We start from the raw sequence: 115,343 nt of genomic DNA, 5'->3' as shown, positions 1-115,343 counted from the left end.
CTGCAGGGGCGCCACCTCGAAGAGGACCTTGTTCCGGTCCACCGGCGCACCCAGCGACTGGCTGAGATCCCCCGAAAGCACCACCGCGTCGAAGGGGGCGGTGAGGCGGGAGCGGCCGAGCTGCTCGTCCAGGAGTTTCAGCTGGGTCCGCGCCTGCTCCAGTTGCTGTTTCAGCACCCGCATCTGCACGGTGTCGCCGTTGGCCAGCGCCTCGCGGTACTGGCGCGAGTACTGCTCGGAAAGGCTGTAGGTCTTCAGGCGCTCCAGGCGCTTCTCGCGGTCGTCCAGACGGGCCAGCGGCGCCCCCTTGCGCACCACGTCGCCCGGACGTGCCGGCGCCTCGGCGATGAATCCGTCGTAGGGTGCGGTGATGGCGCGCACCACGGATCCTTCCATGGTGGTCTTAGCCGAGATCCGGTAATCGCCCTTGGCCACGCAGAAAAACGCAACCAGCGCCAGGAGCAGCACGAAGCCGGTCTTGTAGACCAGGTGCCCCCGCCCGAAAAGTTTCCCCAACTGGTCGCCGGCCGCGGCGGCGGCATGTACGATCACGGGTCGGTCCAGCCGCAGCTTCTCCTCGAGGATCGGCCCCACCACCGCGGCCACCACCTCGCACAGTTCGATCTCGTGCGGGGTGAACGGGGTGGCGAGCGGCCGCTCCAGGGTGATGGCGCCCAAGCCCTTGCCCTGCGAGTCGAAGAAGGGAACGGTGCAGATGGCCCGCTCCCCCTCGCCGGCTGACATTTCGCCATGCACCCGGCAGACCACGGCGCCTCCCCCTTCCGGTGCGGGCAGGGCCACCGAGCGTTCCTGGTCCAGGCTCTCGTCCATGGCGGCGGCGACGGCACGGACCTGGTTCATGCGCTCCTTGAACTGCGCACTGTGCGAGAGGGCGCGCACCTTGACGTGACGCCCCTTGACGAAGCCGATACTGACCCGGTCCGCCTGGAGCCTGGTGGCGAGGAGGGTGGCGAAGGAAGAAGCCGCGGCGCTGAACCGCGGCTCCTCCAGCACCCCCGCCACGAACTCGAGGGCGCCGGATACGCGCTCGTTGGCCTGGCGGGCCAGCAGTATCTCGCGCTTGAGCATCCGGCTCTCGATCCAGGAGGTGCCCCACTGCAGCTGGCGCATGGCCACCTGGAGCGCGTCGCCGCTGCGCTGCGTGATGCGCAGCGCCATGACGCCGAAGATGCGCTCGGCGCTCAGCACCGGGAATGCGATGCAGAGCAGGGGCTCGGTGTTGAGCGGCCCCACCGCCTCGCCGCCGTCGCGGATCACCACCCCCTTGCGCTCCTTGGCCGCCCGCTCGATGACGGCGGTGTGCTTCAGCGTTTCGGCGCCGCTGGCGGGCCAGACGGCGACCGGGACGAAGGGGGCGTCCTCCCCCTGGGAGAGGACCACGACGCCGGTCCTCACGCCGGAGATGATCTTCGACATGAGCTGCAGCCACGCGCTGCAGAACTCGATGTCCGAGGCCTCGTCCACCAGGTAGGACCAGAGCGAGGGATCGCTGTAGGCGGCCCAGCTTTCGTCGCCGGGGGGGCGGACCGGATGCACGGAAGGAAAAGGTTTGTCGGGCATGGCGCTATTTCTCCGTCTGGATGGCGTGGCTGATGCTCAGTTCCCCGAAGCGGGCCTCGTACTGGCCGACCACGTGCTCCAGGAGTTTGCACAGCCGCTTCGCGGCGTAGGGGCTGAGGATGATCCGGTTGCCGAGCTTCACCGTTACCTCCTGCTGTCCCGCGTAGAGGGTCTGGTTGGTCCCGAAAAGCAGGGTCACCTCCTCGCGGGTGCTGGTCACGTTGCAGACGTTGGCGTAGCTGGTCCCCATGGCACTGTCATCCCACTTGACGACCGGGACGTTGGTTCCGGTTCCGGCGGTTTCGTCCTTCTTGTCCTTGTCAGCCATAAGCCCTCCTGTTCCACATTATGATTCAGCTTCTGCATTGCTCCCATCTTTCAACAATTTCTCCCTTTCCCGAGGTCCCCTCTCCCCAGGTTCCCTCTCCCTCCGGGAGAGGGTGCCCGAAGGGCGGGTGAGGGAGGTGTCTGCAAGGAAATCCCCTCACCCTGGCCCTCTCCCAAAGGGAGAGGGGATGACAGGCTCCCCCTCCCGTCAAGGGAGGGGGAGAGAATCCCTCCAGTTGCCGCCGTGCTTACAGATTGACCACCCAACCCGGCAACCCGGCCGGATGTTTCGGGCTCCGGGTCCAGTCCACCACCGGGGCACCGGCGTGCTTGCCGCCCAGTTCAGCAGCCGGGACGAACCGGCCGCTGTTCTCGTCGTAGAGCAGCGCCTCGTACTGGTAACCCGCCACCGTCGCGGTCTCGCGTTCACCCGCATCCAGCGTCGGTGCCATCACGGCATCGTCACCGGTCAACAGATGCGGGACGCCCAGCGCGTGCCCCATCTCGTGCACCACCACGGTCAGGAGGTCCATGTTGCCGGCGGCTGCGCTGTCGCTCCTGGCCACCAGGTCGCCGCTGTCGTTTCTGACGAACTCGGCGCTGTCCTCGGGGGTGCCGTCCACGAACCAGCCGTAGCCGGCCGCGTCACGGTCGAGGTAGATGGTGTCGCCCACCCGCTGCGCCAGGGTGAGGCCGTCCAGGTCCGCCACCACGAACTTCAGGTTCTGCAGTCCGGCCACCGCCTGATCGTCGAGTTGCAGCGCGATCTTCCAGTACTCGACGGCCACCGGGATGATGGGTGCCAGGCTTTCGGCGCTGAGGACGTCGCCGCCACCCGCCTGTGCCGCATCGGCAGGCGCCGCCGCCATCATGGCCTGAACGGTGGTGAAGGCCGGGTCGTCGGTCTTGACGGTGAAGCTGTCGAAGTAGCCGGTGCCGCCTTGGGCGAAGAGACCTGCTTTGCCGTCGACGGCAAGGGCGTTGTAGGTGTAGCCCAGCACCGCCTGGGTGTCGACGGTCACGCTGACCGTGGTCCCCTTGATGGTGACGCCCAGGGTGTGGTCGCCGGCGGTCAGGGGCCGGGAGATCCTGGTGTCGATGACCAGGTTCCCCTTCTGCACGTGGCCGATCACCACTTCCTTGGTAGTCGCGTTGTATGCGGCGAACTTGTAGTTGTCGGTGCCGTAGGCGTCGAACACCACGCCCGCCGTGCCGCTGGAATGGAGCTTGGTTTCAAGGACCAGCACCGAGGACGCGTTCAGCGAGAAGGTGCCGGCCGCGGCGCCCGCCGCCTGGCTCAGGTCGACGAGGTTCACCGCCGGGGCGGTGCCGGCCGGGGCGGCCGTGTAGTAGCCGCCGGAAGTGGTCCAGGTCCCGCTCTTCTGACCGGTGAAGAGGGCCGGGGCGGCGTCGAAGGTTTCCGTGCCGGTGTAGGTGAAGACCGGCGCCAGTTTCTGGACCGCGACGTTATCGAAGTACCCCTTGGCCCCCACGCTCCCCATGCCGATCATGCCGTAGTTGAGGCCGAAGCTCATGCCGTCGACGACGCGCGCCGCGAAGGCGTAGCTGAACAGCTTGGCGTTGTCCAGAAGCAGCGTCGCCGTGGTGCCGTTCACCGCCACCATGAGGTTGTAGGTGCTGTTCGGCTTCACCTGCAGCGGGGTCTGGGCGTCGACCACCCAGCCGCTGGAGGTGCGGTGCCCCATCTCGAACTTGTTGGTCGAGATGTTCACGCCGGCGAACTTGTAATCGGTCGGGCTGACATAGTCGAAGATGATGTAGGCGTTCGCCTTCCAACCGGCCGTCGGCTTGTCCACCTTCAGGGTCGCCAGCACTTCGTAGTAGTTGGGGAGGTACTGGCCGACGTCGTACACCGCCACCGCGTCGGTGGCGCTGCTGGTCGCCTCGACCCTCAAGCTGCTGTTGACCACGCTCCACTTGCCGCTGTCGGCGAAGAAGGCCTGGGTGCTGCCGTTGTTGAAGTCGGAGCTCCTGATCACGTCGCGCTTGCCGCCCGGGATGTTGCCGGGCTGAACGTCACGCGGCGCGCCGGTCTGTTTCTGCCAGTCCGGATCCTGCTGCCGCACCATGCCCAGTTCCGCGTACGGTTCGCCCTGACGGGCAGAATCGCTGATGCCCTGGACCAGGGTCTGGTCCGAACCGTCACTCTTCGCAAGGGCCAGCAGGTATTCGGGAAGCTGCGGCTGCAGCGTACGGCTGATGGTGGCCAGACCGAAGGGCGCGAACGGCACCAGGTAGCTGTTGAACTCGCCCACCCAGTCGATCAACCGGTCGCCGCCGGTGTTGGCGATCAATACGTCGCGGCCAGCGCCGCCGTAGGCGATGTCCTCGTAGGAGGCGTCGGTGTCCGGCGCGTTGTTGAGGCCCGAGGCGGTGCCCTGGTTGTCGTCGGCGCTCAGGAGGTCGTCGCCCCAGCCGCCGTAGAGGTGGTCCTTGCCGCTGCCGCCCACGATCCAGTCGTTGCCCAGGTCACCGAAGATGGCATCGTCACCGTCGCTGGAATAGTTGTTAGCGGAGCGGCTGTCGATGACGCCTTCGCTCGCGTCGAAGTTGAGGAACCACTGCGATCCGCCGCTGGCAGCCAGGGTGCCGTCGCTGTTGAGGCGGATCTGCCGCATCGGGTTGTATTCGTCGTAGAGCCCGAAGGTGGTCTTCACCGCGTCGTACTGCAGGGCGTTGCCCGGGTTGAACGGGTGGAAGTAGTCGCTCTGCACGATGGTGTTGCCGGTGGCCGGGTTGACCAGGTAGGAGACCGGCAGGGCCTCGGCGCCGGAGATGGCGTCGTCGCCCGCGCCGCCGTGCAGGAAGTCGCTGCCCAGGCCGCCGTAGATGATGTCATCGGCGCCGGACGGGTCGTAGAGCGGATCCTGCGATGCGGACGGGTCGAGGTTGAACGGCGTCAGGTCGGCCGTTTTCTTCAGTTCGCCCGACTCGTTGATGGTCGACTGCTGCATCCGGCCCGGTGTGTAGATGGTCTGGTTCACGTTGACCGTGCCGATGCCGTAGAGCGGCTCGTTGACGCTTGCGCTGTTGCGGCTGGTGAAGATGCGGCCGTCGTCGCCCAGGATGCCGTCATCGCCGTTGCCGCCGGAGATCCAGTCGTTGCCGTAGCCGCCGATCAGGTCATCGTCCTGGCCCTCGCCGAAGAGGACGTCGTTCCCCTTCATGCCGTAGATGAAGTCGTCGCCGGATTCGCCGTGGATTTCGTCCGCCGCGCCGATGTCGTCGGCCGCGGCCGGGTCGTAGCCCGCGCCGCCCGGGGTGTAGTCGAGCAGGGAGGCCGCGCGCGGCACGATGAAGGCCGTGGTGCTGTAGTTGTCGTAGTTGAACTTGAGGAAGCTGCTCCCCGCGGTCCCGTTGGTCCCGACGATGCGGAAGATGTCGCCGTTGTCGCCCAGGATCATGTCGGAGTCGGCGGCATGGCCGGTGACCGAGGAGTCGCCCCCGTTGAGCCTGCTGATGTCGGTCCCGGCACCGCCGAAGATGGTGTCGGAGCCGTCCGGGCGCTGGCTGGCGTCGGTCAGGCTGAACAGGTCGGAGCTACCGCCCACGATGTCGTCCTGGCCGAGGTTGCCGAAGATGACGTCGTTGCCGCCGTTACCTTCGATGTAGTCGTCGCCGTCATCGGCCCCTTCGACGGAGGGGTTGTCGAGCGCGTGGGTCACGGCGTTGCGGCTGGTGCCCACGGTGATGTCGATGGAGCCGTCGCCCTGGATGGTGTCGTCGCCCAACTGCCCGAAGATGAGGTCGTTGTGGCCACCGCCGGCGATGTAGTCGTTACCGAAGGTGCCGGCCTCGGTGGTCGCGCTGTGGTCGTAGAGGGTGATGTCACGCTTGGAGCTCCCCTGCGGGTCTGCGGCCCAGTCGTCATCCACGGTTACCGTGCCGTCTGCGTTGTAGAGGGTGGTGCCGGCAAGGGCCCGGATGCGCGGATCGAGCAGGTCGGCGCGGCGCAGGATGTTGGCGTTGTCGCCGGCGATCTCGTCGTTGCCGAGGCCGCCGTCTAGGTGGTCGCCCGTGTCGCTGCCGGCTGCTACGTTGTGGCCGCCGATGATGTCGTCGTCACCCGCGCCGCCGTAGATGGTGTCGTCTCCTTGGCCGCCGACCAGGATATCTTCGCCGGCCTCGCCGTAGATGGTGTCGTTGCCGCCCTGGTCGGTGGCGAGCGTCGCCTCGGAGCTGAAGGTGAACGGTTTGTCCACGACTTCCAGCGGGAGGGCGGATGCCACGACACCGCCGCCGGCGCCTGCCTTGGCCCTGATTTCGCCGTGGTCGCCGAAGACCAGGTCGTTGCCGCCACCGGCGTGGATGGTGTCGCCGAGGGCGCCGCCGATGATGAAGTCGTTGCCGGTGCCGGTGGTGAGGTCGTCGACGCCGCCCAAGTCGGTGCGGTACTCGTCGATGAGGTCGATGTCAGCGGGGTTGCCATCGTCAGCGAAGGCGACGAAACCGTTGTCACCGATCACCACGTTGCTGCCGTCACCCGCCATGACGGTGTCGCCGTCCAGGCCGGCCAGCACCAGGTCATCGCCGCTGCCGGTGGTGATGTCATCCACCCCGCCGTCGTCCTGCTGCAAGGTCTCGACGGTGGCGATGGTCATCGGGATGCCGGAGATTTGCGGTGCATCCTGGGTCGCGCCAGTGATCTGGCCGTTGTCGCCGATGACCACGTTGCTGCCACTGCCGGCCTTGATGATGTCGCCGAAACGCCCGCCGATGATGATGTCGTTGCCGGAGCCGGTGGTGATTTCGTCTATGCCGCCCTCGGCAGTCATGGACGCGCTCTTGATCAGGTCGATGTCGCTGGTGGAACCGTCGCCGACCACGAAGTCGACCTTCCCTTCGTCGCCCAGGACGATGTTGTTGCCGTCGCCAGCCTTCAGCTTGTCGCCGGCCTGGCCGCCCAGCACGATGTCGTTGCCGGAGCCGGTAGTGAGGTCGTCGATGCCGCCATCGTCGGCCTGCTGCGTCTGGATCAGGGTCGGCTTGCCGGCGCTGTAGTCGATGCTGCCGCTGTCGCCGATGACGATGTTGTCGCCGCCGCCGTCGTTGAGCGTGTCGCCGAAGCGCCCGCCTATGACGGTGTCGTTGCCGGTGCCGGTGGTGAGGTCGTCGATGCCGCCCTCTGCCGTCATGGAGGTGCTGACGATGGAGTCGAGGGTGGTCAGGTCGTGGTCGGCGGAGAAGTCGATGGTGCCGTGGTCGCCGAGCACGATGTTGTTGCCGTTGCCGGCTTTCAGTTCGTCGCCGGACTGGCCGCCGATGATGATGTCGTTGCCGGTGCCGGCGGTCACCTTGTCGACGCCGCCTTGGGCGAAGTCGGTGCTCTCGATCTTGGCGATGCTGCCGCCGCTCAGGGTGATCTTGCCGAGGTCGCCGATGACCACGTTGTCGCCGTCGCCGATGGTGATCTCGTCGCCGGCCTGCCCGCCCAGGACGATGTCATTGCCGGAACCGGCGGTCACGGTGTCTTCGCCGCCATCGCTGGCGTCGCTGGTCTGTACCAGGGTCATGACGCCGCCGGTGAGGGTGATGTTGCCGAAGTCGCCTAGCACCACGTTGTTGCCTACGCCGGCCTTGAGGGTGTCGCCGGAGGTGCCGCCGAGGATGACGTCGCTGCCGCCGTTGCCGGAGATGTCGTCCACGCCGCCGGTGGCTGCGCTACGGGTGGTGATGTAGGTCGGGGCGAGCACCTCGCCGTCGGTCTGGCGGAACGGCACGTCGTTGGTATCGATTTCGTCGTCGGCCGGCTGCAGTGTGTCGCGCTCGGAGAGCCCGAGGCCCAGGCGGGTCACCAGGGTGCCGGAGTCGTTGCGGTAGTCGACGCGGCCGAGGTCGCCGAAGATGATGTCGTTGCCCGAGCCGCCCTCGATGAGGTCGCCGCCGGCGCCGCCGAAGATGACCAGCGGCAAGGTGGAGGTAGAGGCGTGAACATGGTCGTCGCCCGCCTCGGTGTTGACGTTGAAGAAGCCGTCGGTGCCCGCGGTCAAGGTCACCGTCACGTCGTCGTTACCCGCGCCGGTGTTGAGGGTGGTCACGGTGCGGAAGCCATCGGCGCGGATCATGGTACCGGTCACGGTGAAGGTGTCGCTCCCCGAGCCGAGGAAGATCTCGAGGTTTTCCAGTCCGCCGTAGGTGATCCCGGTGCTCCCCATGCCCAGGCCGGTCAGGGTGGTTGCGGTGAGTGCGCCGGTCTGGTCCGCGGTCGCGTAGTCGTTGTAGACCGTGGTGATGTCGACCTGGCTGGTCTCGTCGACGAAGAAGTTGGGCGAGAGGTGCGACAGCGCGAAGGTGCTGGTGCCCGCAGTCGGTGTGCCCCATTCCCATGCCGGCATGGTCGGGCTTTGCAGGGTCAGGAAGGTCTGGGTCGCGTCGTCGGGGTTGCTCTCGACGCCGGTGATCTGCCAGAAGCGTCCCTCGCCGGGGCCGCCGCTGATTTCCAGGGTCTGCCCTACCAGGTCGTTCAGGTCGCTCTCCACGCCCTGCAGCACGGCGGTGCTGACGGTCATGCGGTCGGTGAGGCCGGTCACATGGTTGAAGCCGAGCACGTCGCCCACCGTCGGGAGGACGTTGGTCTCACCCGGCAGCATGACCGGGGTACCCAGGCCGCCGGCGGATCCGGTCCCGGCGGCGCCGCTGATGTAGAGGGCGCCCTGGATACCGGTCAGGGTGTGGGTGGCGGTGAGGGCCGGGATGAGGACGGTGCTATCCTGCTTCACTTCCGGTACGTCTTGGGAGACGTAGAAGCGGTCGGAGCCGAGGCCGCCGTAGAGGCTCGTGCTGGTGCCGGTGTGGGTGCTGAGCACCCAGAACTCGTCGTTGCCTTCGGCCGCGTCGATCTCGACCTCCTCGACCGCCGTGTAGTCCGCCGTGACGCCCATGCCGTAGATGCGGTCTTCGGTCACCGCGATCTTGTCGGAGAATTCGGTGCCGATCACCTGGAGCTTGTCGTTGCCGTCGCCGCCGTCGATGTGGACCGGCGAGTTGAGCGTGTACAGGACGTAGTCGGTGCCGCCTTCACCGCTCAGGTCGGTCGTGTGCGAGCCTTCCAGGGCGAAGGCGCGGATGGTGAAGGTATCGTCCCCGTCGCCCCCCTTCAGCGTCAAGTCGGCGGTGTTGTGGAACACGGTGAAGTGGTCGTTGCCGTTGTTTCCCTCGATGGTGGTCGCGTAGCTGATGCCGTTACTGAGGTATCCGCGGGTGGTGCTCACGGTATCGAAGACGTCCTTGCCGTCGAGACCTGCCGCCGCGTCACGCTTGGACTTGAAGATCTGCCCCACCTGGAAGGTATCGGCGCCTTCGCCGCCGCGGATGGTGGTCGCGGTCCAGTTGTCGTCCACGGTCACGTGGTCGTCGCCGGCCGCCGTGTCGAGGGTGAGGTGTTCCAGCGCCTTGTTGTAATTGACCCGTTCCACCTGGGCGACCGGGTCGCCGTGCAGGGCCGCCACGAAGGCCACGCCGGCCGGGTAGTCGTTCTTGCTTGCGCGCAGCAGGAAGTCATCCTGCGTCCCCGTGCCATTGACCGTCAGGGTATCGGTGCCGGCGGCGCCGCTGTCGAAGACGTTGACCAGGTAATCGGTGCTGCCGCCGGTCACGTTGACCGTGTAGGTGTCGCTGCCGGCCTCGCCGTCGAGGTTGACGCTGTCGCGCACGCCGTCCGCGTCACCGTCTGCCAGCGAGTGCAGCGTGTCGACGGTGATGGTGTCGTCGCCCTCGCCCCCCTTAACGTTGGTCATGCCGCTCGCGGCGTTGATGGTGACGATGTCGTTGCCGCCGCCGGTGTAGAGGTTGGTGAGCTCGGTGTGGGTCTCGTTGACGGTGAAGTTGTCGCCGCCGGAACCGAGGGAGACGTTCAGGGTCTCCATGGTGCCGTAGGTGATGGTGCCGCCCATGCCGAGGCCGGCCAGGGTGGTGCCGGTGAGCGTGCCGCTGTTCGGCAGCGTGTCACCGGTGTCGTCGATGTTGAGCGTGTCGCCGCTCGTGCCGTTCCCCTGCCCGTCGATGGTCAGGCCGGCGGCGATGGCGTTCACATTGCCGCCGGTGGACGGGGCGGTGCTCCCGACGTTGATGGTGTCGTCGGCCGCACCGGTCTGCACCGCGGTGATCCCCGCCACGGACTTGATGTTGACGGTGTCGGCGCCGTCCTCGGTTTTCAGGCTGGTGTTGCCGCCGTGGGTGCTGTCGATGGTGAAGGTGTCGCCGCCGGAACCGAGGTCGATGTTGACGCTTTCAAGGGCGCTGTAGCTGATCCCCTTGGAGGCGTCATCGGCCGCCATCCCCAGGCCGGTCAGCTGGGTCCCGGTCAACGTGCCAGTGTTGGCCGCGCTGTCCCCGGTGTCGTCGACGTTCATGGTGTCGCTGCCCAGGCCGCCCGCCACGGTGAGAAGCTCCGCGATGGAGTTGACATTGCCGCCGGAAAGGGTCGGTGCCAGCGAGCCGACGTTGATGGTGTCGTTGTCGGCGCCGGTGTCGATGGAGGTCCCGGCGTGGATGGCGCGCACGTTGACCGTATCGCCGCCTGCGCCGGTGTTGATGGTGGTGGCACCGTGCGTGTCGTAGACGTGGACCGTGTCGGCGCCGCCGTCGGTGGTCAGGTTGGTGGCGCCGCCGTGGGTATCGGAGATGGTGAAGGTGTCGCCGCCGCTGCCCAGCGCCACGTTGACGGTTTCCAGCGTGCCGTAGGTGATGCCGCCGGTGCCGAGGCCGGTGAGCGTGGTGGCGGTGAGCGTGCCGGTGTTGTCGGTCGCGTCGCCGCTGTCGTCGACGTACATGGTGTCGCTGCCGTCGCCGCCGTTCACGGTGAGCGCCGAGGTTACGTTGTTGACGGTGCCGCCGGAGTGAGTGGGAGCCAGGCTGCCGACGGTTACGGTGTCGTCGCCGTCGCCGGCGTTGACCGTAGTCACGCCGTAGAGGGCCTTGATGTTGACGGTATCCGCATCGTTGCCGGTGTTGATGGTGGTGCTGCCATTGAGGCTGGTGACGTTCACCGTGTCTGCGCCGGCATAGGTGTTGATGGTGGTGGACGTGCCGCCGGTCAGGGTCACGTTGACGGTGTCGTTGTCGGCGTTGCCGTTGACGGTGAGGGAGGCTGCGGCGACCGAGCCGAGCAGGTTGATGGTGCTCCCGGCGGCATCGACGCTGCCGTAGTCGCCGTTGAGGATGACCGCGCCGGCGGAGCTGATCGAGCTACCCGAGGCGAGGGTCACGTTGTCGCCCGCGTTCAGGGTGACGCTGGAGCCGGTGATGGTGACACCGCTGTTGACGGTGAGGTCGTCGCCGGCCGCCGCGTTCTCGGTTGCGGTCAGGGTGACACTGCCGGTATCGGAGATGTTCTCGGAGACCGTGATCGGGCTGAGGGCGGTGACGCTGACCGTCCCGGAGGCGGTGATGCCGGCCACGGAGCTGATGCCGCCGACGGTGAGGCCGCCGTCGTTGACGAGCCACAGACCGCCCGTGATGCTCCCCTCCAGGTAGGAGACTTCTGTTTCAATGGCGTTGGTCGAGGTGCCCACGCCCGCGCCAGCCACGAGGACGATGCCGTTGGCCACGATGTCGGTGAGGTCGCCGTCGGAATCATCCAGGATGGCGCCGGCCGCGGTCAGGAAGACGTTGCCGGTGGTGGAAAGGGCAGCGTCGAGGAGCAGGTCGCCGGTAACCTCGGTGATGTAGATGTCGCCGCTGGCGGAGGTGGCCAACAGGCCGGAGAGGATGTCGAGGTAGTTGCCGCTGGTGCCGATGCCGCCGCTAGGCAAGAGCGTGATGACGTTGCCGGAAACGTCGCTGGCCGCGTCGTTGGCGGCATCGAAGATGGAGCCGTTCACGGTGGCAAGGGTGATGTCACCGGTATCGGTGGAGATGAGCCCCACACGCATGTGGCCCGCGCTCTCGGTGAGGGTGATGTCGCCGCTGGTGGTCGAGATGAAGAGCATGCCGGTGCCGGCGATATCTGTGTTCCCGGTGATGTCGGCGTCAGTCGCGGCCACCGTGATGCTGCCGCCGGCAGAGATGGAAGTCAGGTTGATCTGGCTGTGCTCGTTCGTGGTCTGCCAGACGTACCGGTACTTGTTACAGGGTTCGCACCAGACCTTTTGTGTCGTGCCGTTGGGGGAGACGCCTTGGCTGAAAAGGAGATCGACGTTGCCGGTGGCCGACGAGACGCCGCTGATGTTCAGCGTGAGATCGCTGCCATCGGTCACCACCCCGTTCAGCTTGGCGTACAGGTCGCCGTAGCTGTTAAGCGCCATGGTCGTAGTAAGGGAGTCTCCCTGCACCAAGTCGAGGTTCAGGCGATTGATGCTGGTCCCGATCTGGCCGTCGTCAGCATCGATGTCGTAGACCCGCGACTGCAAGAGGCTCCAGTAGCCCTTGGAGAAGATGTCGCCGCCGCTGCCGCTGTTGTGGACGATGGTGGTCCCCAGCGGGTTCTCGATCCAGCCGTTGAAGTAGACGTCCGAGGCGCCGCTGTTCTCGATGTCGATGATGGTCGACCCGAGGCTGGTGGTCACCGTGTAGGTGAAGCCGGTCTTGTTGGCCACCGCGATGGTCAGGTCCGGCGCCGACTTGTTCTTGTTCCAGACCTGCACGTCGTTCATCACCAGGTCGTAATCGGACTGGTTGGTGATGTCCAGTTCCTCGAAGGCGTCCTTGAAGTGGAAGGTCGCGTTGCCGATGATCTTGCCGGTGCTCGACTCGATCAGCACCTTGCCGGTGGAGTCGTTGATGATGTCCGCGACCACAAAGCGGTGATTCACATCATCCTTGGTGACGTGCACGTTGCTGGAGGCGTCCACGTTGTAGGCGGCATCGATGAACAGGTACGGGTCGGGCGGCCCCAGGATGGTGACGTAGGAGTTGAATTCCACCGAGGTCTCGCCAATGTTGGTGCGGGATTCGGCCCCCAGGTAGACCGTTTCCACCGCGGTCTGCGTCACGTGCTGGACCCAGTCCATGATGTCCTCGCAGACCTCGTCGCCGTCGGCCAGGCCGAAGGTGAAGATCTCGACGATCACGCTGCAGGCCTCGCCCACTTTTTCCCATACCCACTCGATGACCGTGTTGGACGTCGCCGTCGCCTCGCGGACCCAGTCGTTGGTCCCCTGCGGAGAATAGGCATAGACATGCAGGTCCTTGGTGGTCAGTTTCGAGCCGGCTTCCGTCTTCACCTTGGAGTTGGCATCGATGCTGTTGTTGGTGGTGGCGATGGTCTGGCCGGCGATGCCGCCCCCGATGAGGGCGTCCGCGTCGGTTTTCGAGGTGAAGGAATCCTGCTGGGCCCGCAGTTCCATATCGAGGTAGGCGGTCAGGTCGGCGTTGGCGCCGATCAGCACCTCGGAGGTGGAGCGGATGTCCACCTTGGCGGTCGCGTCGATGTTGCTGTAGAGCAGGGTGACGGTGGCGTTGGCATAGGCGGTGGATTCGGCGTAAACGGAGAGGTCGTTGGATTTGACCTCGATGTTGGCCACTTCGGCCGTGGTGTAGGTACCCACCCACGCCTTGGTTGAGCCGGTCAGCATCCCGACGGTCGCGTGCGCCACTGCCTCGGAGATGCCGTTGATGGTGGAACTCTGGTGTGCGTTGGCGTTCATGGTCCCGCTGCTCTCCGCCAGGACCCTGAAGGTGCTGTTGATCCCCTCGACCTCGTTGTAGTTGCCCACCTTGGCCCAGGTGTTGTTGCTGTTGATGGTCAGGGTCGCCGTGGCGGTGCCGAAGGATGCCACGCCGCCGCTGGTGCCGATGGCGTCTACGTCGCCGTCGTTGTCGGATGATGCGTGTACCTTGGTCAGGGTGTCGGCGCTGAAGTGGGTCCGGTCGACGCTGTTGCCGTTGCCGGTCTCGGCGACGGTGTCGTTGTCGATGGTGGCGGTCGCAGTGGCCCCGCCGATGGCAATCCCGCCGAAGACCTGCCCGGTGGCGTAGGCCTTGGCGTCGTTGTGGGACAGGGCGTCGAGGGCGATCTCACCGTCGGTCGTGGCGCTGCCCGCGTCGAGGTCAGAGCGTTCACCAACGCTCGCCTTGGTCCAGGAATCGACGTTGACGCTCGCGCTGGAGCCGCTGGCGCCGATGAGGGCGCCAGCCGAGTTCTCGGCGTAGGCGCTGGTCTGCTCGGTGGTGAGCTCGGCGCCGGCGTCGTTGTAGTTGTTGTAGGCCTGGACGTAGATGTCGTCCCCGGCATTGAGGTCGTCATCCCCGCCGACCGAGGCGGTGACGGTCGGGCGCCAGTCAGCCGAGGCGCTGTTCTTGCCGACGGCCAGCGCACCGAGATTTTTTCCGGTGCTGTCGGCGTCGGAGTGGCCGCTGGCGACGGCCCGCACCGTGATGTCCTGGTCGGCGTTGACCGTGGCGCTGTTGCCCACGGCGGCATCGGCCATCGGTTCGGCCTTGGCGCTGGCGTTGTTGGCGTACTGATCGCTGCCGGCGCCGCTGATGGTGATCAGCCCGCCGCTGGCCTGCTTAACTTCGGAGGTGGCGTCGGCGCGGTGCTCGGCTTTGACGGTGACGTTGCTCCCTTCGGTGGTGGAGCTGTCGCCCAGCTTGGCCTGGACGTAATCCGTGGACTTGCCGGAGATGGCCTCGGCCTTGACGGCACCGACGCCGGCCACGCCGAAGGACTCGCCGTCGGCCTTGGCGACCGATTGGTTAAAGCCCTGGGCCTGGACGGTGACGTCGTTCTTGGCGTTGAGGTCGGAGGAGGCGCCGGTGACGGCGCGGACGTCGGCGTAGGATTCCGCCTTGGTCCCGGCGGACTGGACGGAAACGATGCCGGCGCTGGCGGCGTTGGCGTACGCGTCGGCGCCCTTGGCGACCTCGGAGCCGCCGGTGGTCATGTTGTGCAGCGCCTTGATGGTGATGGCGCCATTGGTGGCATAGACGTGGGCGTTGTTGTCGGTCCCGGCGTCGACGTCGGAGCTTACCTTGGCGTTGGCCGTGGTGGCTCCTGCGGCCAGGAGCGCGCCGAAGTCGTCGGCGACTGCGTCGGACTCGGCGTCACCTTCGGAGCGGGCGGTGATGTTGATCCCGCCGGTCCCGGTGGCGTCGACTGTTGCACCCAGCCCCACCTTGGCCTCGATGGATGGGGCGACGGTGGCGTTGGCAGTGCTGAAGGTGGCGCCTACCGCTGCGACGGCGCCGGAGACGGTGTCCGCGTCCGCCTTGTTGCTGGAGAAGGATTCCAGGGTGAGCGAGGTGGCGTCGATATCGGCGCCGGCGTCTACATCGGCCTTGGTCGCGCCGGCGGTGGTGAGCGTCTGGTTGGCGCCGGAGACGGCGTCGGCGCGCATGATGCCGACCCCGCCCAGCCCTTCGACCAAGCCGGAGGCCATGGCCTTGGCGTCGTTGCAGTTGTAGCTCTTCGCACTGACGCCGTAGCCGGTGGAATGGACCGTACCGCCGAGATGGGTGGCCACGGTGGCGTTGGCGATGGCGTCGGCATCGACGCCGGTGCCCCCCAGGGCCGCGCCGGTGACGCCGTTGCCGTAGGCGTCGGCGCCGAGCGCGCTCTCAGCCACGCCGCTGCCGTTCATGTTGTGCCTGCCGGTCAGGCTGATGAAGCCGCTGGTGAGGACGTTGGCGCCGGTGCCGATGGAGACGTCCACGTCGGAGGCTACTTCGGCGCGAGTGATTGCCGCGCCTGCGGCGACGCCGCCCAGTGCCACGGCGGTCGCATCCGACTCGGCATCGCCGCTGGAGACGCCGGTGATGGTGAGGGTGCCGGTGCTGCCGCCGGTGATATCTACGTCGGCCGAAGCCCCGACATACGCCTTGATGTCCGGCCCCACGTACGACTTGGCGGTGCTGCCGGTCCCGGCGACGGCGGAATAGCCGGCCGCGACGGTGTCAGCGTTGGCGTTGTTGGTGGAGGTGGCGGTGATGGTGAGCCCCTTGGCGTCGATGTCGGCGCCGCCCGCCACGCAGGCGGCGGTGAGGCCGCTGGCGTAGAGAGCGTCCGCGCCGGAGATGGCCTCGGCCTTGACCACGCCGATGCCCACCAGTCCGGCGGTCATGCCGTCGGACTCGGAGGTGGCGTTATTGGCGTTGTAGCTGTACGCGTAGATGCTGCCGCCGGTCGACTTGACCGAGCCGCCCACGCTGGCGGTCACGGTGCCGTTGGCGATGGCCCTCGAATCGGCGCCGCCCCCGGCCGCGAGGCCGGCGCTGGCGGTATTGGCCCAGGCGTCGGCACCCTTGTTGATGGTGTAGGTGGTGTCGGTCTCGGACCCGCCGGTACCGTACTTGTTGTTGCTGGCGCTCATCGCCGTCCAGGTGTCGAGGACGACGTTGTGCGCGCCCTTCAGGGTGATGGCGCCGGTGGTGTCGACGTCCGCGCCGCTGGTGATCATCACGTCGACGTCGGAGGTGTCCTCGGCGCGGGAGATGGTGGCGCCGATGGCCGCGGTGAGGCCGATGTTCTTGGCGATGGCGTCGCTTTCGGCATTACTTTCCGCCTGGGCGGTCATGGTGATGGCGCCGGTCATGTCGACGTCGGCGGTGGCGCCCATCGAGGTCTCGACCACGGGGCGGGTGTAGGCATAGGCTCCGGCGCCGGTCCCGGAGACGAAGCCGCCGCCCGGGGTATAGGCCGTGGCATCGGCGCTGCTGAAGCCGGTCGAGCCCATGGTGAGGCCGGTTGCGGCGTTGATGGTGCCGTTCATCTGGGTCTTGGTGCTGCCACTGCCCGTTGCCGTGGCGACGGTCTCGCCGGCGGCGACGGTGAGCGACGCGGAGAATGCTTTCCCCTCGGCAACGGCCACGTTCGACGACTTGGCATCCATGACGATGCCGGCCGCCGAATGGATGGTGGCGCTTCCTACCGTGACGCCGACCGTGGCCGCGGCCATGGCGGTCGGCACCGCCCCTTGCAGGCTCAGGGCGAGTCCGCCGCTGGCGGCGTCCGCGGTAGCGGTCGCGCCGCGATCGGTGAGGCGCCCGGAGTCGCCGTAGTTGTGCTTGGCGCTCAGGGTGACGGTGCCGCCATTGGTGGTGGTGATGGTGCCGCCGCCGATGTGGGTGTCGACGGTCGGCGATACCGTTGCCGTGGCGCGCATGGTCCCCATCGCTGCGAAGCCGAGCGAAAGCCCCTCGGCGGAAGCGTCGGCGTCGGAATCTGAGGTGGCGGAGAGGCTCACGTTGCCCCCCACCGTCACGCTGCCGCTGCCGTCCTTGTAGGCCTTGACGGTGGGGGAAGCGGTCGCTGTCGCCAGGGGGATGCTCCCTGACACCAACCCGCCGCCGGAAGCCTCGGCCGTGGCGTCCGCGTCGCTGGTCCCTTTGGCGGAGATGGTCAGCCCGGTGGCGTCGATGACGCTGCCGTCCAGATGCGCCTCGGTGGTGCCGTTGGCGGTCGCCGTCACGTCGCTGGCGCCCATGGCGAACGCGCCGAAGGAGCTGGTCCTGGACGCGGCGGTGGCGGTGTTGGTCGACGTGGCGTCGATGGTGATCACGCCGACGGCGCCGGTCGCGTTGATGGAGCCGGTGCTCCCCACCTTGCTTTCAACGGTTTGCGTGACGGTAGCAGTCGGCTTGGTGCCGATCCCGCCGCCGCCAAGACCGCCGGTAGGCGCATCGGCGTAGGCGGTCGCGGTGTTGATGGCAGAGGTACGGATATTGACGTTGCCGGTCGCGGTGATGGAGCCTTCGACGTCGGCCAGGGTCGTGCCGTCGGCGGTGGCGGTGTCGGTGGAGAGCCCGAGGGCCGCGCCGACGCTGAACGCGAAGTTCTTGTTGTTGGTGCTGGCGACGTTGGAGGAATACGCCTTCACATCGACCGTGCCGCCGGAGAGGCTCGAACCGGTGCCGGTCGAGGCCTCGCTGCCGCCGGTGTTGTGGGCTTTGGAGACGGTCCCGTTGGAAGAGAGCCCCACGCTGATGGAGGGGGCGTAGGCGGTCGCCTGGGCCTTCCTGCCGGTGGCCCCGGAGCCGTTATGGTTGAACCACGATTCGAGCGTGATGTTGCCGGTCGTAGTGATGCGGCTGTTGCTGCCGACCTTCGCCTTGACGTCGGTGTTGATGTTGGTTTCCACGTAACTCGCACCGGTGGCGCCGAGGCCGCCGGTCACGGCAAGGAGATCCGCCTTCGTGTCGACCTCGCCGTCGGCGTGGATCCAGGCGTTGCCGGTCAGGTCGATGTCGGCGCTGCTGCCGACCGAGGCCGTGACGTCGGAGGTCACGTCGAGGACGCCGAAGTTGGCGCTGATGGCCACCGCGCCGACGGAGAGCGCCGTAGTGGCGACGTCGGCATCGACGTAGGCATTGGCGTTCACGTTCAGGCTGCCTACCTGCGAGGAGGTCGTCTCGCCGATGCGGGTGCTATCGCCGACCGTGGCCTTGGTGTCGCCACTGACGGTGAGCCTGGTGAAGGAGGCCCCGATGGCCCCCGCGCCGGTCTGGGCCTGGTTGGTGCTCAGGTATGGGGTGCGCATGCTGGCCGCGTCCACGGTAACCGAGCCGGCCTTGGTGACCGTTCCGGAAAGGCTCGCCTCCGTGGTGCCGCCGTCGTCGACCACGACCACCGCGGCCCCGAGCCCGACGAAACCGGCCTGCCCCGCGAGCGACAGGACGTCGAGGTCCGCGCCGCGGTCCGCATCGATGGTGATGTCGCCGCCGGCGGAGAGGGTGCCGGCGCTGCTGGCGGTGACGTTGTCGGTCACGTTGATGACGCCTACCGAGGCGCCGGCGCCGACGAAGCCGCCGGAGAACTGGCCCACCATGATGTCGATGTCCGAGAACCCGGTGGCCTGCACGTCGATGTCAACACCGGCATCGATGACGGCTCCCGATGCCACCATGGCGGTCGTGCCCGGAGGTGTCGGGGTGCTTTGCACCATGTCGTTGATGTCGCTGGCGCTGAGCGCATTGTCCTTCATCCCCTTCTGGGCCTGCCCCATGCCCCCCTTGACGTACTCGGTGCTGCTCTTGTTGCCGTCACCGGTGTCGCCGCTGCCGAAGGCATCCATCGACGAGTCGATCACGCCGGTGCCGCCCTCTGCCTGGTTCGCCGCATCCTCGTCGGCGCTCATGCCGGTCAGGGTGTGCTTGATGCCGCTGCCGCCGGACAGGCTCATGCGGCCGTCGAGGCCGCCGGTGAGGGCCTGTTCCCTGGTCCCGTAGAGGTAGAGCTTGCCGGACTCGGTCCGGGTGTAGTACTTGGCGCCGTTTTGCAGTTCGCCGATATTGCTGCCGCCGCCGTTGTCGTAGGTGACCTGGGTGCCGTCCTCGAGCCCGCCGGCATTGTTGATGGAGTCGTCCCCGTTCACGTCGGCCGTGCCGAATGCCGCACCGGCCGCCGCCGCGTTCAGCTTCCGCCCGTCCTTGTCGGTGTAGGTCTTGTCGATCTTCTCACCGATGGACCAGACGTTGACCGTGCCGGAGAGGCCCACGAAGCCGCCCGCGCCGCTCACGGTGAACCCTTCCAGTTTCCTGGTGCTGACGGCGTTGACCTCCACGTCGTTCTTGGCGTTGATGTGCGCGCCGGTCTCCACCTTGGCGGAGACGTTGTTGTTCAGGCTGCCGACATCGACCGCGCCGGCCACGCCGACGAAGCCGCCGGTCACCGCCCCGACGAAGGAGAGGAGTTTCGCCTGGTCGCTGGCGTTCACGTAGACATCCTGCAGGGCATTGCCTTCTTCGTTGACCGTGCCGTCGGCGTCCAGGTCCGCCTGGTTCACCATCGCGTTGGCGCCGATGGTCGCCGCGGTGTTCCCCTTGATGATGCGCACGCCGACGCTGCCTGCCACGCCGACGAAGCCGCCCGAGCCGGTGATGACCAGGTGCGTCACGTCCTCGGTCGAGCTTGCCTGCAGCACGAGTCCGTGGGCCGTCACTGCCGCCAGGTTGCCGTCCGGATTGATGGCGCCGGTCAGCGCGCTGACGCCGTCGCCGTTGCCGAGGGCATCCACGTGGGCGCTGGAGCCGATCACCGCCTGGGTGTCCTTGTTGATGTAGAGCACGCCCACCGAGCCGCCCACGCCGACGAAGCCGCCGGCGATGGCGCCGGAGATTTCGAGGACGCGGGTAGTGTCAAGGGCGGTGACCACGACGTCACTACCGGCATAGACGTTGGCGTAATTGCCGATGGAGGCGGTAGTGGTCGGGGTGAGGCTCAAAACACCCACCGACCCGCCCACGCCGACCGCGCCGGCCGCGATGCCGAAGCCGATCATGACCGCTTTCTCGGAACTTTGCGCCTGCACGATCACGTCGGCGCTGGCATTCACCGTCGCACTGGTCCCGATCTTGGCGCTGGTGGTGCTGCCTGCCACGACCACGCCCACCGACGGGGCGACGCCGACGTACCCTGCCGCCAGCGTTCCGGCGACGGCAAGGTGGTAGAAGTCGTTGCCCGCGCCGACCATCACGTTCTGGGAAGTAGAGGCGTTTGCTCGATCGGTGTTCACCAGGGCTGAGTCGCCGATGTAGGCGCTGGTGGTGGTGGAGAGGACATCGACACCGGCCGAGACGGCCACGCCCACGATGCCGCCGGCGAGGCTCATGGTGAAGGTGTTCATGGAGTCACGGTTGGTGGCGGTGACCGCGAGGCCGTGGAAGGAGGTGGTGCTGGCGAGGCTCGTGGTGCGCCTGCCGTTCAGGGAGTCGTCCTGGACGTCGTTGCCGCCGCTGCCGGTGTTGTGCAGGTCCATCGGCCCCAGGTCCGGTACGCCGACGCTCCCCGAGCTCTTCAGTTGTGAGCGGTCGCCGCTCAGGGCCTGGTTGGCAGTCTGGTCGCTGCCCGCCTCGATGCCGGCCTTACTGGGCACGGAGAAGGAGTGGCCGAGACTGTCGTTGGAGGTCACGTTGACGCGGCCGGCGTCACCGCCGGCGATGGCGTTTTGCTTACTGGTCGATACGTTGTTGGGGTCGTAGTTGTAGAGGGTTATGGTGCCGTCGTTGTTGACATGAGCCAGGTAGTTGGCGCCGTCGGTGAGGCCACCGATGGCGGAGCTGTTGCTCCCCTTGTGGTAGGTGACCAGGTCGCCGTTGGCTAGTTGCGTGTTGCCCATGTCGATCTTGTCGTTGTCGGCGTCGGTATTGCTGACATCGACTTGGGGGCTGGCCGCCATGTGCGCCGCGGAGGTATCCACTCCCGCGCTGATGACGCCGGTCTTGACGATGATGCCGTCACCCTGACCGTCCGCCGTGACCTTGGCGCCGTCGCCGACGAAGGCCTTGGTGTGCTTGATGATGACGTTGACGTTGGCCGCCGCGCCGATACCCACTTCGCCTGCGGCGAGCACGCCGACGACGGCGTTGCCGGTGGTGACGTCGTTGGCCCAGATGCCGATGCTGCCCTCGGCATGGACGTCACCCGCCCCGGCGCTGTCGATCTTGTCATCCGGGTCGTCGCCGATAAAGGCGCGGGTGGTGGTGGTGACTACGTGCACGTCCGCGTTGACCGCGACCCCCACGGTCCCGCCAGCCAGGCCGGCCGATACCGAGGTGAGATCCTCGCTGGAGCCTGCGTTGACTACGATGTTCCCCTCGACGTCCGCATCGACACCCGAGTCGATGTAGGCGTTGGTCTGCTTGCTGATCACCTCGACGTCGGCCCCCACGCCGACCGCCGCAGTCCCGGCCGCGGCCAGTGAACCGGCCACGGAAATGACCGACGTATCGTCGCTCGCAGCCACGTTGACGCTCGGCGCCCCCGCAGTTGCGCCGTTATCGGCGGTGACGATGGCGCTGCACCCGATATGGGCGGTGGTGTTCTCGGTGAGGACGTTGACTGCCGCCGAACCGGCGACCGCGACCTCGCCGGCGGCGCCGAGCGCCGCAGCGATGGAGAGGATGTCCTCGGTTGAGGTGGCGGTGACAGTGAGCCCGTCGCCGCCGTCGGCGTGGACGGTGGCGCCGTCAGCGACTGTCGCGCTCACGTTGTCCGTGTGCACCAGGGTGGTGTTGGCCGCGCCCACCCCGGCGGTATCGGCGGCACCCACGCCGCCCGCGATCATGGTGATCTTGAGATCGCCGTCCGCGCTGACGGTCACGCTGGAGTCGGCGTCGACAACCGCATTAGCGCCGATCTCGGCCGCCGTGGTCGTAGTGATCACCTGTACCGACGCGGAGCCGGCAATCCCGGCCGAACTCCCACCACCAACGTTGGCCGCGATGGAGACGATGTCCTCGTTGGAGAATGATTCGACAGTCACAGCGCCTGTCGATTTCACATCCGCGCCGTCGTCGATGTAGGCCAGGGTATCCTTGGTCACCACGGCAAGATCGAGCCCGGCACCGACACCGGCCCCGTCCATGCCGATGCCGATGGTGCCGGCACCGCTCTTGATGGTAGTGACGTCCCCGGCATGTACGGTGACGCTCTGGTCCGCCTCGGGGGTGAGGGTGGTGTCCTGGTTCACCTGGGCGTCCGCCCCGATATAGGCGGTGGTGTCACTGTTGAAGATGTTGATGCCGGCCGATCCCGCGACGCCGGCGTCGCCCGAGGAGACCCCGGCACCGGCCGCGATGGAGGTGAGATCGACCGAGGTGAGGCCGATGTCCACCGGCAGTGGAGTGATGCTCGCGTCCGCGCTTACCGACAGCGCCCCGGTCGCGTCGACGTCGGCGCTAGCGCCGATGCCCGCGGTGGTCTGGTTGTTGACGTGGTTGATGGCTACCGCCGCGCCGACGCCTGCCGTCTCGGCGATCCCACCGCCGCCAGCCACCGTCTGTAGCGCGAGATCGCTGCAGGCGGCAACCCCGAGGTCGCCGTGGGAAGTGACGTCGCTTTCGGGTGCAATGATGGCGTCGGTTTCCGCCTTGACCACGTTGATGGCGACCGAGGCGGCCACACCGGCATCACCGGTCCCGCCTGCGGCACCCAGCCCCCAGGCGGTGAAGTCGTTGCTCTCGCCGGCCGGGGTGAGCGCCTCGATGGTGACGCCATGCCCTTCGACCGTGGAGCCGTCGCCGTTGCCGCTGACGTCGCCCACGGTCGCCTTGTTGTAGATCTCGGCGTAGTTGAGCGCCACTGTGGCGCCGACGTTGTTCGACTCGGCGGTGGCGTAGGCGAGGCCGAGCGCCTTCGCCTCGGCATCGGTCTCGTTGACCGCGGAAAGTTTCAGTTCCCCGTCTGACTTCACGGAAAGCCCGTCGCCGATCGATGCGGTGTTGTGGGCCAGCACCACGTTGACGCTGATGGCCGCCGCCACCTCGACGCTGCTCGACTCCTCGTCCGACTGGGAGCTCGATTCCTGGTTGGCCGAATCGCTCTCCTCGTTGAAGCTCGGGAAGAAGCTCGCGTAGTCGATGCCGCCCGGGTTCGAGTCGCTCTTGCTGTTGGTGTTGCCGTTGTTGGCCATCTGGTCGCCGACCTGGTCGTCGGCACCCTTGCCGCCATTGGCACTGCTCTTTTCGCCCTTGGCGCTGGCCTGGCTTTCCACCGTGCTGGAGGAACCGGCGTGGGACGAGATCTCCAGCCCGCCGGTCATATCCAGATTGCGCCCAGCCTGGGCGGTCACGTCCTCGAAGTCGACGGCCACGGCCACGGTGGCCCCGACCGCCACGCTCTCACCGGCCGCGTGGGCCTTGGCACTGGTGGTGACGGAGCTGGTCTGCTCGGCGGCCACCTTGCCGCTGCCGGTCGCGGTGATGCCGCTGCCGCTGCCGGTGCTGGCGACGGTGTCGTTGTCCACGATGGAGACGGCAACGGAAGCGCCCACGCCGACGCCACCCTGGGCCCCGGCGTCCGCTTCGGTCTTGACCGTGTTGCTGCCGGTGGCCTCGATGTTGAGGTCGGCGACACTCCCGGTTACGTCGACCGCCTCGATCTCAGCCTTGGTGCTGTTGACGGCGTAGGTGACGGCAACCGAGGCGCCCACACCGGCGGAAGTTCCCTTGGTGGTGTCAGGTGCCGAAGGCTTGGCCGTCGCGGACTCGTCCGTGGTCGAGGTGGCGGTCACTTCCAGCGAGCCGCCGTTGGTGCTGACGGCTTCGTGTGATGCTGCGCGCAGGTCTCCCGAGGCGATGCGGGCATCGGTCACCACCTCGACGATGTTGACGGCGATGGAGCCGGCCACGCCGACCTTGCCCCCGACGCCCGCGCCGGAGGTGGCTTCCGTCGTCTGGGTGTGGGTCGGCGTCGTTTCGCCTGTTCTATCCGCCATGTCCGCCGTGACCGACAGGCCGTGGCTGGAGATGGCGGCTGTCTCAGCCACCAGCGCCACGTTTTCCACCCGCGCCACGTTGACCGCTACCGCGACGCCGACACCGACGCCGGAGCTGTCCGAGGATCCTTCCTCGTCGCTGGCCTCCTTGGCATCCATGACCGCGGTGCCATCGGCAACCACCGAGGCGTCGCCGTTGGCCGAGGAGTGGATGTCGAGTTTGCCGCCGACACTGAGGTTCTCGCTGACGCTGGCATGGGCGGTGGCCTGGGAGACGTTGACGGCTATCCCGGCCGCAACGCCGACCGGCCCGTCGCTGGTGGTCTGCTGGTCGGTCCCCTTGCCCTTGTCGGTGTCCTGGGTATTGAAGCTGTCCGACTTGGAGCTGTCCTTGGTCTTGTCGAGGCCGAGATCCATCACGCTCTGGGTCTGTTCGTTCGACTTGTCTTCGCTCGAGCTGGCCGCTTTCTCCTCGCCCTTGACGCTCGCCTTGGCCCAGACCTCGTTGCTCGAAACGTTCCTGGCCTCGATGCTGGACGCGCCGCTGCCGTCCGCGACGATGACCCGGGCGGTGTCGGCGGCAACGGTAGCGGAGGCGACGTTGACCGCGATGGCCGCGCCGACCGCGACGTCGCTCCCGGCTACCGTGGCATCCACGGTGGTGGAGGTCGTGCCGTCCAGTTCGTAGGCCTTGACGGTGAGGCTGCCGCCGATGTGGAGATCGGTGCCGCTCGTGCCGACGCGAGCCGTGGTGTCGACGTCGGAGTAGCTGACCGCGACGCCGCCGCCGACGCTGGTGCTGGTTCCGGCGGAACCGGCCTCGGCCTTGGTGGTGATGCTCGGGGTGGTGGTCGCCGCGACGCTCAGGTTGTTGCCGCCGGTGAGCACCGCGCCATCTTCGACCTCGGCGCGGGTGGTAACGCCGGTCACGTTGACGGCAATACCGGCCCCGATGCCGGTCTTGGCGGTGGAGGTGTTCTTCGCCTTGGCGCTCGCGCCGCTCGCCACGGTGTTGTCCGCTTTGACCGTCACATCGCCGCTTCCTGCGTCGGTGGATGAGCCGCTTGCCAGGTACGCCTCGGCCGTGGAGCCGACCACGTTGACCGCCACCGCGCCGGCCACGCCGACGTTGGGGGCGCCGGCGCCCGCCACCGCGGAGGTGGTGAGGCTATGGGTCGATTCGGAGAGACGGTGCCCGGTCCCGGAACCGATGGAGGTGAGGTTGATCGCTGTCGGCGTCTCGGCGGTCGCGTCGGCCGCGCTTGCCGCCAGTTTGATGTGGGTGTCGTCGACCTTGATCACGTAGTAGGTATGGCCGTTCTCCAGCCCGCCGATGACGCTGTTGGCGTCGTCGCCCTTGCTGTAGACCAAGGCGTCGCCCGTCTGCCACTCGTTCTTGCCGACGGTGATGCTGTCCCCCGTGACATCGACGTAGCCGGTCTTCTCGCTGTCGCTGACCGGGTCGAAGTTCTTGCCGCGGGCTACCATGTCAGCCGTGACGGTCAGGCCGTCGACATCTATGGTCGGCTGCGTCGCGAGGCCGGCGGCCCCGATGTGCGCGGTGTTGGTCACGTCGGCCACGTTGACGCCGATGGCAACGCCGACGCCGACGCCGGAGTCGTTATCGGCGCCGGTGAACTTGTGGGCGGTGCCGGTGGCGCCGGTCTTCAGATCGATCGCCTTGCCGTTGTTGGCATCGTCCGCCGTAGCGGCCAGCTTGATGTGGTCCGCATCGACCTTGATCACGTAGTAGGTCTGGCCGTCGTTCAGGCCGCCGATCGCCTTGCCGCCGGAGCCCGCGCTGTACTTGATGGGATCCCCGGCGTTCCAGCCGTGCCCGACCAGCTTGATGCTGTCGGCGTCCAGGTCGAGTGCGTACCTGGCATCGGTGGTGTCGGTGATGGTCGGGTCGAAGGTCATGGTCTTTTCGACCACCAGCGTGGCGCTGCCGTCGGCCTTGACGATGGCGTCGCCGTGGGCCGCGCTGTGCACCTTGAGGCTGCCGCTGCTGGTGAAATTGGCGAGGACCGCCGCTTCGGCCTTGGCATCGGAGACGTTGACCGCGATGGCCGCAGCCACGCCGACCGGACCGTCATTACTTTCCTGCTTGGTCCCCTTGTCCTTCTTGGTGTCGGCGCCCGAGCCGGCCGCCTTGTCCTGGCCGAAGCTCAACTGCTTGTCGGTCTGCTCCTGGGAAGAGGCGTTGCCCTGCTTGTCCTTGCCTCCGGTCTTCGCTTCGCCCTTGACGCTGGCGATGGCGGTGGTTTCGCTCCTCGCCGAGGTGCTGGCCTCGACGGTGGAGGAGCCCGACGCGCCGGAGAGGTTGCGCTCGGTGGTGGCGCGCGCGCTGTCGGTCATCACGTCGACCGCGATGGCGACGCCGACGCCGACGTCCTCACCCGCGGCCTTGCCGTCGGCGCTGGTGACCGTCCTGCCGTTTTTCTCGCTCGCCTTGATGGTGACCGCGCCGCCCAGTTCCGTGGCAGCACCGGTCCCTAAGCGCGCGGTGGTTTCGGTGTCGCCGTAGGTGACGGCGACCGCTCCGCCCACGCTGGTGCTGTCGCCGTGCGCGCCGGCCTCGGCCTTGGTGGTGATGGTCGGGGTGCTGGTCGCCTCGATCTTGAGTGCGGCGACGCCGTCCAGGGTCACGCCGTCCTCTATCTCGGCGCGGGTGTCGAAGGGGGAGACGTTGACCGCTACCGAGGCGCCCACCCCGGTCTTGGTCCCGTCGTTGGTCTTGGAGGTAGCGCTGGCCAGGCTGGTCGCGGTGTTGGTGGCGCTGATGTTGAGGTCGTGCCGGGCATCGCTGCCGCTTTCAGGGACGAACAAATCGACCGTCGCGCCGGACGCGACGAAGGCTGCCGTTTTCGCGGTGACCACGTTGACGGCGAAGGAGCCGGCCACGCCGGTCCCCTTGGCGCCCGCGCCGGACTTGGCATCGGCGGAAAGGGTGTGGGTCGAGTCGCTGCCGCGCGCCTTCATGTCGGCGCTTATGGTGAGGTCGGCCGCGTCGATGTCGACTGCGCCGGTGTGGGCGGTATTGGTGACGTCGGCGATGTTGACCGCGACCGCAACGCCAACCGCGGTCCCGGAATCGCCGGTGCTCTTGGCGACCGTGCTGCCGTCGGCCTTGACCACGGCGTCGCCGTTGGCGTGGCTGGCAATGGTCAGGTCGCCGTCGCTGGAGAAATCACCAAGGACCGCCGCCTCGGCCTTCACCTCGGAGACGTTGACCGCGATGGCGGCGGCGACGCCCACCGAGCCGTTGCTGGAGGATTGATCGCTCTTCTTGGCTTTCAGCGTCTGGCTGGTGCCGCTCCCGGCGCTGAGATCGAGCGCCGTCCCGCTCTTGGCGTTTTCGGCGGAAGAGGCGAGCTTCACCTTGCTGCTGTCGCTCCCCTTGATCACGTAGTAGGTCTTGCCGTCTTCCAGCCCGCCAATGGCGCTACCGCCACCCGAGCTGTAGGTCACCGCGTCGCCGGTCTTCCAGTTGTTCTTGCCGACGGCGATCTCGTTGCTGGAAACTCCGGAGCCGTCGAAGGTCTTGTCCATGTCCTTCGTGTCGGCACCCTTGGCGCCGGCAAGCCCTGCCGCCTGGTTCTTGGCCTTGTCGCTTTGTTTCTGCGAGCTGTTCTTGTCGGAGGACTGGTCCTTGTTCTCCCCCTTGGCGCTGGCGGTGGCCGTGGTCGTGGTCGATGCCACCGTGGTCGCCTCGACCGTGGATGCATCCGTCGCTGTGGTGCTGAGGTCGCGCTCTACCGTAGCGCGAGCGCTGTCGGTCATCACGTCCACCGCTATGGCGACGCCGACGCCGGTGTTGGCCCCCTTGGCGGTCCCGTCCGCCTCGGTGACCGTGGTTCCGTTCAGTTCGCTCGCTTTGACGGTAACCGCGCCGGTAAGGCTGGTGTCGGGGCCGGCGCCCACGCGGGCGACGGTTTCGGTGTCGCCGTAGGTCACCGCGACGGCGCCGCCGACGCTAGTGCTGGTGCCGGCTGCACCGGCATCGGCCTTGGTGGTGATGGTCGGCGTGGTGCTTGCCTGCACGTCGAGCTTGCCGGCAGCGGTCACGGTTACGCCGTCCTCGATTTCCGCCGTGGTGGAGATCGGGGTCACGTTGACCGCGAAGGAGAGTCCGACGCCGGTTTTGGATCCGTCCTTGCTCTTCGAGGTGGCGTTGGCGCTGGAATCGGTGTTGTTGGTCGCCGTGAGGGATAGATTATCGACCCCTGCGTTAACGACGGAACCAGCGGCGATAGTGGCGCCGGTCGTGGAGCCGACCACGTTGACCGCCACGGCCCCGGCCACGCCGACGTCAGGCGCGCCGGCGCCCGCAGTCGCACTAGCCCCGAGGGTGTTGGTGAACTCGGTCAGGGTGTGTCCCGTACCCGTGCCCGCCGAGGTGAGATCGATCGCCTTGGGCGTTTCTGCCAGCGCATCGGCCGCGCTCGCCGCCAGTTTCACGTGGGTCGCGTCCACCCTGATCACGTAGTAGGTCTTGCCGTCTTCCAGACCGCCGATGACGTCATTGCCGGCAGCACCTTTGTGGTAGACCACCGCGTCGCCGCTCTTCCAGTGGTTGTTGCCGACGGCGATGCTCTCCGCTGCAGTATCCACGTAGCCGGTCTTGGTGTTGTCGGTACCGGGGTCGAAGGAAAGTTCGTCCCCGGCCATGGTCGCGGTCACAGTGACGCCGTCGCCGGTGACCGTCACCTCATGGCTGGCGTCGCCCAGGTGGGCCGTGTTGGAGACGTCGGCGACGTTGACGCCGACGGCCACGCCGACGCTGTCGCCCGAGCCGCTGCGGGAGACGCCGGTCAGCTTATGGGTGCCGCCTGTGGTGCCGGATTCCAGATCGACCGCCTTCTTGTCCTTGGCGTCCTGCGCCGAGGCTGCCAGCTTGATGGTGTCGGCATCTACCTTGATCACGTAGTAGGTCTGCCCGTCGGTGAGCCCCTTGATGGCGGTGCCCCCGGCGCTGCTGTAGGTCAAGGGATCGCCGTCGCGCCAGTTGTGCCCGGTGGCCGTGATGGTGTTGTCGGTGTAGTTCACCGCACTTACCGGGTCGATGCTGACGTCCTTGGTGGCGACGATGGTGGCGCTGGCATCGGCGTTGACGATGGCGTCGCCGTTGGCCTTGCTGGCCACGGTGACCTTGCCGCCGCTGGTGAGATTGGCGAGCACAGCCGCATCCGCCGACACGTCGGAAACGTTGACCGATATGGCCGCCGCGACCCCGACCGGCCCGTCGCTGCTGCTTTGCTCGGTGCCCTTACTCGACTTGGTGTCGGTGGTCGAAGGCGCCTTGCTCTGGGCGAAGCTGCGCTGATCGTCGGTCTGCTGCTGCGAGGTGGTGTTCCCCTTCTTGTCCGCGCCGCCGGAATCCTTCTCTTCCCCCTTGGTGCTGGCGAGAGCCTTGGTTTCTGAGCGCGCCTTGGCCGTGGCGGTGATACTCGCCGCACCGGCCGCGTTCACCTGCCGCTCGCTGGTCGCCTTGACCACGTCGCTTGCCGCCGTGAAGGCAAACACGATGCCCACGCCGACCGAATCGCCCGCCACGGTCCCGTCCGCCGAGGTGGTCTCGCTCCCCTCTTCCGTGGCGTCGATGACCAAGCCGCCGCCGACTGTCGTGGCGCCGCTCTTGGTCCCGAGGCGTGCCGTGGTCGAGTTGTCCGCAATGGTCAGGGCGACCGCACCGCCGATGGCGAGGTCGTCACCGGCCGCGCCGGCCACCGCCGTCGTGGTGATGGTGGGATCGGAGTCGGCCGTGATGGACAATTTGCCCCCGCTGGAGATGGTGGCGTCGTTGGCAACCTCCGCCGCCGTATCCGTGGTGGCGATGTTGAGCGCAACCGAGGCACCCACACCGTTTTTGGCGGGGTCCGCGTCGGTCTTGGCCGTGGCCGAAGCGGTTGCGGTCACCTTCTGCGCGGCGCTGACCGTGAGGTCGCCGGAAAGGGTGAGGCTGGCCGAGGAATCCACGGTGGCCTCGTACCGGCCCGTCGCGATGTTGATGGCAAGTGAGCCGGCGACGCCGGTATCCTTGGCGCCTGCCCCCGAGGTGGCCTGGGCGGAGAAGGTGTTGGATTTGCCGGCCGGCGTGGACGCGTCCACCGTCAGCGAAGCGGCAGCCAGAGTTCCTTTCAGGACCTGGGCCGTGTCCGTTACCTTGGCCGTGTTGATGGCCACCGCGATGCCGACGCCGGTTTCCCCGGATGTGCTGGTGCCGTCCGCGTCAGCCGTGCTCACCACCACGGAACCGGCGTCGATCACCGCGTTGCCGGTCGAGACGATGGCGGTCTGCTGGCCGGCGTCCTTGGAGCCGATGTAGGCCGTAGTGACGACGTCGGTGTCGGCTACGGCAACTGCGCCTGCGAAGCTGATATCGCCGTCGCTGGTGCCGGCGCCCTGCTCATCGAGCACCTGCTCAGACTCCGGTCTCTCCTCGCCGGTCTTGCCGCTGGACGTCTTGCCCCCTTGCGTGGACGTCGCGCTCACCGTGTTGCTGACGTCCGATGCCGCGGTGATCTCGATGCTCCCCACGCCGCCGTGTACGTTCCCGTCCACAGATGCGCCCGCCAGGTTGTCGACGTCCGCCACAGCGACTGCCCCGCCGATTGCTGTCGGGTTGCTGCTGCCATCGACCACGGTATCGACCTTGGTTGTGGTGACGGATTTGACCTTGAGCGACCCACCCGCGAGGAGGGTGTTGCCCGAAATGCCTGCCACCGCGCTGGCATCCACCACGGCCACTGCGACGCCGGCATCGAGGGTGCTCAAGATTCCCTGGGCGGTCGCCTTGCCCTTGACGGTGACGTCCGAGGTCGCGCTGATGTCGATGCTGGTCCCGATCAACTGCGAGTTGCCATCCACGGTGACCGTCGCCGTCGAGTCGACGTCGATCCAGGAGAGGGCGCCGCTTTCATCGGTGGCATTGACGGTGGAGGAGGCGGAAATATCTATGCTGCCCGCCTGCAGCGTGGCGTTGTGCACCACGACTTGCGCCGTTGAGGCCCCTTGGGTGTGCCCGAGCAACCCGGCGGGGGTCGGCGTGATCGCGCTATCCGCATCGAGGGTGATGCTCCCCGCGTTGACGGTCACACCGGAAACGGTGATGCTCTCCGCGTCGATTTCCAGCGCCCCTGCGAGGGAGATGTTGGAGTTGATGCTGATGCTGTCCGTGCCCGCGCCGCCGTCCACAGTGAGCTTGGTGGGGGTCACGCCGATGTTGACGGTTTCCATAGCGGAGCCGCTGACGGAGACCGTGGTTCCCGAGACGGAGATGCCCATGCTGTCATCGCCCGCGGTGCCGATGACGGTGACCTCGCTGGCCGATACGAAGATGGGCTCCAGCCCTTCATAGGCAAGCTGTCCGCCGTCCAGCATGATGGTGCCGGAGTTGGGGCCATCCGCGGTGAAGCAGGCCTGCTGGTGCTCCCCTTCCAGCACCAGGGTGTCGAAGCCTCCCGCGCCGCCGTCGACCCCGCCGGAGACGCCGCCCGCCGCCTGGACCGTGAAGGTGTCGTCGTTGTCGGCCCCGCCGGCAAGGTTTTCCACGCCCGAGAAGGAGACCTCGCCCGCCGCGCTCCCGGCATCCTGCCCGCTCACCGTCCACTGCGTCGCCGCAGTCCCGCTCACCGCGAGCAGGTCGTCGCCCAACCCGCCGTCGAAGACGATGCCGCCGTCCAGGCTGAAGGGCGTGCTCAGGTCCACCTTCAGCCTATCGGCCCCCTCGGAGCCGGTGATGACCACCCGGCCGGTGTCCGCCAGCGCCTGTTCCGCAATGACGCTGGAGGTCGCGTTGTCTATGATCTGGATCTTGTCGTTGTCGCTATGGAGAGTGACATCAAAGGCGGCGGCGCCGCTGAAGGTGAGGTCACTGGAGAGTAACAGCCGTGGTTCCAGGGGTTCGATCTGAAGCTTTGCCTTTGTCTTCTTGGGGGATTTCTGCTTGTTGGAAGAACACGTGGAACCGCTCCCTGTCGACTTGCCGGATCTAGGACACATGACTAGCCCCCTTGTGCTTTGCGAGCTTCCGAAAGAACCTTCGATTTGTGATCTTGCGGTAGGCAGCGACTACCTTCCACACCTCGGTAAGGAGGTTCGGGCTGGGGGGGAAACGCTTTGTGTGGAAAATGGCAAAAAGTTACCATTGGCGAAGTGAAGAGACACCTCGACTCTTTCAAGCGGGCAGGTTTTGTGCCAATGGCGGTTGGCAATGGCAGAAGAATTAAACGTTCTGAATCATTGGTTTGCACTTAGACTGTCATTAACTGGTGGTAATTAGAGTGTAAAAGATTCCGACACTGTCATGGTAAGAATGTCGACACTGTGAGCCCTGCTTTATTGGCTTCGGTTGACAGTAATGGAAGAGCCCCCATAATTGCAGAGCCTGCTGCTATCTCAATTGAGGACCAGCTATGACAGTCATCCGTTCTATCACTGCAGCTTTTTTTGTCGTGGCCAGTGTGGCGGTGTCCTATTCCCAAGAGCTCGACTGCTATCTTGCACCAGCCATGACAGTGAACGTGGGGAGCGAGGTGATCGGGGTGCTGGCCGAGGTGCCGGTAGACCGCGGCGACTACGTGAAGAAAGGTGACGTCATCGCCCGCCTGGACAGCAAGGTCGAACAGCAGACCAAGGAGCTGAAGCGGGAAAGGCTCGAGTACCTGACCCGGGAGCAGGAGCGCAAGAAGCAGCTTTTCAAGAAGGGGATCATCTCCTCGCAGGAGATCGACGAGGCCGAGACGGCGGTAAAGGTGGCGCAGCGCGAATATGACGAAGCGGTGCAGTTCCTGGCGCGGCGCACCATCAGGAGCACGGTGGACGGCGTCGTGGTGCAGCGCTTTCTGTCTCCGGGCGAGCGCGTCGAGGAAAAGCCCATCATGAAGCTGGCGCAGATCGACCCGATCAATGCCGAGATCTACGTCCCGGCCGCGCAGTTGCGCAGCATCAAGGTGGGAGACAAGGCCTTCATACGCCCCGAGCCGCCGGGCAAGGGGGAATACCGGGGTGTGGTCAAGGTAATCGATTCGGTGGTCGATGCGGGGGGGATGTACGGGGTGCGGGTGGAGGTGAAAAACCCGAAGCACCAGTTGCCGGCAGGGCTGAAATGCCAGGTGAGATTTGTCGGTAAGTGACGCGAAACGCGCGTGTCGAATCTCTTAACAGTGTGAAACTGCTGACGGAAAAACGAACCATCTACTTCCATTTTTCCTGTCCGGCCCGGTCTTTTGCCGAGGACGGCCACCCCCAGTTCCGGGATCATCGCAGGGGCGTCCCCGATTCAAGGCTTGGCCTGGTCGGCGAACCGCCCTTGATATTTCGCCGTCCCGAGGCAGCGCTCGAAAACGAACTGGCAGATGCGGGTACCCGGGTAGAGCGCCAGGGTCTTGTGCCCCAGGTTCACGATTTCCAGCACCTGCTGGTTGGAGATGCCCGGCTGCATGAACCCGGCGGTGACGTGGACCGCCAGGCCGAAGCGCGCGAAGCGGCTGCGCCCCTCCAGCCATCCCGCCATGGTGTCGGCCAGGGTAATGCGCTCCCTGGTGATGCCCAGGATCATCTCGCAGGGGGCAATGGTGATGAAGCTTCCGTCCGGAACCGTCACCGCTTCCGTGACATCGGCAAAGTCTGACTCGTTGTGCACGTGGCAGACCCCGGACTCTTTCTTGAAGATCCTGAATTCGTTGCCCAGGGTGAGATCGAGCGACCCAGGGCCAATCTGAGACTCCTCCAGCGGATCGATGCCTATTTCACCGCGAGCGATCGCATCCTTTATTTCCTGCCCTATCAATACCGGCATTTTCCACCTCTCAGTGCTCATGTAGCTGGGGATGTTTCAGCGTCTGTACAGTGTACACGGTAACGTGCCGGAAGCACTGGAGAGGTTATCAAAAGCTCTTTTCCGTGCCTACAACACTGAAGCGCCGACCGCGATACTCGCAACCGGCGCTTCAGTCCTGATATTCCACATCTGGGGCTTATTTCGGTAGCGCGGCGGCTACGTCTCGGAAGGAACTTAGTGCCGCCTCCAGGTGCTCAATGATCTCTTGCGCAAGCACATCAGGTGGGGGCAGTTCATCGAGATTGTCCAGGCTGTCATCCTTCAACCAGAAGATGTCCAGGCTCGCCTTGTCCCGCGCGATCAGGTCCTCATAGCTGAAATACTTGAAGCGCTCAGTCTCCTGGCGCTCATGACGGTTGTCCGGGTTGTAACAGGCGATGAAATCGAGCAGGTCATCGTACCCCAGCGGCTTGGTCTTGAGCGTGAAGTGCTTGTTGGTGCGCAGGTCATAGACCCACACCCCCTTGGTGTGCACCTTGCCGTCTTTGGGCTTGTTGTCAAAGAAGACCACGTTGGCCTTGACCCCTTGGGCATAGAAGATCCCTGTCGGCAGGCGCAACAGGGTGTGCACGTCGCAGGTCTCCAGAAGCTTCCTGCGGATCTTTTCGCCCGCTCCCCCCTCGAAGAGCACGTTGTCGGGAAGGACCACCGCGGCTTGGCCGCTGTCCTTCAGGATGGTGCAGATGTGCTGGAGAAAGTTGAGTTGCTTGTTCGAGGTCGTTTCCCAGAAATCCTGCCTCTGGTAGGTCAGCGCATCACGGTCCTCCTCCCCCTCCTCGTTGGTAAAGGTCATGCTGCTCTTCTTGCCGAAAGGCGGGTTGGCCAAAACGTAGTCGAAGCGCTTGCCGGTATCGAACAGGAGGGCATCCGCGCGATCAATGCTCGGCTCCCCCTCCAGATCGCCGATGTTATGCAGGAAGAGATTCATCAGGCAGAGGCGCCGGGTCCCCGCCACGATCTCGTTGCCGAAGAAGGTGCTGTGGCGCAGGAACTCCTTCTGGCTCTTGTTGAGCGTGTTGCCTTTTCGAGTCAGCCACTTGTAGGCGCCGAGGAAAAACCCGCCCGTGCCGCAGGCCGGGTCGGCGATGGTCTTCATCGGCTCGGGGCGCACGCACGCCACCATGGCGTCGATGAGCGGACGCGGAGTGAAGTACTGCCCGGCGCCACTCTTGGTATCCTCTGCGTTTTTCTGCAGCAGTCCCTCGTACAGATCCCCCTTGGTGTCCGCTCCGAGGCTGACCCACTTTTCCGCGTCGATCAGTTGCACGAGACGCGAGAGCTTCGCCGGGTCCTGGATCTTGTTCTGAGCCTTGAAGAAGATGGCGCCGAGCATGCCGCTCTCTTTGCCAAGTTTCTGCAGGATCTCCAGGTAGTGAGCCTCAAGAGGCGCGCCGGTCTTGGATCTCAAGCTGGGCCAGTCATACCCCTTGGGAATATGGGTATCGCGGTTGTAAGGAGCCTCGGCGAACTCGTGGGCAAGTTTGAGGAAGAGCAAGTAAGTGAGCTGTTCCAGGTAATCGCCATAGCCCACGCCGTCGTCGCGCAGGGTGTGGCAGTAATTCCAGACTTTTTGAATCAGGGCGCTGCTGGTCATTCGACTAACCTCTGTATCGCTTCAGTCATTTCGTGATGGAACACTTCCGCGCGAGTGCACATTGCCCGCACCGTGGGCCATCCCGCTTTCATGGCCGCTTCGTGATCTCGGTATTGCTTGACGCTCTTTTTTATCCGCTCCTTCTTAGGCAGGGCCGCCAGACGTGCTTCCATGGTCATGCAACACTCCAGATCCCTGACGAGGTTTTCGTTGCCGGGATAGACGGCAGCGGCAAGCCAGGCCTCGCTGGATTTGGATGGAATGCAGAGCACCGTCTTGCCCCCAATGGTGGTGAGACCCAGCCAGGAGAACAGGACCTGCTTCAGGTTGTTGACAGCCCCGGCAGCCGGCGGGCACTGATGCGGGCATGGCAACACTCCCCATCCTTCCTCCCGTGCCTTCTCTTCCACTCCGCCTTTAAGATCTGAATATGAGAAGTCGGTGACATCGGCATCGATGTGGATAATGAAGAGGTCGTACAACTGGAGGGTCGGATCATCCTCGAGACTTGCCGCTCCGCGTGAGTAGAACTCGCGGCTCCATTTCAGCACCCCTCCCCAGCCCCCGCCCAGATCCGGCCGTGTCGGTTCCGGTTGCAGTTGGGTGAGAACAAAGGGTGCGGGGAGTATGGCCCTCAAGGCTGATTCGATGATGATCCTGTCAGTCGGTCCCTCGGCAATGAGAGCAACGCGAAGGTCAGACATTGGGCACGGCCCCCAGATGCCCCATGAGCCATAGGCGTGACAAAGGATAATCTTTGTTGAGCTTGAGCAGGTTCTCTGTGAGTGTGATGCGATTCACGACGGTGTGTCCGTCGCTGTCGCGGTCCACGGCAAAGAGTCGGATCTCGTCGTCTTCCAGATCGAGTCCGTCCAGAACTGCGGGGTTGTGCGCGGTGAACATCATCTGCCTTTGTTGCCCGCCATGCGACAACCAAGGGCCAAGCTTCGCCGTCAGGCGGGCAACCAGACGCGGATTTAACGCCTGATCAAGGTTGTCGATCGCCAGCAACCTGGGTGCGTTCGGAGAAAGGCACAGTACGGCACAGAACAGCACGTAAAGGGCTCCTTCACTGGCATCATGGGAGGTCAAGGTGTTACGCCCCTTCTTCATGAAGCGGTCGGTAAACTTGAGCACAGTCTTGCTTCGCGGTACCGACGGCGAAAGAAGGGAGCCCGCTGCCGTCGTAGTCTGTATATCCTCCACCCAATCGATGAGCTCAACGACGCTTTCGAGAAGATCCTCGTCCTTGCTCAGTCCGTTTTTGCGCAGCGCGGCAAACGCATCAGCCAGTTGCCCGCCTGAGAGGCCGACCGGCTCACGCGACTGCTGGTCCGCTATCAGCCCGCGCAGGGTAAAGGTGTCTGGGGTGTAAATGGAGTATCCCTGCAGCGCCTGCATCAGCCTCAGGGCCGGACTCTCGGTTTCAAGATCCACAACTTTGAGCGCCGCCAAGCCGGCTGCCGGATTTATGCGTTTGCTGCTGCGTACCCCCTCAGAAACGATGTCGGTTATGCCATCGGTCAGGTATTCCGTCTTGAAGGTCCAGGCCGGCTGAGGGTTTTCCAGGGGGTTGAGGAGAGAAACCCGGTACATCTCGACCTCTTCACCTTCAGCGGCGAGGGCTATATGCGGGGGAACCCTCCCAGCCTCGAAAGAAGATTTGTACAGCCGGGGCAGGCCCGGGCGCACCCCGCGGCGGCGCAGAGATTCATCGTCAACAGTACCGTTGGCGGCTGCGCCCAAGACTCCGATGGCTTCCAGAATGTTGCTCTTGCCCACGCCGTTGGCGCCGATAAAGCAGTTCACCCTGCCAAGCTCCAGACTCAGCGTTGCCAGCGACTTGAAGCCTTCAATCCTGATTGTGCGAATCATGTCTATCCCTCGGTATTGCTAATTGACTTGGCGTTACGACTGTCCACTCACCCTCTCCCTCCGGGAGAGGGCCGGGGTGAGGGTGTCGCTATAGGCGCGACTTCTTCTTCGTGGCAGCGCCCTCACCCGCCCTTCGGGCACCCTCCCCCAGAGGGGGAGGGGTTTTGGGCTTTCTCTTGAGCTTCTGCGTCGCCCGCTCCACACGTATCCGCTCCAGCAGCACGCTGGCAGGTTCATCGTTCGGGTCCTGCGGCACGAGTTGTCCGGAGAAGGCGGCTTTGAGGATGTTTTTACGCTGGGCAATACACATTTGCCCTAGGGAGATTAGCTCTTTATCTACACATTCTGACTGGCAACAGGCGCTCTGTAACCGCTCTACGATCTCTTCTTGTTCATCAAGCGAAGGAATGGGTACTGCGATTGTGGAAAAGCGCCCAAGGCTGACCTTCTTTTGCGCTACGCCTTGAGTTATTGGCAGAACTTGCAACTTCCCAACTAAGGAATTTATTGCTGCTGCTAAAAAATGAGGCTTAATAAGATCATCATTAGCTCTTACCTTAATACAGTCAGCTGTTATGATTGCCGGTGGCTGGTCAGCAGGATAGACATCTGCATCACCTGGTGGCTCTCCCATTTTTGTGATGAGAACATCGCCAGCCTCTACAGAATGACTTCTTAGCTCTAGCGCTTTAGATACTGAAACAAACTTAGTGAAATTGCCACCGTAGTTCTTGGATCTAATATTCCTGACAAAGATCAGAGGAACTCCCTGATCACTGTAATCAGACACTTTTAAATTAGAACCGAAAGGGCCTATTGCTAGGCTGTAAGGTGCGTCTGATGCTAATTGCTGGATACTGGCCCACACCCACCCTTCCGGTAATTCCGGCAGATTCGCCGTATCGGGTTCAACCGGCTCGGGGTACTTTTCCTTCCAGCCTTTGGGCGGCTTCTTACCCTGTTCGTTGAACTTCGCGAGTTGCTTTTCTTCCCACCGGCGGCGGCGCTCGGCCAGGATGCGCTCCAGCAGTTGCTCCCCTGTCTCCGCAATCCCGCCCCGCTTCTCCCGCTCAGCCCGCCAACCAGCAGTCAGCTCCCCCTCGACCGCAGCTTTCAACAGTGATTGCCGATACTGAATGAGCTTTCGCTGCGCCACCTTTAATTCAGCAACTCCGGCATCAAGATCAGACAGTAGCTCTTCTATCTTTTCGACTATGCGATCCTGACATGCCAGCGGTGCTAACGGGATTAGCGCGTCATTGAGCTTCCGCAAAGTTAAACGTGTTATGGCAACACCAGCGACGTCGGCGAGCATCTTCTCGCGTGTCTGGGGTTCCTGAAGAGCGTAAAGCAGATATTTAGCACGCACCGCCGGGCCAGGGCGGAGAACACCCACACTGGACAAAAGCGAAAACTCTTCCTCCAAAGGATTTAAGGCGACTCGCCCTGTCGTGGCCCCATCTTTTACATATAAGACGTCACCTTTCCTAACATCACACCGTGAAAAGATTTCTCGATGAGTCTTCTGATCGACGTATGTCACATTTGTTAAATCTAGTCCCCACGGCTTAATGTTTTTAGCCGTGATGTATTTGAAATCGCCGCTGCTGCCATTGAGAGGTGAATGATGTGTTCCATCCGTGATTTTTGTACAAACCTCACCAAGCCTTACAAACTGCCATTCACTCACGCAATCAACTCCTCATTCATCTCATCCATCACCGAGTCCAACCCCTCCCCGAAAAGCCCCCATGCCTTCTGCAGTCCACCTTTATCGGCGAACTCGGCGTAGTCGAAATCATCCCGCTCGATGCAGCAACTGGCGGCGATGTGATCCTTCATCATCCTCAGCCACTCGGTCTGCTCCGGCGTGAAGGCGGTGGTGCGCTGGGCGTTGTGGCGGAAGATCCATTCCTGGAACCGCTTGTCCACCTGGTCGGCGAAGGGCCGCAGTTCGTTCTCCAACCCCAGCGCGAACCGCACCAGTGCGACCAGATCGGTCATCTGGCGCCTGGTGTCGCTACCCTTTACCGCGGTCTGCCGCACACGTGCGTAGGCGCTCCAGAGCTTTTCTGTGGTAAGCATCAGGGGGGGACGCGAGAGGACGTCGTGCAGTTCCTCAATCATCTGAAAGGTGAGCCGACGACGCTGGTACGGCTGCTGATAGAAAAAGGAAAGAGCCGCTATCTCATCTTTGTGCGTCGCTATGTAGTCGGTGAAAAGCTGGATGGTGTTTTTGGCCGCCGCTTCGGCCTGCGCACTGTAGCCGCTGAAGGTGACCTCGTCAAGGTTGATGTGATCTATCACCTGTTCACGCTCGCGGCGCACCGCCTCGATAACCTCGCGCACCTTCGGGTTGTCGAAAGGCGCACAGGCCGCGGCGACACGGAGGTTGCGCGCTGCAAGCACCTCGGCCTCAGTCAGCGTCTCTTCCGTCCGTTCGAGCCCCCGTTCCCGAGCCTTCTCGATGGCGGTCCCGAGAACCTGGTCCGGGTCGACCGCCTCCAGGAGCCCCTTGGCCAGCTTCGGCAAAGGCACGCCGCCCGCCGTCTTGGCGACGCGCTCCAGCGCCTTGTCATCGAGCTGCTTGCTGAGCCGCACCAGGCGGTTGGCGAGGCTCAGCACGGTGTCGTCGTCGCGCAGTCCGAGCGCCACCCCTTGCAGCAGGTCCTTCAGCGGCAGCGTCGGCTTGCGCTCCAGCGGCCGGCTCTCTGTTTTGAGCGATTTCTCCACCCCGACGGCGTCGATGAGCACGAAACGTATCTTCGCGCTGTCGGCGGATTGGCTTACCCGCCGCAGGTCCTCGAAACCGAGGCTGCGCACTCCGCGCCCCTTCATCTGCTCGTAGTAGTTCCTGCTGCGCACGTCCCGCATGAAAAGAAGCACTTCCAGCGGCTTCACGTCGGTCCCGGTAGCGATCATGTCCACCGTCACCGCGATGCGAGGGTTGTAGTCGTTGCGGAAGCTGGACAGGATGCTGTCCGGGTCCTCGTCGGCGTTGTAGGTTACCTTCTTGCAGAACGCGTTGCCCTGGCCGTACACCTCCCGGACGATGTTGATGATGTCGTCGGCGTGGCTGTCGGTCTTGGCGAAGATCAGCGTCTTCGGTACCTCCCGGCGCGTCGGGAATATCCGCGTCTCCACGGCGGTCTTCATGGTCTCGATCACTTTGCGGATCTGGCTCTTGTTGACGACGGAGCGGTCCAACTCCTTCCCGGTGTAAACCGTGTCCTCGTCGAGCTGCCCCCAGCGCTTCCTCCTCGTCAGGCGGTCACGGTGATCCACCCATTCGCTGGCGCGCAGGGCACCCCCCTTGCGGGTCACCTTGGTCTCGATCTCATAGACGTCGTACCCGACGTTGACCCCATCGGCGACGGAGCGCTCATAGGAATACTCGGCAACCACGTTCTCGTCGAAAAACCCGAAGGTCCGTTTGTCCGGCGTGGCGGTCAGGCCGATCAGGAAAGCGTCGAAATAGTCCAGCACCTGCTTCCATAGGTTATAGATGGACCGGTGACACTCGTCGACGATGATGAAGTCGAATGTCTCAACCGGAATCGCTGGATTGTACACCACCAGCTTCTCCTGCTTTTCGGTCTGCACCAGTTCGTTTAAGGAAATGTCCTCTGCCGATTCGTCCAGCGGCTCTCCTCTGAGCATCGAGTACAGGCGTTGAATCGTGGAAATACAGACTTGGGCATGGGGATCGAGGCTCGCGCTGGTGAGCCTTTGCACATTGTAGAGTTCGGTGAACTTGCGGGGGTCGTCCGGCGGCGTGTACGCATGAAATTCCTGATGCGCCTGCTTCCCAAGGTTGCGGGTATCCACCAGGAAAAGGATCCGCCTCGCCCCGGCGTATTTCAGCAGGCGGTAAACGGAGGTGATCGCGGTGAAGGTCTTGCCCGCTCCGGTCGCCATCTGCACCAGCGCGCGCGGCCTGTTTTGAGCCAGGGATTTCTCGAGACCTCTCACCGCATCCACCTGGCACTCACGCAGGTTCCTGGTCTGGAGTTCCGGCATCTGCTCGGCGAGGCGGCGCCGCAGCGTCTCCCGTTGCTCGATCCACTCGGCGAGGAGTTCGGGGCGATGAAAATGGAACACTTCGCGCGAGCGGGGCGCTGGATCGCGCGCCTCGGTGAACCTGCTCACCTGGCCGGTGCTCTCGTACAGAAAAGGGAGGGGGTCGGTGTTCAGGCACCACTTCAGGGAACTTTTCGCGTACCGTTCGGTCTGCTCTTCAACGAAGGTCAGGATGGTGTTGTCCGGTTTCGCCTCGATCACCCCGACCGGCTGCCGGTTCACAAAGAGCAGATAATCGGCGGGGCCTGTGTCGGTCGGATACTCCCTGACGACGACACCCACACCGGCGCCGAGGTTGGCCTGCCTGAAATCCTGGATTATCCAGCCGGCATCCTCGAGTTTGCGATCGATCTGTACCCTTGCTTTTGCTTCAGGCGTCATAACAGTGCCTCGGCTGTGGAGATTGTGAATCGGCTGCCGGTAACCGTGGAACGATCGCATTAAAATACACAAAAAAGAAATGGGCCGCTATCACTTAATTGCGGCCCATCCGATTTCTCTGCTATGAAGCCTTTCGACGCCACATCGGCAAGTCCTTCCGGTTCTCAGGGAATCACACGCTATCTGCTTTACTGCGCCATTGTGGAGTTTTACAGCATGGCTGAAGAGGCTGATCACAATACGGGGCTAAAAAATTGCTATCGGGGATTCGTTTATCATCGTAACGACGCCTAAAGGTTGTTCCCGCCATTGCAGTCGCTGAAGCTTCGGTTACAATCAACATCCATCAAAACGACACAAAGGAGGCGCATGCATGTCTGAATTCTACAAGTACTTCAAACAGAATATGGATGCCCTTAATCTTCCGGCCCCTGAAAGCATTTTCGGTACAGTACAGTCGGCAGTGGCTAATACTACAGTCATAGTAAGCTATATTGAGAAGTTGGAAAGAATGTAACTGTCATAGAACTTATGAAATTAGGCACAAAGCTGGAGTGGCTTAGCAGCATCGGTGCCTGTTCAGTAGCTTACTATGCTGGGGCAGTCATTGGCAGTATCGCTGTTGCCACTGGCCGATCACTTGCAGGCGGAGTAACTATCGCTGACGTTCTCTTCACAGCTCAGAGATACGGCCTAAGCCGACCATGGCTCATTCCAATATTTTACAGGTACCCTGGAATCTACGATGCTAATTCCATTGCAAGAGACATGTATCGATATCAGGCGGTGATGGTATGAAGGATAACATCATTCTCCTTGTCACAGCAGCGATAGCGGCCCTCCTCGCTTGGGCGTTCTGGCGTTTCCTGGGCCAGCATGCATTCAGCGTGATTTCCACCTTAGCGTTGTTAATTGTTACGGCCGACAACCTGAGATTACGGCGCAAGCTGAAGTCAACTCTGCAGCGTTGAGCAAAAGCATGAGTAGACTTTCATTCACACTCTTCCCCGGCAATGGCTTCGTTTCATCTCGGAAGCACTTAAGAGACTCGTCAAAAGCTGCTTCCGGCTGCCTACACTGTTCTCCTGGAGGCTCCAAAGGTCTCGCTCAAAATTCCGGCGTGACTAAGATAGCGGAATACGGTATATCATGTGAGGCGCTAGCTATCGGAGGTGGCCCATGCACATTACCAAAGCAAAACTTGAAACTTTCCTTGAAGACCTTCCGGAGCAGGTAGACACCGAGGAAGTCATGTATCGCCTCTACCTCCTCGAAAAAATCGAGGCTGGCGAGACCGATATCGCTGAAGGCCGATCTCTGTCCCATGCTGAGGCAGTACAAAGGCTTAAGCGCAAATGGCAACAGTAACCTGGTCAGAGAAATCTCTTTCAGACCTGAGGAGATTTTCGACTACATCGCCCTCGACTCACCATTTTATGCGCAACACCAAGTCACCAAGGTGATTGCTGCTGTGGACCGGCTAGCCAGCTTTCCCACCTCCGGCCGTCCCCTCCCCGAGTTTCCCACATCCCCTCTCCGCGAAGTCATAGTAGACCCGTACCGCATCGTCTACCGCACCTCAGAGGATGAAGTTTTCATTCTCGCAGTCATTCATGGCAAGAGACTCCTCAAGGAAGAAGTCTTACAACCACCTGGATCCCCAATATCTCAGTAGCGGGCACAAAAAGGGGAGACAGCGTGAGCTGTCTCCCCTTGATGCTTTCACTGCGGCACGGTCTATTCGACGGTGACGCTCTTGGCGAGGTTCCTCGGCTGGTCGACGTCGGTCCCTTTCAGGACGGCGACGTGGTAGGCCAAAAGCTGCATCGGGATGGAGATGATGATCGGCATCACTTCCTCGCCGTCCTCCGGGATCTCCAGCGCGACCTCGACCTTGTCGGCCACCTCGGCGTCTCCCTTGGAGCAGACCGCGATGACGCGGCCGCCGCGGGCGATGACCTCTTCCATGTTGGAGAACACCTTCTCGTAGGTCGCCCCCTTGGGCACCAGCACCACGACGGGCATGTGCTCGTCGATGAGCGCGATGGGCCCGTGCTTCATCTCGCCGGCGGCGTACCCCTCGGCATGGATGTAGGAGATCTCCTTCAGCTTGAGCGCGCCTTCCAGCGCGATCGGGTAGTTCATGCCGCGGCCTAAGTACAGGAAATCGCGGGCGGCGAGGTAGTTCCGGGCCACCTTTTCCACCTGCTCGTTCAGCTTCAGGGCCTCTTCCATGAGCGCCGGGACGCGCACGATGGCGGAGATGAGCTTTCTCCCCTGCTCCTGGTCCATCTTGCCGCGGGAGCGTCCCAGGCGGATGGTGAACAGGTAGAGGGCGATCAACTGGGTCACGAAGGCCTTGGTGGAGGCGACGCCGATCTCGGGGCCGGCATGGGTGTAGATGACGCCGTCGGCCTCGCGGGCGATGGAGGAATCGACCACGTTGCAGATGGCGACGCACTTGCCGCCACGGCGCCTGGACTCGCGCATGGCGGCCAGGGTGTCGGCGGTCTCGCCGGACTGGGAGATCAGCATCACCAGGGTGTTCTCGTCGATGACCGGGTTCCTGTAGCGGAACTCGGAGGCGATGTCCACCTCGACCGGAACGCGGCAGTGCTCCTCGATCAGGAACTTGCCCACCAGGGCGGCGTGCCAGGAGGTGCCGCAGGCGATGATGCAGATGCGGTTGATCCCCTGCAGGTCGGCGTCGGTGAGGGCCAGGTCCTCGAGGTAGACGTCACCCTGCTCCTCGCGCAGGCGGCCGGCGATGGTGTCGCGCACGGCGCGGGGCTGCTCGAAGATCTCCTTGAGCATGAAGTGCTTGTAGCCCCCCTTCTCGGCCATGTGCGGAGACCAGTCGATGTGGCGCGGGGTCTTCTCCAGCTTGTCGCCCTCAACGTTGCTGAACTCGGCGCTCCCCCCCTTGAACACCACCATCTCGCCGTCCTCCATGAAGATCATGGAGCGGGTGTGGGAGAGGATGGCCGGTATGTCGGAGGCGACGTAGAATTCACCTTCACCGAGTCCGACCACCATGGGGGCGCCGTGCTTGGCCGCGATCAGTTTCTCCGGCTCGCTCTCGCTCACGATGCAGATGGCGTAGGCCCCTTTCAGGATGCTCAACGCCCGGCGCACCGCCGCCTCGAAGCTGCCGCTTTCCTTCATGTACCGTTCGATCAGGTGCGCGATGACCTCGGTGTCGGTCTCGCTCTTGAAGACGTGCCCCTGCGCCTTGAGCCCCTCGCGCAGCTGCAGGTAGTTCTCGATGATGCCGTTGTGCACCACCACGATGGGACCGGCCTGGTGCGGGTGCGCGTTGATCTCCGAGGGGCGGCCGTGGGTGGCCCAGCGGGTGTGGCCGATGCCGACCGTGCCGCTCACCGGGCTGGTGGCCAGGAGCTTCTCCAGGTTGGAAAGCTTGCCTTCGCTACGCCTGATGCTCGCCTTGCCACCGCTGATGGTGCAGATGCCGGCGGAGTCGTAGCCCCGGTACTCGAGCCTTCTCAGCCCTTCGATGATGATGGAGGTGGCTTCCTGCCGCCCGGTGAATCCAACGATACCGCACATGTATGACTCCGTTTCGTCGATTTGTTAATTAATAACGTGGCTATCCGCCAAGACGGTACAGGATACCATCTTGGCCGGATACGGGACAGTTATTTTTTCCTGAGGGTCCACCCTTCCTTGTTCACCTGGGGCGACCGGGCGATGGCCAGGGAGTCCGCGGGGACGTCCTTGGTGACCGTCGTGCCCGCCGCGATCAGGGAATTCTTCCCGACCGTGACCGGGGCCACCAGTTGCACGTCGCTCCCCACGAAGACGCCGTCCTCGATCACGGTCTTGTGTTTTCTCACCCCGTCGTAGTTGCAGGTGATGGTGCCGCAGCCGATGTTGACGTCGCGCCCGATGGTGGCGTCGCCTAAGTAGGTGAGGTGCGAGGCCTTGGACCCTTCCCCCATGAAGGCCTTCTTGGTCTCCACGAAGTTGCCGATCTTCACCTGGGCCGAGAGCACGGTGCCGGGGCGCAGGTGCGCCATGGGCCCGATGGCGGCCTCGCGGCCCACCTTGGAATCTTCCAGCACGCTCCCCGCCTTCACCACCACGTCGTCGGCGATGTCGCACTCCTCGATCAGCGCGTTCTGGCCTATCGTGCAGCGCTCGCCGATCACGGTGTTCCCCTTGATGACGGCGCCCGGGTAGACCACGCTGTCGCGGCCGATCTTGACGCCGCCGTCGATGTAGACCACGGCGGGATCGATCATGGTGACGCCGGAGAGCATCAGCTCGCGGTTGATGCGCCGGCGCAGCACCGCTGCCGCCTCGGCCATCTGGGCGCGGTCGTTGACGCCGGAGATCTCCTGGGCATCGGCTACCGGGTAGCTGCGGCAGGCGAGCCCGCGGGCGTTGGCCTGGCGCACCACGTCGGTCAGGTAGTATTCCTTCTGGGCGTTGTCGTTGTCCAGCTTCTGCACCGCCTCGGCGAGGAAGGCGCGGTCGACGCAGTAGACGCCGGCGTTCACCTCGCGGATCTGGCGCTCGGCTTCGGTGGCGTCCTTCTGCTCGGTGATGGCGACCACCTTGCCGTCCGCGTCCTTGACGATGCGGCCGTAGCCGAAGGGGTTGTCGAAGGTTGCCGTCATCACCGTCACGCAGGCCTTGCTCTGCTGGTGGGCGTCGAGCATGCCGCGCAGGCTGTCCGCAGTGAGCAGCGGTGTGTCGCCGCAGAGGATGAGCACGGTCTCCGCCGCCGCGTCGATCTCGGGCATGGCGCAGCGCACCGCGTGCCCGGTCCCCAGTTGCTCGGCCTGCAGCGCGAAGCCGACCTCGGCGCGGCCTTTAAAGTAGTCCCGCACCTTCTCCTGCTGGTGCCCCACCACCAGGACGCACCGCTCGACCCCCGCGGCGAACGCGGCGGCAACGGGCCACTCTATCATGGGCGGGCCGGCCACCGGGTGCATCACCTTGACCAGGTCCGACTTCATCCTGGTCCCCATGCCGGCTGCCAGCACTATTGCAGCTATCTTCTTCATTGGTAGTCCCCCTTGCCGCTGAGCAAATTGCTCTTTTTTAACAATAATGCCTGGGTAGGTCAAGCTGTTTCACGCCCGACTTCCGCGCCTCCGTCGCGCTTTTTATCGTTTACTAAACCGTGACTTATCGCTATAGTCCTGCGGTGGAGGTTTCATGGGCGTCGCCGAGGACATAGCCAAGCTGGAGCTTGACCTGCGCGAACTTGTCATCAAGTACGAGCAGTACTTCTTCGGTATCGAGAAGCGGGAGCCGCTGCGCCTGCTGGACGCGGTGGAGCGCGCCGTGAGACGCTACCAGAACGTCAGCATCCCCAACACCAGCCAGAGGTTCAAGTACGACTCCCTGGTGGCCACGCTGAGCGTGCACAAGCAGAAGTGGACCCGCACCAACCGCCTCATCGAGGAGGGGAAGTTTCAACGGGACCGCTTCCGCATGTCGCTGCACCAGGCCGAAAAGGCCGAAAAGGGTGGCAAGGCCGCGGCAACGCCGCCGCCCCCCAGCCACGACCCCCAGATCGATGCCGTCTTCCAGCAGTACGTCAACGCGCGTCTGGCCTGCAATCTCCCCGTCGACAACGTCACCAGGGAAAAGGTGGCCGAGGCGATCAACCGGCAAAAGCCCGTCCTGATGCAGAAGTACGGTTGCCGCGACGTGGATTTCGTCGTGGTGATCGAGGGGGGCAAACCCTCCCTGAAAGCACGCCCCAAGACTACATGAAAGTTTCCCTGATCGCCATCCATCCCCACCCTTCTCCGCAAGCGGTGCCGTTGGCCTGCGCGTTTTTGCAGGAGGCGCTCCTCGCGGACCCCGCGCTGCAAGAGATCGTCAAGCCGCGGATCGCCGAGTTCTTCCTGCACGACGACCCCGCCCGCTGCGCCGCCGACATCGCCCGCAACGCGCCCGACCTGGTCGCCTTCTCCGTCTACGTCTGGAGCCGCGACCATGCCGTTGCCGTGGCGCGGTCGCTGCGCGCGCTGCTGCCGGGCGTGGTCCTGTGCGCCGGCGGCGCCGAGCCGACCGCCAACCCGGACGGCCTGCTGGACGAGGGGGTGTTCGACTTCCTGGTCCGGGGCGAGGGGGAAGCCTCTTTGGTGCAGGCGGTCCGCGTGCTCGCTTCGGGCGGGAAACCGGCGGGCGTACCCGGCATCGTGCTGCCGGGAGAAACGGCGACCCTCCCCTCCCCGCTGCAGTTGGACACCATCCCCTCACCGTACCTGTCCGGCCGGCTCGATCCGACCGTCGCCGGCGGCGCCCTGTGGCAGCTCTCGCGCGGCTGTGACTTCGCCTGCTCCTTCTGCTTCGACCACAAGGGAAGCGGTGGCGTGCGCCGCTTCTCCATGGAGCGCATCGAGGCGGAACTGCGCCTGTTCGCGCGGCTCAAGATCCCCCAGGTCTTCGTCCTCGACTCGACCTTCAACAAGGACGTCAAGAGGGCGAAGGAGATCCTGCGCCTGATCCGGAAAGCGGCCCCCGATATCCACTTCCACTTCGAGGTACGCAGCGAGTTCATCGACGCCGAAATGGCGGAGCTGTTCGCCTCGATCACCTGCTCGCTGCAGATCGGCCTGCAGAGCGCCGACGCCGCCGTACTGCGCGGGGTCGGACGCGGCTTCGACCGCGACGACTTCGTCAACCGCGCCTTCCTCTTGAACCAAAGCGGCGCGATCTTCGGCTTCGACCTCATCTACGGACTCCCGGGGGACACGCCCGAGCTGTTCCGCGCCTCGCTCGACTTCGCCCTCTCCCTGTACCCGAACCACCTGGACATCTTCCCCCTGGCCGTCCTTCCGGGCACCAGGCTGTACGGCAAGGCGCCCACCCTGGGACTGCAGCACCTGGACGCGCCGCCGTACACGGTGCAGGCCACACCCGGCTACACGCCGGAACAGCTGCGCCAGGCCGGCAGGCTCGCCGCCGCCTGCGACGTCTTTTACAGCCGGGGCAAGGCGGTGGCGTGGTTCAACTCGGTGGTCGCCGCACTCAAGCTCACCCCGAGCGACTTCCTGACCGCCTTCGCCGCGTTCCTGGGAGAGCGCGGGGAGGCGGACATCGCCGAAGGGGAAATCTGGGGGCTGCAGAGAAGCTTCCTGGAAAAGATCTTTACCCGGAGGAAAAAGGCGAAGCTGCTGCCGCTGGCGCTCGACCTCGCCGACTACCACCACCACTACGCCGCGGCGCTGATGGCGACCCCGCCCGCGCCCCCGTCGCCCAAGCAGCTGCGCAAGCTCGACCCGCTCAAGCAGCCGCTTGCCCTTGCCAGCAGCACCACCCTGGCACGCTTCAACTACGAGGTGCTGGAGATCCTGGACGCCGGTGAACCCGACCTCGCCGAATTCACCGCCTGCTTCAGGCCCACGGGATCCTGCGCCATCATCTACCCCGCCCACGGCGAAGTCTGCACCGAATCGGTTTCCCCGCACTATTTCGAGCTGTTGCAGGCGCTGGACGGAAAACGTGACGGAAAAAACGTGTGCCACAGGATCGGTGTTCCCGAGGAGGAGGGGCGCGAGTTCCTGGAGTTCGCGGTCACCGAAGGAATAGTTGAGTTGGTTATGTGACTTACCGTCTAATGGGACTTCGTTAGTCTCATTGAAAACCACCCTCTCCCACCCCCGCTTCACATTTCGTATACACTACCCTCTCTCATCTTTTTATTCTGACATTGCGCGACAGCATATTGCGTTTACTTAATCAATGTGATGTTAGGCAATTTTATCTCCCCATAACTCGTGCATGTGATGTCCGCCTGTTGCAGCGCCCACGTTAGTTTTTACCCATTCCACAGAGGCAGGTCGAACATCTGTTTGATAGAGCGGAAGCGGGATAGCGACAGGTTGTATCCTGCTTATTAATTGGCGCTTTTTCAGTTGATTTATGAAGCCGCGCGTATTAAAGTAAGCGCCGTTGCGAGCGCCCCCTTAGATTAAAGCGTTCTAAAACGATCCTAAATACAGGAGATTACAATGGTTCAAGTCTTCACACGCCTCATCCCGCTGCTACTGCTCCTAGCACTAGCCCGGCCCGGTTTTGCCGCTCAGGGCCTGGCCATCGACCCGGCAACCTGCCTGGGCTGCCACGGCAACAAGATTTCCGCCGAGGCAATGGCCAATTCCGTACACGGCAAAAACGGCTGCACCAGCTGCCACATCGAGATCATCGAGCTCGCCAAGCACATGAAGGGCGAGATCAAGGTGGGCAAAGTCCAGTGCGTTCGCTGCCACAAGAAGGAAGCGGCCGAGCACGCCAAGAGTATCCACAGCGAGAAGGGCATCGGGTGCGCACAGTGCCACACCGACATGCACAGCCACACCTACTGGAACAAGGACAAGCGTAGGGTAATCGTCAAGTGCACCCAGTGCCACAAGGACGAGCGCGGCTTCAGCCAGTCGGTACACGGCAAGGGCGTCCTCGCCGGGAACCAGGATTCGGCGGCTTGCAACGACTGCCACAACCTGCACGAGATCAAGGCCCTGGGCGATCCGAAATCGCATTCCAACCGCGAATTCCACACCAAGGTCTGCCTGCGCTGCCACGCCGACGAGAAACTGGTCGAGCGCAACCACATCTCCGAAGTTGCCGTCAAGAGCTACATGGAGAGCTACCACGGCAAGAACTACCGCCTGGGCTACCCGGAGAAGGTTGCCGGCTGCGCCGACTGCCACACCGCGCACGCCATCCTGCCGTCCAAGGATCCCAACTCCTCCGTCAACCCGGCCAACCTGGTCAAGACCTGCACCGCCTGCCACAGCAAGGGGAGCCAGCTCTTCACCAAGTTCTACGCCCACGGTGAGCACAACGACCGCGAGCGTTACCCGATCCTGTTCTACACCTTCATCGCGATGACCGGCCTGCTGGTCGGCACCTTCACCGTGTTCTGGATTCACACCCTGCTCTGGATGATCCGCGGCTTCGTGGAGAACCGTGAGAAGGCTGCAGCTCTGGAAGAAGGCATCATCCTGCACCACGTACCCGACGGGCACAAGCAGTACCGCCGCTTCAGAAGGGTCCACGTGTTCATGCACCTGCTGGTCATCATCAGCTTCCTCGGCCTCTCCCTCACCGGTCTGCCGCTGAAGTTCAGCGACCAGATCTGGGCCAAGTTCCTCATGGATCTCTACGGCGGGGCGCCGAACGCCGGCTTCTTCCACAGGGTCTGCGCCGGCATCACCTTCGTCTACTTCGCCATGGCGCTGTTCATGAGCGTACACTTCCTGTTCATCAGGAAAGACATCAAGGGCAACCCGCTGCAGAGGCTGTTCGGACCTGACTCCCTCTGCCCGAACCTGCGCGACATCAGCGACGTGATCGGCATGGTCCGCTGGTTCTTCTTCAAAGGGCCCAAGCCGGCCTTCGAGAGATGGACCTACTGGGAGAAATTCGACTTCATCGCGGTCTTCTGGGGTATGTTCGCCATCGGCGGCTCCGGCCTGATGCTCTGGTTCCCCGAGTTCTTCGGCATGTTCCTGCCGGGTTGGGCCTTCAACGTGGCCACCATCATCCACTCCGACGAGGCGCTGCTGGCAACCGGCTTCATCTTCTCGGTCCACTTCTTCAACACCCACGGGCGTCCGGAGAAGTTCCCGATGGACTTCGTCATCTTCAACGGCCAGATGTCCAAGCACGAGTTCGTCGAAGAGCGTGGCGATCAGTGGGCACGTTACGAGAAGGACGGCATCACCGAGCAGTTCGCAGCCAAGAAGTCTTCCGGCATCTTCTACGACTTCTGCCTGAAGGCCTTCGGCTTCACCGCGCTGTTCACCGGCATCACCCTGCTGATGCTGATGATCTACGCCTTCATGCACCCGCACCACTAAGCGGCTGCTGAACCAGCAACAAAAAAGGGGCCTCCCATCCGGGAGGCCCCTTTTTTTATGTGTGCTGCCCCAACAAAAAACCCCTCGCCCTATGGGAGAGGGGAAGGGGTGAGGGTGTTGCTGACTGCACCAGGGTCACTGCGGGGCAGCGCCCTCACCCCGGCCCTCTCCCAGGGGGAGAGGGAGGAGACTCACAGCATATCCACCGGGTCGACGTCGATGGTGAGGCGCACGGTGGAGGGGTGGCTGAAACCGCCGCGGAAGTGGAACAGGAGCCGGTGCAGGTCGGCGCGCTCCACCCCCTTCAAGAGGATCTGCCAGCGGAACCGTCCCCGCACCTTGCCCAACGGGGCCGTCACCGGCCCGAGCACTTCCACCCTGAGCCGCGCCTCGCGCTTGATCCGGCGCAAGAGGGCCGCGGCCTCGTCGGCCGCACTCTCCCCCTGCCCCGCGGCGACCGCCGAGAAGGTGAGCGCGGCCAGGTGCGCGAAGGGTGGGTAACCCACCTCCTCGCGGAAGGCGATCTCCTCACGGTAGAAGCCGAGGTAGTCATGCGCCACGGCATGGGTCAGCGCGTAGTGCTCCGGGGCCAGGGTCTGCACCAGCACCCGCCCCGGCTTGTCGCCGCGCCCGGCCCGCCCCATCACCTGGGTCACCAGCTGGAAGGTGCGCTCGGCGCTGCGAAAGTCCGGGAGGTTCAACGAGGCATCGGCGGAGAGGACCCCGACCAGGGTGACGCCGGGGAAATCGTGCCCCTTGGCGATCATCTGGGTGCCGATCAGGATGTCCACCATCCCCTCCTCAAGCTCCTTGAGCACCCGGGCGTGCCCCCCCTTGCCCCGGGTGGAATCGCGGTCCATGCGCGAGACGCGCGCATCGGGGAAGAGCTTCTGCACCTGGTCCTCGACCCGCTCGGTGCCGCGCCCCAGGAGGGTGATGGCGCCGCTTTGGCAGTCGGGGCAGGTGCTCGGGGGGAGCATGGTGAAGTCGCAGTAGTGGCAGACGTGCTTCCCCTTGATGCGGTGGTAGGTGAGGGTGACCGCGCAGTTGGGGCAGCGCAGCACGTGGCCGCAGGTCTCGCAGACGAGATAGGTGGCGAAGCCGCGCCGGTTCAAAAAGAGCAGGGTCTGCCCGCCAGCGTCCAGGTTCTCCCCCATCGCCTCGACCAGTTCAGGGAGGAAGATGTCCCCCTTGTGGTTGCGCGCGTCCAGCATCCTCGTTTCCGGCATGGGAAGGTCGCGCACCCGGTCCGGGAGGCTCAGGTAGCCGAGGCGCCCGGTCTGGGCGGCATGGTAGCTGGTGACCAGCGGCGTGGCCGAGCCTAAAAGCACCACCGCCTTGCCCAGCTTGCCGCGCACCAGCGCCAGGTCGCGGGCGTTGTAGCGCACCCCCTCGGACTGCTTGTAGCTCCCCTCGTGCTCCTCGTCGACCACGATCACGCCGACCCGCTCCAGCGGAGCGAAGAGCGCCGAGCGGGCCCCGATCACGATGGAGGCCTCGCCGCGCCGGATGCGGCGCCACTCGTCGAAGCGCTCCCCGTCGGAGAGCCCGGAGTGCAGGACGGCGATGCCGCAGTCGAAGCGGCGCTTGAAGCGCCCGACCAGCTGCGGCGTCAGGGCGATCTCGGGGACCAGCACCAGCGCGGTCCGGCCGGCAGCGAGCGCCACGGCGATGGACTGCAGGTAGACCTCGGTCTTGCCGGAGCCGGTGACGCCGTGCAGCAGAAACGGAGCGAAGTCGCCGGCAGCGAGCGCGGCTGAAACCCGGGCCAGCGCCTCTGCCTGGGCCGGGTTGAGGGGCAACGGCCCGTCGTGGCCGTACTCCTTGGCCTTGAACGGGTCGCGGTACACCTCGCGCTGGGAAAGGCGCGCGGCGCCCAACTCGACCAGGCGTCCCAACTGGGCGGTGCAGGGACCGAAACGCTCCCTGAGCTCGGGGCCGGAACACTCGCCCACCTCCAGCAGGTACTCGAGGATCTCCAGCCCCTTGCCGCGCGGCCGGGCGCTGCAGTCGGGGACCGCCGTGTAGAGGCGCTCGGTGCGCACGCTCTTGCCGCCGGCAAGGTACTCCTTGAGCACCGGGGTGCCGTCCTCGGACTGTTCGCAGCGGTAGCGGCTGACCAGGTTGATCCCGGCCGGGAGCGCCATCTTGATCACCTCGCCCAACGGGTGCAGGTAGTAGCCGGCGATCCAGCGGTAGAACTCGAGCTCGGAGGGGGTGAAGAGGGGTTCTTCGTCGAGGATCTCGAGCACTTCCTTGAGCTCCCCCGCGCCGGGCGCGTCGGCGTCGCCCAGGAGGTATCCGGTGACCTTGCGCCGCCCGAAGGGGACCAGGACGCGCTTGCCCGCCTGCGCCGCGGCTGAGAGGCGTTGGGGCACCAGGTAGTGGAAGCTTCCCTCCAACGGGAGCGGGATGGCGACCTCTACGATGTGCTGGCTGGTGGTCTGCATGGGGTAGAGATGGTTAGTACGGTAAGAGAACGGGAGGGGAGGAGAAGGAGCCCTCACCCGCCCTTCGGGCACCCTCTCCCGGAGGGAGAGGGGCTGAAGGAAGTGGAGCGTTTACTTCTTGAGGACCTCTTCGGCCACGGCGCGTCCCAGCGCCTCGCACTCGGCGAGAATCTCGGGCTTGGGCATGAAGGGGGAGCGGATCAGCGGTGCCGGGAGCTTGAAGTTCATGCTCTTCAGCCGCTCCTCGGCCATGCGGCAGGCCTCGCCGGACCAGCCGTAGCTGCCGAAGACCCCGCCGATGTTCCCCTTGAGGCTCACGGTGGAAAGGTAGGCCAGCACGTCCCACATCGGCTTGGGGATGTCGCGGTTGATGGTCGGCGTGCCGAAGATGAGCCCGTCGCACTCCTCCATCAGGTCGCGGATGTCGGCCACCGAGGCGTGGTTGATGTGGCACAGGGTGACGTGGACGCCGGCATCGCCGGCCCCCTTGGCCACCGCCTCGGCCATGAGTTCGGTGTTGCCGTGCGGGGAGATGTAGAAGATGGCGACGCGGCGCCCGGCGGCTTTCGGCTCCGACCACTTCCGGTACAGCTCCACCGCCTTCCTGGCGTCGCTGCGATAGACCGGGCCGTGGCTCGGGCAGAGCATCTTCAGCTCGACGCCGTCCAGCTTGGCCACCGCCTGCAGGATGCGCTCCTTGAAGGGACGCATGATGCAGTCGAAGTAGAAGCGGGTCTCGCCCGAGAAGTCGGGGCACTCGTCGGCGAAGAGCCCCTCCGGCGAGTAGTGCGAGCCGAAGGCGTCGCAGGAAAACAGCACCTGGTCCTCTTCCAGCAGGGTGAACATGGTGTCCGGCCAGTGCAGGAAGGGAGCGGCGATGAAGCTCAGGGTGCGCCCGCCCAGGTCGAGGCGGTCGTTGTCCTTGACGATGCGCGACTCGAAGGGAGCGTGGATCTGGTTGCCCAGGAAGGTGCGCGCCGCCTGGCTGGAGACGACGACGGCCTTGGGGCAGTGCTTCAGGAGCTGGGACAGGGAACCGGAGTGGTCCGGCTCGGAGTGGTTCACCACGATGTAGTCGACGTTGGCCGGATCGGTGATGGAGCGGATCTTTTCCAGGAACTCGTCGAAGCGCTTGGCCTTGACGGTGTCGATGATGGCGATGTGGGACTCGCCCTGCACCAGGTACGAGTTGTAGGTGGTACCGTACTGGGTGGGAAAGAGATCGTCGAAGACGGTGAGGCTGGGATCCTTGACCCCGATCCAGTGGAGACCCTTCCCAAGTTCAACTGCTGCAGACATCTGCTACCCCCTTCGAATCTCTCATAGCTGCCGGAAGCCGGCGGCGCTCAGTCGCAAGCGGCCCCCGCGGCAGGATGCCGGGGGGCCGTGTATACACAGGTGCAAACGATACCAAAACCAACGGGTTAAAGCAAGGAAAAGGCTAGTTTCCCCTGCCGCGGCGGTACTCGACTACCGGCTGCGCGTCGCGGCGGCCGGCGCCGCTCCCCTGGCCCGGGCGGCCACTCTGCCCGGGACGCCCGCCCTGGGCCGGACGACCCTTGGGAGCGAACCCTTTCTTGCGGGGATCGAAACCGGGGCGACCTTTGCGGGCGCCGGGGCCGGAGTTGCTCCTTCTCAGCGGGCGGGTCGGCTCGAGCCCCTCGATGACGTGCTGGGGCAGCGGCTTGCCGGTCAGGCGCTCGATGCGGTCGAGGTAGGCGACCTCGTTCATGGAGCAGAACGAGATGGCGATGCCGGTTGCGCCGGCGCGGCCGGTCCTGCCGATCCGGTGCACGTAGTCCTCGGCGAACTTGGGCAGGTCGAAGTTGATGACGTGGCTGATGCCGGAGACGTCCAGGCCGCGGGCGGCGACGTCGGTGGCGACCAGGAGGCGCACCTTGCCGCGGCGCATGTTGCTGATGGTCTTGTTACGCGCACCCTGCGACATGTCGCCGTGCAGCGCGGCCGCCGCGTGTCCCTGCGAATAGAGCTCGAAAGCGAGCTGGTCGGCGTCCTTCTTGGTCGCCGAGAAGATGATCGCCTTGGTGACGCTCGCGTCGGAGACCAGGTGCTGCAGGATGCGGTTCTTGTGGCGCATGTCGTCGGTCACGTGCAGGCGCTGTTCGATCTGCTGGTTGGTGATCTGCTTCCCCTCCACGGCGACGCGGGCCGGGTCCTTCAGGAGGCGCTGGGCAAGTTTCGCCATGGCGTCGTCCATGGTGGCGGTGAACAAGAGGGTCTGGCGCTCGGTCGGCGCCGCGGCGGCGATCCGGTCCACGTCCTCGGAGAAGCCCATGTCCAGCATGCGGTCCGCCTCGTCCAGGACCAGCATCTCCAGGCGCGAGAAGTTGATGGAGCGGCGGTCCAGGTGGTCGATCAGGCGCCCCGGGGTGGCCACGATGATGTCGACCGGGCTGGACAAGAGCATCATCTGGTCGCGGTAGGGCATGCCGCCAAGGATGGAACCGCAGCGCACCCTCATGAACTTGCCGTAGGTCCTGACCGCGTCGACGACCTGGTTGGCCAGCTCGCGGGTCGGCGTCAGCACCAGGATGCGCGGCCCCTTGCCGCGCACCGGCGACGGGACCAGGAGGCGCTCCAGCGCCGGGAGGACGAAGGACGCGGTCTTGCCGGTGCCGGTCTGGGCGCTGCCGATCAGGTCGCGGCCGGAGAGGGCCAGCGGGATCGACTCGGCCTGGATGGGCGTGGGCGCGTCGTAGCCGCAGGCGGTGATAGCTTTCATGAGGGGGGCGGAGAGGTTCAGTGATTCAAAAGACATGTGTTTCCTTTTCTCCCTCGGGCAAAATGAGGCCGTGCTCGCGTCCCGGACATCCCCAGGGGACGGACGCGGCTCTTCGCCAGAGGGTGCTGAAATGTGGGGCGTGCCAAACCCGCCGCGACAACGATTGTCGCAGGCTTAGCTGAATATTTCTCGGCAACACGCCATATGACCGGCAAACCGTACATCGTCGCCAACCAATAGCTGCTGCCGCATTTCTCGTGGGGATTAACCTGAATGCGAGGGGTTGGATCGATGGGAAGGGGAAGGTCCCCCGGTGAAGCTGATGTCAGTCAGGCGAACAGCTTTACTACATGAGCCCGACAAAGGCAAGTTTTTCTTTTTTTGTATACGTTTACAAGAGAAAACCCCGCTTTGCGGGCGGGGTTCTCTTGCGTGCCGGAGACGTAGCGACAGTCGTGGAGGGGCACGTCGCTGGCTGGTCCGAGACTACTTCTTCTTGGCAGCGATGGCGTCCTTCAGGGCCTTGCCGGGGCGGAACTTGGGCACCTTGGCTTCGGCGATCTTGATCTCCTTGCCGGTCTGCGGGTTCCTGCCGGTACGGGCCTGACGGCTGGCGACTTCAAAGCTGCCGAAACCTACCAGGGTTACCCTGTCGCCCTTCTTCAGCGCACCGCTCACGGTGGAGATGAATGCACCGACGGCCTTCTCGGCTGCGGCCTTGGGGATGTTTGCGGACTTCGCCACTGCTTCGACCAGTTCTGCTTTAGTCATGTGAGACCCTCCTTGGCTGGATTAAATTAACGCCACTATAATCATATATTCGTAACTTGCAAGGGTTTTTTTGATCCGGCGCCCATTTTCTCCGCGACAGGAGCGGTTCTAGCCCCTTTTTGAGGCCTCGATCCGCTCCTGGCAAGGGTTTACGGGAACCGGTTTGGCGCAGCGAAACAGCCGCCGCTTAAGCCGAAAACACGAGTTATACCGGCACCTTACTGCGCGGAAACGGTATCCGCCGCAGGCTCCGAACTGTAGGAGGTGGGCTCGGTCCCCGAGACGAAGCACTCCTGCACCGCTCCCGGCGTGCCGTCCTTGGCCAGACGGCCGTTGCGCGGGTCGATCAGGGCGAAGGTGACGTTGCCCGGGGTCGGGAACGACTTCACCGGGAGCCCGGCCAGGGCCCGCTGCATGAACTCGGTCCAGATCGGGGCCGCCGCCTGCCCGCCCGAACCGCCGGCGCCGAGGCTGCGCTCCTGGTCGTAGCCGACCCAGACCCCCGCCACCAGCTGCGGCACGTAGCCCACGAACCAGGCGTCCTTCATGTCGTTGGTGGTGCCGGTCTTGCCCGCTACGGGGCGGCCGAGGGCGCGCGCCCTTCCGCCGGTGCCGCTGGAGACGACGCTCTGCATCAGGTTGGTCATGATGAAGGCGGTCTCGGGGGGGATGACCGGGATCACGCCGCCGGTCGCCTCGGTGATCACCGGCTGCCCCGGTTGCGGCACGGCCGGCGGTACCTTCCCTTCCTCATCCTCGCCTTGCGCCGGCGCATCGCCCTGCGCCTGGGCGCTGGACATCTGGCCGAACACCGGCACTTTCGGCTCCGGCACCTCTTCCAGCACGTTGCCGTCGCGGTCCAGGACCTTGGTGACGAAGTAGGGGGTGGTGCGGTAGCCGCCGGAGGCGAACACCGAGTAGGCGCTGGTGAGCTCCATGGGTGTCACGCTGGACGAGCCCAGGGCCAGGGTGAGGTTGCTGGCCAGGGGCGAGGTGATGCCCAGCTTCTTGGCGTAGTCGATGGCGGTGCCCACCCCGATCTGCTCCAGGATCTTGACGCTGACCACGTTGATGGAGTTGGTGAGGGCCTCGCGCATGGTGACCGGGCCGCGGTAGACGTTGTCGTAGTTCTTGGGCTTCCAGGCCTTGTCGCCGCCGCTTTCGTACTCCACCTGGGTATCGTCGATGATGCTGGCCGTGGTCATGCCGTGCTCCAGCGCCGCCGCGTAGATGATGGGCTTGAAGGCGGAGCCGGGGTTCCTCTTGGCCTGCATGGCGCGGTTGAACTGGCTCTTCTTGTAGTCGTAGCCGCCGACCATGGCGCGCACCCCGCCGGTCATCGGGTCGATGGCGATCAGGGCCGCCTGCGCCTCTGGGACCTGGTCCAGGGCGAACACGGCGCCGGTGCGGTTCTTGTCCGGCTCCTTGACCTGCAGCTCGAGCACCGCGCCCAGGCCGATGGCGCGCCTGGTCTGCGGCTTGCCGTAGCTGTTGACGAGCTCCACCTTGCCGGCCCACTCCATGTTCTTCTTGGGGAGCGTGCCGGTGCGGTCGCCCACCCGGACCGTCAGTTCGTGCTTGGCCGGGTCGACCCCGGTCACCACACCCTGGTAGACCGCCCCCTGCTTCAGGGAGAGCTCGTCGATGTCGTCCTCGACCTTCTTGCAGAAGGGCTCCACCTCGGCCTCGGCGAGGTACTTGGCGGCGCCGCGGAAGCCCTGGCGCTTGTCCACCGCCTTCAGGCCGTTGACCACGGAGTCGTAAGCCCCCCTCTGCATCTCGGCGTTCATGGTGGTGTAGATCTTCAGGCCGTCCTTGTACAGGCGCTCCTCGCCGTACTTCTCGACCAGCTGCTGCCGGACCTGCTCCAGGAAGTAGGCCGACTGCTCCGCGTTCACCTTCTTGAGGGGCTGGATCACGATGGGGGTGGCCTTGGCGTAGTCCGCCTCCGCCTGGGTGATGTACCCTTCCTTGACCATCCGCTCCAGGACGTACCCCTGGCGCTCCTTGGCCCGCTCCAGGTGCTTGATGGGAGAGTAGCTGTTGGGCGCCTTGGGGAGCCCGGCCAGCATCGCCATCTCGGCCAGGTTCAGCTTGTCGACTTCCTTGCCGAAGTAGGTCTCGGCCGCCAGCTGCACGCCGTAGGCGCCGGCGCCCAGGTAGATCTGGTTCAGGTAGATGTAGAGGATCTCGTCCTTGGTGAGCCGCTCCTCCATCCGCTTGGCGAGGATCGCTTCCTTGAGCTTGCGGGAAAACTTCTTCTCCGGGGTGAGCAGCATGGACTTGGCCACCTGCTGGGTGATGGTGGAAGCGCCTTCCTTCTTGCGCATCGAGATCAGGTTCTTCACCGCGGCACGGGCGATGCCGACGTAGTCGATCCCCTTGTGCTGGTAGAAGTTGGAATCCTCGGCGGAGACGAAGGCCTGGATCAGCCGCTTGGGCATCTTGTCCACCGGCACCACGGTGCGCCGCTCCAGGTAGAACTCGCCCACCAGCGTGCCGTCCTGGCCGTAGACCTGGGAAAGGATGGGGGGACGGTAGTCAGCCAGACGGTCGACCTTGGGGAGCGCCCCCAGAAGGTAGAAGAAATAGCCCAGGAAGGCCAGCAGCATGATGGTGGCCCCGCCGGCTCCGCCCCAGAGCAGGTACTTCAGGGTGGGAGTGGGTGCTTTCTTCAACCTGCGCTGCGGCTGTCGCGGCTGCGCCTTGTAGATTTCCATGTCGAGAGGGTCTCCAATCGGGTTTGATGCGTGCGCTGGACCATGGCCTGGCGTACCCGGAAGGCCGATGGTCGGGGAGGCGGGAAGCTCCTGGGACCCCTGCGGCAAGGGTAGAGCTGGTCGGGAATCTGCGGGTGCATCGTGGTTGTGCCGCGCCCGGAGCCGGGCGCCAAGTGTGCAGAGTATCCTAGATTGCAGTAGTAATTCAAGGTTATTATGCTCACCCCCGCCCGGCGCCTGCCCGCCCCGGGACCGCCCCGCGCCACCCCCGTCACCCTCTCCGGCGGACCGCCGCCGCCCCTGCCCCAGGCCGTTATCTCTTTATAATGTATACACATTCTGTTCCTCAGCCAAAAAATGCTATGATGCCTTGACATTACCCTGAGCGGACCGCGGAGCCCGACCCGACACATGACCAGCTACCTCCCCAGACTTGCCCACAACCTCGTGCGCGGCGCCTTCATGGAACTCTACCTGACCCCGAAACCGGGGCTCGTGGACCTCTGCGACTGCGGCGCCCACCCGGAGCTCTCCGTGCCCCGCATGGAGACGTCGCTGAAGATCGTCTCCCTGTACCTCATGGACCTCTGCGACGCGGTGCTTTCCGGTGAAGACCTGGCGACCCGGGTGCGCATCGGGGTCGCGGCGGAGCGCGCGGTGCAGCGGACGGTGGGGAGCAGCTGCCACAAGGGGTACATCTTCCTGGGCGGCCTGGTCCTTTGCGCCAGCGCCTGCGCCCCCGGCCGCGACGAGGCGAGCCTGCGCTGCTCCATCACGGAACTGGCCGAGCTGTTCTTCGAACAGGGGGAGCCGGGGTCGGCCCACCGCGTGCGCAACCGTTTCCAGGGCGGAGGCATCCGCGAGGAGGCGTTGGCCGGGCTCCCCAGCCTCTTCGACGAGGCCCTCCCCGTGTACCGGCGCGAACTGGCCGGCGGCGGCAACCGCGGCAGCGCCGTCTTCGCCATGATGGGGAGGCTGATGCAGACGGTGGAGGACAGCACCACCCTGCGCAGCGGCGGCCGCAGCGGGCTGAAGACGGTGCGCGAGGACGGCCGGCTGCTGGAGCGGATGGTCGCGCAACGCGACGATTTCATTGCCTTCCTCGCCCAGCGCAACGCCCACTACGTAAGCCGCAGCCTCACCATGGGCGGGGTCGCCGGCCTGCTCGCCCTGGCCCTCGCCTGGCTCAGCCACACCGGCGAACTCGAGGCCGCCTAGCCCCCGCCGTTCAGCCCCGGCAATTCCCCAGCAATTCCGGTTTACTTAGCCCCGGCCGCATGCTAGAATCGCTCCGCTTGACCCGCTCCACCTCACCCACCACCAGGCAGACAAGGGTACCGGCATGTCCTTTGAAGGCGATTTAGAGCACCTTCCCTTAGTGGATGTCATCCAGCTGCTGCACCAGACCGGCAAGACCGGCACCCTCACGCTGAAAGGCGCCAAGGGGGAGAGCCAGCTCGTCTTCCGGGACGGCTTCATCGTCAGCGCGAACCACGTCAACAACTCGATCCGCATCGGCCAGGTCATGCTCGACATGGGCCTGTTGAGCCGCGAGGCCCTGGAACAGGCCCTGCTCCAGCAGCGCGATGCCGGGGAGGCCCGCAAACCGATCATCCAGATGCTGATCGAGGAGAACGTGGTCCCCACCCAGGCGGCCTACCAGGGGCTGGAAGCCCTGATCGAGATGACCATCGTCGAGGTCCTGACCTGGAGCCGGGGCACCTTCTGCCTCGAGGTGGACAAGGTCGTGGTCTCCGACGAGTACCGCTACTTCCCCGAGCAGATCAACATGAACACGCAGAGCATCCTGATGGACGCCCTGCGCATCTATGACGAGCGCAAGCGCGACGGCACCCTCACCCCCGAATCCATCTTCGGCAATATCGCCGCACCCGAAGCCCAGCGCGCCCCGGCCCAGCCCTCCGGCGCCGAGCTCTCCGCCGCGGACCTGGGGCTTGAGGAAATCGAGGAGCTGGAGCGGCACATCCCGACCTTTTTCTCCGCGCTTCAGGAGGAGGTGCCCGACACCCCGGCGACCCGGTTGCAGGGGGAGCTCGCCGGTATCGCGGCCAACGAGCAGCAGGAACTGTTCCGCTACCTGGAGCAGCTCACCGGGCGCCCGTCGGCATCCGGCAGCGACCTCGGCGTGCTCCTTTTGACCTCAGCCAAGCTGATGCGGGAGTGCTGCGCCGCGGTCAGCGGCCCGCGCTTCATCTGCGCCACCGACGACCCGGCCCAGCTCGATCCCATCATCGATCAGGCCCTCTCCCGGGAGAAGTTCCCGGTCCTGCTGCTGGATGCGGGAGAGCCCGGGGCCCGGAACGGGCGCGACCTCGCCGCGCTGATCAAGCAGAAGCGGGAGCGCTTCCCGGAGCTCACCATCGCGCTGTTGGCCACCCCGGCCGACTACGCGCTCTGCGCCGCCGCCCAGGAAAACGGGGTCTCCGCCCTGCTGCCCCGCCCCTGCCGCGAGCAGCGCCCCGACACCTTCATCTCCGACACCATCGACAGCTGCCGGGCGCTGGCCGCCTACCTGGACCGCGACCACGGCAAGCCGGCCCAGGACCAGTCGGGACAGTTCCGCAACCAGCTCCTCGCCCTCGCCGAACAGCGCGACCCCCCCGAGGTGACCTTTGCGCTGCTGCAGGCGGCCTGCGCCGTCTTCCGCCGCGGCGTCACCCTGGTGGTGGTGCGTTCGGAACTGATCGCCGAGCGGGCCATCGGCGTGGACGCGGCCGACACGGTCACCTCCGTGAAGCTGCGCCTGAGCGCACCCCCGGAGTCGCTGTACCAGCGCGCCCTCAACGGCGAGATCTGCTACGGCGACGCCGACCAGGCGCTGCGGGACACCATGTACGCCGCCATAGGCGCCCCCCTGACCGGCAAGGCCCTGCTGCTGCCGGTGAAGAGCTTCGGGCGCGTCATCGCCATCATCTACGCCGACTTCGGACCGGGGACGGGGACCAACCCGCAGCTGCCGCTTTTGGAGATCCTGTCCCAGCACGCCGGCCTGGTGATCGACAACATCCTGTACCGCAAGCGCTGCGCCCAGAAGTAGGGAGCCGCTCAAGCCGGTCGCCCGGCGCGCCGAAGAGAAGGCCCGTCTGTCATTCATTTCAATCTGCCGCAAGAGAGGGACGCCATGGATTCCAAGATATTCGTCCAGATTCTGGAAATAGCCTTCAACAAGAAGGTTTCCGACGTGCATTTCGAGGTGGACAACCCTCCCTTCTTCCGCGGCAAAGGCCAGATCATCCGCTCCAAACTCCCCAACCTCACCGCCGAGGACACCGAGTTCATCGCCGCCCAGATCATGGAGCACCACGGCCGGCGCTGGGAAGCGGACCAGAAGGAATTCGACACCTCCTTCTCCCTCCCCAGCGGCGCGCGTTTCCGGGTCAGCATCTTCCGGCAGCGCGGACACTTCGGCATCATCATGAGGGTGATCCCGTCCCACATCGGCACCTTCGACGAACTGCGCCTGCCGCCGGTACTGGGGGAGATCGTGAAGGCCCCCAACGGCTTGATCCTGGTCACCGGCCCGACCGGCAACGGCAAGTCGACCACGCTCGCCTCGATGCTGCGCTACATCAACGAGACCTTCAGCTACAACTGCATCACCATCGAAGACCCCATCGAGTTCCTGTTCAAGTCCGAGAAGAGCTGCATCATCCAGCGCGAGGTCGGCATTGACACCGACAGCTTCAGTTCCGCCCTCAAGGCCGCGCTGCGCATGGACCCGGACCTGATCATGGTGGGTGAGATGCGCGATACCGACACCATCGAGTCCTGCCTGATGGCAGCCGAGACCGGGCACCTGGTGATGTCCACCCTGCACACCCAGGGGGCGGTCTCCACCATCAACCGCATCGTGGGGCACTTCCCCCCCGACGCGCAGGAGATCGTCAGGCAGCGGCTGGCCGACATCCTGGTAGCCACCGTCTCCATCCGCCTGGTGATGAACAAGACCGGCGAGACCATCATCCCGGTGCTGGAGATCATGCGCGCCACCACGACCATCCAGAGCTGCATCCGCGAGGGGCGCCTGGACGAGATCGAGGCGCACATGGAGAACGGCCGCAGCCAGTACCAGATGCAGACCCTCGACCAGCACCTGATCCAACTGCACGAGCAGGAGCAGATCACCATGGAGGAGGCCAAGCGCCTGTCCCACTCCATGGACCTGGAGCGCAAGCTCATGTTCACCAACTAACGTCCCACTGCAAACAGCGAAGGGACCACGATCCGTCGCCGTGGTCCCTTTGTTGCGCCCCATGCCCGCCCGCCTGTGTAGTTCCTTAGATTAAAGAGAGTACAAAATGTAGTTCAAACACCGCCCTCTGTCTATTTTATCGGCACCACGACGCCGCCAACACCCCCCGCATTTGCCAACAAATCCGGCACCATTGCCAAGTCTGCACATTTTCTACTCACCACTGCCTAAAAATGGTTCACGACATGCATACAGTTGCACCATATTTCAGCACGCCGCCCCCCCCAACCCCGGCGCGACTGATGAAAGAGTGGTCAAATCCACTCCTACAATGCACAAAGGAGGATGTATGTCGCCGCAGATTGACGAGAAAGTAGAGCCGATTTTTCAAGAAGTACTGAAGAGAAACCCGGGCGAGGTCGAGTTCCACCAGGCGGTACGCGAGGTACTGGAGTCGCTGGGACCGGTGCTGGTGAAGCACCCGGAATTCGCGGAACGCAAGATCATCGAGAGGATCTGCGAGCCGGAGCGCCAGATCATCTTCCGCGTGCCCTGGCAGGACGATGCCGGCAACGTGCACATCAACCGCGGCTTCCGCGTCGAATTCAACAGCGCGCTCGGCCCCTACAAGGGCGGCCTGCGTTTCCACCCCTCGGTCTACCTCGGCATCATCAAGTTCCTCGGCTTCGAGCAGATCTTCAAGAACTCCCTGACCGGTCTCCCCATCGGCGGCGGCAAGGGCGGCTCCGATTTCGATCCCAAGGGCAAGTCCGACAACGAGATCATGCGCTTCTGCCAGAGCTTCATCACCGAACTGTACCGCCACCTGGGCGAGCACACCGACGTCCCTGCCGGCGACATCGGGGTCGGCGGACGCGAGATCGGCTACATGTTCGGCCAGTACAAGCGCATCACCAACCGCTTCGAGCCGGGCGTGCTGACCGGCAAGGGGCTTGACTGGGGCGGCTCCCTGGTCCGTACCGAGGCCACCGGCTACGGCGCCACCTTCTTCGTCGACGCCATGCTCAAGGTGCGCAACGAGTCCTTCGAAGGCAAAACCTGCTCCGTCTCCGGTTCCGGCAACGTGGCCATCTACACCATCGAGAAGATCCACCAGCTGGGCGGCAAGTGCATCACCTGCTCCGATTCCAACGGCGTCATCTTCCACGAGAAAGGGATCGACCTCGACCTGGTCAAGCAGTTGAAGGAAGTCGAGCGTCGCCGCATCGAGGACTACGCCAAGTACCACAAGGACGCCAAGTACATCGCCAACGGCAACATCTGGGACATCCCGTGCCAGGTGGCCATGCCTTCGGCGACCCAGAACGAGATCAACGGCAAGGACGCCGCCACCCTGGTGAAAAACGGCTGCATCGCCGTCGGCGAAGGCGCAAACATGCCGACCACGCCGGAAGGGGTCAAGGTGTTCCTGGAGGCCGGCATCGCCTACGGCCCGGGCAAGGCCGCCAATGCCGGCGGTGTCGCCACCTCCGCGCTGGAGATGCAGCAGAACGCCTGCCGCGACGCCTGGACCTTCGAGTACACCGAGCAGCGTCTGGCGCAGATCATGAAGAACATCCATGACACCTGCTACGAAACCGCCGCCGAGTACGGCACCCCCGGCAACTACGTGAACGGCGCCAACATCGCCGGCTTCATCAAGGTCGCCAAGGCCATGGTCGCCCACGGCCTGATCTAGTCAGGTCGCTGTAGCCCTTGAGAAAACGAATAAGGCTCGACCGAATGGTCGAGCCTTATTTTTTGGCAGAAGGGACTGGCTCCGTTAGGTGCCTGTCCCTCTAGCGGAACGCTTCTTTCGGCCCAGCCAGCTTCCTGAAGCACAAAGGGGACAGGCACCTGACGGAGCCAGTCCCCTCCTTGGGGGACAGGGGGGATTTGCCTTAGTCCACCCATCACCACCTACGAGAAGGCGGCCAGCAGTTCCTCCACCTCCCGGCGCAGTGCCCCGATCTCCTGGCGCAGCGTGCCAACCTCCTGTTCCAGGTGCTCCAGCCGCTCGTTCCCCGGCCGCGTCCTCGGCGCCGGAGCTGTTTCCGGCGGCTCCGGCCCCTCCTCCGGAAGTTCCGGCATCCCGGCAAAGACCTGTGCGTAGCGCGATTCCTTGCGTCCGGCCTGCCGCGGCAGCCGCACCACCAGGGGAGGGCCGTGCTGCTGCAGCTTGAGCAGGATCTCCTCCGCCGCGGCCAGGTCGCCCACCTGGGTCATTCGCTCGCTGCGGCTGCGCAGCTCCGCTGCCGTCTGCGGGCCGCGCAGCATCAGTTCGGCGAGGACCGCCCGAACCGGAGCGTCCAGCCCCAGCTTGTCCCCCATCGAGTGCACGTACTTGGCAACACGCCCGCCGGTCGTGGTCATCCGCGCCAGCCCGCGCGCCCCCAGCGCCTCCAGGCCGCGCTGCAGGTCGGACTCGGAAAGGGACAGCACCGGATCGCGGTTCGATTTCTGGTTGCAGGCCGCTGCCAGCGCGTTCAGGGTGAGGGGATAGTACTCCGGCGTGGTCAGTTCCTTCTCCATCAGACACCCAAGGATCCTGATCTCCAGCTCGGTCAGATTCATTCTCATCGGCTACTCCTTTGCGGGATAAATGGCGGCAGGCGCGACGACAGTCACAGGCGCCCCGGACGGCAACGGTACTTTAGCAGATGACATGGCGAATCGGAAAATGTATTATGTACCGGAATTGCACTCCGGCCGGCAGCCGTACCCGCCCGCCGGCATCCGCCCGCGCCAACCTCACCCCGGCGGCGGATGATCCCATACCCCCTGATGAGGAACCCGTGATGGGTAAAGTCAGACTGCTTTACGCGGCCGCGGCCCTGATGCTCGCAACGGCGACCAACGCCTCCGCGTTCTGCTTCGAAGAAGCCGGCGAAGAATACGGCATCAACCCCCAGATCCTGCGTGCCATCGCCAAGGTCGAATCCAACTTCAATCCCGCCGCCGTCAACCGCAACAGCAACGGCACCTACGACTTCGGGCTGATGCAGATCAACTCGAGTTGGGCCCCCACCATCGGCAAGCAGCGCTGGAACTCCCTGGGCGACCCCTGCAGCAGCGTGAAGACGGGGGCGTGGATCCTTTCCATGTGCATGGAGAAGTATGGCTACACCTGGAAGGCGATCGGCTGCTACAACAGCCAGACCCCGGACAAGCGCGACCGTTACTCCAAGAAGGTGTTCGACCAGTTGCAGCGGGTGAAACCGTTGCGGCAGGAAGCGGAGTACCGCCCCATCAAGGAGAGCCTCGAGGCCCTGGTGCGTCAGAGGGTGGATGGCTGGGTGGACGAGGCGGCGAAAGGCAGGGCCGACGAGTTCAAAGAGAAGGTGAAGGGAACCGTACCGACTCCCAAGGAAGTGCTGCAGCAGAAAACCGCCCCCGCCGCAACCACCGCCAAGAGCGCGCTCCCGCCGGCGAACACCACGCAGAGCAACTCCCTTTCCCAGGAAAACATCGGTTACTACACCGAGGATGGGGAGCACACCGCGATCCCCATCCCCTAGACAGACCTACCTGGCGCCGCACCCGGCAGGCATGACCCACTTGTGCCCAGCTGGAGGCGCCGTGTCGGTGATCAGGACGCGCCTGCCGGCGGCGTCGTCCTGCTGGACCAGGAACCCGGTCGCATGCTTCCCCTCCTGCAACGCGTGCGGCCCGAAATCCGGCGCGACCCCCACGAGCTTGAACAACCTCTCCGCAACCGTCTTGAAATCTTCTTTGCCGGTCAACATCAACACCCGGTATCCGGCAGTCTCCAGAATCCTGATCAGCGTGTAGTTGTACGGGTCGTTCTCGCCGATGCTGACAATATAGCGGTTCCCCTTGTACTCGAAGTAGCGGTCGACCCTGATGCTGAAAGGAGTCGCTGCGCCTGCCGCGGACTGGATGATCTTGTTGCGACTCCAGGTGGCGGAGATCGCGTTCAACACGGAGTCAACCACGCTGGCGGCATCGTGTCGGCCGACCGGGCAGACCCAGGTCGGTGCCTGCGGGACGGCAGGCGCGGCCGGTGCAGCAGCGGCTTTCGGGGCCGGTGCCGGTGCAGGCTGATGAGGCGGCGCGGGCACCGGAACGGGCGCAGGCTTCGGCGCCGGTACAGGTGCGGCCTTCGGGGCCGGGGTCGGCACAGGTTCGGCCGCCTTGGTGACAGGTTCGGCCTTGGTGGCAGCGGGCGGTTGCGGGGCCGGGGCAGGCTTGGTGGCCGGCACCGGAGCAGGTTGCGGCGCTGCCGGGACCGGGGCCTTGGGTGCCGGGGCAGGGGCGGCTTTCGGCGCCGTCACCGCCGGAGCAGCGGGTTCGGGTGCCCGGGGAGTCTCGGCGGCAGGCTCGGGCGCCCTGGGTGCCTGCGCCGGTGCCGGTTTGGCCTCCTTCGGTGTCTCTGCTGCTTTCGCCTTGGTGGACGGGCCTTCCGAATGGGGCCGCGGTTTCTCCTTTTTGGCCGGCTTCGCCCCGGCGCCATGCAGGGGCGCGGCCGGAATCAGCAGGGTCCGCCCCACCTCGAGGGTCTTGATGTTCTTGATGTCGTTGAGCTCGACGATCTCCGGAACCAGGCGTTCGGCCGCCTCGTTGGACATGCCGAAGTGCCCTACCAGGATCTTGAAGATGTGGTCGCCGGGCTTGATGGTGTAGCGGACGTACTCCCCGCTGGGCGCCGCATGTTCCTTTTTCGTCTCATGCTGCGCCTTCGCCTCCGGCTCCTTCTTCTTGGGGACCTGCTTGTGCTGCTTTGCCTTAGATGGGTGAGCGGCCTCAGTCGGGGCAGGCTTCTTCGGAGCGGATTTCGGCGCCGCCGGCTTTTGCCGGTCCAGTTCCTTGATGTCGATCTGGAATTCCGGGGGAGCGGCGTAGAGCCGGGCAGGGATCAGCAGCAGCGCCAGGAGCAGTTTCGCCTTGTCGGCAGGGATCATCGGGTGCCTCTTTTCAGGGGTAGTAGACCACCAGGGCCTTCACTTTTTTGTTGGTCTTGTTGCGGTAGATGGTGACGGCAGCCGCGCCCGGCGTCGCGCACTGCTCGACGAGGTAGTCGCCTTTGGCGGACGTCGACTCGACGCGATAGCTGTCCGCGCCGCCGAACTGGCGCAGCACCCGCTGCAACAGGTCGTCGGAGATGGTGCCGCCGGGCACCGGAATGACCTGGATGGCGCGGTAGACGTTGTTCTCCTGAAACAGCTTGTACTCGGCGCGGATGCCGAGGTACCTGACCCAGCCCGGATGCTTCTTGCCATACTCGGGATCCGGCCTGGTCCCTTCCAGCATGGCCGGGAGACTTTCCACGCCGCGCCGGTTCGCGTTCCTGGCCGGCACCTCGGGCTTGACGCCGGCAGGAGTCTGCTGCTTCGCGGCAGGAGCCGGTGCCGCGGGGGCCTTTGCCGCGGGCGCGGCAGCGGCCGGCAGCCCTTTGGACGGTGCCGGGGTGGCGCCCGGTGCGGCGTGCGGGGCCGGCGCAGGCTGCTTCGGGATGGCCGGGGCGGACGCAGCCGGAGCAGCCGGAGCAGCCGGAGCGGCCGGAGCAGCCGGAGCAGCAGGTGCGGGCGCAGGTTTCACCGCCGGCTTGGTGGCCTGGTCCGGAGCGGAGTTCCTGCCGGCCAGGTATGACACCAGCGGGATTGCGACAAGGACCAGGACCGGCACGATGAACAGCAACGGGGTGCGCCTTTTCTTCTGCTCGGCGCGACGCAGCGCTTCGGCTACCGTCTCACCGGTATAGTAGCCGCCGCCCTTGGCCGCCCCGTCAAGTGCTGGGGGAGCCGGCAAGGTCTCCTCCACGAGCTCCTTCCTGGGCGCTCCCGTCCTGACCTCCACCCGGTCTTCTACCTCCGGGAGTGCCGCGTCCATGGCGACGTTGCGCGCCTCGGCCTGCTGCATGACGTCCTCGAAGGCCGAGACGGCGCTCTTGCCGCCCGGCTTGAGGGGAGGATACTCTCCCGCTGGCGGCTCCAGCGGCGGCGGTTGAGATGCAACGAACACGGCCGGTGCGGCCTCGGCAGCCGGCGGCTCCGGCTGCGCCGGTCGTTCACTCTGTGCCGGTTGCTCGAGCGGTACCGGCGTTTCCAGCGTTTCCGGCGCCGCGGTTGGCTGCGGGACCTCATCCTGCGCCGCCGGGGCAGCCGCGGCTTTCCTTACTTTGGACGGCGCGGGCCGGGCAGGCTGCGGCTCCTCGGCAACCGGTGCGGCGGGCAGCGGCTCCCCCGCCAGCAGCGCGGCGACAGACTGTTCCAGCAGCGCGTCGTCCATGGCCAGGTCGAGCGAGACCCTGCCGTGTCTTCTGGCCTGGGCGGCATCCTCGCTGTCCCCGGCCAGCAGCACCAGCCGCCCTTCTGCGGGAAGCATCTTGTCCAGGTGGCGCAGCAGGATGTCTCCCGAAAACCCGGAGATGCGGCTTTGCACAAAGGTGATGTCGGGGGAAAAGGCGGAGAGCTCGAATTCGCCGAGGGCGAGGGTTGACGCTGTCTGCAGCTGCAGCAGTCCCTGCTCCGACATGTAGTGGAAGATGCGTTGCACCCGCTGGGTGTCTGCTATGAGGAGGACGCGCGTCATGGGTTCCCTTGGTTTTTAGTGGCACATTTTAGGTTAGGGAAGAGGAATAATCAATATCATTCACCTCATGTGAGCAATTTAGTGGTTGATTAACCACGCTAGTGGTTGCGCTTCTGTCTTTAATTATGATAGATTACTGCCGGGCCGGCCTTGACGGTCCCATCGCAAGGAGTTGTAATGCAAGGCTTGTCGAGAAAACTGTTCTTTGTGCTTGTGGCGCTCATGCTCAGTGGTTGCGCCACTACCTACGTTCCTATCAGTTGGGGCCAGGGCGACGCAGTCAAGAAACTCTCGAGAGAGGACGTTTTTCTCTCCGCGCTTTTCAACCGTTACGATCCGGGCCGTACCACCCTGCGCGTTTCAGGCGCCTCGTTCGAGGAGGTGATGATGCCCGACGAGGTGAAATTCCACCTGGGCGCCTACCGCCCCGATACCCGACTCATTTACCGCAACATGTTCCAGCAGTACACCGAACAGCAACTGCGCTCGGTCTTGCTGCATGAACTGGCCCACCACGTCTGGCTCACCGCCATGACCGCGCAGCAGCGCGAAGACTGGCGCCTGTACCTGGCCAAGAACCCGACCCCCTTGCAGGAGACGGTGCGCAACACCTACAAGCCCGGGACCGATTACGACAGCGAAGACTTCGCCTTCAGTGTGGAGTACGCCCGCCCCGCCGACCTGGAGCAGCTGGCAACCCTCAAGATCATCACCCCGCAGGAGCGGGACCAGATCATGAAGGAGAAGTACCCCAAGAATCCGGAACCTGCCAAGGGGCCGGCGCTGGTCCAGACGGCCGAAGCTCCCCGTCCCACCAACGACGACGTGGATGACCCGACGGCGACTCCACCAAACAGCGCACGGGACAAAAAGCATCGGGGCAAGCAGCATGAAATTTATTGACCGCCTGGAAAGAAAGATCGGCCGTTACGCGATCCCCAACCTCACCATCTACCTGATCGCGGGGCAGTCGTTCTTCTACCTGATGTACATGACGGGGAAGCTGGACCGGATGGCGACCTACTTCTCCGCCGGCCTGTTCCTGTCGGGGGAATGGTGGCGCATCTTCACCATCCCCTTCGATCCGCCGCAGTCCAGTCTCATCTTCACCCTGATCGCCTGGTATTTCTTCTACATGCTGGGATCGACGCTCGAGGAACACTGGGGCGCCTTCCGCTACAACGCCTACCTGGTGCTCGGCTGCCTGATCACCTTCGCGGCCTCGTTCCTGGTGCCGGCCTACCCGGTCAGCAACGCGTTCCTGGCCGGCTCGGTCTTTCTCGCCTTCGCCACCCTGTTCCCGGAATTCCAGATCCTGCTCTTCTTCGTGATCCCGGTGCGCATCAAGTGGCTGGCGCTGCTGACCTGGCTCGGCTACGGCTACCAGATCGTCGTCGGCGGCTGGCCCTCGCGGATCATGGTCCTGGCGGCCATCGCCAACTACCTCATCTTCTTCGCCAACGACATCTACCTCAACCTGCGCCACGGCAAGCGGCAGATCACCAAGAAGGTGGGGGGACTTCAGTTCCGCGAGAAGGAACTGGTCCACAAGTGCACCACCTGCGGCATCACCGAGAAGACCCATCCCGACATGGACTTCCGCTACTGCCCGAAATGCAACGGCCAGTACGGCTACTGCAGGGACCACATCTTCAGCCACGAGCACAAAAATTAATCACGCCGGGCGCACCCGCGGCGTTACAGGAGAAGCAAGATGCTGAACAAGCTTGCCGGCATACAGGGGAAGTTGAACAACATCGGCGACGAAGTGTACCAGACCTGGAGCTACGAGCAGCGCCACGAGGAGATCGCCAAGCTGGTGCAGGGTTACCAGAACGGCCTGCCGGTCCAGATCCTCTGCCAGCTCTCCGCCTCCATCGCCGGCGGGGTCGCCGAAGCCGCCGAGCACCTGGCCATCCTGATCTCCCGCCGCGAGCGCAAGGCGATGGTGAACCGCGAGTCAGGCTCGGACAAGGCGCTGCAGGACCTGCTGCAGGCCACCCTGCTCCCCGCCAGGAATTAATCCCGCCCCTACTCCTGGTCCAGCACCGGCGCCGCCCCTCCGATCAACTTTCCCGGAGCCGCATCGGCAGGCGCCAGCATGAAGTCGATGCCTGAGATCATGTCCCCTCCCGGCGGCACCGTCACGCCGCGCGGGGGCAACGCGTTCGCCTTCAGCCGCTGCACCTCGTCGACCGGTATGCGGACCCGATACCTGCCCGGCCTCACCGTCTTGAAAAGGTAGTATCCGCTCTCCTCCGACAGCGTCGTCTGCGGCCGCCCCTGCTGCTCCCCGTCCCCCACCAGCTCCACCCGCACTCCCTTCATGGGCACCGCCCCCCCCCGCGCCAGCTGCACCGTGACCGTCCCGTCGATTTCGCCGCCGGTGGTCAGCGTGAACGCGCACCTGTCGACCACCCCGGCCCTGGGCACGATGCGGCACCCCGGCTCCGCCGGCACCATGAAAGGGTCCTCGATGGAAGTCATGTCCACCGTCACATCGACCGGGACATCCGGCTGCAGGAAAGCGATGACCTGGGCGCCGGCTCCGTCCGGGATGGCCCTGACCCGGCTGCCGTTCAAGAGAAAATCGACCCGTGGCAGCGCCGTCCTTCTGCCGTCGGGCTCGGCCACCGTGGCGGAAACCGCGATCATGCCGTAAGGCGCCAGCGGTTCTGCCGAAGCCAGCACCCGGCCGGTGGGAACGGCGGCGACCGAAGAGCGCACGCCGACGTCGAAACCGTAGGCGCCATCGGTGCTGCCGCGTGCGGCAAGGGAATAGCCCACCTGCCCCAACCGCTTCGACACCCCGAGTCTCAGCCCGGTCAACCCTTCCGCCGGTGCGTGGGACAGCGCCGAGTTCAGCTGCAGCCCCGGGGCCACCTCGAGGTCCGCACTGACGTTGACGCTCGATGCCATGGCCACCGGCAGGAAGGAGTAGCCCGCCTCCCCCCTCACGCTGACATCGCTCAGCCTGGTGCTGACCTGGACCAAGCCCGTGGCGTAGCTTTTCCCCTGCAGCCGGGACAGGTCGGCCTGCAGCGTCGTGTTCCAACCGTTCCAGCCGCCGGACACGCGCCACTGCGACGTCGTTTCCGTCTGCCCCGACTTCCGGGTGCCGAAGCCGACCTCGACCGAGTACGGGACGCGGATGTCGTCCAGCAAGGTGAAGGAGGAGTTCCCCTTTACCGTGGTCAGGGTGCGCAGGGGATCTTCACGGTGGTAGAACTGCGGCGAGTAGTAGTTGTGGAAAAAGCGCTGCACCAGTTCCAGGTTCAATCCCAGCAGGTTGCGGCTGCTGGACCTGACGCTGACCAGTTGTCCTTCCAGGTCCTTTGCAGGCGCCAGCATCTGGATCAGCTCCAGGGAGAGCAGCGTGGAGCGCAGGGCGGTGCGCACCCCGGCTCCCAGGTACTCCCGCGCCGACCCGCGCCGCTCGGTATGCCTTACCACCAGGAAGGATCCGGTCAGGTTCCTGGTCAGGCCGAAGTCCGAGGTGAAGGTGAGGTTGGACTCCCCGGTCCCGTCATCCTGGGCCGCGTGCTGGGTAAGCCCCGTCTGCCATCCCGCCGAGAGCGTGTACAGCAGCTCACCTCTCGGAGTGATGGCATCGGACACGAAGACCTCTTCCGACTCCTGCCTCTCCCCGAACGGTCCATGCAGCACCACCTTGAAGCTGTTGATGCCGTAATAGACACGCAGGTTGACGAAATGGTACATCCCTGCCGCGGTGGGGGGCTGGTAGCGGATCTGTGCGCCGTTGTGAAAGAGCTCGGCGTCCCAGCCCGGCGAGAGTTGGCCGTGTATGTCGTGGCTGAGGAATTGGCCCCCGCCCAGCAGGGGGCGGTTGGAGAGGTAGAGACCGTACAAGGGCCTCGTCGACGCCCCCACTCCGTCCACGTACGGCGCCTGGTTGGAGCCCAGGGCCACCTGGTTGAACCACAGAGGCCCCATGCGGTAGCCGGCTGCGTTGCGCCGGGACAGGGTCAGGTCCAGCCGCCTGAGATCCTCGTTGTCGGTGAGGACATGGGCCTCCCCGGTCATGTAGAGGAGGTCGCCGGAGAGGTTCATCGTGTTCAGCATCCTGCTGCGATTACCCTTGTGCCCGTCCGACGACAGGGAATATTCCAGGGCAAGATCAGCCGTCGGCACAGCCGCCGCACGCCTGGGGGTCGTCGCATCGGGATACTGCGCGGCCTGGTCCGTCACCTTGGGCGTCACGAAGGCACGGCGCTTTTTGGCCGCCTGCAGCGGCAGCGGCTCGCGCGCCCTGAGCTCCAGCGTGGAGCTTTCCCGGCGCAGGTGGAAATCCACCGGCAGCCACCTCGACAGCGCCCCGGAATTGACCAGGATCTCCCCCTTCTGCACGAAGGCCATGCCATTGATGGAGAAGGATTCCCTGCCATGAACGGTGAAGCCTTCACCGAGGTCGATGACGAAGGGGCGCGCCTGGTTCACGGCGAACCCGAAGGCCCTGTCCCTGTCGCAGCTGATCGCCAGGGAGAGGGCTTCGGCGAGTGAGCAGACCGGGATGTAGATCTCCCCTTTTCTTTCCATGAGCAGGAAGCTATCGGTCAGCGTTTCCTTGTCCAGTTCCAGTGCGACCACCAGCTCCTGGTCCGGCAGGGGCTCCACTCCCGGTTCAGCGGATGCGGCACGACACAGCGCAGTTGAGATGAGGAGATGGGCCAGCAGCACAAGGGCCCCACAGGCAGAGAGCCGCCGGCTATGGGCGCCTGCGCGGGGGGCCATGTGCTAGGGGAGGGCGACGGCAGTCTCGGCCAGGGGCTTCTTCTCGTCACGCTCGGTGAAGACCAGGCGTACGGTGTCGCCGCTTCTGAGACGCGATTTTTCCGGCACGACAATGGCCACCTTGCGCACCGTGTTGGGAGTGTAGATGGCAAAGCCCTTTCCCTCCGCGACCTTCTCCTGGCCACGGTAGGCTGCCACGTCGCCGTAGATCGACCTGGTGCCGATCCGGTGCATGGTGAAGGAGAGCACCTGCTGTTTTTCCCCGGGCTGCCTGAGCGTGACCGATGCGGGGTCTATGGTCGCACCCGCCTGCAACTGGCCGTGGCGGGCGATGATGGGAATGGAGATGCCGACGCTGGCGACGATGTTCATCCTGATGACGCCGGGCTCGTCTTCCTCTTTCTCCGCCAGGTTGGCGATGGCAGGGGCGGCACGGGTGAAAAGCAGGTGGGACCGGTATTCACCGGTTTCCAGCTCGGGAGGGATCTTGAACATGATACGGATGGTCTGGCCGCCGCCCGGCAGCAGGGTCACCTGGCGCGGGGAAAACTTGACCACGTCGTCGGCGAACTTCTCTCCCTTCTCGGGAGTCGTTACTTCCTGGAAGTCGCCCGTCTCGGTCATCCGCCGCCGCACCATGGCGATCTTGTAGGTGGCCTGCGCGGCTCCGGAGTTGATGATGTCCACCTGTGCGGTCCGCTGCCGGTCGGTCATGACCACCCGCGTCGGGTACACCATGAGATCGGCCGCCACCACGGTCACGGTGGGGGTCCCCAGGATGATCTGCGCGGCGGTCACCAGCATAACCATCGATTTGATCAGCAGTAGCTTCACGTCCCCTCCTCATTTCACGGTGATGTTCATGTTGCTGCTGTAGAGGGCGTTGCGCTGGATGGCGCCCACGTTCAAGGTCCCCCCGACGGAAAAGGTCACCACGCCGCCAGCCGGAATGACCCCGGTGAGTGCTATCGAGGAGGTGACCGACGTCACCCTCATCTGGTCAGCTCCGGCATTGATGATGAACTCGGTCGGCAGGGTGATGGTGTACGTTTTCCCGACGGTTCCCGTGATGGTGAAGCGTGCGGGGGAGAAGACCGTTCCCAGCGGCAGCACGCTGCCGGAATAGGTCCGGCTCCCGGCCGAAGTGATGGTGACCGTGCCGGCCCGGCCCGCACCTCCCGCTACTTTGCCGAAATTGAAGTCCTGGTTCTTGGTCACGGTGGTCGGTGCGGCGAAGACCTCCCCTGGGGCCATCACCCGCAGTGCGAGAAAGACCGCGCCGAGCCTCACAAGCAACCCCTGTGCGCGCATGACACGCTCCCTGTGCCTCCACGCCCCCGGAATAGGACAAGGGGGGCGGAGAACCGCCCCCCTTGCCGCAGACTGGCTCGAAAGCACTAGTTGTAGTTGACCGCCACATCGATGGTGCCGCTGTAGGTGCCGGAGGCCTGGTTGGCGCCCACGGTCAGGGTGGCGCCCACCGCGAGGGTCTCGTCACCGCCGGCAAAGGTCCCGAGGGAGCCGCCGGAGGTGATGGCGGTCGTGAAGCTGCCGATGGTCATGCTGTTACCGCCGTTGACCAGGTTGGTCTGGGCCGGGAAGGTGACTGCGTAGGTGCTGGCCGCCTCACCGGCGATGGTGAATTCGGCGGCAGCGGCGGTGCTCCCCAGCACCCCGGTCGTGGTTACGCCGCCGGTGACCGACTGGGCGTTGCCGGTGCTGACCACCACCGTGCCGCCTGAGGCGCCCGACATGAACCTGCCGAAGTTGAGGTCTGTGGCCTTGCTGATGGTGACGGGCAGGACGACCGTGGCGCTCGTGTTGGCCTGCGCCGTTGCCGCCTGGCTGACACCTGAGCCTGCAGTCCACGCCAGGGCGGCGCATCCTGCCACGACTGCGACCTTCGCTAACGTTTTCATAGGGGTATCTCCTTTTAATACATGTCCGCACTCTCTTGGAGGGGTAGCACGGTCGTTCACAGCAGGTGGTCTCCCGGCGGCGGCCTGCCCCGGCCCTGATGGAGTTGAATGCCGCTGCCACTGTTATGGTCCCATGGTTGCCATTCCATTTGGTCCTCCGAACGGATCGGCCGGCGGTTCTGTGCCGGTGCCCGTTCGCCAAACGAGGTGCCCTTCTGGCAGGTACAGGTGCCTGTTGCGGTGCGTCAGCCCGCAGCTCAACAGGGCCAAGCACGCGGGATTTTTCACGACGATTAAATATATCTAACCTCAAAAACTTTTCTACAAATTTAATGGTGTCATGTTCCACGACGCCTCTGAACTGGTAACATGTTGTAGTCGCACTGCAGGCGGGTACGCGAAAGGAAGGAAAATGAACAGGTTGACGCTGATAGGGATGCCCGGGTCGGGCAAGAGCGCCATAGGAAGGGTCATTGCCACCCGCCTGGGGTGGCGCTTTATCGACACCGACCACTGTATCGAGAAGCGCTTCGGCAAGAAACTTCAGGCGGTGGTGGACGAAGTGGGGACGGAGGAATTCGCGCGCATCGAGGAGGAAACGGTGCTGGCCCTGCCGGAGGAAGGCCCCGTGGTCATCTCAACCGGCGGCAGCGTGGTCTACTCGGATGCAGCCATGCAGCACCTGGCTGCCATCTCCACCGTCGTTTTTCTCGACGTGCCGCTGCCGAGGCTGCACGGCCGCATCGCACGGGCGGCGCCGCGCGGCATCGTCGGCATGGGCGCAGGGGGCCTGGAGGAACTGTACCGGAACCGTTTCGAGTTGTATCACAAGTATGCCCACAGCATCGTGCTGCTCCAGGGCGAGAACCTGCAGGAAGCAGCGACCAGGGTCCTATTTCAATGCGGCGTGTCATGATGAAGCGGAGCCAACCACGTTGACTTTGCTTACACAGTCCCCTAATATCTACCTCATGCCTGAAGCCATCGAGACAAAAAGGTCTTCCAGGGCCAGCCTGTCGGGGCTCACCCTGATACAGAAGATAAGCGCGGGTTACGCTGCAATGGCCCTTTTCACGGCCGCCGCGCTCGTCTTCTCGTCCTACAATATCTACCGCAGCACCAACATCACCCGCAGCATCGCCAACAATGAGCTCCCCGTCATCAGCGCGCTGATCGAGTTGCGCACCTCGCTCTTGAGCCAGGAGAGCTTCGCCGGCAAGTACGCCATCCTCAGGGACCCGGCCTTCATCGACCTGTTTCACCAGCGCCAGGCGGAGGCCCTGGCCAGCCTCGACCTGCTCGGCAAGGGGAAGCCGACCGCGGACCTGAAGCAGTTGAACGGGCTGTACCTCGCCTACCAGAAGGCCGCGGAAGATCTCTTCGCCGGCAAGACCGGCAGCACCGGCCCGATGCGCTCCTCGGCGCTCAAGCTGCTCAACGCCGTGGACGCCTCCTACCTGAAGCGCAAGGACATGCTGAAGCTCGTGCTCAACCGCGCTGACGAACAGCAGAAACAGACCATCTGGTGGACGGTGGCCATCTCCTGCACCGGTTTCCTGCTCGCCATCGGCGTGGCCCCCTTCGTCACCTACCGCACCTTCGGCGCCATCCGCGAGCTGCAAAGCGCCACCCACCGCATCGCCGCGGGAGATTTCGACTACAACCCCAACGTCCCCTCCGGCGACGAGATCAGCGAACTGGCCCGTGACTTCACCAAGATGGCGGCGCGGCTCAAGGTACTGGAGCAGATGAGCCTGGACGCGAGCCCGCTGACCCGGCTTCCCGGCAACTTCGCCATCGAGCGGGTACTGGAGGACCGCCTGCAAAGCGGCGGCACCTTCGCCTTCTGTTATGCCGACCTGGACAACTTCAAGCCCTACGGCGACCATTACGGCTATGCCAAGGGGAGCGAACTGCTCCGCGTGACGGGAGACCTGATCCAGGCCGCCGTGAAGGCCTATGGCGGCAGCGACGGTTTCGTCGGGCACGTGGGAGGCGACGACTTCGTCATGGTCATCCCGGCCGCCCGCGTTTCCGTGGTCTGCGAGGCGGTCATCGAAAGCTTCAACGCCGAGGTGGTCAAGCACTATGCTCCAGAAGACCTGAGCGTGGGGGGGATCGAGGGGTGCGACCGTTACGGCGTGCAGCGCTTCTTTCCCGTGATCACCATTTCCATTGCCGTCATTATCTGCGGCAGGGACCAGTACTCCTCCGCAGTCGACATCGCAAGGGCCGCGGCCAAGGTCAAGGACAGCGCCAAGGGGAAGCCGGGGAGCAAGTACATGATCGGCGCCCCCCGGGGGGGTGCCGCATGAGGATCGCAACCCTCATCATCTACCTGGCAGCCCTTCTCTGCGCCGGGTGCGCCACCACGGGCACGGGCACGGGGGAGGGGAGCTTCATGGACCGCTACAGCGGGTCGAGACAGCTAACCCAGGCGGAAACGATGCTGAAAGGCGGGGACACCCACGGCGCCATGCACGTGCTGGACGGCATCTGCAACGGCCCCGCCGTAGCCGGGGTGACCGACGAAGCGCTCTTCCGTCTGGCGCTATTGACGCTGAAGGCGAAACCTGGGTCGGCGCAGGCGCAGCACCTTTTGAAGCGGTTGAAAAAGGAGTACCCGGGCAGCCAGTGGACCGCGCTGGCGGCGCCGGTCAGCGAGCAGGTCAATGCCCTCGAAGAGCAGCGGCGCCAGAACAAGGCGCTCAAGGGGAGCAACCAGGCGCTGAGCCGGGAGATAACGGAACTGAACCAGCGCCTCGAGCAGCTGAAGAACCTCGACCAGGAGCTGGAGAAGAAAGCGCGCTAGCCGTCCCCACAGACCAAGCGCCCTCGTGACATGAAAAGAGGCGGCCGGATTAAATCCGGCCGCCTCTTCTTTTTGCCGGTTGGCAGGCTATCTTCCGCCATTAACTGGCGACTGCAGAAGGGACTGGCTCCGTCAGGTGCCAGTCCCTCTTGCGGAACGCTCCTTTCAGCTCAGCCCGCTTCCCAAGCACGAAGGGGACAGGCACCTGGCGGAGCCAGCCCCCTCCTTCGGGAAAGTGTGAAAGATGCTGCCATAAAACGTTGAACGTGAACCGGAGCCCCCCCCTGTAAATGGGGGGTCAGGGGGATTTGATTCTTACAGCAATACCAGCGGCGGCTCATCCAGCGCCGCAACCTGCTCGCGCAACTGCAGGATATGCTCGCCCCAGTAGCGCACCGTGTTGAACCAGGGAAAGGCAGTGGGAAAGGCCGGGTCGTCCCAGCGGCGCGCGAGCCACGCGCTGTAGTGCAGCATGCGCAGCGCACGCAGCGCCTCCACCAGGCGCAGCTCCGCCGGATTGAAGTCGCAGAACTCCTCGTACCCCTTGATCAACTGGGCGAGCTGGGCCAGCTGGCGCGGCCGGTCGCCGGAAAGCATCATCCACAGGTCCTGCACCGCCGGCGCCATGCGCGCGTCGTCGAAGTCGACGAAGTGGGGGGCGTCGTCGCGCCAGAGGATGTTGCCGGCATGGCAGTCCCCGTGGGCGCGGATGTAGCGCACCTGCGGCACCGACGCGAACGCCTCGTCCACCACCTGCAACAGCTGGCTGGTGACCGCCTCATAGCTTTCCCGGTACTCCTGCGGGATGAAGCGCTCGCGGATCAGGGCGACGCTGTCGTGGCCGAAATCGCGGCTGTCGAGAGTCGGGCGCTGCTCGAAGGGGCGTACCGCGCCGATACTGTGGATGCGTCCCAGCATGCGCCCCAGGATCAGCAGGTTCTCGTCGTTGTCGAATTCGGGAGCGTGCCCCCCCTGGCGCGGGTAGAGCGCGAAGCGGAAGCCGTGGTAGTGGAAAAGGGACTCGCCCGATGCGTTGACCATGGGCGGCACCACGGAGAGCTCGTGCTCCGCCAGTTCCAGGCAGAAGCTGTGCTCCTCGACGATCTGCTCGTCGCTCCAGCGTCCGGGGCGGTAGAACTTCGCGATGAGCGGCTTCTCTTCCTCGATCCCCACCTGGTAGACGCGGTTCTCATAGCTGTTCAGGGCCGAGGTGCGGCAGTCGCAGCGGTATCCCTGGCTCTCCACGGCGTCCATGATGAAGTTGGGGGTCAGGGTATGGAACGGGTGCTGGGCATCGTGCATAAGGGTCCTCTCCGGTTTTTTTTGGCCCGGTCACAATAGCACCAATCGCCCCGGGAACCAAGCGGTGTGACATGCCGCCATCACCCCGCGCAGCGTGGCGACAAAAAAGGCCCGCTGCGCAGCGGCGCAGCAGGCCAAGGGGAGACGTCCCCGTCCTACGTACTAGAAGAGTGCCTTGGTGAATATATCGGAGGGCGCCTGCAACGGCCCGAGCGGGTTGACCTGGTCGGTCATCTGGTCGATCTTGGGCTCGCCGCTGGAGAGCTTGTAGGCGACGTGGTGGTTCACGAAGACGACCAGCGCCCTGAAGCGCCACCCGGTCTCGTGGGTCTTGCGCTTGAAGTTGAAGATGTCGAGCCAGAAGTTGCCGACCCGCTTGCTGTAATTCCTTTTAGGCTCGAAGACGTAAGCCCGGCAGTCGGACCTCGCCCTCAGGCAGGCCTGCAGCCCCGGATCGAGATCCTTGGAGGGCAGCCCCTGCAGCATGGCCGCGATGTCGAGGTAGTTGAGGATCTTGATGTTCGGCGAGGACTTGATGTCGAAGCCGAGTTTCTGCAGGTCCTCCACGGTCGTCTTCCCTACGATGATGTTGTCGTAGGATGCCTTGGCGGCCTCGTACTCCTCCCAGGGCGATTCGGTGACCGCCTTGGAGCGCGGCAGCAGGTTGGCGCAGCCGACTTGCGTCACCAGGAGCAGAAACAGAATGGTTTTGGCTATTGATTTCGCGCACATGGGACTATCCTTTCTCGTACGTCCCCAGACCACAATGAGCAGATTATAACGCAGTTCGGCTGTAAGTCCCGCCCGTCAATCCTTCTTTTTCTGCGCCTTCAAGCCGCAGTACGGGCAGCGCTTCTCCGGGACCGACCGCTGGCAGGACTGGCACCAGTAGGGGAAGATCTCCTCCCGGCGGCAGGCCGCGCATCCCTTCTGCCCGCTTGCGTCGTGACCGCAGTTTTCCTTGTCCGCCATGGCCCGACCTCCTCTCCTACAGCTGCATCTTCTTCAGGTACTGCCCCGTGTACGAGCGCTCCACCCGCGCCACCTGCTCCGGCGTCCCCACGGCGATGATCTCCCCGCCGCGATCGCCCCCTTCCGGCCCCAGGTCGATGATCCAGTCCGCGGTCTTGATCACGTCCAGGTTGTGCTCGATGACCACGATGGTGTTGCCCGCGTCCACCAGCTTGTGCAGCACCTCCAATAGCTTGGCGATGTCGGCGAAGTGCAGGCCCGTGGTCGGCTCGTCCAGGATGTAGATGGTGCGCCCGGTGGCACGCTTGGAGAGTTCCTTGGCGAGCTTCACACGCTGCGCCTCGCCGCCGGAGAGCGTGGTCGCCGACTGCCCCAGCTTGATGTAACCAAGGCCCACCTCCTCCAGGGTCTGCAGCTTGGCCCTGGTGCGCGGGATGTGCTCCAGGAAAACCAGCGCCTGGGACACGGTCATGTCCAGCACCTCGGCGATGGAGCGCCCCTTGAACTTCACCTCCAGGGTCTCGCGGTTGTAGCGCGCCCCCTTGCAGACCTCGCACTGCACGTAGACGTCGGGGAGAAAGTGCATCTCGATCTTGATGATGCCGTCCCCGGAGCACGCCTCGCAGCGCCCCCCCTTGACGTTGAAAGAATAGCGACCCGGCTTGTAGCCGCGCATCTTGGACTCGGGGAGCTGGGCGAAGATCTCCCGGATCTCGGTGAAGAGGCCGGTGTAGGTGGCGGGGTTGGAGCGCGGCGTGCGCCCGATGGGGGACTGGTCGATGTTGATCACCTTATCCAGCACCTCGATGCCGTGGATGCCCCGCACCGCCCCCGCCTTCTCGCGGCTCTTGTACAGGCGCTGGTTCAGCGTCTTGTAGAGCGTGTCGATGATGAGCGAGGACTTGCCCGAGCCGGACACGCCGGTGATGCAGGTCATCACCCCAAGAGGCACGTCGACGCTCACGTTCTTCAGGTTGTTCTCGCTGGCCCCCTCGATGTTGAGGAAGCGGTGTCCCTTCCTGCGCTTCTTGGGGACGGGAATGGTGAGCGCCCCGGAGAGGTAGCGCCCGGTCAGCGAGTGCGGGTTGGCCATGATCTCGGCCGGGGTCCCCTCGGCCACCACCTCGCCCCCGTGCACGCCGGCGCCCGGTCCCATATCGATGACCCAGTCCGCCTCGGTGATGGTCTCCTCGTCGTGCTCGACGACGAGGACCGTGTTGCCGATGTCGCGCAGGTGGCGCAGCGTGGACAAGAGCCGCCCGTTGTCGCGCTGGTGCAGGCCGATGGAGGGCTCGTCCAGGATGTAGAGCACGCCCACCAGCGAGGAGCCGATCTGGGTCGCGAGCCTGATCCGCTGCCCCTCACCGCCGGACAGGGTCCCGGAGGAGCGGTCCAGCGAGAGGTAGTCGAGCCCCACGTTGACCAGGAAGTTGAGCCGTTCCCGGATCTCCTTCAGGATCCGGCGCGCGATGTCCTCTTCCTTGTCGGTGAGGGACAGCGACTCGAAAAAGGTGAGGGAGTCCTTGATGGAGAGGGCGGTCACCTGCTGGATGTTCTGGTTGCCCACCAGGACGAAAAGCGCCTCCTTCTTCAGGCGCGCGCCGTTGCAGGAGGGGCAGGGCATCACGTCCATGTACTTTTCCAGTTCCTCGCGCACCGTCTCCGATTCGCTCTCCCGGTGGCGCCGCTCCAGGTTGTTCAAGACCCCTTCGAAGGGTTTGCGGTAGGTGTGCCTCTTGCCGGCGTCGTCCACCCACCAGAAGTCGACGGCTTCGCCGCCGGAGCCGTGCAGGATGACCTCCTTCGCCTTCTTGGAAAGGCTCTTGAAGGGGACGTTCATGCTGAAGCCGTACGCCTTGGCCAGCGCCTCCAGGGTCAGCTGGTACCAGCCCGAGAAGCGGGTCTGCCACGGCGCGATGGCCCCCTCGGCCAGGGAGAGTTCCGGCTCCGGCACCACCAGTTCCGGGTCGAGGTACATCCTCGTCCCCAGGCCGGTGCAGTCCGGGCAGGCGCCGTAGGGGTTGTTGAAGGAGAACATGCGCGGCGTCATCTCGGGGTAGGAGATGCCGCAGTCGATGCAGGCGGCGGATTCAGAGAAGAGCAGCGTCTCGGCCTTGATCTCCCGGGTCTCGTCCTCGGAGAGGGCCACCTTGACGATCCCCTCGGCGTGGGAGAGCGCCGTTTCCAGCGAGTCGGCGAGCCTCTTCTCGAAGCCCGGCTTCACCACCAGGCGGTCCACCACGATGTCGATGTCGTGCTTTTTCTTCTTGTCGAGGGTGATCTCCTCGCCGAGGTCGTGGGTCTCGCCGTCGATCACCACGCGGACGAAGCCGTCCTTTCTCAACTGGGCCAGTTCCTTCTTATATTCGCCCTTGCGGCCCCGCACGATGGGGGAGAGCAGGGTGAGCTTCGCCCCCTGGGGGAGTGCGGCGATCTGGTCCACCATCTGCGACACGGTCTGCGACGAGATCAGGCGCCCGCAGTTGTAGCAATGCGGCTTGCCCACCCGGGCGAACAAAAGGCGCAGGTAATCGTAGATTTCTGTGACCGTCCCCACCGTCGAGCGGGGGTTCTTGCTGGTAGTCTTCTGTTCGATGGAGATGGCCGGGGAAAGCCCCTCGATCGACTCCACGTCCGGCTTCTCCATCTGCTCCAGAAACTGGCGCGCGTAAGCGGAGAGCGACTCCACGTAGCGCCTTTGTCCCTCGGCGTAGATGGTGTCGAAGGCGAGGGTCGATTTCCCGGACCCGGAGATGCCGGTGATCACCACCAGCTGGTCCCTCGGGATCTCGACGTCGATGCATTTCAGGTTGTGCTCGCAGGCACCTTTTACGATGATCTTGTCCGTTGCCATGATGCTCCCGTTGTAGTTCTTCAAGCGCCGGTCGGGCGCGCAGCAGTAAAATATAGCACATGCCTCGTTCATTGTGCAGCCGACAGCTTCAGTATAATGAGAAGCGCCCCGCCACCGCAAGGCAGACACCCTTCAGGTTTTGCGAAATGCTGCCGATAAGCAAACTAGATCAGCTGCGATCTCCCCCGCCTCCCCTTCCCCAGTGTTCCCTCTCCCTCTGGGAGAGGGTGCCCGAAGGGCGGGTGAGGGATGTCTTTGGGAGCAGAAATCTCCCTCACCCGGACCCTCTCCCGGAGGGAGAGGGGATGTGGACACATCTATCAACTCAAGCCTTGTTCCGGCCGGCCCGGAAAGAAACGAACACGGAGGCGCCCATGAACCGCCATCTTGCAGCGCATATCGCACCATTCACCCTGGCAGCCTGGCTTTGCGCCGGAGTCCCCTGCCTCCACGCCCAGGCCGCCGCCCCCGCGCCGGAGCCGGCAGCCAAGGAAAACGCCGCCGAAGCCCAGACACTGAAGGCCGCCGAGGCGAAGCTCGCCGCACTCGCCAAGGAGGTGGAGTCGGGCAAGCCGGCGGCGCAGGTATCCAAAAAGGGCGCCGGAAAGAAGGGCGCCACGGCGAAGTTGAAGAAAAAAGGGAAAAAGGGAAAGGTTGCCAAGAAGGGTAACGGCAAGGGGAAGGGCGCCGTGGCGGTGAAGGCCAAGGTGCTGGAGCGCCGCATGACGCAGGCCGAGGTCCAGGGGGTGCTGGCTGGCAGCCGTGACTTCGCCGGCGCCGACTTGAGCGGTCTCAACCTGACCGGCTACGACCTCTCGGGCGCCAAGTTCAACCGCGCCAACCTGCAGTCGGTCAACCTGGAGCGCGCCGACCTCTCCGAGACCGACCTGGAGTTGGCCGACCTCACCGGGGCCAACCTGCGCGGCGCGTCGCTGAACCAGGCCCGCATCAGGGGCACCAGGCTCGCCGGCGCCAAGCTGGACGGCGCCCTGTGGACCGACAAGACCATCTGCCGGGGCGGGTCGGTAGGGACCTGCATAGAATAGCGCTGTCCGGTCCCCCTCCCCTCGTGTCCACGTCCCCTCTCCCTCCGGGAGAGGGTCAGGGTGAGGGGATTTTTTCGGGCACCCTCTCCCAGGGGGAGAGGGGAATAGTGGACCAATCGGCAGCAACAAATAAAAAAAGCCCCCGGGTTTCCCCGGGGGCTTTTCGTCGTTTAAAGGATAGACTTTAAACCCTTACTACGTTGGCTGCCTGGAGGCCTTTCGGTCCCTGCTGCACGTCAAAAGTTACGGAATCGCCCTCGGTCAAGGATTTGAACCCTTCGCTCTGGATCGCGGAGAAATGCACGAACACATCCTCACCGTTCTCCTGCTCGATGAAACCAAAACCCTTGCTGTCATTGAACCACTTAACTACACCTTTTGCCATTACGACTTCTCCTGTTACTACTCTTTTACGTGATTGCGGGACCATCCCCGGCACAGGTAAAGATTTTATGCACGGGTCTGGTCCCTGTCAAGCGCTTTTGTTAGATTTCTTTTCTATTTGCCGAAGTCCATTTCAGCCATCCGCTTGTACAGATCGAAGCGGCGGGCAGTGAGTTCGGCGGAGCGGGCCATGAGAGTCGCGGCCGCTTCCGGGTTGTTCTTCTTCAGTACGCGGTAGCGGTTTTCACCGTAAGCGTACTCTTCGAGAGAGATGCTCGGGTCCTTGCTGTCCAACTGCAGCGGGTTCTTGCCCTGCTCGGCGAGGTCCGGGTTGTAGCGGACCAGCGGCCAGTGGCCGGAGGCGACCGCACGCTTCTGGGTCTCGACGGCGGTGGCCATGTCGATGCCGTGGGCGATGCAGTGGCTGTAGGCCAGGATGAGGGACGGGCCGTCGTACGCCTCGGCCTCCATGAAGGCCTTGACCACCTGGGCCGGGTTGGAGAGGGAGACCTTGGCGACGTAGACGTTGCCGTAGGCCATGGCGATCATGGCCAGGTCCTTCTTGGCCTGCGGCTTGCCGCCCGCGGCGAACTGCGCCACGGCGCCCATCGGGGTCGACTTGGAGGCCTGGCCGCCGGTGTTGGAGTAGACCTCGGTGTCGAGCACCAGGAGGTTCACGTTCTTGCCGGAGGCGATGACGTGGTCCAGGCCGCCGTAGCCGATGTCATAGGCCCAGCCGTCGCCGCCGACGATCCAGACCGACTTCTTGACCAGGTAGTCGGCGATGGAGAGGAGCTTCTTCGCCGCGGCGTCGCCGGAAGCGGAGAGGATCTCCTTCAGCTTGGCCACGCGGGCACGCTGCGCCTCGACGCCGGCCTGGGTCTTCTGGTCGGCGCCCTTGATCTCGGCGACCAGGTCGGCCGGGAGGGAGAGGGTGTCGATCAGCTCGAGGGCGGCCTGGTTGAACTTGTCCACCGCGAGCCTCATACCGAAGCCGAACTCGGCGTTGTCCTCGAAGAGCGAGTTGGACCAGGCCGGGCCGCGGCCGTCGGCGTTCTTCGCCCACGGGGTGGTCGGCAGGTTGCCGCCGTAGATCGAGGTGCAGCCGGTCGCGTTGGCGATCAGGGCGCGGTCGCCGAAGAGCTGGGACATGAGCTTCAGGTACGGGGTCTCGCCGCAGCCGGCGCAAGCGCCGGAGTACTCGAAGAGCGGGCGTACCAGCTGGCTCCCCTTGAGGGTGTCCAGCTTGACCAGGGTCGGGTCGGTCTCCGGGATGTTGAGGAAGAAGTCGTAGTTGGCGGCCTCGCTTGCCCTGAGCGGCGCCTGGAACTTCATGTTGATCGCCTTGTGCTTGGGGTCTTCCTTGGACTTGGCCGGGCAGTTGGCCACGCAGGCGGCGCAGCCGGTGCAGTCTTCCGGGGCGACCTGGATGGTGCACTTCATCCCCTTGAACTCGTTGCCGCGGGCGTCGGTGGACTTGAAGGTCTCCGGTGCGCCGGCCAGCTTGTCGGCGTCGTACACCTTCATCCTGATGGTGGCGTGCGGGCAGACGAAGGAGCAGATGCCGCACTGGATGCAGAGCTGCTCGTCCCAGACCGGGATATCGACGGCGATGTTGCGCTTCTCGTACTGCGAGGTCGCGGTCGGGAAGGTGCCGTCGGCCGGGAGCATGGAGACCGGGACGTCGTCGCCGCGGCCGGCGATGAGCTGCGCGGTGACTTCCTGCACGAACTGCGGGGCGTGGGCGCCCACGACGGCGGGCTTCCTGATCTTGCTGGTCGCCGTCGCCGGCACGGTGATCTCGAAGATGTTCTCCAGGGCGGCGTCCACCGCCTTGTTGTTCATCTCGACCACCTTCTCACCGGACTTGCCGTAGGACTTCTTGATGGCGTCCTTGATGGAGGCGATGGCCGCGTCGAGCGGCATGATGTTGGAGATCTTGAAGAAGGCGGTCTGCATGATCACGTTGATCCTGGCGCCCAGGCCGAGCTTCTCGCCCAGCGCAATGGCGTTGATCACGTAAAACTTGAGCTTCTTGTCGATGATCTGCTGCTGCACCTCGACCGGCATGGCGTTCCAGACCGCTTCCTTGTCATCGGTCAGGGAGCAGAGCAGGAAGGTGCCCCCCACCTTGGCGCGGGAGAGCATGTCGTACTTCTCCAGGAAGGAGAAGTTGTGGCAGGCCACGAAGTCCGCCTGGTCGATCAGGTACGGGGAGCGGATCTCCCCCTTGCCGAAGCGCAGGTGGGACACGGTGACGGTGCCGGCCTTCTTGGAGTCGTAGACGAAGTAGGCCTGGACGTTGTTGTCGGTGTTCTCGCCGATGATCTTGATGGAGTTCTTGTTGGCGCCGACGGTGCCGTCGGAGCCCAGGCCGAAGAACATGGCGGAGTAGGTGCCGGCGGAGGGGTTCACGAAGGCCGGGTCGAAGTCGAGCGAGCAGTTGGTGACGTCTTCCTTGATGCCGACCACGAAGTGGTTCTTCGGCTTGTCGGCCTTCAGGTTGTCGAGCACGCCCTTGGCCATGCCCGGGGTGAACTCCTTGGAACCGAGGCCGAAACGGCCGCCCACGATGATCGGGTAGGACTTGAAGGAGGTCTTGCCGTCCGCCATGGCCTCGCCGATGGCGGTCCTGACGTCGAGGTAGAGCGGCTCGCCCAGGGAGCCCGGCTCCTTGGTGCGGTCGAGCACGGCGATCTTCTTCACGGTGGCCGGCAGGCAGGCGGCGACGGCGTCGACCGGGAACGGCCTGAACAGGCGCACCTTCAAGAGGCCCACCTTCTCGCCGGCGGCGTTCAGGGTCTCCAGGGTCTCCTGGACGGTGTCGGCGGCGCTGCCCATCACGATGACCACGCGCTCGGCGTCCGGGGCGCCGACGTACTCGGCGACGGAGTACTTGCGGCCGGTGAGCCCGGCGAACTTGTCCATCTCCTCCTGCACGATCTGCAGCGCCTTCGGATAGTAGGCGTTGACGGTCTCGCGACCCTGGAAGTAGACGTCCGGGTTCTGGGCGGTGCCGCGCAGTACCGGGCGGTCCGGAGTGAGCGCGCGCTCGCGGTGCGCCTGGACCAGCTCGTCGCTGATCATGAAGCGCATGTCGTCAAAGGAAAGCTCCTCGACCTTCTGCACCTCGTGGGAGGTCCTGAAGCCGTCGAAGTAGTGCATGAAGGGAACGCGGGCACGCAGGGTGGCGGCCTGGGAGATCAGCGCGAAGTCCATGACCTCCTGCACGTTGTTGGAACAGATCATGCCCCAGCCGGTGGAACGGGCCGACATGACGTCGGAGTGGTCGCCGAAGATGTTCAGCGCGGCGGCCGAGATGGCGCGCGCCGAGATGTGGAACACGGTCGAGGTGAGCTCGCCCGCGATCTTGAACATGTTCGGGATCATGAGCAGCAGGCCCTGGCTGGCGGTGAAGGTGGTGGTCAGGGCGCCGGCCTGGAGCGCGCCGTGGACGGCACCGGAAGCGCCACCTTCGGACTGCAGCTCGGAGACGGAGGGGACGGTGCCCCAGATGTTCTTCTCGCCCCGGGCGCTCTTCTCGTCCGAGATCTCACCCATGACTGAGGAGGGGGTGATCGGGTAGATGGCGATCACCTCGTTGGTGGCGTGCGCCACGTGTGCGGCAGCGGTGTTACCGTCGATTGTTACCATTCTGCGGGACATTGATTTCCTCCTGTGTTTGAAAATCTAACTGAGCTTTACGGTAAAAGATCGTTCTAGTTCCCACTCGCGGAAGGCGCTTAAAGCTCCGAACGCCCTTCCACCGCCCGCTGCACGGTCGCCGCATCCACGTATTCCAGGTCGCTGCCGATGGGGATGCCGTGCGCCAGACGCGTCACCTTGATCCCGAGCGGCTTGATCATCCTGGTCAGGTAGAGTGCCGTCGCCTCCCCTTCCACCGTGAAGTTGGTGGCGATCAGCACCTCGCGCACCTCGCCCCCCTCCAACCGCTGCATCAGCTCGGCGATCCTGAGGTCGCGGGGTGTAACGCCGTTTAACGGTGAAAGAGCACCCTGCAGCACGTGGTAGCGGCCGCGGAAAGCGCGGCTTCTCTCAAGGGCCAGCAGGTCTTGCGGCTCCTCCACCACGCAGAGGGTGGCGCCGTCGCGCTCCCCGGAGCAGATCCAGCAGGGATCGTCCTCGGTGATGGCAAAACAGCGGGAGCAAAAACGGACCTTTTCCTTCACCTGCATGAGGCTCTCTGCTAACGCCTCGATATTACCGGGATATTTAAGCAGATGAAAGGCAAGCCGCAAGGCACTTTTTTCACCGACGCCAGGCAGTTTCTTCAATTCTCCCACTAGCCTGGTCAGCGAGCCCGAAAAATGTAGCATATTCCCACCATGGATAAAACAAGTTTTTACTGGTTATTTTTACCAAAAAAATTTTGATCGTAGAATTGGATAATTAAAGGGTGCACACCAAAGCGGCATGCACCCTCTATTTGACCCGTATCCTGCGCTAGGCGCCGTCCCCTTAGAAAAGGCCCGGGATGCTCAGCCCGCCGGTGATCTTGCTCATCTCTTCGCTCATCTCCTGGTGCACCTTCTTGAGGGCCTCATTGATGGCGGTCATGACCAGATCCTGCAGCATTTCCACGTCTTCCGGATCGACGGCTTCCTTCTTGATAACCAGCGAGAGCACCTGGTTCTTGCCGTTGACAACCGCCGTTACCGCGCCGCCGCCGGTGGTGACCTCGGCGGTCCTTTCCGCCGCCTGCTCCTGCAGTTTGCCCATCTTCTGCTGCATCATCTGCGCTTGTTTCATGATCTGCGCCAAACCTTTAGACATCGTATCCTCCAATTTTCCTTTATTGTCGCAGCGTACCGCGGAACATTGTTATGATTTTGCCAATTCTTTCTGCGGAAGTTCCTGCACCTCGGCGATTTCGCCGTCGAACATCTCGACGGCCGCCGCCACCAGCGGATGCTCCTCCGCTTCGCGCCTCAGGTGTGCCCTGCGCTCGGCGTCTTCAAGGCTTTTTTTTTCCGACAGGGTCGGGGCGGCGTCCGTGGGCGGGCCGTTCAGCGCCACCACCTTGATCTGGGTCGGGACGCCGAAATGCCCCTGGGCGAGGCTCTTCAGTTCGTTGACCTGCTCCGGGTCCTGCAGCCGGGTCAGCTGGAAGGAGCCCTGCAGGCAGCCGATCTCCAGCACACCCTGGGCCACCCGGACCGGGTAGACCTCTTCCAGCGCGCCGCCGAGCATCGGCTTCTTCGCCTTGACCGCCTGCACGAAGCCGCCCCAGAGGTCACCGCCGGAATTGAATGCGGACGGTGCCGCCTGCGGCGCCGCGGCCGGGGCCTGCGGTGCTGCCGCCACCGGCGCTGCCGCTACGGGCGCCGCCGCGGGGCGGTGAGGTGCGGCGTGCTGCTGGGGCGGTGCCGACTGCGGTGCCGGCGCCGAGTGCTGTACGGGGCGCGGTGCGGGGGGCGCGGACGGCCGCGGAGCCTCGCTGCGCGGCGGCAGCGGTCCACCCTTTTCCAGGGCGTCCAGGCGCGCCAGCAGTTCCTGCACCGGGATGGCCGGGGCCAGGGTCGCCATCTTCATCAGCGCCATCTCCAGGATCAGGCGCGGGAAGCCGGCGTGCGCCATCTCGGCCTCCGCCTTGAGCAGGATGGCCAGGTGGCGCTGCAGGTCCTGGACCGAGGCCTGCCCCCCCAGCGCCTTCAGCTCGCCCTGCTCGGCGTCGGAGAGCTCCAGGAGGTCTCCCGCTTCACCTACCGCCTTCAGGATGGAGATGTTGCGCAGCTGGCCGATCAGCTCCTGGCAGAACTGGCGCATGCTGTAGCCGAAGGAATCGACCTGGGCCACGATCTCCAGCGCCCCCTTGACGTCCGCCTGCAGCACGCTGCGGCACCCCTCCATGATCAGGCGCCGGTCCACCACGCCCAGAAGGGCGGCGACGTCCTCGTCGGAGACGCTGTTGCCGCAGAAGGCGAGCACCTGGTCCAGCGTGGAGAGGGAGTCGCGCATGCTGCCGTCCCCCTTCCTGGCCACCACCGCGAGCGCCTCGTCCGAAACCTGCACCCCCTCCTGGTCCACGATGAAGCGCAGCCTGGAGACGATGCGCGGCAGCGCGATCCTCTTGAAGTCGAAGCGCTGGCAGCGCGACAGGATGGTGATGGGGACCTTGTGCGGCTCGGTGGTGGCGAAGATGAACTTGACGTGCGGCGGCGGCTCCTCCAGCGTCTTCAACAGCGCGTTGAAGGCGTTGGTGGTCAGCATGTGCACTTCGTCGATGATGAAGATCTTGTAGCGCGAGCGCGAGGGGAGGTACTTGATGTTGTCCCGCAGTTCCCGGATGTCGTCGACGCCGGTGTTGGAGGCGCCGTCGATCTCGAAGACGTCCACCGAGTTGCCGTCGGTGATCTCCAGGCAGGTAGAGCAGGTGTTGCAGGGCTCGACGGTCAGGCCGCTCTCGCAGTTGAGCGCCTTGGCCAGGATGCGCGCCGAACTGGTCTTGCCTACGCCGCGGGCGCCGGTAAAGAGAAAGGCGTGCGCGACCCTGCCGCCGTCGATGGCGTTTTTGAGGGTCTGGCTGACGTGCTCCTGGCCGACCAGGTCGCTGAAGGTCTGGGGGCGCCATTTTCTAGCAAGGACAAGATAGGACAAGGCGGCGTACCTCTATGGCTTCACGTGGTTCATGGTTCGTGCGGGGCGTGGGGCGGGCGGGGGGTTGCGGAAAGAGCTGATAGCTGGGCTACCCCGCGGCACACGGGGGCGGTTACTGCCGCTGCTTCCTTCCGGACCTGACGGGGTTCATAACCTTCCGTTGCGCGGGACCCAGCTATCAGGTCTATCCGCAAAGGGTAAATGTAAGTATGGCGGAGAGAGAGGGATTCGAACCCTCGGTACGCTATTAACGTACACACGCTTTCCAGGCGTGCTCCTTCAACCACTCGGACATCTCTCCACAACAAGGAGGAGATATATAATACACGCCGCATTAATTGTAAAGCGAATTCTTTAGGGGGACGTAAAACGCCGGCCACCCAAGCAGCAACGGTGGGCCGGACCCGGCACCAGTGCGCTGCGGTCAACCGGCCAGTTCGTCGGGCCGGCGCCCCTTCTTGCGCGTGAGGATGGCCTGCAGGAGGGATTGCTTGTCTTTTTGCAAGAGCTGCTTGGCGATGATGGAGCGCACCGAGAGGAGCTCCTTCCTGAGCGCCTCGGCGTTCTTGACCAGGTGCCTGGCCCGTGGGTCGCTGCGCACGTAGGGGGAGAGCAGGTGCACGGCCTCCGAGATCTTGCGGCTGACCAGCACGCGCTCACGGTAGTCTTCCAGACGGCCCGATTTGAGGCGTTCCTCTAGTGCAGCAAACTCCGAGCTGAAGTAATTGATCACGTCGGAGTGGAGAACATCTTCTTGTTTCATAAGCTCACCCTTAATTAAGCGACTCACACCCTTCTCTCGTCAGGCTTCAAAAGCCTCTTCGGCTGCTCCGATTTTTTCTTTACTTTTATTTGGGGTCGCCGCAAAAACTTTACCCGCCAAGTTTCTGGATAAACGGACCCGTTTTTGCTATGCTCAACCGGTGCTGACAGCCCAACCCACCAAAGCGAAAGGCCCCGCCCCGACAAGATGACCATGCCCGAAGCGCAGTATCTGAAACAGCTCAACGAGAAACTGACCTCCCCCACCTGCCAGGTGAGCGTGACCGGGCTGGAGGGGGCGGCGCCGGCTTTCCTTTTGTCGCGGCTGGCCGACAACGGCGCGCCGCCGCTGGTGGTGCTGACCGCCGACCAGGAGAGCGCCGACGAGATCGCCCGCGAGCTGCGCTTCTTCACCGCCCGCCCGGAGAGCGTGCTCCCCTTCCCCGCCTGGGACGTCACCCCCTTCGATGCCGCCTCGCCGCACCCGGACCTGGTCGGAGAGCGACTGAACGCCCTGGTCCGCCTTCTGGACGGCGCGGCCCGGGCGGTAGTGCTCCCGGTGGCGAGCGCCCTGCAGCGGGTCATCCCGCGCGACACCCTGGGCGGGGTCTGCCAGTATCTCGTCGCCGGCGAGGAGCTGGAGCGCGACGGCCTGGTGGAGAAACTGGTCAAGCTGGGGTACTCCCACGTCCCCCTGGTCGAGGACCGCGGTACCTTCTCGGTACGCGGCGGGATACTGGACATCTTCCCCCCCGACCGGGAGCAGCCGATCCGCATCGAGTTCTTCGGCGACGAGGTCGAGACCATGCGTCTCTTCGATCCGGTCTCGCAGCGCTCCCTGGAGCCGCTCGAAGAACTGGTGCTGCTCCCCTCGCGCGAGGTGATCCTTTCCGAGCAGGTGGTGAAGGACCTCGCCCCCAGGCTCAAGCGCCGCTGCGATCACCTGGGCATCGGCGCCGACCGGCGCCGCGAACTTCTCGAGCAGCTGCAGCATGCCATCTACCCGCCGGGCGTCGAGTTCCTGCAGCCCCTGTTCCACCCGCACCTGGAGACCGTCCTCGACTACGTGGGCGAGGGGGCCATCCGGGTCCTGGTCGACCCAGCGGCCATAGCCGATGCGCTGCAGCGCTTCGGGGAAGACCTGGACAGCGCCTTCAAGCGCGCCGAGTTGCGCGACGCCATCGTCTGCGACCCCGCCGAACTCTACCTCTCGGCGCAGGAGCTGGAGCGCTCCCTCTCCGCCGGGCGCCGGCTCGAGTTCCCGCGCCTGGAGATCGAGGGGGAAGGGGGCGAGAAGCTCAGGGTCGCCTGTGCCGGCAATCAGGACCTGAGACTGGACACCAACCCGGAAGGGGAGCGGGTGCTGGCCCCCCTCACCGAGAAACTGGTGACCTGGATCGCGGCCGGCAACCGCGTGCTGATCCCCTGCCACCAGGCCGGGCAGGCCCGCAGGCTCTACGAACTCTTGTCCCACTACCGCCTCCCCCTGGAGCACTCCCAGGACTCGTTCCTTAGCGCCGCGGCGCGCCCCGCCGGCCGGGTCGAGATCCTGATCGGCGAGATATCGCGCGGCTTCCGCCTGGAAGAAGAGCGCCTGGTGGTCATCGCCGAGGAGGAGATCTTCGGCAAGAGGGTGAAGCGGCGCGGCCTCTCCGAGGCGAAAAAGAAGCAGCTGCTCACCTCGCTGGCGGAGCTGAAGCCGGGCGACCACATGGTGCACATCGACTTCGGCGTGGCGCTGTACCGCGGGCTGCAGCACCTGAGCCTCACCGGCATGGAAGGGGACTTCCTGCTCCTCGAGTACGCCGGCGGCGACAAGCTCTACCTCCCGGTGGACCGCATCAACCTGGTGCAGCGCTACGTGGGCGCCGAGGGGATCGAGCCGCGGCTGGACCGGCTGGGGGGCGCCGGCTGGGAAAAGGCCAAGGCCAAGGCCCGCGCCGAGATCCAGGAGATGGCGGCGGAACTGTTGAAGATCCACGCCGCCCGCGAGGTCCAGGAAGGGTACCGCTACTCCCCGGCCGACGACATGTACCGCGCCTTCGAGGCCTCCTTCGCCTTCGAGGAGACCCCGGACCAGGCCGCCGCCATCGACCAGGTCATCGCCGACATGGAGAGCCCGCGCCCCATGGACCGCCTGGTCTGCGGCGACGTCGGCTACGGCAAGACCGAGGTGGCCATGCGCGCCGCCTTCAAGGCGACCCTGGACGGCAAGCAGGTGGCCATCCTGGTGCCGACCACCGTGCTCGCCCAGCAGCATGCCGAGAGCTTCGCGGCAAGGCTCAAGGATTACCCGGTGCGGGTGGAGATGCTGTCGCGCTTTCGCACCCCGCAGCAGCAGAAGCAGATCCTGGATGGGGTGAAGAAGGGGGAGGTCGACATCGTCATCGGCACCCATCGCCTGTTGCAAAAAGACGTGGTCTTCAAGGACCTGGGGCTTCTGATCGTGGACGAGGAGCAGCGCTTCGGCGTGGCCCACAAGGAGCGGCTCAAGCAGTTCCGGGCCGTGGTGGACATCCTCACCCTGACCGCGACCCCGATCCCGCGCACCCTGTACATGTCGCTCATGGGGATCCGGGACCTCTCCATCATCGACACCCCGCCGGTGGACCGGCTCGCCATCAAGACCTTCGTCTCCCGCTCCTCGGACGAGCTGATCCGGGAGGCGGTGCTCAGGGAGCTCAGGCGCGGCGGCCAGGTCTTCTTCGTGCACAACCGGGTGCAGAGTATCGGCGCCATGGCCGAGGAGTTGCGCCGCATCGTCCCCGAGGCGAAGATCGCCGTGGGGCACGGGCAGATGGCGGAGAAGGAACTGGAGCAGGTGATGCTCTCCTTCATGCACGGCGAGGCGAACCTCCTCCTGTGCACCACCATCATCGAGAGCGGCCTGGACATCCCCACCGCCAACACGCTCATCGTGAACCGCGCCGACACCTTCGGCCTGTCCCAGCTCTACCAGCTGCGCGGCAGGGTCGGGCGCTCCAAGACCCGCGCCTACGCCTACCTGCTCATCCCGGGGGAAGGCTCCATCTCCTCCGACGCGCGCGAGCGACTGAAGATCATCCAGGAGTTGACCGAACTGGGGGCGGGCTTCAGGATCGCCACCCACGACCTGGAGATCCGCGGCGCCGGCGACCTGTTGGGGGCGCGCCAGAGCGGCGACATCGCGGCGGTCGGCTTCGAGCTCTACACCGAACTCTTGGACGAGGCGGTGCGGACGCTGAAGGGAGAGGCGCTCCCGGAGCGGGTGGAGCCGGAGATCAAGCTCAAGGTGCCCGCCTTCATCCCGGAGGACTACGTCCGCGACCCGAACCAGCGCCTGCTCATCTACAAGAAGCTGACCCAGCCCGCCGACGAGGCCGAGGTCGACGACATCCGCGAGGAACTGGCGGACCGCTTCGGGCCGCTGCCGGTCGCGGCGCTCTACCTCCTGGAGGTGATGCGCCTGCGCGTGGCCCTGAAACGGCTCCTGGTGAAGGAGATCGAGTACTCCGGCAACGAGCTCTCGCTCGCCTTCCACGAGAGGACGCCGGTCTCGCCGGATGCCATCACCGGACTGTTGCGAAAAGAGAAAGGAAAATACAGGTTTACGCCGGACTTCCGGCTTTACGTGCGGGTCGGCGACGGCTCGTTCGACGGGGTGCTGGCGGAAGCCAGAAATGTCTTGAAATGCCTAGTCTGATATGCTAGCGTTCCCCGGATCCGAATAAATTTCCGCTAATAAGAAAAGGAGCCCATCGTGCACTTCAGCAAATCTGCCGCAATAGCTATAATCGCGCTCAGCGTCGCCGTCACCGGCTGCAAAAAGCAGGAGGGGGCCACCGGGGCGAAACAGGAAGGCCCGGGCAAGGGAATCGTGCTCGCCGAGGTGAACGGCGCCAACATCACCGACAAGGACTTCTACAAGGAGCAGGCCGCCCTGCCGCCCCAGCTCAAGCCGATGACCGAGACCCCGGAAGGGAAGAAGGAGATGGTCGACACCATGGTGGTGCGCGAACTGATCCTGCAGCAGGCCGCCAAGGACGGCATCGACAAGAGCCCGGAAGTGGCCGCGAAACTCGAGGACCTGAAGAAGCGCGTCATCGTCGAGGCCTTCCTCAAGAAGAAGATCGAGGAGTCCGCCAAGGTAAGCGACGCCGAGATGCAGGACTACTACAACAAGAACAAGGACAAGTTCAAGTCCGACGCCCAGGTCAAGGCCAGCCACATCCTGGTCAAGTCCGAGGCGCAGGCCAAAGAGATCGAGAAGCAGCTCAAGGGTGGCGCGAGCTTCGAGGAGCTGGCCAAGAAGAACTCCATCGACGGTGCGGCCCCGAAGGGTGGCGACCTGGGCTGGTTCAGCAAAGGCTCCATGATCCCCGACTTCGAGAAGGTGGCCTTCAGCCTGAAGGACGGTGAGACCTCCGGGATCGTGAAGACCCAGTTCGGCTACCACATCATCAAGAAGACCGGCTCCCGTCCGGCCGGCGTCCGCACCCTGGACGAGGTGAAGGACGAGATCAAGGCGGCCCTGGCCCCGGCCAAGCAGCAGGAGACCTTCAAGACGCTCAAGGAGGACCTGAAGAAGCAGGCCAAGGTCTCCATCAAGGAAGACGCCCTGAAGGAGCTCGGCAGTGACGGCGCCAAGGGCGGCGCGGCCCATCCGGGCGAGGCAGCCCAGCCGGAAAAAGCCAAGTAGGCGCAATCATTCAGACAGCATCAGAAACAGACAAACGGCCGGGCCAGTCCCGGCCGTTTGTGCACAAGCGCCGCCCCGGCGGCCACAGAGAGAGCATATGGTCAAGATCATCACGGCCTGCAGCATGCTGGCCCTCCTCGCAGTAACCCCCAGCTTTGCCGACACCAAACCGATCAGCAGCATCGCCGCCATCGTCAACGACGAGGTGATCACCAGCGCCGACGTCGACAAGGAATACGCCCAGGTGCAGAAGGAAGCGGAAAAGCTCCCCGCGCCCGAGAGAACCGGGACCAGGAGCGCGGCCCTGAACCGCCTGGTGGACCGCAAGCTGGTCGAGCAGAAGATCCGCGAACTCGACATCAAGGTCAGCGACGAGGACGTGCGCCTGGCCATCGAGGACGTCAAGAAGCAGAACAACCTCAGCCAGGAAGCGCTGGAGCAGGCGCTGGCCAGCCAGGGGCTCACCGTGCCGCAGTACAAGGTGCAGCTCAAGGAGCAGCTGGAGCGCATGCGGCTCATGAGCCAGGAGGTGCGCTCCAAGATCCAGGTCGGCGAGCGCGAGATGCGCGAGTACTACGAGGCGCACCGGGCCGACTACGGCGGCGGCAGCGAGACCTTCCATGCCCGGCACATCTTCTTCAAGCTCGACCCCAAGGCGAGCGCCGAGGAGGCCGCCAAGACCCGGAAGCAGGCCGAAGAGGTGCTGGCCAAGGCCCGCGGCGGCGAGGACTTCGTCGAACTGGCCAAGAAGTACTCGCAGGATCCTGCGGCCGCCAAGGACGGCGGCGACCTGGGCACCTTCAAGAGGAGCGACATGCTGGCCGAGATCGGCAACACCGTCGCCGCCATGAAGCCCGGCGAGGTGAGCTCGGTGGTGGCAAGCCCCGCCGGACTGCACATCATCAAGCTGGAACAGAAGAGCCAGGAGAAGGGTCGTCCTTTCGAGGAAGTGAAGGAGTCCATCGAAGAGCAGCTGTACCGGAAAAAATCAGAAGAACGCTTCAACCAGTGGGTCAAGGACCTGCGCAGCGCCGCCAACATCGACGTGAAGCAGCCCTAAGCCCCCTCCTTTCCACAGAACGGAAAAATCCCCCTCACCGTCACCGGCGAGGGGGATTTTTTATTGGGCGCGGCGACCGCTGCGGTGAACTCAGAGCCCTTCGGCCGCCAGTTGCTCCACCAGTTCGCGCTGGCGCGTGGTGAGTTTTTCCGGCACGTGCACCGCGATCCTCACGTACATGTCGCCGCGGGTCTGCGACCCGAGCACCGGGAAGCCCAGCCCCTTCAGGCGCACCTTGGTGCCGGACTGGATGCCGGCAGGGATCTTGAGCCTCTTGGCCCCCTCCATGGTCGGCACCTCGATCTGGCCGCCGAGCGCCGCCTGGGAGAAGCGCACCTCGTGGTTGAGCACGATGTCGGCCCCCTCGCGCTGGAACAGGGGGTCGGTCCCTACCGTCACCGAGAGGTAGAGGTCGCCGGCCGGACCGCCCATGTGCCCCGGCGCGCCGCGCCCGGCCACCCTGAGCCTGGCGCCGCTCTCGATACCCGCCGGGATCTTGACCGACAGCTCCTCGCGCGCTCCGTCGCGCATGAAGGCGACCCGTTTTTCCGCTCCGTCGTAGGCGTCGCGGAAGGTGACCTGGATCTCCATGGAGAAGTCCTCCCCCTTGGCGGCCATGGGGCGACCGCGGCCGCCGCGCTGGCGCCGTACCGCATCGCCGAAGATGCGGGAGAAGATGTCGTCGGTGCCGAAGCCCTGGTCGCGGAACAGGTCGTCGACGTTGAAGCCCCTGAAGATGTCCTCTTGTGAAAACCGCTGGTGGAAGTTGGTGGAGCCGAACTGGTCGAACTGCTCTTTCTTTTTCGGGTCGGACAGGACCGCGTACGCCTCGTTGATCTCCTTGAAGCGCTCCTCTGCCTCTTTGTTCCCAGGGTTCTTGTCCGGGTGATACTTGACCGCGAGCTTGCGGTAGGCCCGCTTGATTTCGTCGGCCGAGGCGCCTTTCTTGAGTCCCAGTACTTCGTAATAATCTCTCTGCGCCATTTTAATTCCCTTTCACATTTGCTTCTTTTTTGCTCCACAGAATGTAATAGCTCACCCAGGCGTTGTCAACATGTTGTAAACCTTGACAACCCGCCGCAGGCGCGCTTATATAGGCTGGAATTAACGACCCTTAAAAACAGGAGCTGCCAGATGAAGCAATTCGACGCCATCGTCATAGGTGCAGGGATCAGCGGTCTCAGTTTCGCAAGCCATGCAGCTGCCAAGGGGCTGAACACGCTGGTCCTCGAGAAGAGCGACCGCCCCGGCGGCTGCTTTCATTCGCACCGTTTCGAGGGGAGCGCAGCCGGGTTCTGGCTGGAGCTGGGAGCCCACACCTGCTACAACTCCTACGGCGGTCTGCTGGAGCTGATGGAGCGGCACGGCCTGATGGGGAGCATCCTGCCCAGGGAAAAGGTGTCGTTCAAGATGCTGGTGAACAACGAGGTGAAGAGCATCCCCTCGCAGCTTTCCTTCCCCGAACTGGCCTTTTCCGCGTGGAAGCTGTTCACCCTGAAGAAGGACGGGGCGAGCGTTGCCTCGTATTACGGCAGCATCGTCGGCCGCAGCAACTACGACCGGGTCTTCGGGCCCGCCTTCAATGCCGTCATCTCCCAGCGCGCCGACGACTTCCCCGCCGACATGCTGTTCAACAAGCGTCCCAGGAGAAAGGACGTCATCAAGAGCTTTACCCTGCAGGGCGGGTTGAACAGCGTCATCGACAAGCTTGCCGTCGCCGAGCGGGTCACCCTGCAGACCGGTGCGGAGGTGGCGCGTATCGCCAAGGGCCTGGACGGCTACACCGTCGAGCTCGCCGACGGGACCACGTACCAGGCGCCGCGGCTGGTCCTGGCCGCCCCTCCCGTCGCGAGCGCCAAGCTTGCCGCCGACATCGCGCCCGAGCTCGCCAAGCTGCTCACCCAGGTCAAGCTGGAGACCATCGAGAGCGTCGGTGTAGCGGTGCAGAAGAGCAAGCTGAAGCTCCCGCTGCTGGCCGGCCTGATCCCGATCGGCGAGGAATTCTACTCCGCGGTTTCCCGCGACACCGTGCTCCATGACAGCTATCGCGGCTTCAGCTTCCATTACAAGGCAGGGAAGGTGTCCCTTGAGGCCAAGCTGCAGCGCATCGCCTCCGTGTTGCAGGTGCAGACCGGGGACTTGGAGCAGGTGGTGCAGCGCGAGAGCCAGCTCCCCTCCCCGGTGGTCGGCCACAAGGCGCTCACCGACCAGATCGACCGTCTGGTTGCCGGCAGCAACCTCTACGTCACCGGCAACTACTTCGCCGGGATGGCCGTCGAGGACTGCATTGTGCGCTCCAAGAAGGAGTTCGAAAGGCTGTCCGCGTCGCTGTAAGACCGGCGTCTATACCAGTTGAAAGCCCGCCCGCGGCAGTGGGGCGGGCTTTTTTTGTCGCTGCTTCGGGGATGCTGCAGTAGTGGCGTGGTAAAATGCCTGCTGGCCGCAGGAGGGGGTGCCATGGGCGATTTCGATGCTGGAAAGCTGCTGCAGAGCCACGGCGGATACCGTCAGCTGAAGAGTTTTCAGGTGGCCCAGTTGGTGTATGACGTCACGGTCCGGTTTTGTGACCGGTACATCGACAAGCGGAGCCGGACCCACGACCAGATGGTGCAGGCCGCCCGGAGCGGCGTGCAGAACATTGCCGAGGGGAGTCAAGCCTCTGGGACCAGCAAGAAGACTGAGTTGAAGCTGACCAATGTGGCCCGTGCCAGCCTGGAGGAGTTGCGCCTGGACTACCAGGATTTCCTGCGCCAGCGCAGGCTGGCGCGGTGGGACCGGTCCGACCCGCGCCGCGCCGAGCTGGTTGCCCGGCGCTGCAAAAGCGCCGACGAGGTGGCGCGCTGGGTGGTGGAAGTTTGCCGGGGTGGGCAGGGTGGACAGGAACCCAGTGGACATGGACTGAGTGGACCCGGTGGGCCACATGGACAACGAAGTGGACACCAAGCCACGACAGCAGCCGGGTCCACCGGGTCCACAGGGTCCACAGGGTCCACAGGGTCCACAGGGTCCACAGGGTCCACAGGGTCCACAGGGTCCACAGGGTCCACAGGGTCCACAGGGTCCACAGGGTCCACAGGGTCCACAGGGTCCACAGGGTCCACTGGGTCCACTGGGTCCACTGGGTCCACAGCGTCCACAGCGCCCGGCAGCAGCTATGCTGAGGCCGCGGCCAATGCTGCGCTTACCCTCATAGCGGTGGCGTGCTCACTGCTGGAGCGCCAACTGACGGCCCAGGCGGAGGCTTTCGAAAGAGAGGGCGGCTTCACCGAGCGCCTCTACCGCACCCGCACCCGAACCCAAAACCGCACCCGCCCCTAAAGCCCCCACCGCCACCAACACACCCCCACTGCCCCGCCATAAAACAGCACGCCGGCAGGACTGGAAACGGCCACTTTCAGATCCTGACCGGACGGTATCGAGCTGTAGCTGAAGACATAAATGACGACATACATCAACATGGTGTGCGGCAGATCAGCCGGAAACCACGTGCTCCACCGCAGGTACAGGTAATAGGCCGCAACATTCAACAACAGCGGCGCCAGCGCGGAGGGAAGCGCGGACACCGCCCCCGGGTTGCTGATGGTGACCGACCCCAGCACCCAACGCCCGGGACCATCCCGCCTGGGTACAATGGTAAACCCCACCGGCCGCCCGCCGGTGACGGCAGCGACCAAAAGGTGGGACAGCTCGTGCAACAGCGTCCCCGGCAGCGCCCAACAGATCTGCCAGAAGGCACCCGCCCTTCCCACCCGCGCCTGCAACACCGCCAGCGCAATCACCAGCAGTACCCCGGCAAAGTGATGCCACCGCTCCGGATCCACCGCCACCTGCATCATCCCGTCCATATCCCCTCCGGTAAAGCTGCGGCAGCATACCCCGAATCAGGGCCGGTGACAACAGCGTCATTCCCCTTGCCAACTACCACCATTCTGCTATGGTTTATCGGCTAATGAGAAGTACATCCAAGGAGGCCGTCATGTTTTTGGAAGGACAGAAAGCGCCGGAGTTCAGACTGCAGGGGAGCGACGGCAAGGAGCACACGCTGGCAGATTACCGGGGCAGGATCCTGGTTCTCTTCTTCTACCCCAGGGACAACACCCCGGGTTGCACGGCGGAGGCGGTCGGCTTCGCCAAGCTGCACCCGCTCTTCGAGCAGCTCGGCGCCGTGCTGGTCGGCGTTTCCAAGGACTCCATGAAGTCCCACGACAAGTTCATCGCCGATTTCAAGCTCCCGTTCACCCTCCTCTCCGATCCGGACGCCTCAGTCATGAAAAACTACGGCGCCTTCGGGGAAAAGGTCCAATACGGCAAGACCACCATGGGCACCATCCGCTCCACCGTGGTGATCTCCCCGGAGGGAATCGTCATCAAGCACTGGTCCAAGGTGGCCAAGGCCTCGGAACACCCGGACAAGGTGCTCGATTTCTTCAAGATGCTGGCGAAGGGACGCTAGGCAAAATAAAAGGGGCGAATTGCTTCGCCCCTCTCTTTTTTCCCCGCCTGGCGACCTTCGCCCGGCCGCTCAATCGACATAGTTGTAGTCGGTTTCTGAATCCAGGATCTTCACCATTGACTCTGGAGTGTACGGGTACTCAGTCTGTGCATCCTCGACTTTCCTGTTGGGCGGCGGCGTCCAGTGCAACACCCAGTCACCATCTCTTTTCTCCCTGGACACCCGGCCCTGACAGCGGGCCTCCAAAGTACGCCACATCTCATCTTCGTTGATCAACTCAAAGCCGTCGATCTTCTCACTCTCTTTCAAGTTCTGCAGGAACCTTTCCAGCAGGTCAAAGTCAATGAAGTCCTCCTCATTGCGCCACCACTTGATGAATACCCGGTCGGGGTGAGCGCCCTTCGCCTCTCTGATCTCCTTTACCAGTTGGTATCCTTTCATGGCCACCTCCTTCGGGCTTGTTACTGCCTGCCTGTTTCTGCCTGATAGCGCCTATTAAATAGTACATCCCGCGTTGTTTTTACGCAAGCAACAGTGTGAAAGCACGGCCTGCAACCGTGGCAGGAAAGAGAAGTCGCAGGCTGCGTTCTCTGCCGGCACATGCTTGTATTTAAAAAAAAACCCGCTTAAATGATATATCGTTAATAAATCCCAACCTGGAGCGCGCCATGAGAAGAATCCTCCGACTGATTTTGATCGCATTGGCTCTGTCTTTGGGGGCAGCAGGTTCCGCGTCGGCCAACAACTGGGGGCCTTTCGGGGTACGAGGCGGGTTCTCCGCCGACGGCAAGGACCACGGGGCGGAAATTTTCGAGGCCTTCGCCAGCTACCAACTCCCCTGGAGCCTGCGTAGCGAGGGGGGCTGGGGTCTCTCCACCGAAGTTGCCCTCACCGCCGGCGCGCTTTCCAGCGGGGACGACCTCGGTTTCATCGGCTCTTTCGGCCCGGCCTTCGACATCGGCAATCCGAAGTCACTGGAGCTCGACCTCGGTGTCAGCATCGCCATCGTGAGCCGCGACCGGTTCGGCGGCAGGGACTACAACGGCATCCAGCAGTTCATCTCCCACGCCGGCGTCATCTACCACTTCACCCCGGCCTTCGCCCTTTCCTACCGCTTCCAGCACATGTCCAACGCGGGGTTGAACGGCGAGATCAATCCCGGCCTGAACATGCATCTCTTCGGGATCAACTGGTATCCCGGCAGGTGACCATCTTCCTTTTGACAGATCCCTTGGTGTTATAGTATCGTCCCCCCAAAGACCGGGGCCGGTCCTGAGACGGCCCCGGCAGTATTTTCAGCTTAGGAAGGTTCCCCATCGTTACCACCAGAAAGAGCCGTTTGCACCGGCTTATCATCGACAGACTGGCGCACGACCTGTCGGTTTTGTCCCATGCCGCCAAAACCGCCCACGAAGCCGCCATCCACGAAGAAAACATCCCCGACAACAAGTACGACACGCTCAGCCTGGAGGCGTCCTACGTGGCCCAAGGCCAGGCAAACCGGGCCCAGGAGCTCAAGCACGCCCTGCAGACGTACCGGCACCTCGCGCTGCAGCCCTTCGGCGAGGGCGACAGCATTCGGCTGACCGCGCTGGTGACGCTCCAGGACGAGGAGGGGACCACCAAGACCTTCTTCATCGGTCCGCAGGAAGGGGGACTGAAACTGCAGCTCGACGGCGAGGAGATCCTGGTCATCACCGCAGCCTCCCCGCTGGGTAGCCAACTCATCGGGAAAACGCTGGGAGACGAGGTGGAGCTCGGCGGCAATAGCTATGAGATCACAGACCTCAGCTGAACCGCCGCAACCCGGCGTTTGCTATTGACATTGTCCTGCTGCGGCTCTAAATTAGCGCCTGATTAACAAGGTCGTTTTCCTGCCGGTCCGGCAGGTCGACCGAGTCAGCTGCGACCGATGCCGGCCCTTGTCAGTGTGACGCCGGTTCAATGAGTTGCACGTGTAATTTGATGCATTGGCGGAGGGTAGCTTGAACAAAATGCGCTTAGGGGAAATGCTGGTCCAGGCGGGGAAGATCACTGCGGCCCAGTTGGATGAAACTCTCAAAGGACAGGCCATATTCGGCGGACGTTTCGGCACCAACCTGGTGGAAATGGGCTACCTGGACGAGCTGGACCTGGCGGAGTTCCTGAGCCAGAAGATCGGCGTCGCCTACGCCGCTCCCGCGGAACTGCTCGATATCCCCCCGCACATCATAAAGCTCATCCCGTTCGATTACGTCAAGAAGTACAAGGTCGTCCCCATCGCGCTCAACAACCGCAAGGTTACCCTGGCCATGGTCGATCCCACCGACCTGCACGCCATCGATGAGATCGCCTTCGCCACAGGCTACATCATCGTGCCGGTGGTGGCGGCGGAACTGCGCATCGTCACCGCCATGGAGAAGTACTACGGGATCAAGCGCGAGGTGCGCTACATCAGCGTCGAGGGGGGCAGCAGGGGCAGGGCCAAGCACCATGCCACCCATTCCGCCGCCCCGCAACCCGCTACGCCCGCGGCACGGGTAGTGACAGCCGTCCCTGTGCCGGAGATGCCCAAGGCAACGCTGGAGGAATGGCCCGCCGACCTCGAAGACGAGGTGCTTGACCTCCCCATGCTCGAGGAATTGAGCCTGGAGGTGCTGGACCAGGCCGAGACGGCACCTGCCGCCCCGGCGGCTCCGGCGGCTGCCGCGCCCCAGGCGCCCGTTGCCCCTCCTGCCCCTCCTGCATCTCCGGCTCCCGCCGCAGCCGCAGCCGCAGCCGCAGCCGCGCCCGCACCTGCGGCAACTGCGGCAACTGCGACAACTGTGGCAGCGCCCGCACCTGCGGCAGCATCCCCGGCTCCGGCACCCGAGGCACCTGCCCCCCCGATAAGCCAGCCGTCTACCCAGCAGCCGACCGCCATCGCGCCGGAACCCACGCTATTGGCCGAACTGTACCAGGAAGAGTTCGAGGAACCGGAGCAGGACTACTCGCTGGAAAGCGTCCTGGTCGGGCTGGCCGAAGCGGACGACCGCGACTGGATCGCGGAACTGATCACCGGACACCTGGGTCCCCAGTTCAAGCGGGTCGCCTTCTTCCTGCTGCGCGGCGGCGCCGCCACCGGCTGGATGGCACGGGTGGACAACAAGCCGGTCCCCGAGTTCGAGGGGCTGGAGCTTTCCCTGAACGAACCGTCGGTGCTGAGCGTGGTGAACGAGAGCAAGAGCTTCTTCCTGGGGCCGATGCCGCCGACACCGGGCAACCAGGCCATCATGGAAGCCCTCAAGGGGGGCACTCCTTTCAACAACCTGCTGGTGCCGCTATTGATGATGGGGCGGGTGGTCGCGGTCCTCTACGTCGGCGGAGGCAGCGCACCTCTCGACGAAAAGCTCCCCGAGGTACAAAAATTGATCGCCAAAGCCGCCATGGCTTTCGAAATCCTGATCCTGAAGAGCAAGATTATGATGACGTAATCTAATGATCCGAACTCCTGACGCGGGCTAATTGACTTTCGGTGGCGCTACGCTAGATTATACGGGTACTAAAATCCCCTGTGATTCTCATTGAAAGGCCGGTATGCCAGTCACCGCACAGCAGGTCGAATTCATCCCCCTTGCCATCTACACAGCCCTCGCGGTGGGGCTGATTGGCGTCCTGCTGGCGGCAGCATACTTCCTCGGCTCGGGCCGGGATTCCGCCGACAAGCACATACCCTATGAATCCGGGATGGTCCCGACCGGGGCCGCCCGTCATGCCTCACAAGTTCCCTTTTACCTCATTGCCATTTTCTTCATCGTGTTCGACGTCGAAGGCTCCTTCATCCTGACCTGGGCCACCGCCTGGGACCTGCTCGGGATCCAGGGGTTGGTGCACATCACCGTCTTCGTCATCATCCTGATGTTGGGGCTGATCTGGCTCTGGATGAAGGGAGGCCTTGAATGGGGTCCCTCCGCCATCCGCATGCGAGGTAAACATTGACTGAGAGGGACGACGAAAACATACCGCAAAACGTCCTCCTCACCTCCTTGGACGACCTGATCAACTGGGGGAGGGCGAACTCACTCTGGCCGATGTTCTTCGGTCTTTCCTGCTGCTTCGTGGAAATGATGGCTTCCTTCACCTCGCGCTACGACGTCTCGCGCTTCGGCGCCGAGGTTTTGCGCGGCACCCCGCGCGAGGCCGATCTCATGGTCATCGCCGGGACCGTCTTCAAGAAGATGGCCCCCAGCATCCTGCGGCTCTACGACCAGATGGCCGAGCCCAAGTGGGTCATCTCCATGGGGAGCTGCGCCAACTCCGGCGGCATGTACGACGTCTATTCCGTCGTGCAGGGGGTGAACCAGATCCTGCCGGTCGACCTGTACATCCCCGGCTGCCCGCCGCGCCCCGAGTCCTTCCTGGAAGGGCTCATGCTGCTGCAGCAAAAGATCAGGAGCGAAGAGCGTCCCACCCGCCCCGTGCTGCGCATGCAGGGGGGCACCCAGGGCACCGTCGCCCCCATCCTCGTCGACGGCGTCACCAAGTCCCGCGACACGCGCGGCCCCGGCATGAACGGCATCCCGATCCGCGGCACCTCGATGCAGCACCCCTACTTCGCCGCGCCGCGCTCGGATGAGCTCTGGCGCCCCAAACAGCCCCGCCTCCCCTACCCCGAGTTCGGGCTGGAAGAGGAGCTGCAGGCGGCCTTCAACGGCGAGGTGCGCCGGGACGAGGCGGCGGCCGACATGCTCACCTACCGCGCGCCGGCCCGGCTGGTGCCGGAACTGCTGAAGCACCTGAAGCAGAGGAAGTCGTCCCCTTTCCGGCGCCTGGAGGACATCGCCTGCGTGGACGAGTCCTGCCGCCGCGACCGGGACAGCTTCCGCGACTTCACGGTGAACTACCATCTCACCTGCTTCGATACCCCCGGCAGGATCCGGATCAAGACCGAGCTGGACGGCGAGTACCCGGAGACTCCCAGCGTCACCTCCGTCTTCCCGGTCGCCAACTGGTACGAGCGCGAGGCCTACGACATGTTCGGCATCCGCTTTGCCGGGCACCCCAACCTCTCCAGGATCCTGATGCCCGCGGACTGGCAGGGGCACCCGCTCCGTAAGGAGCATCCTTCGCGCGCCACGGAGATGGCCCCCTATACCGCCGAGGAGGCGCGTGGCCGCAAGACGCTGCCGGCCAGCGATTTCTTCGATCGGGTCGACGACCAGACCCTGATCCTGAACGTCGGCCCACAGCACCCCGGCACCCACGGCGTGGTCCGCTTCGTCCTCAAGCTCTCCGGCGAAGAGATCGTCGACATGGACACCGAGATCGGCTACCACCACCGCGGCGCCGAAAAGATCGGGGAGCGCCAGAACTGGCACCAGTACATCCCCTACACCGACCGGGTCGACTACCTCTCCGGCGTGCAGAACAACCTGGCCTACGTCAACTCGGTCGAGAAACTGTGCGGCATCGAGGTGCCGGAGCGGGCCCAGTACATCCGGGTCATGCTCTGCGAACTGTTCCGGATCGCCAACCATCTGGTCTGGCTGGGGACCTTCGCCGCCGACATCGGCGCCATGACCCCGGTCTTCTACACCTTCACCGACCGCGAGAAGATCTTCGACATCGTGGAATCGGTGACCGGCGGTCGCATGCACCCCGCCTGGTTCAGGATCGGCGGCGTGGCGGACGACCTCCCCGAGGGATGGCTGGCCAAGGTGCAGACGTTTTTGGACTGGTTCCCGCCGCGGCTCGCGGAATACGAGAAACTGCTGACGGGAAACCCCATCTTCACGGCGCGGCTCAAGGGGGTCTCGGCCATAACCAGGGACGAGGCGATCGAGTGGGGCCTGACCGGGCCGATGCTTCGGGCCTGCGGCTTCGCGTGGGACCTGCGCAAGACCATGCCCTACTGCAGTTACGACCGCTTCGATTTCGAGGTGGCCACCGCCGAAGGCGGCGACTGCTACGCGCGCTACCTGGTGCGCATGGAGGAGATGCGGCAGTCGCTCTCCATCGTGAAGCAGGCGGCCGAGGGAATGCCGGGTGGACGCTGGATCTCCGCCGACTACCGCTATACGCTGCCCCAGAAGCGCGACGCCTTGGAAGACATCGAGTCGCTGATCCACCACTTCGTCAACGCCACGCGCGGCATGTCCCCCCCGAAAGGGGAATGCTACGCCCCCATCGAGGCCCCCAAGGGGGAATACGGCTACTTCGCCGTTTCCGACGGCCTGCACACCGCCTACCGGATGCGCATCAGGACCGCGACCTTCCCGCACATCCAGTCGCTGCCGCAGTTGAGCCGGGGCTGGCTGGTGTCGGACTTCCTCGCCATCCTGGGCTCGCTCGATTTCGTGCTGGCGGACCTGGACCGGTAATTAGCAAGGAGAGGACCGGGGGATGATACCGGAGACACTGAAAAAATCGCTCCAGGCGCGGGTCGCCTCCGCCATCACCGCCCGCGAGGCGGCGGTGGACGTGATGAAGGAGCTGCAGGCCCACTACGGCTGGCTGACCGACGAAGCGGTGCAGGAGGCCGCGGCGCTCTTGGGCCTCTCGCCGTTGCAGGTCGAGGAACTGGCCACCTTCTACGAGATGATCTACCGCCGCCCGGTGGGGAAGAAGGTGATCCACGTCTGCGATTCCATCTCCTGCTGGTGCGCCGATTGCGACAAGATCATCCAGTACCTGAAGGACAAGCTCGGCGTCGGGCTGGGCGGCACCACGGCAGACGGCATGTTCACCCTGCTCCCGTGCTGCTGCATGGGGATGTGCGGCGACAGCCCGGCCATGTCGGTGGGCGGGGTCCCCTACGGCAGGCTCACGCCGGAGCTGGTGGACGAGATACTGGAAGCGGAGCGGCATAAGGTGTAGAAAAAGGCGATGCCCTCACCCCGGCCCTCTCCCGAAGGGCGAGGGATTTCCCATCCCTTCTCCCTCCGGGAGAAGGTGCCCCGAAGGGGCGGATGAGGGCGCTGGCCACAGGGTGAAAGACAGCACACGACAAGGAATCATGGACCTTCCTCTTTTCCGACATAACCGCCCCAACCGCGTGGTCACCTTCGACGAGTATCGCGAGGAGGGGGGCTTCGAGGGGCTGAAAAAGGCCTTCTCCGGGATGAGCCCCAACGACGTGCAGCAGGCGGTGCTCGACTCTGGGCTGCGCGGGCGCGGCGGCGCCGGCTTTGCCACCGGCAGGAAGTGGTCCTTCGTCCCCCGCGACCTCCCCGGACCGCGCTGGCTCATCTGCAACTGCGACGAGATGGAGCCCGGGACCTACAAGGACCGGGTGCTCCTGGAGCACAACCCGTACTCCCTGATCGAGGGGATGACGCTTGCCTGCTACGCGCTCGGTGTCCGGCACGCCTTCATCTTCATCCGGAAGGGGTATGAGAAGGCGGCGGCCAACCTGGCGCGCGGCATGGAGGAGGCCAAGAAGGCGGGCCTGCTCGGCGAGCATATCCTGGGGAGCGAGCACTCCATCGAACTGGACCTGCACCTCTCCGCCGGGCGCTACATCTGCGGCGAGGAAACGGCGCTGATCAACGCGCTGGAAGGGAAGCGCCCCAACCCGCGCTCCAAGCCCCCGTTCCCCGCCATAAAGGGGCTCTGGCAGGGGCCGACCGTGGTCAATAACGTGGAGACGCTGGCCAACGTCCCCGCCATCGTCGCTAACGGCGCGGCCTGGTTCAAGGGACTGGCGCTTAATCCCGAGGGGGCCGGCAGCAAGCTCTTCTGCGTGAGCGGCTCGGTCAAGAACCGCGCCTGCGTCGAGCTACCCATCGGCACCACGCTCGGTGACATCATTGACGGCGCCTGCGGGGGCATGCGCGACGGCAAGAAGTTCAAGGCCTGCATCCCGGGCGGCGCCTCGACCCAATTCCTGAAGCCGGAGCACTGGAACCTCCCCATGGACTACGACACCGTGGCCAAGGCCGGTTCGCGCCTCGGCTCGGGAGGGGTGATCGTCTTCGACGAGGGGCACTGCCTGGTGGAGGCGACCCTGAACCTGATCAACTTTTTCGCCCGGGAATCGTGCGGCTGGTGCACCCCGTGCCGAGAGGGGCTTCCCTATGTGAAGGAGATCCTGACCCGGATCGAGAACGGGCGCGGCGAGGAAGACGACATCACCATCCTGCGCGAGCACGTGAAGTACCTGAACTACACCTTCTGCGCCCTCGCCCCCGGCGCCATGGCTCCGCTGGACGGCCTGCTGCGCGATTTCGAGGACGAGGTGCGGGACCATATCGTCAAGAAGAAGTGCCCGTTGAAATAAGTTCCCACGGCTGCACCCTCACCCCTGCCCCTCTCCCGGAGGGCGAGGGGGAGCGCGGGCAGATGATACAAGGATGAAAGAGGAAGATGCCCAAGCTGATCATCGATGACATACCGGTAGAAGTGGCGCCGGGGACCAGCGTTCTGGAGGCGGCCCGTAGCGTCGGGATCACCATCCCGCACTTTTGCTACCACCCAGCCCTGGCCATCGCCGCCGCCTGCAGGCTCTGCGCGGTCAAGCTCCTGGACGGCCCGGTAAAGGGGATCCAGATGTCCTGCGCGCTGCCCGCCCAGGACGGCATGGTGGTCTCCACCACCGACCCCGAGGCGCTCAAGATGCGCGCGCTGGTCATCGAGTGGCTCATGCTGAACCACCCGCACGACTGCCCCGTCTGCGACGAGGGGGGCGAGTGCCTGCTGCAGGATTTCACCATCGCCGGGGGGCACAGCCGCCGCCGTTACCAGGGGAAGAAGCGCACCTTCCAGAACCAGTACCTGGGCGAGGGGATCCACCACGAGATGAACCGCTGCATCGAGTGCTACCGCTGCGTCCGTTTCTACCAGGACTACGCCGGCGGCACCGATTTCGGGGTAATGGGGAGCGCGGGCCGGGTCTACTTCGGCCGGTTTCAGGAGGGAGCACTGGAGTCCCCCTTCTCGGGCAACCTGGTGGACATCTGCCCAACCGGCGTCTTCACCGACAAGACCGGGCGTTTCCGGGCCCGCTACTGGGACTACCAGTTCGCCCCCTCGATCTGCCAGCACTGCTCGGTCGGTTGCAACACCTCGCCGCAGAACTTCCAGCGCGAGACCATCAAGATCGTCGGGCGCCGCAACGACCAGGTGAACGGCTGGTTCATCTGCGACCGCGCCCGCTTCGACAAGGGCTACCTGAACGACCCGCAACGGCCGCGGGAACCCCGGCTGGATGGCGCCACCTGCGGCTACGACGTCGCCGTCGATGCGGCGGCCAAGTCGATCGCGGAGTTCGTGCGTAACAACGGCGCCGACAAGCTCGCCTTGGTCGGTTCCACCAGGCTTTCGCTGGAAGGGATGATCGTGCTGGCACAGGTCGCAGAGGCCGCAGGCGGGGCAAAGGTTTGCTACTTCGACGACGCCGGCCTGCAGCAGGGGAGCCTGGCGGCGGCCAAGCTGCTTCACGAGGAGAACGCGGCCTACGTAAAGGACATCGAGCAGGCGCAGTGGATCGCCCTGCACGCCCTCGACCTGATGGAGGAGGGCCCGATGCTGGCCCTCGCGGTGCGCAAAGCCTTCCTTGCGGGAGCCCAGATCTTCCTGGTCGCCGGGGACACGCTGCCGGCGTGTAAGGCACTTCCCTTCAAGTACACCTCGGTGGAGACCCTGGACCAGGTCCCGTTCGAGGGTGGCGGCAAAGGGGTGATCATCTGCGGAGCAGGCAGCAAGGACCCCGAGCTGTTGGCCGAAATGGCCTCCAGCGGCGCGAAGCTGGTCATGCTGCAGCCGGGCCCGAACGGGTTTGCGGCCGCACTCCTCACGCAGCAACACGCTGCCGGCCCCTTGGCGGAACTGGTGGCGGCCCGGCAGGTGCAGGCGGTGGTCTGCTTCGAGGCAGATGTGCCGCAGACGTTGCTTTCCGACCTGGAGGTGCTGGCAAATGCGGACTGGCGCCGGGGGGCAGTGGAGGCGAAAGCACCTATCTTCCTCCCCACCACCACCTGGGCCGAGTCCGACGGCACCGCCATCAACTACGAGGGAAGGGCGCAGCGGTTTGAGCGCAGCAGGGTGGCCGGGTTGCCGCTCAAGGGGCTCGACCCGAAGTACTACGGCAGCGCCACCGAGGCCGTCACCCTGCATCCGCCCCGGGTGCACCGCAAGGATGTCCCCGGCGGCGCCGAACGCGATGCCTGGCAGGTGATGGCGCAGTTGATCGAGAGGCTGGGGGGAGAGCCGGTGGAGCCGCTGACCGGCAAATGGCGCGCGCTGAAAAGCCTCGACCCCGAAGGCGAAGGGGTACGGATTTTGGAGATGGGTTTGGGCGAATGATTATTCGCCCCTACAAGCTATCCCTCTCCCTTTGGGAGAGGGCTCGGGTGAGGGCGCCGCTTGGCTCCACCATGTTCGACTGCAGTGAATTGCGCAATCTCCCTCACCCGGCCTCCGGCCACCCTCTCCCGGAGGGAGAGGGGACGTGGACAGGCAAAAATGTGAAGGAATGAAGTCATGACCTGGACTGCCACCGACATAGCGCTGATGCTGGGCAAGATCGTGCTGCTCTACGCCATTATCCTCACCGGCGCGGCGTACCTGGTGCTGGCGGAACGGCGCATCCTTGGCTTCCTCCAGGACCGGATCGGCCCCAACCGGGTCGGCCCCTTCGGCCTTTTGCAGCCCTTGGCCGACGTGATCAAGATGCTCACCAAGGAGGA

The 115,343-nt window shown here is 64.5% G+C and carries 71 protein-coding genes, 1 tRNA gene and 1 other RNA gene (2 of these 73 cut by a window edge); 35 read left to right on the top strand and 38 right to left on the bottom strand.

Annotation, left to right across the window (positions count from 1 at the left end; all coding sequences use genetic code 11):
* The 3 genes from H7687_RS02115 to H7687_RS02105 form a co-directional block, all read right to left on the bottom strand.
* Nucleotides 1-1,581 carry the 5' portion of a GAF domain-containing protein gene (locus tag H7687_RS02115; protein WP_183344600.1) on the bottom strand. Its footprint begins 318 nt before the window's first position, so the window shows 1,581 of its 1,899 coding nt (coding positions 1-1,581); it begins with the start codon at nt 1,579-1,581; its stop codon lies beyond the left edge, outside the window.
* A 4-nt stretch (nt 1,582-1,585) separates the two neighbouring features.
* Nucleotides 1,586-1,909: a DUF3467 domain-containing protein gene (locus tag H7687_RS02110; RefSeq protein ID WP_183344598.1), complete on the bottom strand. Its 324-nt coding sequence runs from the start codon at nt 1,907-1,909 to the stop codon at nt 1,586-1,588.
* A gap of 247 nt (nt 1,910-2,156) precedes the next feature.
* The gene (locus tag H7687_RS02105; RefSeq protein ID WP_183344596.1) at nt 2,157-32,024 is read right to left on the bottom strand and encodes a calcium-binding protein; all 29,868 of its coding nucleotides are present in this window, start codon (nt 32,022-32,024) and stop codon (nt 2,157-2,159) included.
* Nucleotides 32,025-32,437: 413 nt separating this feature from the next.
* Between H7687_RS02105 and H7687_RS02100 the strand changes: the two genes are divergently transcribed.
* Nucleotides 32,438-33,157, top strand: a complete 720-nt coding sequence (locus tag H7687_RS02100; RefSeq protein ID WP_248646804.1) for an efflux RND transporter periplasmic adaptor subunit — start codon at nt 32,438-32,440, stop codon at nt 33,155-33,157.
* A gap of 146 nt (nt 33,158-33,303) precedes the next feature.
* Here the strand turns inward: H7687_RS02100 and dcd are convergent, their stop codons facing one another.
* The 6 genes from dcd to H7687_RS02070 all read right to left on the bottom strand — a co-directional run bounded on the left by dcd (nt 33,304) and on the right by H7687_RS02070 (nt 41,794).
* The gene (gene dcd / locus H7687_RS02095; protein WP_183344592.1) at nt 33,304-33,822 is read right to left on the bottom strand and encodes a dCTP deaminase; all 519 of its coding nucleotides are present in this window, start codon (nt 33,820-33,822) and stop codon (nt 33,304-33,306) included.
* Between the two features lie 178 nt (nt 33,823-34,000).
* The gene (locus tag H7687_RS02090; RefSeq protein WP_183344590.1) at nt 34,001-35,458 is read right to left on the bottom strand and encodes a class I SAM-dependent DNA methyltransferase; all 1,458 of its coding nucleotides are present in this window, start codon (nt 35,456-35,458) and stop codon (nt 34,001-34,003) included.
* On the bottom strand, nt 35,455-36,162 hold the full coding sequence (locus tag H7687_RS02085; protein WP_183344588.1) for a hypothetical protein: 708 nt from the start codon (nt 36,160-36,162) through the stop codon (nt 35,455-35,457). The genes H7687_RS02090 and H7687_RS02085 overlap by 4 nt, the downstream gene beginning before the upstream one ends.
* A complete protein-coding gene (locus H7687_RS02080; RefSeq protein ID WP_183344586.1) occupies nt 36,155-37,333 on the bottom strand; it encodes an AAA family ATPase in 1,179 nt (392 codons plus the stop codon). The genes H7687_RS02085 and H7687_RS02080 overlap by 8 nt, the downstream gene beginning before the upstream one ends.
* Before the next feature lie 88 nt (nt 37,334-37,421).
* Complete coding sequence (locus H7687_RS02075; RefSeq protein ID WP_183344584.1) at nt 37,422-39,023, bottom strand: restriction endonuclease subunit S; 1,602 nt, start codon at nt 39,021-39,023, stop codon at nt 37,422-37,424.
* Nucleotides 39,020-41,794, bottom strand: coding sequence for a type I restriction endonuclease subunit R (locus H7687_RS02070; protein ID WP_183344582.1), 2,775 nt, complete (start codon nt 41,792-41,794; stop codon nt 39,020-39,022). Before H7687_RS02070 ends, H7687_RS02075 begins: the two co-directional genes overlap by 4 nt.
* A 373-nt stretch (nt 41,795-42,167) precedes the next feature.
* Here H7687_RS02070 and H7687_RS21805 point away from each other — a divergent pair, with 373 nt between their 5' ends.
* From H7687_RS21805 to H7687_RS22175, 4 genes are all read left to right on the top strand, one after another.
* Nucleotides 42,168-42,311: a hypothetical protein gene (locus H7687_RS21805; RefSeq protein ID WP_198424601.1), complete on the top strand. Its 144-nt coding sequence runs from the start codon at nt 42,168-42,170 to the stop codon at nt 42,309-42,311.
* A gap of 277 nt (nt 42,312-42,588) precedes the next feature.
* Nucleotides 42,589-42,765 (top strand): hypothetical protein, encoded by a 177-nt coding sequence (locus H7687_RS02060; RefSeq protein ID WP_183344580.1) that lies wholly within the window; start codon nt 42,589-42,591, stop codon nt 42,763-42,765.
* Nucleotides 42,766-42,973: 208 nt separating this feature from the next.
* Complete coding sequence (locus H7687_RS02055; protein WP_183344578.1) at nt 42,974-43,162, top strand: hypothetical protein; 189 nt, start codon at nt 42,974-42,976, stop codon at nt 43,160-43,162.
* The gene (locus H7687_RS22175; protein WP_183344576.1) at nt 43,119-43,469 is read left to right on the top strand and encodes a type II toxin-antitoxin system RelE/ParE family toxin; all 351 of its coding nucleotides are present in this window, start codon (nt 43,119-43,121) and stop codon (nt 43,467-43,469) included. Before H7687_RS02055 ends, H7687_RS22175 begins: the two co-directional genes overlap by 44 nt.
* Nucleotides 43,470-43,531: 62 nt before the next feature.
* On the opposite strand, the gene glmS is transcribed toward H7687_RS22175, so the two are convergent.
* Together glmS and glmU are read right to left on the bottom strand one after the other, a co-directional pair.
* Nucleotides 43,532-45,361 carry a glutamine--fructose-6-phosphate transaminase (isomerizing) gene (gene glmS / locus H7687_RS02045; protein ID WP_183344574.1) on the bottom strand — a complete coding sequence of 610 codons (1,830 nt, stop codon included), beginning with the start codon at nt 45,359-45,361 and terminating at the stop codon, nt 43,532-43,534.
* Between the two features lie 89 nt (nt 45,362-45,450).
* On the bottom strand, nt 45,451-46,824 hold the full coding sequence (gene glmU, locus H7687_RS02040; RefSeq protein WP_183344572.1) for a bifunctional UDP-N-acetylglucosamine diphosphorylase/glucosamine-1-phosphate N-acetyltransferase GlmU: 1,374 nt from the start codon (nt 46,822-46,824) through the stop codon (nt 45,451-45,453).
* Between the two features lie 154 nt (nt 46,825-46,978).
* On the opposite strand from glmU, the gene H7687_RS02035 reads away from it, so the two are divergent.
* The 3 genes from H7687_RS02035 (at nt 46,979) to H7687_RS02025 (ending at nt 51,639) form a co-directional block, all read left to right on the top strand.
* Nucleotides 46,979-47,542 (top strand): MXAN_5187 C-terminal domain-containing protein, encoded by a 564-nt coding sequence (locus H7687_RS02035; protein WP_183344571.1) that lies wholly within the window; start codon nt 46,979-46,981, stop codon nt 47,540-47,542.
* The gene (locus H7687_RS02030) at nt 47,539-49,383 is read left to right on the top strand and encodes a B12-binding domain-containing radical SAM protein (protein WP_183344568.1); all 1,845 of its coding nucleotides are present in this window, start codon (nt 47,539-47,541) and stop codon (nt 49,381-49,383) included. Before H7687_RS02035 ends, H7687_RS02030 begins: the two co-directional genes overlap by 4 nt.
* Before the next feature lie 405 nt (nt 49,384-49,788).
* Nucleotides 49,789-51,639, top strand: a complete 1,851-nt coding sequence (locus H7687_RS02025; RefSeq protein WP_183344566.1) for a cytochrome c3 family protein — start codon at nt 49,789-49,791, stop codon at nt 51,637-51,639.
* A gap of 191 nt (nt 51,640-51,830) precedes the next feature.
* Here H7687_RS02025 and priA read toward each other — a convergent pair whose 3' ends face one another.
* From priA to H7687_RS02000, 5 genes are all read right to left on the bottom strand, one after another.
* Entirely contained in the window at nt 51,831-54,089 is a 2,259-nt protein-coding gene (priA, locus tag H7687_RS02020) for a replication restart helicase PriA (protein WP_183344564.1), read from the bottom strand.
* A gap of 111 nt (nt 54,090-54,200) precedes the next feature.
* Nucleotides 54,201-55,388, bottom strand: a complete 1,188-nt coding sequence (locus H7687_RS02015) for an FprA family A-type flavoprotein (protein WP_183344562.1) — start codon at nt 55,386-55,388, stop codon at nt 54,201-54,203.
* A gap of 142 nt (nt 55,389-55,530) precedes the next feature.
* On the bottom strand, nt 55,531-56,868 hold the full coding sequence (locus H7687_RS02010) for a DEAD/DEAH box helicase (RefSeq protein WP_183344560.1): 1,338 nt from the start codon (nt 56,866-56,868) through the stop codon (nt 55,531-55,533).
* A gap of 450 nt (nt 56,869-57,318) precedes the next feature.
* On the bottom strand, nt 57,319-57,603 hold the full coding sequence (gene hbs / locus H7687_RS02005) for a non-specific DNA-binding protein Hbs (RefSeq protein WP_015718556.1): 285 nt from the start codon (nt 57,601-57,603) through the stop codon (nt 57,319-57,321).
* A 218-nt stretch (nt 57,604-57,821) separates the two neighbouring features.
* Nucleotides 57,822-60,323, bottom strand: a complete 2,502-nt coding sequence (locus H7687_RS02000) for a penicillin-binding protein 1A (protein ID WP_183344558.1) — start codon at nt 60,321-60,323, stop codon at nt 57,822-57,824.
* 411 nt (nt 60,324-60,734) lie between these two features.
* Between H7687_RS02000 and H7687_RS01995 the strand changes: the two genes are divergently transcribed.
* The 4 genes from H7687_RS01995 (at nt 60,735) to gdhA (ending at nt 66,235) form a co-directional block, all read left to right on the top strand.
* A complete protein-coding gene (locus H7687_RS01995; protein ID WP_183344556.1) occupies nt 60,735-61,541 on the top strand; it encodes a triphosphoribosyl-dephospho-CoA synthase in 807 nt (268 codons plus the stop codon).
* 124 nt (nt 61,542-61,665) lie between these two features.
* On the top strand, nt 61,666-63,381 hold the full coding sequence (locus H7687_RS01990; protein WP_183344554.1) for a DUF4388 domain-containing protein: 1,716 nt from the start codon (nt 61,666-61,668) through the stop codon (nt 63,379-63,381).
* Nucleotides 63,382-63,465: 84 nt separating this feature from the next.
* Nucleotides 63,466-64,536: a type IV pilus twitching motility protein PilT gene (locus H7687_RS01985; protein WP_183344552.1), complete on the top strand. Its 1,071-nt coding sequence runs from the start codon at nt 63,466-63,468 to the stop codon at nt 64,534-64,536.
* Between the two features lie 349 nt (nt 64,537-64,885).
* Complete coding sequence (gene gdhA, locus H7687_RS01980) at nt 64,886-66,235, top strand: NADP-specific glutamate dehydrogenase (RefSeq protein WP_183344550.1); 1,350 nt, start codon at nt 64,886-64,888, stop codon at nt 66,233-66,235.
* Nucleotides 66,236-66,456: 221 nt separating this feature from the next.
* Here gdhA and H7687_RS01975 read toward each other — a convergent pair whose 3' ends face one another.
* Nucleotides 66,457-67,116 (bottom strand): YceH family protein, encoded by a 660-nt coding sequence (locus tag H7687_RS01975; RefSeq protein WP_183344548.1) that lies wholly within the window; start codon nt 67,114-67,116, stop codon nt 66,457-66,459.
* Nucleotides 67,117-67,334: 218 nt separating this feature from the next.
* On the opposite strand from H7687_RS01975, the gene H7687_RS01970 reads away from it, so the two are divergent.
* Entirely contained in the window at nt 67,335-68,054 is a 720-nt protein-coding gene (locus H7687_RS01970; RefSeq protein ID WP_246404514.1) for a lytic transglycosylase domain-containing protein, read from the top strand.
* Between the two features lie 6 nt (nt 68,055-68,060).
* Here the strand turns inward: H7687_RS01970 and H7687_RS01965 are convergent, their stop codons facing one another.
* Nucleotides 68,061-69,458 (bottom strand): LysM peptidoglycan-binding domain-containing protein, encoded by a 1,398-nt coding sequence (locus tag H7687_RS01965; protein ID WP_183344545.1) that lies wholly within the window; start codon nt 69,456-69,458, stop codon nt 68,061-68,063.
* Nucleotides 69,459-69,471: 13 nt separating this feature from the next.
* On the bottom strand, nt 69,472-71,088 hold the full coding sequence (locus H7687_RS01960; protein WP_183344543.1) for a hypothetical protein: 1,617 nt from the start codon (nt 71,086-71,088) through the stop codon (nt 69,472-69,474).
* 177 nt (nt 71,089-71,265) lie between these two features.
* Here H7687_RS01960 and H7687_RS01955 point away from each other — a divergent pair, with 177 nt between their 5' ends.
* From H7687_RS01955 to H7687_RS01945, 3 genes are read left to right on the top strand one after another with little or no spacing between them, the layout of a single operon-like run.
* Entirely contained in the window at nt 71,266-71,991 is a 726-nt protein-coding gene (locus H7687_RS01955) for a SprT family zinc-dependent metalloprotease (protein ID WP_183344541.1), read from the top strand.
* Complete coding sequence (locus H7687_RS01950) at nt 71,978-72,763, top strand: rhomboid family intramembrane serine protease (RefSeq protein WP_183344539.1); 786 nt, start codon at nt 71,978-71,980, stop codon at nt 72,761-72,763. The genes H7687_RS01955 and H7687_RS01950 overlap by 14 nt, the downstream gene beginning before the upstream one ends.
* 39 nt (nt 72,764-72,802) lie before the next feature.
* A complete protein-coding gene (locus tag H7687_RS01945; protein ID WP_183344537.1) occupies nt 72,803-73,111 on the top strand; it encodes a hypothetical protein in 309 nt (102 codons plus the stop codon).
* A gap of 8 nt (nt 73,112-73,119) precedes the next feature.
* Here H7687_RS01945 and H7687_RS01940 read toward each other — a convergent pair whose 3' ends face one another.
* The 4 genes from H7687_RS01940 to H7687_RS01925 form a co-directional block, all read right to left on the bottom strand.
* Nucleotides 73,120-75,786 carry a carboxypeptidase-like regulatory domain-containing protein gene (locus tag H7687_RS01940; RefSeq protein WP_183344535.1) on the bottom strand — a complete coding sequence of 889 codons (2,667 nt, stop codon included), beginning with the start codon at nt 75,784-75,786 and terminating at the stop codon, nt 73,120-73,122.
* Between the two features lie 57 nt (nt 75,787-75,843).
* Nucleotides 75,844-76,674, bottom strand: a complete 831-nt coding sequence (locus tag H7687_RS01935) for a fimbrial biogenesis chaperone (RefSeq protein WP_183344533.1) — start codon at nt 76,672-76,674, stop codon at nt 75,844-75,846.
* A gap of 9 nt (nt 76,675-76,683) precedes the next feature.
* On the bottom strand, nt 76,684-77,151 hold the full coding sequence (locus H7687_RS01930) for a DUF4402 domain-containing protein (protein WP_183344531.1): 468 nt from the start codon (nt 77,149-77,151) through the stop codon (nt 76,684-76,686).
* Between the two features lie 86 nt (nt 77,152-77,237).
* The gene (locus H7687_RS01925) at nt 77,238-77,759 is read right to left on the bottom strand and encodes a DUF4402 domain-containing protein (RefSeq protein WP_183344529.1); all 522 of its coding nucleotides are present in this window, start codon (nt 77,757-77,759) and stop codon (nt 77,238-77,240) included.
* Between the two features lie 412 nt (nt 77,760-78,171).
* Between H7687_RS01925 and H7687_RS01920 the strand changes: the two genes are divergently transcribed.
* The 3 genes from H7687_RS01920 (at nt 78,172) to H7687_RS01910 (ending at nt 80,571) form a co-directional block, all read left to right on the top strand.
* Nucleotides 78,172-78,675: a shikimate kinase gene (locus H7687_RS01920; protein ID WP_183344527.1), complete on the top strand. Its 504-nt coding sequence runs from the start codon at nt 78,172-78,174 to the stop codon at nt 78,673-78,675.
* A 145-nt stretch (nt 78,676-78,820) separates the two neighbouring features.
* On the top strand, nt 78,821-80,074 hold the full coding sequence (locus H7687_RS22060) for a sensor domain-containing diguanylate cyclase (RefSeq protein ID WP_281376656.1): 1,254 nt from the start codon (nt 78,821-78,823) through the stop codon (nt 80,072-80,074).
* Entirely contained in the window at nt 80,071-80,571 is a 501-nt protein-coding gene (locus tag H7687_RS01910) for a hypothetical protein (RefSeq protein WP_183344525.1), read from the top strand. Before H7687_RS22060 ends, H7687_RS01910 begins: the two co-directional genes overlap by 4 nt.
* A gap of 315 nt (nt 80,572-80,886) precedes the next feature.
* Here the strand turns inward: H7687_RS01910 and H7687_RS01905 are convergent, their stop codons facing one another.
* The 4 genes from H7687_RS01905 to uvrA all read right to left on the bottom strand — a co-directional run bounded on the left by H7687_RS01905 (nt 80,887) and on the right by uvrA (nt 85,699).
* Nucleotides 80,887-81,873 (bottom strand): serine/threonine protein kinase, encoded by a 987-nt coding sequence (locus tag H7687_RS01905; RefSeq protein ID WP_183344523.1) that lies wholly within the window; start codon nt 81,871-81,873, stop codon nt 80,887-80,889.
* 162 nt (nt 81,874-82,035) lie between these two features.
* Nucleotides 82,036-82,605, bottom strand: coding sequence for a hypothetical protein (locus H7687_RS01900; protein ID WP_183344515.1), 570 nt, complete (start codon nt 82,603-82,605; stop codon nt 82,036-82,038).
* Nucleotides 82,606-82,680: 75 nt separating this feature from the next.
* A complete protein-coding gene (locus tag H7687_RS01895) occupies nt 82,681-82,845 on the bottom strand; it encodes a hypothetical protein (protein WP_183344513.1) in 165 nt (54 codons plus the stop codon).
* Nucleotides 82,846-82,861: 16 nt separating this feature from the next.
* Nucleotides 82,862-85,699 (bottom strand): excinuclease ABC subunit UvrA, encoded by a 2,838-nt coding sequence (gene uvrA, locus H7687_RS01890; RefSeq protein WP_183344511.1) that lies wholly within the window; start codon nt 85,697-85,699, stop codon nt 82,862-82,864.
* 374 nt (nt 85,700-86,073) lie between these two features.
* Here uvrA and H7687_RS01885 point away from each other — a divergent pair, with 374 nt between their 5' ends.
* Nucleotides 86,074-86,745, top strand: coding sequence for a pentapeptide repeat-containing protein (locus H7687_RS01885; RefSeq protein WP_183344509.1), 672 nt, complete (start codon nt 86,074-86,076; stop codon nt 86,743-86,745).
* A gap of 184 nt (nt 86,746-86,929) precedes the next feature.
* On the opposite strand, the gene H7687_RS01880 is transcribed toward H7687_RS01885, so the two are convergent.
* The 8 genes from H7687_RS01880 to H7687_RS01845 form a co-directional block, all read right to left on the bottom strand.
* Nucleotides 86,930-87,130 carry a cold-shock protein gene (locus tag H7687_RS01880; RefSeq protein WP_183344507.1) on the bottom strand — a complete coding sequence of 67 codons (201 nt, stop codon included), beginning with the start codon at nt 87,128-87,130 and terminating at the stop codon, nt 86,930-86,932.
* Between the two features lie 113 nt (nt 87,131-87,243).
* Nucleotides 87,244-90,795, bottom strand: coding sequence for a pyruvate:ferredoxin (flavodoxin) oxidoreductase (nifJ, locus tag H7687_RS01875; RefSeq protein ID WP_183344505.1), 3,552 nt, complete (start codon nt 90,793-90,795; stop codon nt 87,244-87,246).
* Nucleotides 90,796-90,872: 77 nt separating this feature from the next.
* A complete protein-coding gene (gene recR, locus H7687_RS01870) occupies nt 90,873-91,466 on the bottom strand; it encodes a recombination mediator RecR (RefSeq protein WP_183344503.1) in 594 nt (197 codons plus the stop codon).
* Between the two features lie 142 nt (nt 91,467-91,608).
* On the bottom strand, nt 91,609-91,923 hold the full coding sequence (locus tag H7687_RS01865; protein ID WP_183344501.1) for a YbaB/EbfC family nucleoid-associated protein: 315 nt from the start codon (nt 91,921-91,923) through the stop codon (nt 91,609-91,611).
* Nucleotides 91,924-91,971: 48 nt separating this feature from the next.
* On the bottom strand, nt 91,972-93,747 hold the full coding sequence (dnaX, locus tag H7687_RS01860; protein ID WP_183344499.1) for a DNA polymerase III subunit gamma/tau: 1,776 nt from the start codon (nt 93,745-93,747) through the stop codon (nt 91,972-91,974).
* Between the two features lie 78 nt (nt 93,748-93,825).
* Nucleotides 93,826-93,924: signal recognition particle sRNA small type (ffs, locus tag H7687_RS01855), an RNA gene on the bottom strand.
* 33 nt (nt 93,925-93,957) lie between these two features.
* Nucleotides 93,958-94,048, bottom strand: a tRNA-Ser gene (locus H7687_RS01850).
* Nucleotides 94,049-94,171: 123 nt separating this feature from the next.
* The gene (locus tag H7687_RS01845) at nt 94,172-94,510 is read right to left on the bottom strand and encodes a hypothetical protein (RefSeq protein ID WP_183344497.1); all 339 of its coding nucleotides are present in this window, start codon (nt 94,508-94,510) and stop codon (nt 94,172-94,174) included.
* A 207-nt stretch (nt 94,511-94,717) separates the two neighbouring features.
* On the opposite strand from H7687_RS01845, the gene mfd reads away from it, so the two are divergent.
* The 3 genes from mfd (at nt 94,718) to H7687_RS01830 (ending at nt 100,247) form a co-directional block, all read left to right on the top strand.
* A complete protein-coding gene (mfd, locus tag H7687_RS01840) occupies nt 94,718-98,191 on the top strand; it encodes a transcription-repair coupling factor (protein ID WP_183344495.1) in 3,474 nt (1,157 codons plus the stop codon).
* A gap of 57 nt (nt 98,192-98,248) precedes the next feature.
* The gene (locus H7687_RS01835; RefSeq protein ID WP_183344493.1) at nt 98,249-99,187 is read left to right on the top strand and encodes a peptidylprolyl isomerase; all 939 of its coding nucleotides are present in this window, start codon (nt 98,249-98,251) and stop codon (nt 99,185-99,187) included.
* A 97-nt stretch (nt 99,188-99,284) separates the two neighbouring features.
* Complete coding sequence (locus H7687_RS01830) at nt 99,285-100,247, top strand: peptidylprolyl isomerase (RefSeq protein WP_183344491.1); 963 nt, start codon at nt 99,285-99,287, stop codon at nt 100,245-100,247.
* 90 nt (nt 100,248-100,337) lie between these two features.
* Here H7687_RS01830 and H7687_RS01825 read toward each other — a convergent pair whose 3' ends face one another.
* Nucleotides 100,338-101,231 carry a DnaJ C-terminal domain-containing protein gene (locus H7687_RS01825; RefSeq protein WP_183344489.1) on the bottom strand — a complete coding sequence of 298 codons (894 nt, stop codon included), beginning with the start codon at nt 101,229-101,231 and terminating at the stop codon, nt 100,338-100,340.
* A gap of 150 nt (nt 101,232-101,381) precedes the next feature.
* On the opposite strand from H7687_RS01825, the gene H7687_RS01820 reads away from it, so the two are divergent.
* Together H7687_RS01820 and H7687_RS22055 are read left to right on the top strand one after the other, a co-directional pair.
* On the top strand, nt 101,382-102,581 hold the full coding sequence (locus H7687_RS01820) for a protoporphyrinogen/coproporphyrinogen oxidase (RefSeq protein WP_183344480.1): 1,200 nt from the start codon (nt 101,382-101,384) through the stop codon (nt 102,579-102,581).
* 123 nt (nt 102,582-102,704) lie between these two features.
* Nucleotides 102,705-103,565, top strand: a complete 861-nt coding sequence (locus H7687_RS22055; RefSeq protein WP_183344479.1) for a four helix bundle suffix domain-containing protein — start codon at nt 102,705-102,707, stop codon at nt 103,563-103,565.
* Here the strand turns inward: H7687_RS22055 and H7687_RS01810 are convergent.
* On the bottom strand, nt 103,562-104,092 hold the full coding sequence (locus tag H7687_RS01810; RefSeq protein WP_183344477.1) for a hypothetical protein: 531 nt from the start codon (nt 104,090-104,092) through the stop codon (nt 103,562-103,564). The genes H7687_RS22055 and H7687_RS01810 overlap by 4 nt on opposite strands.
* Before the next feature lie 131 nt (nt 104,093-104,223).
* On the opposite strand from H7687_RS01810, the gene H7687_RS01805 reads away from it, so the two are divergent.
* Nucleotides 104,224-104,700 carry a peroxiredoxin gene (locus H7687_RS01805; RefSeq protein ID WP_183344475.1) on the top strand — a complete coding sequence of 159 codons (477 nt, stop codon included), beginning with the start codon at nt 104,224-104,226 and terminating at the stop codon, nt 104,698-104,700.
* A 69-nt stretch (nt 104,701-104,769) separates the two neighbouring features.
* Here the strand turns inward: H7687_RS01805 and H7687_RS01800 are convergent, their stop codons facing one another.
* Nucleotides 104,770-105,141, bottom strand: a complete 372-nt coding sequence (locus tag H7687_RS01800) for a hypothetical protein (protein ID WP_183344473.1) — start codon at nt 105,139-105,141, stop codon at nt 104,770-104,772.
* Nucleotides 105,142-105,368: 227 nt separating this feature from the next.
* On the opposite strand from H7687_RS01800, the gene H7687_RS01795 reads away from it, so the two are divergent.
* From H7687_RS01795 to nuoH, 9 genes are all read left to right on the top strand, one after another.
* Nucleotides 105,369-105,908 (top strand): acyloxyacyl hydrolase, encoded by a 540-nt coding sequence (locus tag H7687_RS01795; RefSeq protein ID WP_183344471.1) that lies wholly within the window; start codon nt 105,369-105,371, stop codon nt 105,906-105,908.
* 131 nt (nt 105,909-106,039) lie between these two features.
* Nucleotides 106,040-106,495 (top strand): GreA/GreB family elongation factor, encoded by a 456-nt coding sequence (locus tag H7687_RS01790; protein WP_183344469.1) that lies wholly within the window; start codon nt 106,040-106,042, stop codon nt 106,493-106,495.
* 199 nt (nt 106,496-106,694) lie between these two features.
* Entirely contained in the window at nt 106,695-108,152 is a 1,458-nt protein-coding gene (locus H7687_RS01785) for a GspE/PulE/PilB domain-containing protein (protein ID WP_183346006.1), read from the top strand.
* A 103-nt stretch (nt 108,153-108,255) separates the two neighbouring features.
* Nucleotides 108,256-108,657: an NADH-quinone oxidoreductase subunit A gene (locus H7687_RS01780; RefSeq protein ID WP_183344467.1), complete on the top strand. Its 402-nt coding sequence runs from the start codon at nt 108,256-108,258 to the stop codon at nt 108,655-108,657.
* Nucleotides 108,654-111,038 (top strand): NADH-quinone oxidoreductase subunit B/C/D, encoded by a 2,385-nt coding sequence (locus H7687_RS01775; protein ID WP_183344465.1) that lies wholly within the window; start codon nt 108,654-108,656, stop codon nt 111,036-111,038. Before H7687_RS01780 ends, H7687_RS01775 begins: the two co-directional genes overlap by 4 nt.
* A 22-nt stretch (nt 111,039-111,060) precedes the next feature.
* Nucleotides 111,061-111,534 carry an NADH-quinone oxidoreductase subunit NuoE gene (gene nuoE, locus H7687_RS01770; RefSeq protein ID WP_183344463.1) on the top strand — a complete coding sequence of 158 codons (474 nt, stop codon included), beginning with the start codon at nt 111,061-111,063 and terminating at the stop codon, nt 111,532-111,534.
* 139 nt (nt 111,535-111,673) lie between these two features.
* Nucleotides 111,674-112,936, top strand: a complete 1,263-nt coding sequence (locus H7687_RS01765; RefSeq protein ID WP_183344461.1) for a complex I 51 kDa subunit family protein — start codon at nt 111,674-111,676, stop codon at nt 112,934-112,936.
* Between the two features lie 86 nt (nt 112,937-113,022).
* Nucleotides 113,023-114,960, top strand: a complete 1,938-nt coding sequence (nuoG, locus tag H7687_RS01760) for an NADH-quinone oxidoreductase subunit NuoG (protein WP_183344459.1) — start codon at nt 113,023-113,025, stop codon at nt 114,958-114,960.
* A 177-nt stretch (nt 114,961-115,137) separates the two neighbouring features.
* Nucleotides 115,138-115,343, top strand: partial view of an NADH-quinone oxidoreductase subunit NuoH gene (gene nuoH / locus H7687_RS01755; RefSeq protein WP_183344457.1) — the beginning only. Its footprint extends 784 nt past the window's final position; 206 of the gene's 990 nt are visible here — the first part of the coding sequence; its start codon is at nt 115,138-115,140; its stop codon lies beyond the right edge, outside the window.

Origin of the sequence: Geomonas paludis (genome assembly GCF_014193585.1) — a bacterium.
In the GTDB taxonomy this organism is placed as follows: domain Bacteria; phylum Desulfobacterota; class Desulfuromonadia; order Geobacterales; family Geobacteraceae; genus Geomonas; species Geomonas paludis.
Note: the sequence above shows the minus strand (reverse complement) of the source record. Positions and strands in the feature narration are given on the sequence as shown.

Coding starts and splice junctions, on each gene's coding strand:
- H7687_RS02110 (WP_183344598.1), bottom strand. CDS start 1,909: ATGGCTGACAAGGACAAGAAGGACGAAACCGCCGGAACCGGAACCAAC.
- H7687_RS02105 (WP_183344596.1), bottom strand. CDS start 32,024: ATGTGTCCTAGATCCGGCAAGTCGACAGGGAGCGGTTCCACGTGTTCT.
- H7687_RS02100 (WP_248646804.1), top strand. CDS start 32,438: ATGACAGTCATCCGTTCTATCACTGCAGCTTTTTTTGTCGTGGCCAGT.
- dcd (WP_183344592.1), bottom strand. CDS start 33,822: ATGCCGGTATTGATAGGGCAGGAAATAAAGGATGCGATCGCTCGCGGT.
- H7687_RS02090 (WP_183344590.1), bottom strand. CDS start 35,458: ATGACCAGCAGCGCCCTGATTCAAAAAGTCTGGAATTACTGCCACACC.
- H7687_RS02085 (WP_183344588.1), bottom strand. CDS start 36,162: ATGTCTGACCTTCGCGTTGCTCTCATTGCCGAGGGACCGACTGACAGG.
- H7687_RS02080 (WP_183344586.1), bottom strand. CDS start 37,333: ATGATTCGCACAATCAGGATTGAAGGCTTCAAGTCGCTGGCAACGCTG.
- H7687_RS02070 (WP_183344582.1), bottom strand. CDS start 41,794: ATGACGCCTGAAGCAAAAGCAAGGGTACAGATCGATCGCAAACTCGAG.
- H7687_RS21805 (WP_198424601.1), top strand. CDS start 42,168: ATGTCTGAATTCTACAAGTACTTCAAACAGAATATGGATGCCCTTAAT.
- H7687_RS02060 (WP_183344580.1), top strand. CDS start 42,589: ATGAAGGATAACATCATTCTCCTTGTCACAGCAGCGATAGCGGCCCTC.
- H7687_RS02055 (WP_183344578.1), top strand. CDS start 42,974: ATGCACATTACCAAAGCAAAACTTGAAACTTTCCTTGAAGACCTTCCG.
- H7687_RS22175 (WP_183344576.1), top strand. CDS start 43,119: ATGCTGAGGCAGTACAAAGGCTTAAGCGCAAATGGCAACAGTAACCTG.
- glmS (WP_183344574.1), bottom strand. CDS start 45,361: ATGTGCGGTATCGTTGGATTCACCGGGCGGCAGGAAGCCACCTCCATC.
- glmU (WP_183344572.1), bottom strand. CDS start 46,824: ATGAAGAAGATAGCTGCAATAGTGCTGGCAGCCGGCATGGGGACCAGG.
- H7687_RS02035 (WP_183344571.1), top strand. CDS start 46,979: ATGGGCGTCGCCGAGGACATAGCCAAGCTGGAGCTTGACCTGCGCGAA.
- H7687_RS02030 (WP_183344568.1), top strand. CDS start 47,539: ATGAAAGTTTCCCTGATCGCCATCCATCCCCACCCTTCTCCGCAAGCG.
- H7687_RS02025 (WP_183344566.1), top strand. CDS start 49,789: ATGGTTCAAGTCTTCACACGCCTCATCCCGCTGCTACTGCTCCTAGCA.
- priA (WP_183344564.1), bottom strand. CDS start 54,089: ATGCAGACCACCAGCCAGCACATCGTAGAGGTCGCCATCCCGCTCCCG.
- H7687_RS02015 (WP_183344562.1), bottom strand. CDS start 55,388: ATGTCTGCAGCAGTTGAACTTGGGAAGGGTCTCCACTGGATCGGGGTC.
- H7687_RS02010 (WP_183344560.1), bottom strand. CDS start 56,868: ATGTCTTTTGAATCACTGAACCTCTCCGCCCCCCTCATGAAAGCTATC.
- hbs (WP_015718556.1), bottom strand. CDS start 57,603: ATGACTAAAGCAGAACTGGTCGAAGCAGTGGCGAAGTCCGCAAACATC.
- H7687_RS02000 (WP_183344558.1), bottom strand. CDS start 60,323: ATGGAAATCTACAAGGCGCAGCCGCGACAGCCGCAGCGCAGGTTGAAG.
- H7687_RS01995 (WP_183344556.1), top strand. CDS start 60,735: ATGACCAGCTACCTCCCCAGACTTGCCCACAACCTCGTGCGCGGCGCC.
- H7687_RS01990 (WP_183344554.1), top strand. CDS start 61,666: ATGTCCTTTGAAGGCGATTTAGAGCACCTTCCCTTAGTGGATGTCATC.
- H7687_RS01985 (WP_183344552.1), top strand. CDS start 63,466: ATGGATTCCAAGATATTCGTCCAGATTCTGGAAATAGCCTTCAACAAG.
- gdhA (WP_183344550.1), top strand. CDS start 64,886: ATGTCGCCGCAGATTGACGAGAAAGTAGAGCCGATTTTTCAAGAAGTA.
- H7687_RS01975 (WP_183344548.1), bottom strand. CDS start 67,116: ATGAGAATGAATCTGACCGAGCTGGAGATCAGGATCCTTGGGTGTCTG.
- H7687_RS01970 (WP_246404514.1), top strand. CDS start 67,335: ATGGGTAAAGTCAGACTGCTTTACGCGGCCGCGGCCCTGATGCTCGCA.
- H7687_RS01965 (WP_183344545.1), bottom strand. CDS start 69,458: ATGATCCCTGCCGACAAGGCGAAACTGCTCCTGGCGCTGCTGCTGATC.
- H7687_RS01960 (WP_183344543.1), bottom strand. CDS start 71,088: ATGACGCGCGTCCTCCTCATAGCAGACACCCAGCGGGTGCAACGCATC.
- H7687_RS01955 (WP_183344541.1), top strand. CDS start 71,266: ATGCAAGGCTTGTCGAGAAAACTGTTCTTTGTGCTTGTGGCGCTCATG.
- H7687_RS01950 (WP_183344539.1), top strand. CDS start 71,978: ATGAAATTTATTGACCGCCTGGAAAGAAAGATCGGCCGTTACGCGATC.
- H7687_RS01945 (WP_183344537.1), top strand. CDS start 72,803: ATGCTGAACAAGCTTGCCGGCATACAGGGGAAGTTGAACAACATCGGC.
- H7687_RS01930 (WP_183344531.1), bottom strand. CDS start 77,151: ATGCGCGCACAGGGGTTGCTTGTGAGGCTCGGCGCGGTCTTTCTCGCA.
- H7687_RS01925 (WP_183344529.1), bottom strand. CDS start 77,759: ATGAAAACGTTAGCGAAGGTCGCAGTCGTGGCAGGATGCGCCGCCCTG.
- H7687_RS01920 (WP_183344527.1), top strand. CDS start 78,172: ATGAACAGGTTGACGCTGATAGGGATGCCCGGGTCGGGCAAGAGCGCC.
- H7687_RS22060 (WP_281376656.1), top strand. CDS start 78,821: ATGGCCCTTTTCACGGCCGCCGCGCTCGTCTTCTCGTCCTACAATATC.
- H7687_RS01910 (WP_183344525.1), top strand. CDS start 80,071: ATGAGGATCGCAACCCTCATCATCTACCTGGCAGCCCTTCTCTGCGCC.
- H7687_RS01905 (WP_183344523.1), bottom strand. CDS start 81,873: ATGCACGATGCCCAGCACCCGTTCCATACCCTGACCCCCAACTTCATC.
- H7687_RS01900 (WP_183344515.1), bottom strand. CDS start 82,605: ATGTGCGCGAAATCAATAGCCAAAACCATTCTGTTTCTGCTCCTGGTG.
- H7687_RS01895 (WP_183344513.1), bottom strand. CDS start 82,845: ATGGCGGACAAGGAAAACTGCGGTCACGACGCAAGCGGGCAGAAGGGA.
- uvrA (WP_183344511.1), bottom strand. CDS start 85,699: ATGGCAACGGACAAGATCATCGTAAAAGGTGCCTGCGAGCACAACCTG.
- H7687_RS01885 (WP_183344509.1), top strand. CDS start 86,074: ATGAACCGCCATCTTGCAGCGCATATCGCACCATTCACCCTGGCAGCC.
- H7687_RS01880 (WP_183344507.1), bottom strand. CDS start 87,130: ATGGCAAAAGGTGTAGTTAAGTGGTTCAATGACAGCAAGGGTTTTGGT.
- nifJ (WP_183344505.1), bottom strand. CDS start 90,795: ATGTCCCGCAGAATGGTAACAATCGACGGTAACACCGCTGCCGCACAC.
- recR (WP_183344503.1), bottom strand. CDS start 91,466: ATGCTACATTTTTCGGGCTCGCTGACCAGGCTAGTGGGAGAATTGAAG.
- H7687_RS01865 (WP_183344501.1), bottom strand. CDS start 91,923: ATGTCTAAAGGTTTGGCGCAGATCATGAAACAAGCGCAGATGATGCAG.
- H7687_RS01845 (WP_183344497.1), bottom strand. CDS start 94,510: ATGAAACAAGAAGATGTTCTCCACTCCGACGTGATCAATTACTTCAGC.
- mfd (WP_183344495.1), top strand. CDS start 94,718: ATGACCATGCCCGAAGCGCAGTATCTGAAACAGCTCAACGAGAAACTG.
- H7687_RS01830 (WP_183344491.1), top strand. CDS start 99,285: ATGGTCAAGATCATCACGGCCTGCAGCATGCTGGCCCTCCTCGCAGTA.
- H7687_RS01825 (WP_183344489.1), bottom strand. CDS start 101,231: ATGGCGCAGAGAGATTATTACGAAGTACTGGGACTCAAGAAAGGCGCC.
- H7687_RS01820 (WP_183344480.1), top strand. CDS start 101,382: ATGAAGCAATTCGACGCCATCGTCATAGGTGCAGGGATCAGCGGTCTC.
- H7687_RS22055 (WP_183344479.1), top strand. CDS start 102,705: ATGGGCGATTTCGATGCTGGAAAGCTGCTGCAGAGCCACGGCGGATAC.
- H7687_RS01810 (WP_183344477.1), bottom strand. CDS start 104,092: ATGGACGGGATGATGCAGGTGGCGGTGGATCCGGAGCGGTGGCATCAC.
- H7687_RS01805 (WP_183344475.1), top strand. CDS start 104,224: ATGTTTTTGGAAGGACAGAAAGCGCCGGAGTTCAGACTGCAGGGGAGC.
- H7687_RS01800 (WP_183344473.1), bottom strand. CDS start 105,141: ATGAAAGGATACCAACTGGTAAAGGAGATCAGAGAGGCGAAGGGCGCT.
- H7687_RS01795 (WP_183344471.1), top strand. CDS start 105,369: ATGAGAAGAATCCTCCGACTGATTTTGATCGCATTGGCTCTGTCTTTG.
- H7687_RS01785 (WP_183346006.1), top strand. CDS start 106,695: ATGCGCTTAGGGGAAATGCTGGTCCAGGCGGGGAAGATCACTGCGGCC.
- H7687_RS01780 (WP_183344467.1), top strand. CDS start 108,256: ATGCCAGTCACCGCACAGCAGGTCGAATTCATCCCCCTTGCCATCTAC.
- nuoE (WP_183344463.1), top strand. CDS start 111,061: ATGATACCGGAGACACTGAAAAAATCGCTCCAGGCGCGGGTCGCCTCC.
- H7687_RS01765 (WP_183344461.1), top strand. CDS start 111,674: ATGGACCTTCCTCTTTTCCGACATAACCGCCCCAACCGCGTGGTCACC.
- nuoG (WP_183344459.1), top strand. CDS start 113,023: ATGCCCAAGCTGATCATCGATGACATACCGGTAGAAGTGGCGCCGGGG.